This window comes from Amycolatopsis ultiminotia, from assembly GCF_039536925.1.
Taxonomy (GTDB): Bacteria; Actinomycetota; Actinomycetes; order Mycobacteriales; family Pseudonocardiaceae; genus Amycolatopsis; species Amycolatopsis ultiminotia.
Map to the genome: position 1 here is coordinate 157,270 of NZ_BAAAZN010000008.1, position 113,150 is coordinate 270,419.

The 113,150-nt window shown below is 69.9% G+C and carries 108 protein-coding genes and 1 pseudogene (1 of these 109 running past the window's edge); 74 read left to right on the forward strand and 35 right to left on the reverse strand.

What is annotated here, in order from left to right; translation table 11 throughout:
• Positions 1-579: 579 nt before the first annotated feature.
• Positions 580-1,293: an ABC transporter permease gene (locus ABD793_RS20000; protein ID WP_344862090.1), complete on the reverse strand. Its 714-nt coding sequence runs from the start codon at positions 1,291-1,293 to the stop codon at positions 580-582.
• On the reverse strand, positions 1,290-1,988 hold the full coding sequence (locus ABD793_RS20005) for an ABC transporter permease (RefSeq protein WP_344862092.1): 699 nt from the start codon (positions 1,986-1,988) through the stop codon (positions 1,290-1,292). The genes ABD793_RS20000 and ABD793_RS20005 overlap by 4 nt, the downstream gene beginning before the upstream one ends.
• A 138-nt stretch (positions 1,989-2,126) precedes the next feature.
• Between ABD793_RS20005 and ABD793_RS20010 the strand changes: the two genes are divergently transcribed.
• The 3 genes from ABD793_RS20010 to ABD793_RS20020 all read left to right on the forward strand — a co-directional run bounded on the left by ABD793_RS20010 (position 2,127) and on the right by ABD793_RS20020 (position 4,715).
• The gene (locus ABD793_RS20010) at positions 2,127-3,047 is read left to right on the forward strand and encodes an ABC transporter substrate-binding protein (protein ID WP_344862094.1); all 921 of its coding nucleotides are present in this window, start codon (positions 2,127-2,129) and stop codon (positions 3,045-3,047) included.
• 108 nt (positions 3,048-3,155) lie between these two features.
• Positions 3,156-3,590, forward strand: coding sequence for an SRPBCC family protein (locus ABD793_RS20015; protein WP_344862096.1), 435 nt, complete (start codon positions 3,156-3,158; stop codon positions 3,588-3,590).
• 114 nt (positions 3,591-3,704) lie between these two features.
• A complete protein-coding gene (locus tag ABD793_RS20020) occupies positions 3,705-4,715 on the forward strand; it encodes an NADP-dependent oxidoreductase (protein ID WP_344862098.1) in 1,011 nt (336 codons plus the stop codon).
• Here ABD793_RS20020 and ABD793_RS20025 read toward each other — a convergent pair.
• Positions 4,712-5,371 carry a haloacid dehalogenase type II gene (locus tag ABD793_RS20025; protein ID WP_344862100.1) on the reverse strand — a complete coding sequence of 220 codons (660 nt, stop codon included), beginning with the start codon at positions 5,369-5,371 and terminating at the stop codon, positions 4,712-4,714. The genes ABD793_RS20020 and ABD793_RS20025 overlap by 4 nt on opposite strands.
• Before the next feature lie 31 nt (positions 5,372-5,402).
• On the reverse strand, positions 5,403-6,023 hold the full coding sequence (locus ABD793_RS20030; protein ID WP_344862102.1) for a TetR/AcrR family transcriptional regulator: 621 nt from the start codon (positions 6,021-6,023) through the stop codon (positions 5,403-5,405).
• A 121-nt stretch (positions 6,024-6,144) separates the two neighbouring features.
• Here ABD793_RS20030 and ABD793_RS20035 point away from each other — a divergent pair, with 121 nt between their 5' ends.
• Positions 6,145-7,194 (forward strand): NAD(P)-dependent alcohol dehydrogenase, encoded by a 1,050-nt coding sequence (locus ABD793_RS20035; protein ID WP_344862104.1) that lies wholly within the window; start codon positions 6,145-6,147, stop codon positions 7,192-7,194.
• A gap of 68 nt (positions 7,195-7,262) precedes the next feature.
• Here ABD793_RS20035 and purU read toward each other — a convergent pair whose 3' ends face one another.
• From purU to ABD793_RS20060, 5 genes are all read right to left on the reverse strand, one after another.
• Entirely contained in the window at positions 7,263-8,135 is an 873-nt protein-coding gene (gene purU / locus ABD793_RS20040) for a formyltetrahydrofolate deformylase (protein WP_344862106.1), read from the reverse strand.
• 23 nt (positions 8,136-8,158) lie between these two features.
• Positions 8,159-8,770, reverse strand: coding sequence for a maleylpyruvate isomerase family mycothiol-dependent enzyme (locus tag ABD793_RS20045; RefSeq protein WP_344862486.1), 612 nt, complete (start codon positions 8,768-8,770; stop codon positions 8,159-8,161).
• Positions 8,673-9,470, reverse strand: coding sequence for a DedA family protein (locus ABD793_RS20050; protein WP_344862108.1), 798 nt, complete (start codon positions 9,468-9,470; stop codon positions 8,673-8,675). The genes ABD793_RS20045 and ABD793_RS20050 overlap by 98 nt, the downstream gene beginning before the upstream one ends.
• Before the next feature lie 70 nt (positions 9,471-9,540).
• Complete coding sequence (locus ABD793_RS20055; RefSeq protein WP_344862488.1) at positions 9,541-10,272, reverse strand: class I SAM-dependent methyltransferase; 732 nt, start codon at positions 10,270-10,272, stop codon at positions 9,541-9,543.
• Positions 10,273-10,934: 662 nt separating this feature from the next.
• On the reverse strand, positions 10,935-11,435 hold the full coding sequence (locus tag ABD793_RS20060) for a DUF2505 domain-containing protein (RefSeq protein WP_344862110.1): 501 nt from the start codon (positions 11,433-11,435) through the stop codon (positions 10,935-10,937).
• Positions 11,436-11,500: 65 nt separating this feature from the next.
• Between ABD793_RS20060 and ABD793_RS20065 the strand changes: the two genes are divergently transcribed.
• From ABD793_RS20065 to ABD793_RS20095, 7 genes are all read left to right on the forward strand, one after another.
• Entirely contained in the window at positions 11,501-12,586 is a 1,086-nt protein-coding gene (locus ABD793_RS20065; RefSeq protein ID WP_344862112.1) for a UDP-N-acetylmuramate dehydrogenase, read from the forward strand.
• Positions 12,587-12,737: 151 nt separating this feature from the next.
• The gene (locus ABD793_RS20070) at positions 12,738-13,919 is read left to right on the forward strand and encodes a L,D-transpeptidase (protein WP_344862114.1); all 1,182 of its coding nucleotides are present in this window, start codon (positions 12,738-12,740) and stop codon (positions 13,917-13,919) included.
• Positions 13,920-13,941: 22 nt separating this feature from the next.
• On the forward strand, positions 13,942-14,772 hold the full coding sequence (locus ABD793_RS20075) for an alpha/beta fold hydrolase (RefSeq protein ID WP_344862116.1): 831 nt from the start codon (positions 13,942-13,944) through the stop codon (positions 14,770-14,772).
• 5 nt (positions 14,773-14,777) lie between these two features.
• Positions 14,778-16,082, forward strand: coding sequence for a D-inositol-3-phosphate glycosyltransferase (gene mshA / locus ABD793_RS20080; RefSeq protein ID WP_344862118.1), 1,305 nt, complete (start codon positions 14,778-14,780; stop codon positions 16,080-16,082).
• Positions 16,079-16,591: a type III secretion system chaperone family protein gene (locus ABD793_RS20085; protein ID WP_344862120.1), complete on the forward strand. Its 513-nt coding sequence runs from the start codon at positions 16,079-16,081 to the stop codon at positions 16,589-16,591. Before mshA ends, ABD793_RS20085 begins: the two co-directional genes overlap by 4 nt.
• Positions 16,592-16,657: 66 nt before the next feature.
• Complete coding sequence (locus ABD793_RS20090; RefSeq protein ID WP_344862122.1) at positions 16,658-17,497, forward strand: DUF4349 domain-containing protein; 840 nt, start codon at positions 16,658-16,660, stop codon at positions 17,495-17,497.
• 427 nt (positions 17,498-17,924) lie between these two features.
• Positions 17,925-18,674 carry a phosphoglyceromutase gene (locus ABD793_RS20095; RefSeq protein WP_344862124.1) on the forward strand — a complete coding sequence of 250 codons (750 nt, stop codon included), beginning with the start codon at positions 17,925-17,927 and terminating at the stop codon, positions 18,672-18,674.
• Positions 18,675-19,180: 506 nt separating this feature from the next.
• On the opposite strand, the gene ABD793_RS20100 is transcribed toward ABD793_RS20095, so the two are convergent.
• Together ABD793_RS20100 and ABD793_RS20105 are read right to left on the reverse strand one after the other, a co-directional pair.
• Positions 19,181-20,095 (reverse strand): hypothetical protein, encoded by a 915-nt coding sequence (locus ABD793_RS20100; protein ID WP_344862126.1) that lies wholly within the window; start codon positions 20,093-20,095, stop codon positions 19,181-19,183.
• Positions 20,092-20,721 (reverse strand): helix-turn-helix transcriptional regulator, encoded by a 630-nt coding sequence (locus ABD793_RS20105; protein ID WP_344862128.1) that lies wholly within the window; start codon positions 20,719-20,721, stop codon positions 20,092-20,094. The genes ABD793_RS20100 and ABD793_RS20105 overlap by 4 nt, the downstream gene beginning before the upstream one ends.
• A 99-nt stretch (positions 20,722-20,820) precedes the next feature.
• Between ABD793_RS20105 and ABD793_RS20110 the strand changes: the two genes are divergently transcribed.
• The 12 genes from ABD793_RS20110 (at position 20,821) to ABD793_RS20165 (ending at position 32,663) form a co-directional block, all read left to right on the forward strand.
• Positions 20,821-21,684, forward strand: a complete 864-nt coding sequence (locus ABD793_RS20110) for an aldo/keto reductase (RefSeq protein WP_344862130.1) — start codon at positions 20,821-20,823, stop codon at positions 21,682-21,684.
• A gap of 137 nt (positions 21,685-21,821) precedes the next feature.
• The gene (locus ABD793_RS20115) at positions 21,822-23,069 is read left to right on the forward strand and encodes a sensor histidine kinase (RefSeq protein ID WP_344862132.1); all 1,248 of its coding nucleotides are present in this window, start codon (positions 21,822-21,824) and stop codon (positions 23,067-23,069) included.
• The gene (locus tag ABD793_RS20120; protein ID WP_344862134.1) at positions 23,066-23,755 is read left to right on the forward strand and encodes a response regulator; all 690 of its coding nucleotides are present in this window, start codon (positions 23,066-23,068) and stop codon (positions 23,753-23,755) included. Before ABD793_RS20115 ends, ABD793_RS20120 begins: the two co-directional genes overlap by 4 nt.
• 159 nt (positions 23,756-23,914) lie before the next feature.
• Positions 23,915-24,898, forward strand: a complete 984-nt coding sequence (locus ABD793_RS20125; RefSeq protein WP_344862136.1) for a Ppx/GppA family phosphatase — start codon at positions 23,915-23,917, stop codon at positions 24,896-24,898.
• A 148-nt stretch (positions 24,899-25,046) separates the two neighbouring features.
• Positions 25,047-26,846 carry a hypothetical protein gene (locus ABD793_RS20130; protein WP_344862138.1) on the forward strand — a complete coding sequence of 600 codons (1,800 nt, stop codon included), beginning with the start codon at positions 25,047-25,049 and terminating at the stop codon, positions 26,844-26,846.
• 110 nt (positions 26,847-26,956) lie between these two features.
• Entirely contained in the window at positions 26,957-27,763 is an 807-nt protein-coding gene (locus tag ABD793_RS20135; RefSeq protein ID WP_344862140.1) for a sugar phosphate isomerase/epimerase family protein, read from the forward strand.
• A 162-nt stretch (positions 27,764-27,925) separates the two neighbouring features.
• A complete protein-coding gene (locus ABD793_RS20140) occupies positions 27,926-28,756 on the forward strand; it encodes a thioesterase family protein (protein ID WP_344862142.1) in 831 nt (276 codons plus the stop codon).
• A gap of 23 nt (positions 28,757-28,779) precedes the next feature.
• Positions 28,780-29,592, forward strand: coding sequence for a pyrroline-5-carboxylate reductase (gene proC / locus ABD793_RS20145; RefSeq protein WP_344862144.1), 813 nt, complete (start codon positions 28,780-28,782; stop codon positions 29,590-29,592).
• Positions 29,593-29,779: 187 nt separating this feature from the next.
• Positions 29,780-29,995, forward strand: coding sequence for a helix-turn-helix domain-containing protein (locus tag ABD793_RS20150; RefSeq protein ID WP_344862490.1), 216 nt, complete (start codon positions 29,780-29,782; stop codon positions 29,993-29,995).
• A 200-nt stretch (positions 29,996-30,195) separates the two neighbouring features.
• The gene (locus ABD793_RS20155; RefSeq protein ID WP_007030867.1) at positions 30,196-30,297 is read left to right on the forward strand and encodes a 30S ribosomal protein bS22; all 102 of its coding nucleotides are present in this window, start codon (positions 30,196-30,198) and stop codon (positions 30,295-30,297) included.
• A gap of 264 nt (positions 30,298-30,561) precedes the next feature.
• Entirely contained in the window at positions 30,562-31,608 is a 1,047-nt protein-coding gene (locus ABD793_RS20160) for an NAD-dependent epimerase/dehydratase family protein (RefSeq protein ID WP_344862146.1), read from the forward strand.
• A complete protein-coding gene (locus tag ABD793_RS20165) occupies positions 31,605-32,663 on the forward strand; it encodes a lysophospholipid acyltransferase family protein (RefSeq protein WP_344862148.1) in 1,059 nt (352 codons plus the stop codon). The genes ABD793_RS20160 and ABD793_RS20165 overlap by 4 nt, the downstream gene beginning before the upstream one ends.
• A 370-nt stretch (positions 32,664-33,033) precedes the next feature.
• Here ABD793_RS20165 and ABD793_RS20170 read toward each other — a convergent pair whose 3' ends face one another.
• From ABD793_RS20170 to ABD793_RS20180, 3 genes are all read right to left on the reverse strand, one after another.
• Positions 33,034-33,936 (reverse strand): HAD family hydrolase, encoded by a 903-nt coding sequence (locus ABD793_RS20170; RefSeq protein WP_344862150.1) that lies wholly within the window; start codon positions 33,934-33,936, stop codon positions 33,034-33,036.
• A gap of 112 nt (positions 33,937-34,048) precedes the next feature.
• Positions 34,049-35,131 carry a DUF5667 domain-containing protein gene (locus tag ABD793_RS20175; RefSeq protein WP_344862152.1) on the reverse strand — a complete coding sequence of 361 codons (1,083 nt, stop codon included), beginning with the start codon at positions 35,129-35,131 and terminating at the stop codon, positions 34,049-34,051.
• A 100-nt stretch (positions 35,132-35,231) separates the two neighbouring features.
• Positions 35,232-35,936 carry a sigma-70 family RNA polymerase sigma factor gene (locus ABD793_RS20180; protein ID WP_344862154.1) on the reverse strand — a complete coding sequence of 235 codons (705 nt, stop codon included), beginning with the start codon at positions 35,934-35,936 and terminating at the stop codon, positions 35,232-35,234.
• 305 nt (positions 35,937-36,241) lie between these two features.
• Here ABD793_RS20180 and ABD793_RS20185 point away from each other — a divergent pair, with 305 nt between their 5' ends.
• The 3 genes from ABD793_RS20185 to ABD793_RS20195 all read left to right on the forward strand — a co-directional run bounded on the left by ABD793_RS20185 (position 36,242) and on the right by ABD793_RS20195 (position 39,621).
• Positions 36,242-37,750, forward strand: coding sequence for an AMP-binding protein (locus ABD793_RS20185; RefSeq protein WP_344862156.1), 1,509 nt, complete (start codon positions 36,242-36,244; stop codon positions 37,748-37,750).
• A gap of 13 nt (positions 37,751-37,763) precedes the next feature.
• Positions 37,764-38,018: a glutaredoxin family protein gene (locus ABD793_RS20190; protein WP_344862158.1), complete on the forward strand. Its 255-nt coding sequence runs from the start codon at positions 37,764-37,766 to the stop codon at positions 38,016-38,018.
• Between the two features lie 100 nt (positions 38,019-38,118).
• Positions 38,119-39,621, forward strand: coding sequence for a molybdopterin-dependent oxidoreductase (locus ABD793_RS20195; RefSeq protein WP_425548729.1), 1,503 nt, complete (start codon positions 38,119-38,121; stop codon positions 39,619-39,621).
• An 8-nt stretch (positions 39,622-39,629) separates the two neighbouring features.
• On the opposite strand, the gene ABD793_RS20200 is transcribed toward ABD793_RS20195, so the two are convergent.
• Positions 39,630-40,286 (reverse strand): hypothetical protein, encoded by a 657-nt coding sequence (locus ABD793_RS20200; protein WP_344862162.1) that lies wholly within the window; start codon positions 40,284-40,286, stop codon positions 39,630-39,632.
• A 238-nt stretch (positions 40,287-40,524) separates the two neighbouring features.
• Entirely contained in the window at positions 40,525-41,148 is a 624-nt protein-coding gene (locus tag ABD793_RS20205; protein ID WP_344862164.1) for a hypothetical protein, read from the reverse strand.
• Positions 41,149-42,610: 1,462 nt separating this feature from the next.
• On the opposite strand from ABD793_RS20205, the gene ABD793_RS20210 reads away from it, so the two are divergent.
• The 8 genes from ABD793_RS20210 to ABD793_RS20245 all read left to right on the forward strand — a co-directional run bounded on the left by ABD793_RS20210 (position 42,611) and on the right by ABD793_RS20245 (position 49,797).
• A complete protein-coding gene (locus ABD793_RS20210; RefSeq protein WP_344862166.1) occupies positions 42,611-43,399 on the forward strand; it encodes a redox-sensing transcriptional repressor Rex in 789 nt (262 codons plus the stop codon).
• Entirely contained in the window at positions 43,399-44,724 is a 1,326-nt protein-coding gene (locus ABD793_RS20215) for a glutamyl-tRNA reductase (RefSeq protein ID WP_344862168.1), read from the forward strand. Before ABD793_RS20210 ends, ABD793_RS20215 begins: the two co-directional genes overlap by 1 nt.
• On the forward strand, positions 44,725-45,672 hold the full coding sequence (gene hemC / locus ABD793_RS20220) for a hydroxymethylbilane synthase (protein ID WP_344862170.1): 948 nt from the start codon (positions 44,725-44,727) through the stop codon (positions 45,670-45,672).
• A gap of 85 nt (positions 45,673-45,757) precedes the next feature.
• The gene (locus tag ABD793_RS20225; RefSeq protein ID WP_344862172.1) at positions 45,758-47,290 is read left to right on the forward strand and encodes a bifunctional uroporphyrinogen-III C-methyltransferase/uroporphyrinogen-III synthase; all 1,533 of its coding nucleotides are present in this window, start codon (positions 45,758-45,760) and stop codon (positions 47,288-47,290) included.
• A 126-nt stretch (positions 47,291-47,416) separates the two neighbouring features.
• A complete protein-coding gene (gene hemB / locus ABD793_RS20230) occupies positions 47,417-48,388 on the forward strand; it encodes a porphobilinogen synthase (protein WP_344862174.1) in 972 nt (323 codons plus the stop codon).
• A 17-nt stretch (positions 48,389-48,405) separates the two neighbouring features.
• Entirely contained in the window at positions 48,406-48,939 is a 534-nt protein-coding gene (locus ABD793_RS20235; protein WP_344862176.1) for a hypothetical protein, read from the forward strand.
• Positions 48,939-49,409, forward strand: a complete 471-nt coding sequence (locus ABD793_RS20240; RefSeq protein WP_344862177.1) for a hypothetical protein — start codon at positions 48,939-48,941, stop codon at positions 49,407-49,409. Before ABD793_RS20235 ends, ABD793_RS20240 begins: the two co-directional genes overlap by 1 nt.
• 49 nt (positions 49,410-49,458) lie before the next feature.
• The gene (locus ABD793_RS20245; RefSeq protein WP_344862179.1) at positions 49,459-49,797 is read left to right on the forward strand and encodes a hypothetical protein; all 339 of its coding nucleotides are present in this window, start codon (positions 49,459-49,461) and stop codon (positions 49,795-49,797) included.
• Between the two features lie 585 nt (positions 49,798-50,382).
• Here ABD793_RS20245 and ABD793_RS20255 read toward each other — a convergent pair.
• Positions 50,383-50,868, reverse strand: a complete 486-nt coding sequence (locus tag ABD793_RS20255; RefSeq protein WP_425548728.1) for a TspO/MBR family protein — start codon at positions 50,866-50,868, stop codon at positions 50,383-50,385.
• 125 nt (positions 50,869-50,993) lie between these two features.
• Between ABD793_RS20255 and hemL the strand changes: the two genes are divergently transcribed.
• The 3 genes from hemL to ABD793_RS20270 are packed head-to-tail and all read left to right on the forward strand — an operon-like array spanning position 50,994 to position 53,511.
• Positions 50,994-52,310, forward strand: a complete 1,317-nt coding sequence (hemL, locus tag ABD793_RS20260) for a glutamate-1-semialdehyde 2,1-aminomutase (protein ID WP_344862181.1) — start codon at positions 50,994-50,996, stop codon at positions 52,308-52,310.
• Entirely contained in the window at positions 52,307-52,933 is a 627-nt protein-coding gene (locus tag ABD793_RS20265) for a histidine phosphatase family protein (protein ID WP_344862183.1), read from the forward strand. Before hemL ends, ABD793_RS20265 begins: the two co-directional genes overlap by 4 nt.
• On the forward strand, positions 52,930-53,511 hold the full coding sequence (locus ABD793_RS20270) for a TlpA family protein disulfide reductase (protein WP_344862184.1): 582 nt from the start codon (positions 52,930-52,932) through the stop codon (positions 53,509-53,511). Before ABD793_RS20265 ends, ABD793_RS20270 begins: the two co-directional genes overlap by 4 nt.
• Positions 53,512-53,551: 40 nt before the next feature.
• Here ABD793_RS20270 and ABD793_RS20275 read toward each other — a convergent pair whose 3' ends face one another.
• Positions 53,552-54,757: a cytochrome P450 gene (locus ABD793_RS20275; RefSeq protein WP_344862185.1), complete on the reverse strand. Its 1,206-nt coding sequence runs from the start codon at positions 54,755-54,757 to the stop codon at positions 53,552-53,554.
• On the reverse strand, positions 54,754-55,719 hold the full coding sequence (locus ABD793_RS20280; protein WP_344862186.1) for a ketopantoate reductase family protein: 966 nt from the start codon (positions 55,717-55,719) through the stop codon (positions 54,754-54,756). The genes ABD793_RS20275 and ABD793_RS20280 overlap by 4 nt, the downstream gene beginning before the upstream one ends.
• 89 nt (positions 55,720-55,808) lie before the next feature.
• Here ABD793_RS20280 and ABD793_RS20285 point away from each other — a divergent pair, with 89 nt between their 5' ends.
• From ABD793_RS20285 to ABD793_RS20305, 5 genes are all read left to right on the forward strand, one after another.
• Positions 55,809-56,405 (forward strand): TetR/AcrR family transcriptional regulator, encoded by a 597-nt coding sequence (locus ABD793_RS20285; protein WP_344862187.1) that lies wholly within the window; start codon positions 55,809-55,811, stop codon positions 56,403-56,405.
• Positions 56,406-56,584: 179 nt separating this feature from the next.
• Positions 56,585-57,358, forward strand: coding sequence for a cytochrome c biogenesis CcdA family protein (locus tag ABD793_RS20290; RefSeq protein WP_344862189.1), 774 nt, complete (start codon positions 56,585-56,587; stop codon positions 57,356-57,358).
• Complete coding sequence (gene resB, locus ABD793_RS20295; protein WP_344862191.1) at positions 57,355-58,962, forward strand: cytochrome c biogenesis protein ResB; 1,608 nt, start codon at positions 57,355-57,357, stop codon at positions 58,960-58,962. The genes ABD793_RS20290 and resB overlap by 4 nt, the downstream gene beginning before the upstream one ends.
• A gap of 3 nt (positions 58,963-58,965) precedes the next feature.
• Positions 58,966-59,949: a c-type cytochrome biogenesis protein CcsB gene (ccsB, locus tag ABD793_RS20300; RefSeq protein WP_344862193.1), complete on the forward strand. Its 984-nt coding sequence runs from the start codon at positions 58,966-58,968 to the stop codon at positions 59,947-59,949.
• Positions 59,950-60,032: 83 nt separating this feature from the next.
• Positions 60,033-61,361, forward strand: coding sequence for a MinD/ParA family ATP-binding protein (locus ABD793_RS20305; RefSeq protein ID WP_344862195.1), 1,329 nt, complete (start codon positions 60,033-60,035; stop codon positions 61,359-61,361).
• Between the two features lie 16 nt (positions 61,362-61,377).
• Here ABD793_RS20305 and ABD793_RS20310 read toward each other — a convergent pair whose 3' ends face one another.
• Positions 61,378-61,560, reverse strand: coding sequence for a hypothetical protein (locus ABD793_RS20310; RefSeq protein ID WP_344862197.1), 183 nt, complete (start codon positions 61,558-61,560; stop codon positions 61,378-61,380).
• Positions 61,561-61,748: 188 nt separating this feature from the next.
• Positions 61,749-61,961: a BldC family transcriptional regulator gene (locus tag ABD793_RS20315; protein ID WP_315653966.1), complete on the reverse strand. Its 213-nt coding sequence runs from the start codon at positions 61,959-61,961 to the stop codon at positions 61,749-61,751.
• Positions 61,962-62,325: 364 nt separating this feature from the next.
• On the opposite strand from ABD793_RS20315, the gene ABD793_RS20320 reads away from it, so the two are divergent.
• Genes ABD793_RS20320 through cds1 form a run of 3 tightly spaced genes read left to right on the forward strand, consistent with a single transcriptional unit; the run spans position 62,326 to position 64,183 of the window.
• The gene (locus tag ABD793_RS20320; RefSeq protein WP_344862204.1) at positions 62,326-62,799 is read left to right on the forward strand and encodes an Lrp/AsnC family transcriptional regulator; all 474 of its coding nucleotides are present in this window, start codon (positions 62,326-62,328) and stop codon (positions 62,797-62,799) included.
• An 11-nt stretch (positions 62,800-62,810) separates the two neighbouring features.
• A complete protein-coding gene (locus tag ABD793_RS20325; RefSeq protein ID WP_344862206.1) occupies positions 62,811-63,110 on the forward strand; it encodes a DUF4229 domain-containing protein in 300 nt (99 codons plus the stop codon).
• A complete protein-coding gene (gene cds1, locus ABD793_RS20330; protein WP_344862208.1) occupies positions 63,107-64,183 on the forward strand; it encodes an L-cysteine desulfhydrase Cds1 in 1,077 nt (358 codons plus the stop codon). The genes ABD793_RS20325 and cds1 overlap by 4 nt, the downstream gene beginning before the upstream one ends.
• A gap of 9 nt (positions 64,184-64,192) precedes the next feature.
• Here the strand turns inward: cds1 and ABD793_RS20335 are convergent, their stop codons facing one another.
• The 3 genes from ABD793_RS20335 to ABD793_RS20345 all read right to left on the reverse strand — a co-directional run bounded on the left by ABD793_RS20335 (position 64,193) and on the right by ABD793_RS20345 (position 67,358).
• On the reverse strand, positions 64,193-65,062 hold the full coding sequence (locus ABD793_RS20335; RefSeq protein WP_344862209.1) for a 1,4-dihydroxy-2-naphthoate polyprenyltransferase: 870 nt from the start codon (positions 65,060-65,062) through the stop codon (positions 64,193-64,195).
• Between the two features lie 211 nt (positions 65,063-65,273).
• Entirely contained in the window at positions 65,274-66,419 is a 1,146-nt protein-coding gene (gene menE / locus ABD793_RS20340; RefSeq protein WP_344862210.1) for an o-succinylbenzoate--CoA ligase, read from the reverse strand.
• A 15-nt stretch (positions 66,420-66,434) separates the two neighbouring features.
• Positions 66,435-67,358, reverse strand: a complete 924-nt coding sequence (locus tag ABD793_RS20345; RefSeq protein WP_344862212.1) for a 1,4-dihydroxy-2-naphthoyl-CoA synthase — start codon at positions 67,356-67,358, stop codon at positions 66,435-66,437.
• 57 nt (positions 67,359-67,415) lie between these two features.
• Between ABD793_RS20345 and menD the strand changes: the two genes are divergently transcribed.
• From menD to ABD793_RS20360, 3 genes are all read left to right on the forward strand, one after another.
• The gene (menD, locus tag ABD793_RS20350) at positions 67,416-69,092 is read left to right on the forward strand and encodes a 2-succinyl-5-enolpyruvyl-6-hydroxy-3-cyclohexene-1-carboxylic-acid synthase (protein ID WP_344862214.1); all 1,677 of its coding nucleotides are present in this window, start codon (positions 67,416-67,418) and stop codon (positions 69,090-69,092) included.
• Between the two features lie 152 nt (positions 69,093-69,244).
• Positions 69,245-70,765, forward strand: a complete 1,521-nt coding sequence (locus tag ABD793_RS20355; protein WP_344862216.1) for a M1 family metallopeptidase — start codon at positions 69,245-69,247, stop codon at positions 70,763-70,765.
• Positions 70,766-70,787: 22 nt separating this feature from the next.
• Positions 70,788-71,231 carry a DUF3592 domain-containing protein gene (locus tag ABD793_RS20360; RefSeq protein WP_344862218.1) on the forward strand — a complete coding sequence of 148 codons (444 nt, stop codon included), beginning with the start codon at positions 70,788-70,790 and terminating at the stop codon, positions 71,229-71,231.
• A 7-nt stretch (positions 71,232-71,238) separates the two neighbouring features.
• Here the strand turns inward: ABD793_RS20360 and ABD793_RS20365 are convergent, their stop codons facing one another.
• Together ABD793_RS20365 and ABD793_RS20370 are read right to left on the reverse strand one after the other, a co-directional pair.
• Positions 71,239-71,622, reverse strand: a complete 384-nt coding sequence (locus ABD793_RS20365; RefSeq protein ID WP_344862220.1) for a RidA family protein — start codon at positions 71,620-71,622, stop codon at positions 71,239-71,241.
• Between the two features lie 65 nt (positions 71,623-71,687).
• On the reverse strand, positions 71,688-72,527 hold the full coding sequence (locus ABD793_RS20370) for an inositol monophosphatase family protein (RefSeq protein ID WP_344862222.1): 840 nt from the start codon (positions 72,525-72,527) through the stop codon (positions 71,688-71,690).
• A gap of 224 nt (positions 72,528-72,751) precedes the next feature.
• On the opposite strand from ABD793_RS20370, the gene ABD793_RS20375 reads away from it, so the two are divergent.
• Together ABD793_RS20375 and ABD793_RS20380 are read left to right on the forward strand one after the other, a co-directional pair.
• The gene (locus ABD793_RS20375; protein WP_344862224.1) at positions 72,752-73,822 is read left to right on the forward strand and encodes a glycosyltransferase family 4 protein; all 1,071 of its coding nucleotides are present in this window, start codon (positions 72,752-72,754) and stop codon (positions 73,820-73,822) included.
• A 3-nt stretch (positions 73,823-73,825) separates the two neighbouring features.
• The gene (locus ABD793_RS20380; protein WP_344862226.1) at positions 73,826-74,929 is read left to right on the forward strand and encodes a glycosyltransferase; all 1,104 of its coding nucleotides are present in this window, start codon (positions 73,826-73,828) and stop codon (positions 74,927-74,929) included.
• A 150-nt stretch (positions 74,930-75,079) separates the two neighbouring features.
• Here the strand turns inward: ABD793_RS20380 and ABD793_RS20385 are convergent, their stop codons facing one another.
• Positions 75,080-75,550, reverse strand: coding sequence for a MarR family winged helix-turn-helix transcriptional regulator (locus ABD793_RS20385; protein ID WP_344862228.1), 471 nt, complete (start codon positions 75,548-75,550; stop codon positions 75,080-75,082).
• Positions 75,551-75,698: 148 nt separating this feature from the next.
• Here ABD793_RS20385 and ABD793_RS20390 point away from each other — a divergent pair, with 148 nt between their 5' ends.
• Complete coding sequence (locus ABD793_RS20390; RefSeq protein ID WP_344862230.1) at positions 75,699-76,295, forward strand: DUF4386 domain-containing protein; 597 nt, start codon at positions 75,699-75,701, stop codon at positions 76,293-76,295.
• An 83-nt stretch (positions 76,296-76,378) separates the two neighbouring features.
• Here ABD793_RS20390 and asnB read toward each other — a convergent pair whose 3' ends face one another.
• Positions 76,379-78,211 (reverse strand): asparagine synthase (glutamine-hydrolyzing), encoded by a 1,833-nt coding sequence (gene asnB / locus ABD793_RS20395; protein ID WP_344862232.1) that lies wholly within the window; start codon positions 78,209-78,211, stop codon positions 76,379-76,381.
• A 175-nt stretch (positions 78,212-78,386) separates the two neighbouring features.
• Between asnB and ABD793_RS20400 the strand changes: the two genes are divergently transcribed.
• From ABD793_RS20400 to nuoN, 16 genes are all read left to right on the forward strand, one after another.
• On the forward strand, positions 78,387-79,076 hold the full coding sequence (locus ABD793_RS20400) for a demethylmenaquinone methyltransferase (RefSeq protein ID WP_344862234.1): 690 nt from the start codon (positions 78,387-78,389) through the stop codon (positions 79,074-79,076).
• Between the two features lie 9 nt (positions 79,077-79,085).
• Positions 79,086-80,378 (forward strand): geranylgeranyl reductase family protein, encoded by a 1,293-nt coding sequence (locus tag ABD793_RS20405; RefSeq protein WP_344862236.1) that lies wholly within the window; start codon positions 79,086-79,088, stop codon positions 80,376-80,378.
• A 439-nt stretch (positions 80,379-80,817) separates the two neighbouring features.
• Entirely contained in the window at positions 80,818-81,228 is a 411-nt protein-coding gene (locus ABD793_RS20410) for an NADH-quinone oxidoreductase subunit A (RefSeq protein WP_344862493.1), read from the forward strand.
• Between the two features lie 4 nt (positions 81,229-81,232).
• The gene (locus ABD793_RS20415) at positions 81,233-81,781 is read left to right on the forward strand and encodes a NuoB/complex I 20 kDa subunit family protein (RefSeq protein ID WP_344862238.1); all 549 of its coding nucleotides are present in this window, start codon (positions 81,233-81,235) and stop codon (positions 81,779-81,781) included.
• A 5-nt stretch (positions 81,782-81,786) separates the two neighbouring features.
• Positions 81,787-82,548: an NADH-quinone oxidoreductase subunit C gene (locus ABD793_RS20420; protein ID WP_344862240.1), complete on the forward strand. Its 762-nt coding sequence runs from the start codon at positions 81,787-81,789 to the stop codon at positions 82,546-82,548.
• Entirely contained in the window at positions 82,545-83,879 is a 1,335-nt protein-coding gene (locus tag ABD793_RS20425) for an NADH-quinone oxidoreductase subunit D (protein WP_344862242.1), read from the forward strand. The genes ABD793_RS20420 and ABD793_RS20425 overlap by 4 nt, the downstream gene beginning before the upstream one ends.
• Entirely contained in the window at positions 83,876-84,739 is an 864-nt protein-coding gene (nuoE, locus tag ABD793_RS20430; protein ID WP_344862244.1) for an NADH-quinone oxidoreductase subunit NuoE, read from the forward strand. The genes ABD793_RS20425 and nuoE overlap by 4 nt, the downstream gene beginning before the upstream one ends.
• Positions 84,739-86,034, forward strand: coding sequence for an NADH-quinone oxidoreductase subunit NuoF (gene nuoF, locus ABD793_RS20435; RefSeq protein ID WP_344862246.1), 1,296 nt, complete (start codon positions 84,739-84,741; stop codon positions 86,032-86,034). Before nuoE ends, nuoF begins: the two co-directional genes overlap by 1 nt.
• Positions 86,031-88,493: an NADH-quinone oxidoreductase subunit G gene (locus ABD793_RS20440; RefSeq protein ID WP_344862248.1), complete on the forward strand. Its 2,463-nt coding sequence runs from the start codon at positions 86,031-86,033 to the stop codon at positions 88,491-88,493. The genes nuoF and ABD793_RS20440 overlap by 4 nt, the downstream gene beginning before the upstream one ends.
• Entirely contained in the window at positions 88,490-89,848 is a 1,359-nt protein-coding gene (gene nuoH / locus ABD793_RS20445; protein WP_344862250.1) for an NADH-quinone oxidoreductase subunit NuoH, read from the forward strand. The genes ABD793_RS20440 and nuoH overlap by 4 nt, the downstream gene beginning before the upstream one ends.
• Positions 89,835-90,374 (forward strand): NADH-quinone oxidoreductase subunit NuoI, encoded by a 540-nt coding sequence (gene nuoI, locus ABD793_RS20450; RefSeq protein ID WP_344862252.1) that lies wholly within the window; start codon positions 89,835-89,837, stop codon positions 90,372-90,374. The genes nuoH and nuoI overlap by 14 nt, the downstream gene beginning before the upstream one ends.
• Entirely contained in the window at positions 90,371-91,249 is an 879-nt protein-coding gene (locus tag ABD793_RS20455) for an NADH-quinone oxidoreductase subunit J (RefSeq protein ID WP_344862254.1), read from the forward strand. Before nuoI ends, ABD793_RS20455 begins: the two co-directional genes overlap by 4 nt.
• Positions 91,246-91,545 carry an NADH-quinone oxidoreductase subunit NuoK gene (nuoK, locus tag ABD793_RS20460; RefSeq protein ID WP_344862256.1) on the forward strand — a complete coding sequence of 100 codons (300 nt, stop codon included), beginning with the start codon at positions 91,246-91,248 and terminating at the stop codon, positions 91,543-91,545. Before ABD793_RS20455 ends, nuoK begins: the two co-directional genes overlap by 4 nt.
• Before the next feature lie 64 nt (positions 91,546-91,609).
• A complete protein-coding gene (gene nuoL / locus ABD793_RS20465; protein ID WP_344862258.1) occupies positions 91,610-93,517 on the forward strand; it encodes an NADH-quinone oxidoreductase subunit L in 1,908 nt (635 codons plus the stop codon).
• A gap of 1 nt (position 93,518) precedes the next feature.
• The gene (locus ABD793_RS20470; RefSeq protein ID WP_344862260.1) at positions 93,519-95,069 is read left to right on the forward strand and encodes an NADH-quinone oxidoreductase subunit M; all 1,551 of its coding nucleotides are present in this window, start codon (positions 93,519-93,521) and stop codon (positions 95,067-95,069) included.
• A gap of 12 nt (positions 95,070-95,081) precedes the next feature.
• Entirely contained in the window at positions 95,082-96,650 is a 1,569-nt protein-coding gene (nuoN, locus tag ABD793_RS20475) for an NADH-quinone oxidoreductase subunit NuoN (protein ID WP_344862497.1), read from the forward strand.
• A 69-nt stretch (positions 96,651-96,719) separates the two neighbouring features.
• On the opposite strand, the gene ABD793_RS20480 is transcribed toward nuoN, so the two are convergent.
• A complete protein-coding gene (locus ABD793_RS20480; RefSeq protein ID WP_344862262.1) occupies positions 96,720-97,379 on the reverse strand; it encodes a hypothetical protein in 660 nt (219 codons plus the stop codon).
• 283 nt (positions 97,380-97,662) lie between these two features.
• Between ABD793_RS20480 and ABD793_RS20485 the strand changes: the two genes are divergently transcribed.
• Positions 97,663-98,700 carry a polyprenyl synthetase family protein gene (locus tag ABD793_RS20485; RefSeq protein ID WP_344862264.1) on the forward strand — a complete coding sequence of 346 codons (1,038 nt, stop codon included), beginning with the start codon at positions 97,663-97,665 and terminating at the stop codon, positions 98,698-98,700.
• 2,028 nt (positions 98,701-100,728) lie between these two features.
• Positions 100,729-101,277, forward strand: a pseudogene (locus ABD793_RS20490) (sunset domain-containing protein); the annotation flags it as partial.
• A gap of 86 nt (positions 101,278-101,363) precedes the next feature.
• Here ABD793_RS20490 and ABD793_RS20495 read toward each other — a convergent pair.
• From ABD793_RS20495 to ABD793_RS20510, 4 genes are all read right to left on the reverse strand, one after another.
• The gene (locus ABD793_RS20495; protein ID WP_344862266.1) at positions 101,364-102,428 is read right to left on the reverse strand and encodes a 2-oxoacid:ferredoxin oxidoreductase subunit beta; all 1,065 of its coding nucleotides are present in this window, start codon (positions 102,426-102,428) and stop codon (positions 101,364-101,366) included.
• A complete protein-coding gene (locus ABD793_RS20500) occupies positions 102,425-104,353 on the reverse strand; it encodes a 2-oxoacid:acceptor oxidoreductase subunit alpha (RefSeq protein WP_344862268.1) in 1,929 nt (642 codons plus the stop codon). The genes ABD793_RS20495 and ABD793_RS20500 overlap by 4 nt, the downstream gene beginning before the upstream one ends.
• Before the next feature lie 335 nt (positions 104,354-104,688).
• Positions 104,689-105,450, reverse strand: coding sequence for an enoyl-CoA hydratase (locus ABD793_RS20505; protein ID WP_344862270.1), 762 nt, complete (start codon positions 105,448-105,450; stop codon positions 104,689-104,691).
• A gap of 16 nt (positions 105,451-105,466) precedes the next feature.
• Positions 105,467-105,910: an Lrp/AsnC family transcriptional regulator gene (locus tag ABD793_RS20510; RefSeq protein ID WP_344862272.1), complete on the reverse strand. Its 444-nt coding sequence runs from the start codon at positions 105,908-105,910 to the stop codon at positions 105,467-105,469.
• Positions 105,911-105,984: 74 nt separating this feature from the next.
• On the opposite strand from ABD793_RS20510, the gene ddaH reads away from it, so the two are divergent.
• The 3 genes from ddaH (at position 105,985) to ABD793_RS20525 (ending at position 108,547) form a co-directional block, all read left to right on the forward strand.
• Positions 105,985-106,833 (forward strand): dimethylargininase, encoded by an 849-nt coding sequence (gene ddaH, locus ABD793_RS20515; protein ID WP_344862274.1) that lies wholly within the window; start codon positions 105,985-105,987, stop codon positions 106,831-106,833.
• Positions 106,834-106,928: 95 nt separating this feature from the next.
• Positions 106,929-107,564, forward strand: coding sequence for a polysaccharide deacetylase family protein (locus ABD793_RS20520; RefSeq protein WP_344862276.1), 636 nt, complete (start codon positions 106,929-106,931; stop codon positions 107,562-107,564).
• Between the two features lie 293 nt (positions 107,565-107,857).
• Positions 107,858-108,547: a glycoside hydrolase family 75 protein gene (locus ABD793_RS20525; RefSeq protein ID WP_344862278.1), complete on the forward strand. Its 690-nt coding sequence runs from the start codon at positions 107,858-107,860 to the stop codon at positions 108,545-108,547.
• 41 nt (positions 108,548-108,588) lie between these two features.
• Here the strand turns inward: ABD793_RS20525 and ABD793_RS20530 are convergent, their stop codons facing one another.
• On the reverse strand, positions 108,589-109,896 hold the full coding sequence (locus ABD793_RS20530) for a UDP-glucose dehydrogenase family protein (protein ID WP_344862280.1): 1,308 nt from the start codon (positions 109,894-109,896) through the stop codon (positions 108,589-108,591).
• Positions 109,897-109,898: 2 nt separating this feature from the next.
• Complete coding sequence (locus ABD793_RS20535) at positions 109,899-111,119, reverse strand: glycosyltransferase family 4 protein (protein ID WP_344862282.1); 1,221 nt, start codon at positions 111,117-111,119, stop codon at positions 109,899-109,901.
• 252 nt (positions 111,120-111,371) lie between these two features.
• Between ABD793_RS20535 and ABD793_RS20540 the strand changes: the two genes are divergently transcribed.
• Together ABD793_RS20540 and ABD793_RS20545 are read left to right on the forward strand one after the other, a co-directional pair.
• On the forward strand, positions 111,372-112,622 hold the full coding sequence (locus tag ABD793_RS20540) for a methyltransferase domain-containing protein (protein WP_344862284.1): 1,251 nt from the start codon (positions 111,372-111,374) through the stop codon (positions 112,620-112,622).
• Positions 112,619-113,150, forward strand: the 5' portion of a protein-coding gene (locus tag ABD793_RS20545) for a sugar phosphate nucleotidyltransferase (protein ID WP_344862286.1). It continues 257 nt past the right edge of the window; only the first 532 of its 789 coding nucleotides appear in the window; the start codon lies at positions 112,619-112,621; the stop codon falls past the right edge of the window. Before ABD793_RS20540 ends, ABD793_RS20545 begins: the two co-directional genes overlap by 4 nt.

Below are 113,150 nucleotides of genomic sequence, written 5' to 3' on the forward strand. Positions count from 1 at the left end.
GATAACGCGGTGGTGGATAACGCGGTGGTGGATAACGCGGTGGTGGATAACGCGGTGGTGGATAACGCGGTGGTGGATAACGCGGTGGTGGATAACGCGGTGGTGGATAACGCGGTGGTGGATAACGCGGTGGTGGATAACGCAGTGCGGCCGAGGTGGGGCGGGGCGGTTGGGCGGCCCTGGGAGCGCGGCGGCGGAGGTAGTCGGTTCGGATGGCTGAATCGTCGGGCCGGTAGGACGGTGCCGCGGTCGGACGATGTCGTGATGGGACAGTGCGGTGGCCGCTCGGGTGGAGTGGTCGCGGCAGCCAGCCGGGGAGTGGCCGAAACTGCCGGCGCGGACGGCCAGCCGGGCGGAGTGGCTGCGGCCGACCCAGCAGAGGTAAGGAGGCCACTCGGGTGGAGTGGTCGCGGCAGCCGGGTGGGTGGTCGAGGCCGGCCGGGTGGAGTGGCGGCAGCCAGCCGTGGCCGAAACTGCCGGCGCGGACGGCCAGCCGGGTGGAGTGGCTGCGGCCGGCTGGGTGGAGTGGCGGCACCAAGCCGGGGGAGTTGGCCGAATCCGCGCGGGGTGGGGGGCTGGTTACGAAGAGCGGCGGGCTTGTTGCAGGGCCAGGCCCTTCGGGGTGGCCAGTTTCGTCAGGAGTGAGAACAGGCCTTCGCACAGCAGGGCCAGTACTACGACTGCGATGCCGCCGCCGAAGATTTCGCCGTAGCCTTGGGCGCCTTCTGCGAAGCCGTCGACGATGTAGCGGCCGAGGCCGCCGCCGTCGTTGACGATGGCGCCTATTGCGACCGTTGCCACCAGTTGCAGGAATGCCACTCGGGCGCCTGCCACGATCACCGGGGAGGCCAGCGGGAGTTCCAGGCGCAGCATGATCTGCCATTCGCGGTAGCCGGTGCCGCGGGCGGCGTCCACCGCCTCCTGGTCCAGCTGCACCACGCCGGCGTAGGTGTTGGTGAACAGCGGTGGCAGCGCCAGTGCGACGAGCGCGAGCAGCAGCGGCCAGAAGTCCGTGTCCGCGCCCCATCGGCTGGCCAGGAACCAGAACAGGATGATCAAGCCGAAACTCGGGATCGCGCGCCCGATGTTCACCGCGCTGCTCGCCAGGAACGCGCCCCGGCGGTAGTGCGCGAGCCACAACGCCAGCGGCACCGTCAGCAGCCCGGCGAGCACCAGCGACAACGCCGAGAACCCCAGATGCTGCAGGATCCGGTACGGGATGCCCGCCGGGTCGCTCCAGCTCCAGCGGTTCGCCTCGGCCAGCCACTGGCCCAGTTGCGTGAAGACGTTCATCGGGCCCGCACCTTTCGCGCCCACGGAGCCAGCGCCCGTTCGCCCAGCCACAGCAGCAGGTCGACGACCACCGCCAGCAGCACCGACAGCACGATGCCGACGATGATCGGGCTCGGGTTCGGCGTCGTGGTCTGGATGCCCGCGCGGATGAAGTAACCGAGACCGCCCATGCCGAGCAACGACGTGACGGTGACCAGTCCGATCGTGGTCACCGCGGCCACCCGGAGACCGGCGATCACCACCGGCAGCGCGAGCGGCAGCTCCACCTGCCACAGCAACCGCCGCGGGGTGAAGCCCATTCCGATCGCGGCCTCGCGCACCTCGATCGGGACCTGCTGTACGCCGGTGACGATGTTGCGGATCAGGATCAGCAGCGTGTAAGTCCCCAACGGGATGACCGCCGTGGTGAAGGACAACCCGAAGAACGGGACCAGCAGCGCGAACGCACCCAGGCTCGGGATCACGTACAGCGCACCGGCGGTGCCGAGCACGAGCGGGTAGAACCAGCGGAACCGCAGGCAGAGCGTGGCCAGCGCCAGCGACACCACCAGTCCGGCGCCGAGCGCGGTGGCGGTCAGCGCGACGTGCTCACCGAGCCGCTCGGCGATGGCGTCGGAGTTGCGCTCGACCCACCGCCACTCGAAGATCGGCCGGTTGCTCTCCGCGAGCAGCGGGGTCACCGAAGACGCGTGCACCGGACGAGGCTACCCCGATCGGTGGGGGTGCTTCCGGTGGTTGAGATCTGGTGACGGTGATTCTCAGCAAGTGGTTTCTGTCGTGGCTCACGGTTAGGGTCGGCTCCTCTGTTCGTGGAATGAGGAGTGTGGGGACACGTGCGCTGGACCCAGAGCATCAGAGTGGCCGCGCTGGTGGCGGTGGCCGCTCTCGGGCTGACCGCGTGCGGCGGCGGAGGCAGTGACCAGCCCGCCGCGCCGAGCAAGGGCGGTGCGCCGATCGTGGTCGCCTCGTTCAACTTCACCGACAGCCAGATCCTGGCGGAGGTCTACGCGGGTGCGCTGGAAGCCAAGGGCTACCCGATCACCCGCAAGCTCAACCTCGGCTCGCGGGAGCTGATCTACCCGTCGCTGAAATCGGGTGAGCTGCAGTTCGTTCCCGAGTACCAGGGCGCGGCGATCACCACCGGCTTCGGCAAGGACACCGTCAAGGACGCCAAGGGCGAACACGACCAGCTGGCCAAGCTGTTCGAACCCGATGGCATCGGACTGCTGAACTACGCGCCCGCCGAGAACAAGAACACCTACCTGGTGAAGGCCGATCTCGCCAAGGAGAAGGGCCTCAGCTCGATCAGCGACCTGAAGAAGCTCGACAAGGTCGTCCTCGCCGGTCCGCCGGAGTGCGAGAAGCGCTTGCCGTGCTTCCAAGGTTTCAAGGACGTGTACCAGCTCGCCAACGCCACGTTCCAGACCGTGCAGGAGGCGGGCCCGCGCGTGCAGCAGCTCGACTCCGGCGCGGTCACGGTGATCCCGGTCGACTCGGTCAGCCCGCTGGTCGGTGACCCGAAGTACGTGGCGCTCAAGGACGATCTCGCGATCGTGCCCACCGAGAACGTGGTGCCCGCGGTGAACAAGAAGGTGCTCGACGAGCGTGGCCCGGACTTCGCGAACGCAGTCAACGCGGTCAGCGCGAAGCTGACCACGGACGGTATGCGGGAGCTCAACGCCCGGGTGGACTCCGACGGCGAACCTGCCGCCGACGTGGCCAAGGACTGGCTGTCCCAGCAGGGCCTCGGCTGAATCGGCCGTGCGGCGCAGCGGGCCGTCCGGGGTTGCACCGGGCGGCCCGTTCGTGCGTGCGTGTGCGAAGGTGGGGCCGGCGGAAAACGACGAGAGCAGAGGGACGAGATGGGAAAGGTCACGGCCACCGCGGAGCGCACGATCGACGCCCCGGTGGATCGGGTGCGTGAGCTGGTCGCCGACTACTCCGAGACCCGGCCGAAGCTGCTCACCGAGCACTACCGCGACTACGAGGTCACCGAGGGCGGCGTCGGAGCGGGCACGAAGGCGGGCTGGAAGCTGCAGGCCACCTCGAAGCGGGTGCGCGACGTCGCGGCCACGGTGACCGAGCCGGCACCCGGCACCCTCGTGGAGACCGACGCGAACTCCAGCATGGTCACCACCTGGACCGTCACCGAGGCAGGCGCCGGTTCCCTCGTGCGCATCGAGACCAGCTGGGACGGTGCGGGCGGCATCGGCGGCTTCTTCGAAAAGACGTTCGCACCGGCCGGCCTGAAGCGGATCTACGACGGGGTGCTCGGCAAGCTCGCGGAGATCGTGTAGCGCCTGCCACACCGTCCGGGGCGGGCGGAATGCTCGCCACGGGTTCCGCGGTTGGCCGGGTATACGGGGCGGATGCTCCGGTTTGAATTCCAGCCTCAGGAACGGAGTCGTGGAGTGAACGCACCGACCAAGGCGACCGAAGTCCGGCTCGCCGCCCGGCCGCACGGGGTACCGACGCAGGACAACTTCGACATCGTCGACACCGAGGTGCCCGCTCCCGGTCCCGGGCAGCTGCTGGTGCGCAACGTCGTGATGAGCGTGGATCCGGCGATGCGCGGCCGGATGAACGACGTGAAGTCCTACGCCCCGCCTTTTGTGGTGGGCGAGGCGATGTACGGCGGCGCGGTCGGCGAGGTTCTCGAATCCACTGTGGACGGCTTCGCGGCAGGCGATCACGTGCTGCACCAGCGCGGCTGGCGTACACACGCGGTGGTCGACGCGAAGCAGGCGGCCAAAGTGGACGGTTCCGTTGCGCCGTTGTCGACCTACCTCGGCGTGCTCGGCATGCCGGGACTGACCGCGTACGCGGGTCTGCTGGTGAGTGCGGAGTTCAAGCCGGGCGACACGGTGTTCGTTTCCGGCGCGGCCGGTGCGGTCGGCTCACTGGTGGGCCAGCTGGCCCGGCTCAAGGGTGCCAAGCGAGTGCTCGGCAGTGCCGGTTCGGCCGAGAAGGTGCGCCACCTGACCGAGGATCTCGGATTCGACGCGGCCTTCAACTACAAGGACGGTCCGGTCGCCGAGCAGCTGGCCGCCGCCGCTGCGGAGGGCATCGAGGTGTACTTCGACAACGTCGGGGGCGAGCACCTCGAGGCGGCCATCGCGTCGATGAACCTGCACGGCCGGATCACCGTGTGCGGCATGATTTCGCAGTACAACGCCACCGAGCCGAACCCGGCGCCGCGCAACCTCGCGCAGCTCATCGCGAAGCGGATCACCATGCGCGGCATGCTGGTGCTCGACCACTTCGGATTGCGTGAGCAGTTCGTGTCCGAGGTGGCCCCGCTCGTCGCGTCCGGCGAGATCAAGTACTCGGAAACGTTCGTCGACGGCATCCGCAACGCGCCGGAGGCCTTCCTCGGCCTGCTCCGCGGCACCAACACCGGCAAGATGCTGGTGCGGCTCTAACTTGCACCGATCGCGCGGGCCAGCGCGGGCAGGTCCGCCGCGGTGTAGGTGGCGGCGGACGTGCCCGGCAGCGGCCGTACGCCGGGCCGGGCGAGCAACGCGGTGTGCAGCCCGGCTGCTTGGGCACCCGCGATGTCCCAGCCGTGCGCGGCGATCATCACCGCTCGGTCCGGTTCGGTGGCGAAGGCCCGCAATACCTGCTGGTACGGTTCCGGTGCCGGCTTGAGCCTGCTCACCTGCTGTGCCGAGAAGATCCGGTCCAGTTTCGTGGCGAGTCCGGCGTTCTGCAGTTGCGCTTCCCCGGTCGCCAGCGGCGAGTTGGTGAGTGCCACGACCTGATGGCCTGCCGTGCGCAGCAGGTCCAGACCTTCCGCCGCGTCCGGCTGCGCGGGGGCCGACCGCAGCCCCTCGCGGATCCCGGCGAGCTCACCCGGCGTCAGTTCGTGGCCGTGCTGCGCACAGATCTCCGCCGCGGCCAGTCCGGTGATCTCGCCGAAATCCCGGTAACCACCGGCTGCGGTCACCGTGAGCACGGTGTGGATGGCGAGCGCGAACCACTCCCGGCGTGCGGCCGGTGTACCGGTGAGTGCGGTGAAGAGCGGATCGAGCGCGGTCAGATCCAGCAGGGTCTCGTTGACGTCGACCACGCACAGCATGTGTCCTCCCGGCGCTGGGTTCCCGGTGATCTCACCACGACGGAGCCGGTGCAGTCGACGGGTCACCGCGCCGGTAGGCCTCGATCACGATCCGCGCGGCGCGGCGCGATTTGGCGACGACCTGTTCGGCGGGGTACCCGGTGCGCTGGTAGACGCCGTTGAGGAAGAACTCGCCGTAGCCGAAGGCCTGGGTGTTGAGCTGTTCCAGCAGTTCCAGTGCGGTCGCCATGTCCGCGGTGACGGCGGAACAGCGCGTCAGCACCGCGTCGATCAATGCGCGACGGGCCTCGTGCAGCTCGGTGTATTTCGGGTCGCCGAGGTCGGCGGTGAAGATGACCTGCGTCCCGATTCGGGTGTCGATCAGGAACCGGGTGTGCATCGCGACGGTCACCGCGAGCTGTTCCACGGGATCGGTTTCGGCCGCGGCCGCGGATTCGACGAGTCCCCGCAGCCGTTCCGCCGCCGTGGTGACCGCGGTGGCGAGCAGTGCAGTGCGGTCAGGGAAATGCCGATAGGGCGCGGCGGTCGACACCTTCGCCCGGCGTGCGACCTCGGCGACCGAGAACGCGGACATCCCGGATTCGGCGATCAGCTCCAGCGCGACGCGCACGAGCTCGGCTCGCAGGTCGCGGTGGTGGTAATTGCCTGGCATGCGGTAGATCACACCCGATCTGGCTGGCGAAGATGTAAGACCCCTCTTACTCTAGAGCATGTAAGGGGTCTCTTACATCAATACCGGTCCCCGATTTTTCGGGACTCTCGAGGAGGGTTTCATGACCACGACCACGTCTGCCATTGCCGCCGCGGCTCCGGGCGCCGAGCTTGCCCCCACGACCATCGAGCGCCGTGACCTGCGGCCGGACGACGTGCTCATCGACATTGCCTTCGCCGGCATCTGCCACAGCGACATCCACCAGGTCAAGCAGGACTGGGGAACCGCGATCTTCCCGATGGTGCCGGGACACGAGATCGCCGGGACGGTCGCCGCGGTGGGCTCCGGCGTGACGAAGTACCAGGTCGGCGACCGGGTCGGCGTCGGTTGCATGGTCGACTCGTGTGGTGAGTGCGAATACTGCCGCGCGGGTACCGAGCAGTTCTGCGTCAAGGGCAACGTACAGACCTACAACGGCGTCGGCTTCGACGGCGAGAACACCTACGGCGGATACAGCCGCCAGGTGGTGGTCAAGGACGCCTTCGTGTGCCGGATCCCGGAGGGCATCGAACTGGACGTCGCCGCGCCGTTGCTGTGCGCGGGCATCACCACCTACTCGCCGCTGCGCCAGTGGGGTGCCGGACCGGGTAAGAAGGTCGCGGTGGTCGGCCTGGGCGGGCTCGGGCACATGGCGGTGAAGCTCGCGGTCGCCATGGGTGCCGAGGTCACGGTGCTCAGCCAGAGCCTGAAGAAGCAGGAGGACGGGTTCAAGCTCGGCGCGAAGGACTACTACGCGACCAGCGACGAGTCGACCTTCGAGGCACTGGCCGGCCGGTTCGACCTCATCCTCAACACCGTGTCCGCGAAGCTGCCGATCAGCGCCTACCTCGGCATGCTGCGCGTCCGTGGTGCGATGGTGAACGTCGGTGCGCCAGGGGAGCCGTTGGAGTACAACGCCTTCTCGCTGCTCGGCGGCAACAAGGTACTGGCCGGTTCGATGATCGGTGGTATCGCGCAGACGCAGGAGATGCTGGACTTCTGCGCCGAGCACGGCGTGGGCGCGGAGATCGAGAAGATCACCGCGGACCAGGTCAACGCGGCGTACGAGCGGGTGGAGAACAGCGACGTGCGCTACCGCTTCGTGATCGACGCTTCGACGATCGGCGCCTGAGGCAGTCCGAGTAGATAAGTTCGCGACGGTGCCCGCCGGGTTCGGCTCGGCGGGCACCGTCGCGTGTCTCAGAAGACCACCGTGCGGTTGCCGTGCACCAGAACCCGGCCTTCCAGGTGCCAGCGCAGACCGCGGGCGAGCGTGACCTTCTCGATGTCACGGCCCTTGCGGACCAGGTCGTCCACCGAATCGCCGTGGTCGACGCGGATCACGTCCTGTTCCACGATCGGCCCGGCGTCCAGGTCCGCGGTCACGTAGTGGCAGGTCGCGCCGACGATCTTGACGCCACGAACATGTGCCTGGTGGTACGGCTTCGCGCCGATGAACGAGGGCAGGAAGCTGTGGTGGATGTTCAGTGCGCGCCCGGCCCACGCCTCGCACAGCTCGGCAGGCAGCACCTGCATGAAGCGCGCCAGCACGATCGCGTGCGGGTCGTGCTCGTCGACCAGCTTGCGGACCTCGGCGAACGCGGCCGCCTTGCCATCGGCGTCGCCCGCGGGGAACGGCACGTGGTGGAACGGAATCCCGTGCGCGCGGGTGATGTCCGCGAGTGCCTCGTGGTTGCTGATCACCGCGGCGATGTCCACGTCCAGCTCACCGGAGGCGACCCGGCCGAGCAGGTCGTACAGGCAGTGCCCCGCCTTCGACACGAGCACCACGGCCCGCGGGCGCTCGCCGGTGTCGAACACCTGCCAGCTCGACTCCGCGGACAGTTCCCGTGCCACCACGCCGAACCGGTCGTGCAGACCCGCGACGTCGAACGGCAGCGATTCGGCCAGCACCACCTGACGCGTGAAGAACCAGCTCGAGTCGGGGTCGGTGTGGTACGCCGCCTCGACGATCATCCCGCCGTGGTCGGCGAGGAAGCCGGAGATGCGCGCGATGATGCCGGTGCGGTCGGGGCAGCCGAAGGTGAGCACATAACGCTGCGGGGCGGACACGTTCGATCTCCTTTGGGTACTGGTCAGGGCGCCGCGAGGGGCGCGAGGAGCGGAGTGTCGCCGGTTGTCTCGGCTGCGTGCGGGCGACCCCACAACGCACGGTAGACCTCGTCGGCCGAGCCGATCAGGGTCACGTCCGGCGTGCCGTCGCCCGGCGCCGGCCGCTCGCCGGCGCGCAGCACGATGGTCCAGCTCCGGTCCCCGGCCCGTACCTCGACGACGCCCTCGCGCTCGGTCTGCGGCCAGCTGCGGGGGCCGAGGAACGCGAGAAGCTCATCGATGCCGTCCTCGGCGAACTCCGGTGCGAACCGGGTGCCGACGGGCGTCGGCAGTGCGCTTTCCGCGTCGAGCCGGTGGATCGCGAACTCGTGGGCCAGCCGCCGGGTCCAGTCGCCGACGGTGATGGTTTCACCGCCGGCCGGGAACGGGGAGCGGATCGGCTGGTTCGCGGGGCGGTTCAGCGCCTCCCGTGCGGCGAGGCGGCTGCCGTCCCATCGGCCGAGTGCGTCCGCCCAGTCCGCCGCTGCGGTGGTGTTTTCAGGACGGTGGCCGGTGATCGTGGCTACCGTGTAGGAGAGCACCATGCTCAGGTGGCCGATCAGGTCCTTGGTCGTCCACTTCGGACACGTGACGATCTTGGCCTGTGGTCCGGCCGTCAGCGCCGCCGTCTTCAGGCGGTCGGCGTGGAGGTCGATCGCCTCCAGCAGCCATGGCGTGTCCATGCGCCGACCGTAGCCGCCGGGCGCGAAGCCGTCTGCCGAATTCGACGAGTGCCACAAGCAGCAGTGCGAGGACGAACGAAAGCAGCAGGCCGTAGCCGGGGCGGTCGGCGAACGCGGTGCCACCGGCGAGGCCGATCAATGCGCTGTAGATCGCCCACAGCGTCGCGCCGAGTGCGTCGAGCGGTACGAATCGGCGGAGGGGGTAGCCGAGGCTGCCGTTGGCCAGCGCGCTCGCGACGCGGCCGCCGGGCAGGTACCGGGCGGCGATGATCAGCAACGGCGCCTGCTTGCGCACCTGCGTGCGGGCCCATTCGTAACGCCGGCGTCCGGACGGTCCGCGCTGGAGACGGGCGATCGCCCGCGGTCCGGCGGCCCGGCCGACCGCGTACCCCAGGCAGTCCCCGGCCACTGCGCCGAGTGCCGCGGCCAGTACCAGCAGCGCGAGACGGCCCGGATCGGGTCCGAGCAGCACGGCGACGGTCACCACGGTCGTCTCGCTCGGCATGAACGGCAGCAGCGCGTCCAGCCCGGCGACGGCGAACACCAGCACCCACAGCCAGGGCGAGCCCAGCGTGCCGCGTAGCAGTTCGGTGACCTGGTCCAGTAGCTCCACCCATCCATCGTGATCACTCCAGGTCACTGGCAGATAACCCAGTGGGGTGCGGCTGGTGAACAGGTGGGGGTCAGCTCGGCGCGACGCTCGCCCACGGCACGGTCAGCTCGCCCGGCCTGCGGCGGGCGGCCGGGCCGACCGGCCATCCGCGTTCGGCCAGCAGCGCCACCGCGTTCGCCCAGCGGGCTTTGGCGCCGAACGCGCGATGCGGCGAGGCTGCTGCCCAGCATTCGTCCAAAGTGGTCATGAGGTCGTGGATGCGTTCGCCGGGAACGTTGCGGTGGATAAGGATCTTCGGCAATCGTTCCGCCACTGTGGACGGTCGGTCGAGATCGGCCAGGCGTACGGAGAGGGTGAGTGACCGTGGTCCGCCCGCGGTGACCGTGACCCAGGCGGCGAGCCTGCCGATCTCGTCGCAGGTGCCTTCCACGAGCAGGCCGTCGGCGGGCATCGCGTCGAGCATCAGCTGCCACGCGCCGGCGACCTCGTGCTCGGGGTACTGGCGGAGCACGTTGAACGCGCGAACCAGCACCGGACGGGTACCGGCCAGCTCGAAGCCACCGCGGCGGAAGTCGATCCGCGGCGGATCCGCAGCCGATCGCGCAAGCGCCACGCGTTCCGGGTCGAGTTCGAGGCCGAGCACCCGTACGTCGTCCCTGAGCCGGCCCAGCCACCGCGCGAGCTCGACCGTCGTGACCGGTGACGCACCGTAGCCGAGATCGACGACAAGGGGACTTTCGCTCCGCCACAACAGCCGGGTGACGGCCGGATCGGCGACGAGCCAGCGATCGACCCGGCGCAGCCGGTTGGGATTGGTGGTCCCCCGGGTGGGCGCACCGACCGGAAGTACCCGTGCCCGGCGGGTTTTCGCCGGCGGGAAGCGGGTCCGGCCGGCCTTCGTGGAAGGGATCGGCCGCGAAGCGGAGGGGATCGGGGGAGTAGCGGCGGGGATGGAGCGCGGAGCGGAAGAGATCGGGGGCGGAGCGGGAGGGATGGAGCGCGGAGCAGAGGAGATCGGGGGCGGAGCGGAAGGGATCGGGCGCGGAGCGGGAGGGAGGGAGCGCGGAGCGGCGGCCGGGTGCGGATGGCGCTCGTCTGCCGACGGGGTTCGGCGCGGGTGGTGCGGGTCTGCTGCGGGGTCGCGGCGCGGGTCGGTGGTGTTTGCCGCGGGCGCCGGGTCTGGCTTGCCGACATCGGCCGCGGGCGCCGGGCGAGCTTGGTCCGGTGTCGCGCCCGGGACTGTTCGGCCGGGGGTGGTAGCTGGGGTTGCAGGTGTCTGGCCGGGGGTGGTTGCTGGGGTTGCAGGTGCTTGGCCGGGGGTGGTTGCTGGAGTTGGGCGCGTCTGGCTGGCGGTGGTTGCTGGGGTTGCAGGTGCTTGGTCGGAGGCCGTTGCCGGAGTTGTGGGTGTCTGGTTGGGGGTGGGTGGTGGTTGTGGGGCGGGGTGGTTGGCTGCGGGCACTGGGATCAGGGGTGTTCGGCCAGCCACTGTGCGGTGAACTCGTCCTCGCGGCGTAGGAGGTTGGTTACCTGTTGTGCGACGAATTCCTCGATGCGGCCGCCGACCAGTGGGATGCGTACCACTACCTCGCCGGTCGTGCGGAAGACCGTCTGCTCGCCCTCCTGGGTGAGGGAGGTCTGTGCGCCGATTTCGCCCGGTACGCCGCTGACGCCGACGTCGGTGCGGCCGGTGTAGCTCTCGCCGGAGCGCTGCCAGGTCTGCGTTCGCCGGACGATGATGTCGCCCTTGTGCAGGGTGCGCACTGCTTGCGGCAGCCGGGCGGCGTTGATGCCGTGCTGTAGTTCGAAGTGCACGGAGTCGCCGTCGGCGGTGTAGGAGAGGAGCTTGCCTTCGTCGCCACCGAGCGCGGCCAATCGCGCCTGCACTGCCTGTTCTCCGGACACCGCGGTGAAAACGTCCGCGAGTGCGCCGGTGAACTCGCCACGGTGTTCGATCCGGGATCCCATGGTCGGTGACAGTACCGGGCGGACGGCGCCGGGGACCGAGTCGAGGGCCAGTACCGTTGGGCAGCGTGAACGCCGCCGACCAGACCGCCGACACCGCCACTGGCACCACCGCCGACACCGGGCAGCCGCGGCTCGCCGACTACACCACGTTGCGCCTCGGCGGCCCCGCGCGCCGGTTCGTGTCCGCGGACACCAGCGAAGCCGTCGTGGCCGCGGTGCGGGCCGCGGATGACGCCGGGGAGCCGGTACTGCTGCTGGGTGGCGGGTCGAACCTGGTCGTGGCGGACGACGGATTCGCGGGCACGCTCGTGCGGATCGGGTCCACCGGATGGACCCGTGACGGCGACGTGGTCGAGGCGGCCGCGGGGCAGGAGTGGGACGCGTTCGTCACCGAGCTGGTCGACGCCGGGCTCGGCGGCCTCGAATGCCTCTCCGGCATCCCCGGTTCGGTCGGTGCCACGCCGATCCAGAACGTCGGCGCGTACGGCTGCGAGGTGGCCGAGTCGATCGTCTCGGTCGAGCTCTACGACCGGACCGCGCGGGAAATCCGCACGGTGCCTGCCGGTGAGCTGGGTTTCGCCTACCGCACCAGCGTGCTCAAGGGCACCGAACGCGGCGTGGTGCTCAGCGTGCGGTTCCGGATCGACCCGTCCGGGGAGTCCGCGCCGGTGCGGTACGCCGAACTGGCGCGCACGCTGGGTGTCGAGATCGGCGCGAGGGTCCCCGCCGCGCAGGCCCGCGCGGCGGTGCTGGGACTGCGCCGCGGCAAGGGCATGGTGCTCGACCCCGCCGACCACGACACGTGGAGCGCAGGCTCGTTCTTCACCAACCCGATCGTCCCCGCGGCCGACGTCGAGGCCACCCTGGCGCGGATCACCGAGACGGCCGGCGAGCCGCCGCAGTACCCCGCGGACGGGGGAGTGAAGCTCTCCGCCGCGTGGCTCATCGAACGAGCCGGTTTCGGCAAGGGTCACCCCGGTCCCGGCGGCCGGGTCTCGTTGTCCGCCAAGCACACGCTCGCGCTCACCAATCGTGGCGGGGCGGCTACCGCGGACCTGCTCGCGCTGGCCAGGGAGGTGCGCGACGGCGTCGAAGCCCGCTTCGGCGTGCGGTTGCGCCCTGAGCCGTTGCTGATCGGCTGCGCGCTCTGAAGCCCGGCGGCAACCGGGCCGCGGGGTGAAACGTCTCTCCGGGTGGAGTGGAATTTGCCCGCTGCGGGTAACGTCGAAGCGCTCACCGGCGCTGATCGCAGGGAGGCCCGGTACGGACCGGGGCGGTGCGGGGGACAACGGGAGGTGGACGGTGCTCGAGCGCCGTACGGTTTTCAAGGCCGCGCTCGCCGCGGGAGCGGCTGCGCTCGCGGCCGCGTGTTCGACCAGTACCGACGGCACCGCGGTCCCGCAGGGCGGCGGTGAGGACGGGGGCACACCGGTCGCGCCGGTGGCGAAGATCACCGCCACCCCGGCAGTGGACGCCAAGGACGCGGGCGTGCGTGAGCCGGTCGTGGTGAAGGTCGCGCAGGGCAAGCTGACCGAGGTCAAGGTCACCAGTTCCAGCGGCGCCGAACTCAAGGGCGACCTGTCCGGCGACGGCCTGTCCTGGACCAGTTCCGAGCCGCTCGGCTACGGCAAGACCTACACCTACGCGGCCAAGGCGCTGGGCACCGACCAGCGGCCTGCCGAGCTGAAGGGCTCGTTCGGCACGGTCAGTCCCGCCAAGCAGCTGCGGGCCACGTTGAACCCGGCCGACGACGCGGAGGTCGGCGTCGGGATGCCGATCAGCGTGAAGTTCACCGGCGGTGTGCCGAAGGACCGGGTCGCGGTCGAGAAGGCGCTGAAGGTCAAGACGGATTCCGACGTCGAGGGCGCGTGGGGCTGGATTTCCGCGACACAGGTGGACTGGCGGCCGAAGGAGTACTGGCCGGAGAACAGCACCGTGGAGGTCGAGGTGAACCTCTACGGCGTCGAGCTCGGTGACGGCGCGTACGGCAAGGCCGACGTCACCACGAAGTTCAAGATCGGCCGCAACCAGGTGGTCAAGGTGCACACGCCGGACCACACGATGAAGGTCTACCGGGGTGGGTCCGAGGCCAAGAGCTACCCGTGCTCCAACGGCCTCGACGCGGAGGTGGAGCGCAACACCCCCAACGGCACCTACATCGTGATGACGAAGGAGCCGCACGCGGTGTTCGACAACGCCCGCTACGGCTACACCAACGTCAACAAGAAGTGGGCCTGCCGGATCTCCAACCACGGCGAGTACATCCACGAGAACCAGGACAACGCGGCCGCGATCGGCAAGACGAACAACTCGCACGGCTGCGTGAACCTGCTCGAGGCGGATGCCAAGGACTTCTTCGACTCGGCGCTGATCGGCGACCCGGTCGAGATCACCGGTGCCCAGCAGAAGAGCCCCACCGGATCCGACGTCAAGGACTGGTTCTACGACTGGGCCACCTGGCAGACCCTGTCCGCGGTGAAGTGATTGTCTGCTACGAAATGACACTGTGAACACCGAAGTCGCCGGACCCGGCGGAGTGCGCATCGCGCTGCGGGTCGAGGGTGCGCAGAACTCCCGTCCGATCGTGTTCGTGCACGGCTGGGCGCAGGCCTCGAACGCCTGGTCGGCGCAGCTGGCCGATCCGGCGTTGTCCGCCCGGTTCCGGCTGGTCGCGATGGACCTGCGCGGACACGGTGCCTCCGACGTTCCCGCGGCGGGCTACGACGACCCGCGGCAGTGGGCCGACGACCTGGCCGCGGTGCTCGACTTCGCCGGTCCGGACGCGATCGTGGTCGGCTGGTCCTACGGCGGACTGGTGATCGCCGACTACCTGCGGGTGCACGGAACCGCACGGCTGGCCGGGATCGTGCTCGTCGGCGCGATCACCGAGATCGGGCGCGGGCGCGCGGGCGGGCAGAACGGTCCGGTCATGCGTGCCGCGCTGCCTGCCGCACTGTCCGAGGAAGCCGAGGTCGCGGTTCCGGCACTGGTCGAATTCGCGCGGGCGCAGGCGAGTCCGCGCGTGCCGGGCAGCTACACGCAGGCGATGCTCGGCCATTCGCTCGCGGTGCCGCCTTCGGTGCGCGGTGCGCTGTTCCGCCGCGACATCGGTAGTGCCGAGGTGCTCCAGGCGGTGGACAAGCCGGTGCTGGTCGTGCACGGTACGGCCGATCGCGTGGTCGCCCCGGCTGCCGCGGAATATTCCGCCGGGAAGATTCCGGGGGCGGTCGTGCGTTGGTTCGTTGACGCGGGGCATCTGCCGTTCGTCGAGGAGCCGGGTGAGTTCAACTCCCTGCTGCGGCAGTTCTCCGGGGAAACCGCCGACGAGCAGGAGTAGACCAGGTGAGTAGTTCCCTGAAGGGTTTCCGCGCCGAGCCGCGGCGGATCGCGGTGCTGTCCGTGCACACCTCGCCGCTCGAACAGCCGGGCACCGGCGACGCGGGCGGGATGAACGTGTACGTCAGCCAGACTGCGCAGGAGATGGCCCGCCGCGGTGTCGAGGTCGAGGTGTTCACCCGCGCGACGTCCTCGGACCAGCCACCGACGGCCGAACTGTCGCCAGGGGTCACCGTGCGGCACGTCCAGGCAGGTCCGTTCGAGCCGCTGGCCCGCGACGAACTGCCCGCGCAGCTGTGCGCGTTCACCTCCGGGGTGCTGCGGGCCGAGGCGTTCCACGAACCCGGCTACTACGACCTCATCCACTCGCACTACTGGCTGTCCGGTCAGGTCGGCTGGCTCGCCAGGGACCGCTGGGGCGTGCCGCTCGTGCACACCGCGCACACCCTGGCCAAGGTCAAGAACTCACTGCTGGCCGATGGGGACAAACCCGAGCCGCGCACCCGCGTGATGGGTGAGGAGCAGGTGGTCGAGGAGGCGGACTGCCTGGTCGCGAACACCCAGGTCGAGGCCCGTCAGCTGGTGGATCTCTACGGCGCCGACCCGGAGGCGGTGCACGCCGTGCCCCCCGGCGTCGACCTCGCCCGGTTCACCCCGGGATCGAAGCAGGAGGCCCGGCGCGAGCTGCGGCTGGCCGCCGACGCGGTGGTGCTCGCCTTCGCCGGGCGGATCCAGCCGCTCAAGGCGCCGGACGTGCTGCTGCACGCCGCGGCGGAGCTGCTGGCCCGGCATCCGGAACTGGCCGACCGGCTGGTGGTGCTGGTCGTCGGCGGGCCGTCCGGGACCGGGCTGGAGCAGCCACAGGCGCTGCGCGAGCTGGCCGTGGCACTGGGCATCGCCGAGCAGGTCCGGTTCCTGCCCCCGCAACCAGGGGCGAAACTGCGCACGGTGTTCCGCGCGGCCGACGTGGTCGCGGTGCCGAGCTACAACGAGTCGTTCGGCCTGGTCGCGCTGGAGGCGCAGGCGTGCGGCACGCCGGTGGTCGCGGCCGAGGTCGGCGGACTGCCGGTCGCGGTGCCGCACGGGGTGTCCGGTCTGCTCGTGCCCTCGCACGGCGCGGGGGACTGGGCCGACGCACTCGGTGCGGTCGCGCTGCGCCCTGACCGGCGGGCCGAGCTCGCGGCCAACGCGGTACCGCACGCACGGCGGTTTTCCTGGCAGCGCACCACGGATTCGCTGCTGGACATCTACGCTCAGGCGGCAAAGGCGTTCCGCCAGGGCCTGCAACGACGGGCGGAGGTGGCGGTGTGAGCCTTGACGCGATCATCAAGTCCACTTTGGACGAAGGCGGGCTGGAATACGACCGGCACGGCGCCGGCCGCTACTTCGTGACCTTGCCCGGTACCAAGAAACTGCAGACCAACTGCTGGCTCGTGGACGGCGATCACGCGTTCTCCGTGGAGGCGTTCGTATGCCGCCGACCCGATGAGCGGCACGCGGAGGTCTACCGGTTCCTGTTGCAGCGCAACGCCCGGCTCTACGGCGTGCACTACACAGTGGACAGCGTCGGGGACATCTACCTGGTCGGCCGCTTCGGCAGGGAGACGGTGAGCGCCGTCGAACTCGACAAGATCCTCGGCCAGGTGCTGGAGGCCGCCGACGGCGACTTCAACACCCTGCTGGAGATCGGGTTCGCAACGTCGATCAAGCGCGAATGGGATTGGCGGGTCTCGCGCGGTGAGTCATTGGCCAACCTCCAGGCGTTCAAGCACCTGGTGCAGCCGGAGAAACCGCACGAGCCGGGGTTGACCGAGCCGTGACCGGACCGGTGCAACGGCGCTGACCGGTGCTTCCGTCTCTCCGCAACCGACTGGAGGGAGAGCCGGATGCGGACCCGATGGAGATGCCTGCTCGCCGGCGCCGGGCTGGTGGTGCTGCTGGCCGGCTGCACCGGTAACCGGGAGGCGGATACGTCGTCGGCAGCCGGTGCGGCGCCGAGCGCGGCAGGAGCACCGCGGACCGCGCCGGAGCAGCCGGCCGGCAGCTCCGGCACGCCCGATCGCAAGCTGTCCCGCAGTGCCCGGCTGGACCTCGCGACACCGAAGCCCGGGGACGTCGTGGCTCGCGCGCGGACCATCGCGACCGGCGCCGGCGGGTACACCGGGCAGGAGACCAGCACGCCCGATTCCGCGACGCTGAGCCTTGCGGTGCCCGCAGAAAAGCTCGATTCGGTGCTCGATCAGCTCGCCGGGCTCGGCGAGGTCGCCAAGCGGGAGCTGAGCGCCAAGGACGTGACCGAGCGGGTGGTCGACGTGGACGCGCGGCTGGCGACCCAGCGCGCGAGCGTCGACCGGGTGCGGGCGCTGCTGGCGAAGGCGACCTCGGTCTCCGAGATCGCGTCCGTGGAAAGCGAGCTGACGAGCCGGGAGTCCGAGCTGGAAGCGCTCGAACGGCAGCAGTCCTCGCTCGCCGGGACGGTTGCCATGGCGACCGTCGCACTGTCGGTGACCGGATCGGCAGGCGGGCGGCCCTCCGCCGACCCGGGTGGTTTCCTCGGCGGGCTCGTCGGCGGCTGGGACGCGTTCCTGACCTTCGGCGGCGGGCTGCTGCGCGTGCTGGGCGCGCTCGTGCCGTTCGCCGTGGTGCCGGGGATCCCGGCCGGCGCGCTGGTGTGGTGGCTGCGCCGCCGTCGCCGGCCGCGGATCGGGGCGAACCCCGCGGAGTGAGGGGGTGGGCGGGACGGCTCGAGGGAGGGGGGAGTCGCGATCTCGAGCCGCCCCGCTGAAGTTCCCGTCGAGATGGACCCGGTGACGAGGGGGATGCCAACGGGGCCGACGGGTCGCGGCTCGGCAGGGGGAGACGAGCCGCGATCACTACCCGCACGCCGGGGAGTGCGTGGAATCCGGCTGTGCGGGACATGCCAAACCTGTCAGATGTCCACCTGTAATCACAAGACTACCGGTTACTCCGTTCGAGTGAACTTTCATGAGGACGATAACGGTATGCAGCACGTTGCACTGTCTGACCCCTCGGTTGAGGAGCGAGATTCTGTTCGGGTGAAGGTGTTACCCCGTGGTAACACACTCTGCGTAGAACGTCGTTCAAGGCGGACTCACCGGTCGCCGCGGTGGTCCGTTCTGGCAGGCTGTCAGCATGGCCGAACTCGGGACGTTGGTGCTGCTGCGGCACGGGCAGAGCACGTGGAACGCGGAAAACCTGTTCACCGGCTGGGTGGACGTGCCTCTTTCGGAGACCGGGGAGCGAGAGGCCCGGCAAGGCGGGCAGCTGCTCGCCGAGTCGGGGCTGCTGCCGGAGGTCGTGCACACGTCGCTGCTGCGCAGGGCGATCGGCACGGCGAACATCGCACTCGATGCCGCCGACCGGCACTGGATCCCGGTGAAGCGCAACTGGCGGCTCAACGAGCGGCACTACGGCGCACTGCAGGGCAAGAACAAGAAGCAGACGCTGGACGAGTTCGGCGAGGAGCAGTTCATGCTCTGGCGCCGCTCCTACGACACCCCGCCGCCCGCGATCGAGCCGACCGACGAGTACAGCCAGGCCGGCGACCCGCGCTACGCCGATCTCGGCGACGACGCACCGCTCACCGAATGCCTCAAGGACGTGGTCGAGCGCCTGCTGCCGTATTGGGAGTCGGCGATCCTGCCGGATCTGCGTGCCGGGCACACGGTGCTCGTCGTCGCGCACGGCAACTCGCTGCGCGCGCTGGTCAAGCACCTGGACGGGATTTCCGACGAGGACATCGCCGGGCTCAACATCCCGACCGGTATCCCGCTGCGCTACGACCTGACCGCCGAACTGAAGCCGGTCAAACCAGGCGGCGAATATCTCGACCCGGAAGCAGCGAAGGAAGCCGCCGCCGCGGTGGCCAACCAGGGCCGCTGAACCCGGCCGGTCGCCGTCCTGGGCCGGATCGGTCGCGGAGGTTCCGGCGGTTGCTGTACGGGCTGGGCCGGCGCCGGGTTGCGGCGGGGATGGGTAGCCAGAGCGGGGTCGGAGTCGGGCTGCGGCGGGGATGGGTAGCCAGGGCAGGGTCGGAGTCGGGCTGCGGCGGGGATGGGTAGCCAGGGCAGGGTCGGGGCCGGGCTGCGGCGGGTCTGCGGGGTCGTCGGCCTGAGCGGGTCCGGCACCGGGAACGCCCCGCGGTGGCCAACCAGGGCGCGGGGTTCCGGCGTTCCCCGGCCAGGCCTGTTGAGCTCTGGCGGGTGGTCGCTGGAGCTGCGGAACCCGGCCAGGCATCGGTCCCAGGCTGGGTAGTGCCGAGGGCTTCGCGGGCGCGTCCAGCACTGGGCGGTCGCCGACGAGCAACCGCCGAGCCCGGGGGCGTCGATCCGGCGGTTCCGGGGTTTCGGGAGTGGCCTCCGCCGTTCCCGAAACCCCGGAACCTCGGCTCAGCTCTGGGGTGCGGTCACGATCTGGATCGCGGAGACCTTCCAGTTCGTGCCTTGGCGGACCAGGTCCAGTTTGATCGGCAGGCGACGCTGCTGGTTGCCGTTCGGTCCGGGGGCCTGGCTGGAGACGATGGCGCCCAGCAGTGCGGTTGCCTTGGTGCCGTCGGGGCTCATTTCGGTTGCCGCGGCCACCGATTGCGGGTCCACTGTCGCCTTCGCTCCGCTCTCGCGCATGTGGGACAGCGTCTCGTCCCGGCTTGTGCGGTACTGCGTCAGCAGCGGCTCGGCGGCCACCGTCTGGTAGCGGTCGTACACCGCGTCGGCGTTCTTGGCGTCCAGGGTCAGCAGCACCTGACCGTCGCGCTGTGCCGCGGCGACCACCTGATCCCGCGTCGTGGCCTTGCCCAGCCCCGGTGCGTCCGCCTGGGTCAGCGGGCCGTGCGGATCGAAGTCCACGTCGTGGAGCACCCAGTGCCCGTTCTGCTGGGCGGCGGTGAAGAGCATCACCGCGGTCGCCGAATTCTGCTTGCCGTCCGGGGTGGTGCTGTGCTGCGAGACGACCGCGAGCACTTTGGCCTGCCCCGGGCGCAGCTCGGCCGCGCCGGACTCCAGCACCTGCGTCTTCGTGGTCACCGGGCTGGTGCGGACCTGCGCAAAGGCCTGGTCGAACTTGGTGCGCGCGGCGCCGGCGAGGTACTCCTGCTCGGTCTTCGCGACCTCGTCGGGCTTCGTCGAGTCATAGCTGAACGCCTTCTCCGCGGCCTGACCGACGCCGTCCATCGCGGCCTTGGTCGCCGTGGTGTCCACAAAGGCCAGATTCGAGGCCTTCGGCGCGCCCGCCTGTCCGCCGATGTTCCCGCTGCCGCAGCCGGCCACGAGCAGCCCGGCCGCGGCGACCACCACCGCGCGCCTCACACCAGCCCTGCTTCCCGTGCCCGTGCGCCGGCCTGGAACCGCGAACTCGCGCCGAGTACCGACATCAGTTCCGCCACCCTCCTGCGGTACGTGCGCAGTCCGACGCCCATTTCGCGGGCCGCCTTCTCGTCCGTGCAGCCGGATGCGAGCAGCTCGATCAGCTGTGGGGTGTACTGGCGCAGTTCGGCGAAGCGGGTTTCGTAGGCGGCCAGTGCGGTCGAGGTCCGCCACGTCGCTTCCACCAGCGATTTGATGCCGTGGACCAGATCCGGGCGCAGCAGCACGGTGTACCCGCGGCCTGCGGCCAGTATGGCGATGCGGTGGTCGATGATGATCGTCTCGTTGATCTCGCGTTCGCTGATCCGGATCTCCATGCCTGCCTCGCGCAGCTCCTGCAGATGCGGGGCACTTGCCGGGTCCAGCAGCTGCTGCGGGCGGTAGATCTTGCGGCCCCGCACGCCGGGGCGCCTCGGCTGCGGCAGGTCCGTGTTCCCGCGCATCGTCGCCCAGGTGTGCAGGTCGTTGGCCGCGCACACCACCTCGTCGGCGTGGGTGAAGAGGTGCGCGGTGCGGTCGAACAGCTCCTGCTCGTCGCGCACGGACACCACGTCCTGGACTTGAGTCACGGTCTCCAGTGTCCAGCGTCCCCGGCGAGCCTGCCACAACCGGGTGGCAGCTTCCTGCCAAATGGTGCGGGCCGCACCCCGGACGGACACGCTGGTGGCATGACCGGAACAACACTTCCCGCCGCGGCCGCAGGCACCTGGCGGCTCGGCTCCCTCACCGTCAACCGGCTCGGCTTCGGCGCCATGCGCCTGGCGCCGATGGACCGGCGGCTGCCCGACGAACGGGAGCGCGCCATCGCGGTCCTGCGCCGGGCCGTGGAACTGGGTGTGAATCATCTCGACACCGCGGCGTTCTACTTCACCCAGCGCTGGTCGTCGAACGAGCTGATCAACACCGCTCTCGCGCCGTACGACGACCTCGTGCTCGCCACGAAGGTCGGCCCGGGGCGAAACCCGTCCGGCGAGTTCCTGTTCGCCCGCCCGGACGAGCTGCGCGGGCAGGTCGAGGAGAACCTGCGCCAGCTGGGCCGGGAGCACCTGGACCTGGTGAACCTGCGGATCGGACAGGATCTCGAGCGCGGGACCGGCTCGATCGCCGAGCACTTCGGCGCGCTCGCCGAACTCCGCACCGCCGGCCTGATCCGTGAGCTGGGCATTTCCAATATCGGCCCGGAGCAGCTGGCCGAGGCACAGACCATCGCGCCGGTGGTCTGCGTGCAGAACCAGTACGGCATCGCCGCCCGTCGCGAGGACGACGAGCTGGTGCGGTCGTGCGGTGAACAGGGCGTGGCCTTCGTACCGTTCTTCGCGGTCGCGAGCGGCCAGGTGGACGAGCGGGTCGCCGAAGTGGCCCGCCGGCACGACGCCAGCTCCGCGCAGATCCGGCTGGCGTGGACGCTCGCGCAGGGCCAGCACGTGCTCGCCATCCCCGGTACCGGCGACGTGACGCACCTCGAGCAGAACGTGGCGGCCGCCGCGTTGCGGCTCACCGACGAGGACCTCGCAACCCTCGACGGACGGTGAAGATCGGCCCGCAAGGTCTCGTCCGGGTGAACAGGGCCTGACCCCCGGGCGAACATGTCGCCCCCAGGTGTCACTCGCCTCACGACGAGGCAGCCAGTACTAGGTCAAAAGGCTGTCGGGATGCTTACGATTCGTTCGTGACCACGCCTGTTGTCCTGCTGACGGCCATCGGCGCCCTTGTCGTCGGTGCGGTCGCCGGGTATCTGACGGCACGGGCGAGGGCCCGGCACGAGGCGGCGCGCCCGTCCGGCCCGACTGTCGCGGAACTCCTGATGCGGCTGATCCGCTCGTCGAACAACGCCGTCGTGGTGCTCAACCGGTTCGGTGACCTGGTGTTGCACAACCCGCGCGCCTACGAGCTCGGCCTGGTGCGGGTGAGCCAGGCCGATCCGCGTGCCCGCAAGGCCGCCGAGCAGGTCGTGGAGACCGACGAACCGGTGGAGGTCGACCTTTCGCCGCTGGAGAACCGTGGCCGCCGCCAGCCGGAAGCGGTGCTCGGCGAGGTCCGCCCGCTCGGCGACGGGTTCACCGTCGTCGAGGCGGTCGACCACTCCGAGGCCATCCGGCTGGAGGCGGTACGGCGCGATTTCGTCGCCAACGTCAGCCACGAGCTCAAGACCCCGGTCGGCGCGATCGCGCTGCTCACCGAGGCCGTGCTGGACGCGGCCGAGGACGTGGAGGAGGTCCGCCGGTTCGGCGGCAAGATCCTGCGCGAGTCCACCCGGCTCGGCACGCTCGTCACCGAGCTGATCGCGTTGTCCCGCCTGCAGGGTGCGGAGCGGCTGCCGGACCTCAACGTCGTGGAGGTCGACGCGGTGGTGCGCGAAGCACTCGGGCGCGCCACGCTGTCCGCCGAATCCGCGGAGATCACCATCACCACCGACGCACCCGGCGGCCTTCTCGTCGAGGGTGACCGGACGCTGCTGGTCACCGCCTTGTCGAACCTGCTGGAAAACGCCGTGGCGTACTCGTCGGCGGGCAGTCCGGTGTCGATCTCGCGGCGGCTGGCCGACGGGATGGTGGAGATCGCGGTGACCGACCGCGGCATCGGCATCGCCGAAGACGAGCAGCAGCGCGTGTTCGAGCGGTTCTACCGGGCGGACAAGGCGCGTTCCCGTGCGACCGGTGGCACTGGGCTCGGCCTGGCGATCGTGAAGCACGTCGCGGCCAACCACGGCGGTTCGGTGGGCCTGTGGAGCCGTCCCGGCACCGGTTCGACGTTCACCCTGCGCATCCCCGCGCACGTACGGCCAGAGCCGGCCGAATCCGGGCGCGGCGCGAAGCCTGCCGTGCCGGCGCGGCCGGACAAGACCCCCGAGCGGACATCCCGGCTCGTGGCAACCGGGCAGGAAATCTCCGGCCCAGACCGTGGAGGAAACCTGTGACGAGGGTTCTCATAGTCGAGGACGAAGAGTCCTTCGCCGACCCACTCGCCTTCTTGCTGCGCAAGGAGGGCTTCACCGCGGCGGTGGCCGAGACCGGCCAGCAGGCGCTCGAGGAGTTCGACCGCAACGGCGCGGACATCGTGCTGCTGGACCTGATGCTGCCGGGGATGAGCGGCACCGACGTGTGCAAGCAGTTGCGGCAGCGTTCCGCGGTGCCGGTGATCATGGTGACTGCCCGCGACAGCGAGATCGACAAGGTGGTCGGGCTGGAGCTGGGGGCCGACGACTACGTCACCAAGCCCTATTCGGCGCGTGAGCTGATCGCCCGGGTTCGCGCGGTGCTCCGCCGCGGTGGCGAACCGGGCACGGACGGCGAACTGGCGCCGCTGGTGCTGGCCGCCGGTCCGGTGCGGATGGACGTGGAACGGCACGTGGTGACCGTCGACGGTGCCGAGGTTTCCTTGCCGCTCAAGGAATTCGACCTGCTCGAGTATCTGCTGCGCAACGTCGGCCGGGTGCTCACCCGCGGCCAGCTGATCGACCGGGTGTGGGGTGCGGACTACGTCGGCGACACCAAAACCCTCGACGTGCACGTGAAGCGGCTGCGCTCGAAGATCGAGCCGGACCCCGGCTCCCCGCGGCACCTGGTCACGGTGCGCGGGCTCGGGTACAAGTTCGAGACCTGACCCTGAGCTGACCGGCCCGTTCCCGGGCTCGGCGGTCGAGGGGTCCGCCGAGTCCCGGGTGCGCTCGGTGTGCACGCGGATACGGTGAGTCGATCCCGATTCGGGTGGTGTTGGTTACAGTTTCGAGACCTGCGAGTGGGACCGGTACGCTGGTTCCTCGTGCGCCTAGGGGTCCTCGACGTCGGTTCGAACACCGTCCATCTGCTGGTGGTCGATGCCCATCGTGGCGCCCATCCGACGCCGATGCATTCCGAGAAGACCGTGCTGCGGCTGGCGGAGCAGATCACCCGCTCCGGCGACCTGAGCCGCTCCGGGGAGGACGGCCTGATCCGCGCGGTCGAATCGGCCCGTGCGGAGGCGGTGCGGCTGGGATGCGAGGACGTGCTGGCGTTCGCGACGTCGGCCGTGCGCGAGGCGACGAACTCGGCGAAGGTGCTCGCCCGCGTCGCCGACCGGACGGGGGTGCACCTGCGGGTGCTCTCCGGGGTCGACGAGGCGCGGCTGACCTTCCTCGCGGTACGGCGCTGGTTCGGCTGGTCGGCAGGGCAGCTGCTGGTACTCGACATCGGCGGCGGATCGCTCGAGGTGGCGATGGGCGTCGACGAGGAACCGGTGCTCGCGGAATCGCTGCCGCTCGGCGCTGGCCGCACCACCCGGACCCGGTTCCGGCACGATCCGCCGACCCGGTCCGAGGTCGTGGCCACGTCGGCGTGGCTGGAGGACCAGCTCGGCGCGCTCGCGAAGAAGGTCGACAAGGGTGGTCCGCCGGATCGGGTCGTGGCCACTTCGAAGACCTTCCGCTCATTGGCCCGGCTCACCGGCGCGGCCCCGTCGGCGGCGGGCCCGCGGGTGCGTCGTACGCTCACCGATACCGCGTTGCGCCAGCTCATCGCGTTCGTCTCGCGGATGCCGGCGGCGGATCTGGCGCAGCTGGAAGGCGTCAGCGCGAGCCGGTCGCACCAGCTGGTGGCCGGGGCTCTGGTGGCGCAGGCCGCGATGCGCGCACTCTCGCTCACCGAACTGGAGATCTGCCCGTGGGCGCTGCGAGAGGGTGTCATCCTGCGGCGGCTGGACCTCGCCAACGGGACGGACGACACTGGGCCGGCCCTCACCGGCGTTTCGGCGAATGGGGAGGACCGGTGAAAGCAGCGGACTGGACTTGGCTCACGGAGACCAGGCACGGTGAAGAGGTGACGGACATGTACAGCACGGTGTTCAGCGCGCGCGGCGCCGCATGCGTGCGTGCCCGAGTGGACACAACCAACCCCGAGCGCGCTTTGGACAGCACGGTATGACCGACGAGACCGGCGGCGACCAGCCCCAGAAGACCGTGGCCGAACTGCTCGCCCAGCACGGGCAGCAGGTCGACGGCGGACGACGACGCAGGCGCAGGGCCGCCGAGGACGACGAAGCGCCCGAAACCGAAACCGAGACCGCTCCCCGCCGTTCGCGGATGAGCGACACGGCGCCGCAGGCGATCATCGACCGGGTGACCGCGGACGGCGGCAACCCGCCTGCCTCGCGCGGGGGCACCCGGCGCCGCCCGGACACGCCGCCGCCCGCGCCACGTCCGGCACCGCCGGACCCCGGTGCCCAGCAGCGGCCGGTGAACGGCCAGCAGGACTCCGGCGGCTACCCGCGTCCGACGCCACCCGGACCGCCGGAGCCCGGCCCGCGCGCCCGGCCTGCCGGTCCGGCCCAGCCGGAGCCGGGACGGGCGCGGCAGGCGATGGAGTCGGGCCAGTACCCACGGCCGGTGAACGGCCAGCAGGAGCCGGGGGGCTACCCGCGGCCGGCCCCGCCGCAGGAGTCCGGCGGCTATCCGCGGCCGGCTGCCGGTCCGCAGGAATCCGGGGCCTACCCCCGGCCCGCGGCTCCGCAGGACTCCGGGGCGTATCCGCGTCCCGGGCCCGGTCCGCAGGAGTCCGGTGCGTACCCGCGACCGGCGAACGGGCAGCAGGACTCCGCCTACGTGCGTCCGCCGGAGCCGGGACAGTTCGCGCGGCCGCCGCAGGAGTCCGCGCAGATGCCGTTGCCGCCGCGCCAGCCGCGTCCGCAGGCCGCGCCCGGTGAGGAGACGCGTGGACAGGTGCCGCCGGTGCGGCGACGTCCGCCGCCTCCCGCGGCTCCGCCGGCAGCCTCGCCGAACGGCGCGCTTTCGGCTCGTCTCGACGGTGCTCCGGATGCCGACGCCGCCGAGCAGCCGCCGATGGCCGGCGGCGCGTTCCCGGCCGCTGCCCCGCAGCGGCCACGGCGTGCGCCCGCACGGCGTCCGGCGCCGAAGGTGGAACCGCACACCGAGCAGTTCGACGCGGTGGCGGGTGCTCCGGAGGCGGAAGCACCCGCGGAGGAGGCGCCTGCTCCCGGTCTTGCCGGATGGCGCAAGCGTCGCGAGCAGGAGCAGCTGGAGGACACCGAGATCGGCGTGATGCCGGTCGTGCCGCCCGGCGCACCCGAGGTCGAGGACGACTACGCGGACGAGGACTACGCGGACGAGGAGTACGTCGACGAGGACGGCTACCCGGTCGACGAAGACGGCTACGAGCAGGCCGGGAACGGTTACCCGGCCGCCGTGGACGAGTACGAGGGCGGTCCGCCCACCGCGGGGTACCCGGCGCCGATGCCGTTCGCCCCCGGCGGCAAGGACGACCAGTTCGACGACCTGTCGGAGTACGAGCGCGAGTTCGCCGAACCCGGTTACCCCCACGGCGAGCCCGACTTCGACGGCGACGACTACGACGAGCACGGCGACTACGACGACTACCCGGACGAGGAACTGGCGCACGAGTCCGTCGAGGACGAGGCACCTGCCGAGGAGCCGGCCGCGTCCCCTGGCAAGCAGTGGCTGATCCTCGCCGGGCAACTCGCACTCGGCGTGGTCGGCGGGGCCGCGGTGTGGCTCGGCTTCAACTGGCTGTGGGTGAACCTCGCCCCGGCCGCCCTCGTCGGCGCGCTGCTGGTGATCGTGGCGCTGGTCTGGATCGTGCGGAAGATCCGTCGTGCGGAGGATCTGCAGACCACGCTGCTGGCAATCCTCGTCGGACTGGTGGTCACGGTGTCCCCGGCGGCATTGCTGTTGGTGGCCAAGTAGCCACCACCCGGGGCGGGCAGGGCAGGATGTGCTCGTGATCCCCGCCGACGCACTTCCCGCCGCGGAGGCGGCATGAACCCCGCCGACGTACTTCCTCCCGCGGAGGCGGCATGAACCCCGCGGAGCGGCCTGTCCCGGTGGGGCTGAGCACGGCGTCGGTGTGGCCGTTGCGTGCGGGGGCGGCGTTCGAGCTGGCTGCCGAGCTCGGGTACGACGGCGTCGAGGTCATGGTGTGGGCCGATCCGGTCAGCCAGGACGTCGCCGCGGTCCGCCGGTGGTCCCAGCGGACCGGGATGCCGGTGCTGTCGGTGCATTCCCCGTCGCTGCTGATCACCCAGCGGGTCTGGTCGCCGGATCCCGAGGTGCGGCTGCGGATGTCCGTGGACGCGGCGCGGGAGCTGGGTGCGCGCACCGTGGTGGTGCATCCGCCGTTCCGCTGGCAGCGGCGGTACGGCGACGCGTTCGGTGACCTCGTGGACGAACTGGAGGACGCCAGCGGTGTCGAGGTGGCCGTGGAGAACATGTTCAAGGTGCGCCCGCCGGGCGGTTCCCGCGGCGCCAGGGTGTCCGCGTTCCGGCCGTCGATCGATCCGACCGACGTCGGTTTCCGGCACTACACGCTGGATCTGTCGCACACCGCGGCCGCTCGGATGGACGCGCTCGCCCTCGCCGAACGGATGGGTGCCGGCCTCAGCCACGTCCACCTCGCGGACGGCACCGGCGCGCCGAAGGACGAGCACCTGATCCCGGGACATGGCGGCCAGCCGTGCGCGGAACTCCTGGAAAGGCTGGTCAGTGCGGGGTTCGCCGGACAGGTCGTGCTCGAGGTCAACACCAGGCAGGCAGGCGGCGCGGCCGGGCGGGCCCGCGCGCTCGCCGAGGCGTTGTTGTTCGCGCGGTTACATCTCGGGCAGTAACCGTGAAGTGATCTTGCTCGGCTGTCCGGGCGGTAAGCGGTCTTTGCGGTCCGCACTCGCGGCACGGACACGTAGAGTGCCGAACGTGAATTCGTTGCGTTCTGCGCTCTTTGCCCTCCCCGGAACCGGTCCCACGCCTCGTCCCGCCGTTGCCGGACGTCCGTGAGCGCGGCCGACGAAACAGCGGCAGCGCTCGACGTGGCCACCACGGTCCGGTCGCTGGGGGATGGCACGTTCACCGCGACGCTGCGTGCGGAATGGGCGATCGGAAGCCATCCGCACGGCGGATTCCTGGTGACCGTGCTTGCCAAGGCCGCGGCTGCCGTGCTGCGGGAACGCGGCGAGGCGACCGTCGAGCCGCTCGCGCTGAGCGCCGAGTTCCTGCACGCACCCGCGCTGGGTCCGGTACTGCTGCGGACCGACGTGCGCAAGGTGGGCCGCCGCGCGACGGTCGTGGCAGTGTCACTGGAACAGCGCGGCCGCAGCTGCGTGGAGGCGCGGGTGACCACCGGGCGGCTGCCGATGCGCCGGGCGGAGTGGGTCGAGCTGCCGCACCTGCCGGCGGAGCCGCCGCCGGGAGCGCGGCAGCTCGGCGGTGACCTCTCCGAAGGTCCGTTCCACCTCGCGAAGACCTGCGATGTGCGGATCGATCCGAGCACCGCGGGGTTCCTCGCCGGACGCGCCGGCGATCCGCCGCGGCTGCGGTTGTGGGCCCGTCCGCGCGCCGGCGAGGTCGACGTGCACTTCGCGTTGCTCGCCGGGGACCTCAACCCGCCGGTGGTCGCCAACCTCGGGCACCGCGGCTGGGCACCGACCGTGCAGCTGACCGCGTTGCTGCGCACCCGGCCTGCGCCGGGCTGGCTGCGGATCCTCGTGGAGTCACGATCGGTGTACGAGCCGTGGTTCGACTCGGATGCCACGGTCCTCGACTCGCAGGGCAGGCTCGTCGCCCAGATCCGGCAGCTCGCGCTCGCCCCGGCACCGGGCGACTGAGCGCTGTTTGGCACGCTGGCGCCATGAGGATCATCGCGGTGCTTGGAGCCGGAAAGATCGGGGAAGCCCTGCTGTCGGGCCTGCTGCACGGCGGGCACGCGCCGGGCGATCTGCTCTTCACCGAGCGGTACGAACAGCGGGCGCGGGAACTGGAAACCCGGTACCCGGGGATGCGCGCGGTCACCGTCGAAGACGCGGCCAACCGCGCGGATGTGCTCGTGGTCGCGGTGAAGCCGCAGGACATCGAGCCGGTGCTGGCCGAGCTCGCGCCGCTGCTCGGGCCGTCGTCACTGGTCGTTTCGCTGTGTGCGGGCCTGCCGACGGTGCTGTACGAGCGCCGCCTCGCCGAGGGGGTGCCGGTGGTGCGGGTCATGCCGAACACGCCGATGCTGGTCGGCGAGGCGATGAGCGCGATTTCCCCGGGCAGGCACGCGACGGCGGACCACGTCGCCGTGGTGAAGGAGCTGCTGTCGCACGTCGGGCAGGTCGTGGAGGTGCCGGAGAAGCAGCAGGACGCGGTCACCGCACTGTCCGGTTCCGGCCCGGCGTACTTCTTCTACCTGGTCGAGGCGATGATCGACGCCGGAATCCTGCTCGGCCTGCCGCGGGCGCTCGCCGGGCAGCTGATCATCCAGTCCGCGGTGGGTGCGGCGAAGATGCTCGCCGAGGGGCAGGACCATCCGGTGCTGCTGCGGGAGGCCGTCACCTCGCCCGCGGGAACCACCATCAACGGCATCCGCGAACTGGAGAAGCACGGGGTGCGGGCTGCGCTGCTGGACGCGATCGAGGCGGCCCGCGACCGCTCGGTGGAGCTCGGCCGCGAGCACGAGCACTGAGGCGAACCGGGCAAAACGGAATCGGCTTGGTCCGTCCGGGTACCGGAACGCCCTGGTGAGAGCCCATCCTGGTGACAGGCGTCGCATGAGTCCCACCTGTCCCGCTACCCTCGACAGAGCACGTGCGTGTCGATACCACAGGTGGGGAAGCCTCGTGGCGCGACACGTGTCGAAGGACGCGGTAATCATGTCGCCGAACAAGAAGGAGGAACTGCCCTCGGTCGGGCAGGTCCAGTTTTTGACGGTCGCCGAGGTGGCCACGCTGATGCGGGTCTCGAAGATGACCGTGTACCGCTTGGTGCATTCCGGCGAGTTGCCTGCCGTACGGGTGGGCAAGTCGTTCCGGGTGCCCGAAAAAGCAGTGCACGAGTACCTGCAGAGTGCCTATTTCGACGTCGGGTAGCAGCATCGCGGGCGCAGCGCCGCTCCGCACGGGGCGGCGATGAGGCGGTAGCCGGGCGGTCGCCGGACATGCGTCAAACCATGCCCGCCGACCGGCCCGCGTCAAGGCGCGGGTAACCTGGTAGACCGCTCGTGCCTGTGCGCTCCACCCGTTGGACGCTGCGCCGGGCAGCGTGACCGACGACCAACTGAGGAGCGCCCATGGGTTCCGTGATCAAGAAGCGCCGCAAGCGCATGTCGAAGAAGAAGCATCGCAAGCTGTTGCGCCGCACGCGAGTGCAGCGGCGCAAGGCCGGCAAGTGAGCCGTCCGCGAAACTGAGGTCCGTGGCCCGTCCAGTCTCTGGACGGGCCACGTCCGTGTTCCGGGCACTTACGCCCGAACGAGTGAGGTCTGTGCCGCAATCCGGACGTCTCTCGTAAACACCAGGTAAGACCTGGTCAGCGGGCCACGAAGGGCCGGTAACATAGCCGGTGCCGCCGCGCGATGCTTCCAGTGAGTGCAGGCTCGCGCACCTCGGGTGATCATCTCGCCCCGCCGCTCGCCCCGCTGCCGATCAGGGAGTTCCATGGCCTCGAACATCGTGCTCGTCACCGGGGTCGCCGGTGACCTTGGCGGAAAGCTGCTCGCCCGCCTCGGGACCAATCCGGAGTTCGAGCGCGTGATCGGAGTCGACACCGCGCCGCCTGCCAAGGACGTGCTGCGGCGGATGGGCCGCGCCGAGTTCGTGCGCGCCGACATCCGCAATCCGCTCATTGCGAAGGTCATCAGCAGTGCCGAGGTGGACACCGTCGTGCACACCTCGTGCACCGCGCATCCGGCGGGGCCGAGCCGCCGTTCGGCGGTCAAGGAAGTGAACGTGATCGGCACGATGCGGCTGCTGGCGGCCTGTCAGCGGTCGCCGTTGGTGCGCAAGCTGGTGGTCAAGTCCAGCGCCGCGGTGTACGGCGCGGGGGCCCGCTCGCAGGCGGTGTTCACCGAGGACTCGGAGCTGATCCCGTCGTCGTCCAGCGGCTACGCGAAGGACGCGGTGGAGATGGAGGGCTACGTACGCGGCCTGATGCGCCGCCGCCCGGACATCACCGTCACGCTCGCCCGCTTCGCGAACATCATCGGCCCGGAGGTCGATACCGTGCTCGCGCGTTACTTCGCGCTGCCGGTGGTACCCACGATCTTCGGTTACGACGCCCGGCTGCAGCTGCTGCACGGCTCGGACGCACTGTCCGTTCTGGAGCTGGCGACGCTGCAGGACAAACCGGGGGTGTTCAACGTGGCGTCCGAGGGCGTGCTCACCGTGTCACAGGCGGTTCGCCGTGCCGGGCGCGTCGGGCTGCCGATGCCGGGTTCGGTGGTGCCATCGGTGGGCAGGTTGCTGCGTGGTGCCAGCGGCGTCGACTTCTCCGCCGACCAGGTGCGGCTGCTGAACTTCGGCCGCGCCGTGGACATCACCAAGCTCAAGAAGGAATTCGGCTACACACCCCGCTGGACCACGCGTGAGGCGTTCGACGATTACGTGGCCGGCCGCGGCCTGCGCCCGGTGCTCGACGGCGCCAGGCTCGCCGGACTGGCCGGCAAGGTGCTCGTGGCCGCGGCCACCGGGCAGGCAGGCCGATGAACCGCGCGACGAAGGCCGGAAGTGAGGCGCACCCCGTGAACGCTGCCGAGGCACAGATCATCCCGCTGCACGGGCCCGGCCGGGAGAAGCCTGCGGAGGAACCGCATTCGGACACCGCGCCACCGGAGGCCACGCGCCAGGACCCGGTGGCCACGGCGCGGGCGGACGCGCCGGTCGTGGCGTTCCCGGCGGTGGCCGAACCCGAGCCCGAGTCCGACCCGCTGCCGGAGCCGGTACGCACCGCGCTCACCTTCGTGCGGCACCGGCTCACCGGCGACTACACCGTCGACGAGTTCGGCTTCGACGCCGAGCTCACCGACACGCTGGTGCTGCCGCCGGCGCGGGCGTTGTACGAGAAGTGGTTCCGCGTCGACACCTTCGGCGTCGAGCACCTGCCCGCGGCCGGCGGTGCGCTGCTCGTGTCCAACCACTCCGGCACGCTGCCGCTCGACGCGGTGATGACCGCGGTCGCGGTGCACGACGAAACCGGCGGCAGGCATCTGCGTGGGCTCGGCGCCGACCTGGTGTTCAAACTGCCGCTGGTCGGGTCGATCGCGCGGAAGTCCGGGCAGACGCTGGCCTGCAACGCCGACGCCGAGCGGCTGCTGACCGGCGGTGAACTGGTGGGGGTGTGGCCGGAGGGGTTCAAGGGCGTCGGCAAGCCGTTCTCCGCGCGCTACAAGCTGCAGCGGTTCGGCCGCGGCGGGTTCGTGTCCGCGGCGATGCGTGCGGGCGTGCCGATCATCCCGGTGTCGGTGATCGGGGCAGAGGAGATCTACCCGAAGATCGGCGACCTGCGGCTGCTGGCCCGCGTGCTCGGACTGCCGTACTTCCCGGTCACCCCGTTCTTCCCGCTGCTGGGCCCGCTCGGCGCGGTGCCGCTGCCGACCAAGTGGTCGATCGAGTTCGGCGAGCCGATCCGCACCGACGAGTACAGCCCGGACGCGGTCGACGATCCGATGCTCGTGTTCACCCTGACCGACCAGGTTCGCGAGTCGATCCAGCAGACCCTGTACCGGCGGCTTTCCCAGCGCCGCGGCGTATTCCGCGGCTGAGCGGGTCCGGTTCGCCGAGCAGGCGCCGGCCGAGCCGCATCGAGCGGTCGCACCGCGGCTCGTCCGCGGCGCCGACGAACAGCGCGGTCAGCGTGGGTACGCACCGGATCACCGGACCGGCGCGTCTCGGCGAGCCTTCGCCGGCCGCGTGAAGCCCTCCTGGCACAGGGCTTTCCACCTCCCGCTGCAGTCGTCCGCCCCGGCCACCAGCGACCGTGGCGGGAGGGCTTCCCTGGTGCGCACCATCGGGTCCCGGCTCCTCTTCAGCACAGGCCAGGTCGCCCGCGAGCCGAACTCCGGGCGGCGCTGGCCTGGCCGCCGCCGAGTCCGGCTGGAGTGGTGGCCCGTGCACGAATCCCCGGGCAGCGGCTCAGCGGCGGCGGTAGGCCATGCCCGCCGCGACTGCGCCGGCTACCGCGCCTGCGCCGAGGACTGAGGGGACACCGATGCGGGCGGCCTTGCGGCCGGTGCGGAAGTCCCGGATTTCCCAGCCTCGGGCGCGGGCCACGTCGCGCAGGCCGCTGTCCGGGTTCACCGCGACCGCGGTGCCTGCCACCGACAGCATCGGTACGTCGTTCTGCGAGTCGGAGTAGGCCGTGCAGCGCTTGAGGTTCAGGCCTTCGCGTGAAGCGAGCGCGCGGACCGCATGTGCCTTCGCCCTGCCGTGCAGCAGGTCGCCGACCAGGCGGCCGGTGTACACGCCGTCCTTGGTCTCCGCGACCGTGCCGAGTGCGCCGGTGAGACCGAGCCGCCGCGAGATGATCGCGGCGAGTTCGATCGGGGTCGCGGTGACGAGCCACACGCGCTGGCCGGCGTCGAGGTGCATCTGCGCGAGTGCGCGGGTGCCGGACCAGATCTTTTCCGCCATCAGCTCGTCGTAGATCTCTTCGCTGATGGTGGTGAGCTCTTCCACCGTTCGACCGGCCACAAAGGACAGTGCGCGTTCCCGGTGGGTCTTGATGTCCTCCTTGTTCTCCCGTCCGCCGATGCGGAACTTCACCTGCTGCCACACGAAACCGGCGAGGTCGGCGGAGGTGAAGAACTTGCGGGCGGCGAGACCGCGCGCGAAGTAGAAGATCGACGCACCCATCATCATCGTGTTGTCCACGTCGAAGAACGCGGCCGCGGTGAGGTCCGGCGGCGCGGGTGGTGCGGGCGGCTCGGCGGTGGTGGTGGCGGCCTGGGCCGACGCCTCGCCCGCGAGCGTGGCGAGCCGTTCCAGCTCCTGACTCTTATCCTTGCCACGCCAAGCTGACACGTACACCGCCTCCACGTTCGGGCGCGTCCCGGCAGCCGGAAACAGCCGGGTCCTGCCGCACAGCGTAGCGACCGCGAGACTTACCCGTTGGAGATGTGGCACGGACCTCGGTGCGGATCAGGGGTCCTCAGCCGATCACGATCGGGGGCAGCCCCGGCAGCACCGGCGGGAGCGAGACGACGGGTGGCCGTGGCCTGGTCGGCGTCGGCAGCCGGGGCGAGGTCGGCGCGGTGATCGGCGGGGGGACGGCCGAGGACGGCGGGCTGGTCGCCGGGGTGGTGCCGGTCGGGGTCGGGTGGCTCGTGACGGCCAGCTCCGGCCGGTCCGGCGGGGAGGTGACCGGTGCCGAGGGCTCGTCCGGCGTGGACGGGACCGGCGGTGGCGGGCTGGTGGGCGTCGAGCCGCCGGGAACCGGCGGTTGCCGGGTGCACGCGCCGGGCGCGGGGAGCAGGCCCAGTTCGTCGGTGCTGCCGGTGGTGATCCGGTAGCAGTCGAACCGGGAGCCGAGCGCGGTGGTCCGTTTCCAGGCCTGGGCGAGCAGACTGCGCGCGCTGGTGACGTCGGCCCGTGCCGCGGCCGGAATCCGCGGCTGCTCGGCGGTCAGCAACCGGGACTGCTCCTGTGTCCACGACGCGAGCTCGCTCAGCCGGGCGTGCTCACCGTTCTGCGTGGCGGCCGTGGTGAGTTCGCTGACCCCCGCGCGGACGTCGCTGCCGAAGTCGGCGAGCGCGGTCCGGTAGGCGCCCGGTGCGGCGTCGGTCAGGTGACTCAGGTCGCGCACCCGGGCGGCGGCGAATTCCAGGTGCTTCTCGGCCCGTGCGGTGTCGTCGAAGGTCAGCCCGAGCGCGGTTGCTTCACCAGCGCGTTTCACCTGGTACAGCGCTTCACCGGGCAGTGCGTTCCGCGACAGCAGCAGGGTGAGCCCGGCCAGGCCGAGCACCAGCGCGATCCCGGCCGCGACCAGGTCCGCCGTCCGCGGCCGCCACCGCCGACGTGGCAGCGGCTCGCCGAGCCGTCCCTCGATCTCGGCACGGATCCGCGCGCGGGTGGCCGGATCCGGCGCGCCGGCCGCACCCAGCTCGCGCAGCGCACCGACCACCGCGAGCTCCTCGGCGAACTCCTCGTCCGATCGGGTCGCCGCGGTGCCGAGTGCGCGGTCGAACCGCTCATTCTCGGCCCGCTCCCGCGAAAACCGTCCGGGCACGCCCACCGTGCTGCTCCGTCTCCCACTGCGCCGGCCCTGACCGCCGGTCTGCGTGGAGAAACGATTAAGAAGGCGGTGAAGTTACGCCCTGTCCGGAATCCGCGGGTCAGCGCAGCCCGGTGGGCAGCAGCTGGGCCAGCCGGCGCACGGCGCGATGCTGCAAGGCCTTGATCGCGCCTTCGTTGCGGTGCATCACGCGGGCCGTTTCGGCAACCGACAGGCCCTGCAGGAACCGCAGCACAATGCATTCGCGCTGGTCCTCGCCGAGTTCGGCAACGCAGCGCAGCAGTTCGGCACGGGTGGCGCCCGCGATGGCCTGCTGTTCCGGGCCCACCTGCGCGGCCGGGCCCACCGTGGCGGCCGGGCTGCCGGGCTCGGCGACCTCGCCGGTCACGACCTCGAGCCGGAAGCGGCTGGATTTCACGTGGTCCAGGATCAGGTTGCGGGCGATCGTGACGAACCACGCGCCGACGTCGCGGCCCTGGTAACTCACCGACGTGATCCGGCGCAGCGCGCGCAGGAACGTCTCGCTCGTGACGTCCTCGGCCAGGTCGCGATCGCCCAGCCGGAACAGTGCGTACCGATACACGACGTCCACGTACCGGTCGTACAGCTGCCCGAACGCCGAGGAGTCGCCTTCCTGCGCGGAGCGCACCAGCTCCCAGGCCTCGGCCTTCGCGGCCTCGGCCGCGTCCGGTTCGTCGGCAGGGCGGGCCAGCGGGACGGCGGGCACGGGCGTGCCGAACACGCGTTCGGCGAACATCGTGACCGGACCGCGGTGGGTGGCCGGGAGCGTGGCGGGGCGGGTCATCGGGCAACACCTCCGGCGGTCCCGGGTGCGGCGGCGCGGTGGTACGGGCGGGGCTGCCTGCCGGACCGCGAGTGCGCAGGAGCGGACCGCACCGCGTGTTCCACGCCCTCGTGGACCGGCAGTTTCGGCACGACAACTCCCTTGCTCAGGTCACCCGGTAGTGATCAACGCCACCCGGCGACGCAGTGCAGCATACGTGTTGTTACCGCGAAGTAGGTAGTGTCCCGGGGTGGTGGAGGTGCGACGATCACGCGGCATCCCCATGACGGGTGACAACACGACGAATCCGCAACCGTAGGAGAGGGGTGGGGGTGGACCGGATCAGCACCGCACACGGTGTCGCCGGACTGCTCGCCGACGCGGCCGCTCGGTGTCCGGACCGCACGGCGATCACCGAGACCGGCACCGGTACCACGCTGACCTGGCAGGAACTCGACGAAGCAGCGCACGCGCAGGCCCGCCGGCTGGTCGAGGCCGGGCTCGCACCCGGCGACCGGGTCGCGTTGCGGCTCCCGACCTCCGCCGACTTCGCGCTGGCGCTGTTCGCCGTGCTGCGTGCCGGCGGGATCGCGGTGCCGTTGTCTCCCCAGGCGCCGGTCCCCGAGCTGCACCCGTTGCTGGCCCACAGCGGCACGCGGTTCGTGCTGCAGCGCGAAGCCGAGGCGGACTTGCCGGAAGGCATCACCGCGCTGCCGCCCCGTGCGGACGGCGAAGGTGACCCGGTGGACGCGGGTCGTCGCGGCGAGGACATCGCGGTCATCTCCTACACCTCCGGCACGACCGGGCCGCCGCGTGGCGTGCAGCTCTCGCACCGCGCGCTGCTGGCGAACCTCGACCAGCTGGCCCAGGTGGACGGGCTGCTCGAAGCCGACGACCGGTTGCTGATCTCGATCCCGCTGTTCCACGTCTACGGTCTCGGTCCAGGGCTGCTGCTGGCCACCGCACAGGGTGCGTCGCTGGTGCTGTCCGAACGGTTCGAGCCGCGGCGCACGCTGGAGGACTGCCTCGAACACGGCGTCACGGCGATTGCCGGCGTGCCCACCATGTACAACGAGTTCGCCGCACTCGGCCCGGACGAGCTGCGGCGCGGTCTCGGCACCGTGCGGCGGATGACGTCCGGAGCCGCGCCGCTGCACCCGAAGGTGCTCACGGCGATCCGCGAAGCGACCGGCCTCGACGTGTACGAGGGTTACGGGCTCACCGAAAGCGCACCGGTGGTCACGTCGACGCTGGTCACCGGGTACCCGAAGCCGGGTTCCGTCGGCCGCCCGCTACCCGGCGTGGAACTGCGGCTGGTGGCCAGCGACGGCACCAGCGACGAGGTCGGCCTGGACCCGGACGAGGTGGACGACGTCTTCGAGGCAGGCGGCGAAACCGGCCTGGTGTCGATCCGCGGCGCGAACCTGTTCTCCGGATACTGGCCCGACGGTGCGCACGGCCCGGACGAGGAGGGCTGGTTCCGCACCGGCGACGTCGGCTACCTCGACTCGGACGGCGATCTGCACCTGGTCGACCGCGCCAACGACCTGATCATCGTCAACGGCTTCAACGTGTTCCCGCACGAGGTCGAAGAGGTGATCTCGCAGCTGCCGGAGGTGGCCGAGGTCGCCGTGGTCGGGGTCGTCGACGAGCGCAGCGGCGAGGCGGTGAAGGCGGTCGTGGTACCCGCGGACGGGGCGGCGCTGTCCCACCAGCAGGTCGCGGACCAGTGCGTGGCACATCTGGCCGGGTACAAGGTGCCGCACACCGTGGAGTTCGCCGAGACGTTGCCGCATTCGGCGACCGGGAAGCTGCGGCGGCTCAAGCTGCGGTGAGGCCTAGGCTGTGGTGGTGGCCAAGGTAACGGTGATGAGCCGCGCCGGATGTCACCTCTGTGAGGTGGCCGAAGCCGATGTCGCGCGGATCTGCGGTGAGCTGGGTGTGCCGTGGGAGACCGCGGACGTGGACAGCGATCCGGAATGGCGTGCCGAATACGGAGACCAGGTGCCGGTGATCCTCGTCGACGACGTGGCGCACGGCTACTGGCGGGTGGAGGAAGACCGGCTGCGCCGTGCGCTCGCCGCAGCGGTAAGCAAGCCGTAATCGTCCACAGTGCACCGCGGTGGGCCGGTCCGCCGAAGATGGTGGGGTGAGTGCGTTGAAGACTGCCCCGCCCGCGGCACCGGCTCGATTGTCACTGGCCATGGCGACGTTCCTCGGCCTGGTCGCGTTGATCACCGCACTCGGGGCGGGACATCTGGTGGCGGCGTTCGTCGGGTATCAGGCGTCCGCGTTCGTCGCGGTCGCCGACTTCGTCATCGCGCACAGCCCGCATCCGGTGGTGGTGTGGGCGGAGCAGACCCTCGGGACGGCCGACAAGACCGTGCTGAAGATCGGCCTTGCCGTGCTGCTGGTCGGGTTCGCCGTGCTGGCCGGGCAGCTGTCGCGGAGCCGTCCGTTGCCGGGCCAGGTGCTCGTCGGGGTGCTCGGCGTTGCCGGGATCGTCGCGGTCTACCAGCGCACTGATGTCGGGCAGCTGGCGCTGCTGGCGCCGGTGCTCGCGACGGCCGCGTCGCTGATGGTCTTCGGCTGGCTGCACCGGCGCGCGTTGGCGCCGGACGCCGGGTCGGGGGCCGGTCTGACGCGACGGCAGGTACTGCAGCGTGGAGCGGGCGTCGCGGCGGGTGCCGGGGTCGCGGCGATCGTCGGCGAGGTCGTGGCCGGCCGCGGCAGTGCCGCCGGATCGCGGGCCGCGGTCGGACCGCTGGTTGCCGCGCGCAAGGCCCCGCCGCTGCCGCCGGACGCGGATTTCGTGAAACTGGGGTCCCCGCCGTTCATCACGCCGAACCCGGACTTCTACCGGATCGACACCGCGTTCGTCGTGCCGCAGGTGCGGGCGGAGGAATGGCAGCTGAAGATCCACGGCATGGTCGAGCGCGAGATCACGCTCTCCTACTCCGACGTCCGCAACCGCCCGCTGGTCGAACGGACGGTCACGCTCGCCTGCGTGTCCAACGAGGTCGGCGGCGACCTGATCTCCACCGCGAACTTCATCGGCATCGACCTGGTGGACCTGCTGGACGAGGCGGGGGTGCGCCGCGGTGCCCAGCAGATGTACGCCACCAGCGTCGACGGCTTCACCTGCGGTACCCCGGCGAACGTCGCACTCGATCCGCAGCGCGGTGCGATGCTGGCGATCGGCATGAACGGCGAGCCGTTGCCGGTCGAGCACGGATTCCCGGCCCGGATCGTGATCCCCGGCCTGTACGGCTACGTCTCGGCCACGAAATGGGTCACCGACCTGGAATTCACCACCTGGGACGAGCGCCAGTCGTACTGGCTGCAACGCGGCTGGGCCGAACAGGCCCCGATCAAGACCGAATCCAGGATCGACACGCCTGCCTCGGGAACCTCGGTACCCGCGGGCACGGTGCGGGTCGCGGGCACGGCGTGGGCACAGCACATCGGCATCGCGAAGGTGGAGGTCCGCGTGGACCAGGGCAGGTGGCAGCAGGCTGCGCTGTCGGCCGAGGTGAACAAGGACACCTGGCGGATGTGGTGGGCCGAGGTCCCCGCCCGGTCCGGCAGTCACACGATCACCGTGCGCGCCACCGACCAGTCCGGCTACACGCAGACCGACCATCCGGCCGACCCTGTTCCGGACGGCGCAAGCGGATGGCATTCGGTGTCGTTCACCGCCCGGTGAGGGCGTCGTCAGCCGGGGGACGGCGGGGGCAACCGCTTGCCGAGCGCGTCGGCGAGTTCGTGCAGATCCCCGAGCGCCGGCGCGATGCGGCCGACGTCCATCCGGCCGTCGACCCAGATCCACAGCTCACCCGCGGTGCGGCGGAACGGCCTGCGATGCCTGGCCAGCCAGTCCCGGACGGCCGGGGTGACGTCGCCGGGCGATCCGTCCACGGTCCACCGCCGGTCGAAGTCCGGATCGCCGATGGTGCCACCCCGGAAACCGAGACCACCGCCGAGCTTCCCGAGCACGCCACGCGGCTGCACAGCCAGACTGCGCGTGCCGTCCGGCACCTTGAGCGCGAAGACCTGGGTGAAATAACGCTCCGCGCGACCGGCGTCATCGGAGGTAGTGCCTCCGATGACGTCACTGTATTCGAACGACAGAAATTCCCGACGCCCGTCCTGTCCGGTGATCGCATGCCAGGCTCGTGGACGGCGGCCCTCGAGAAACGGGTAGCCGTGGCACCGTCCGAGGAGATCGCGATCCCGCTGGGTATAGGCCCAACCCTGTTCGGCCGCAGCGGCTGCGTACTTGTCGCGTCGCTTACGGTAGCTGCGCAGGTACCAGAGGCCATACCCCCCGACCACGACAACGGAAAGTGCGCTGAGGAGCCATTCGTTCACCGAGTTCTCCTGGGAAATGTGCGTGGCCGGTCAGGTGCCGGCGGCTAGCTGATGGTCTCGTTGGCGATTCCGTTCACTCGCGTGCTCGACGGGCGGTATGCACTCGCCGTGGGCAACGAAGGCCCTGCGGGGAGGGTGCTGCGGTCGAGGCCTGGACATCCGGGTCGAGGATTGCCGGACTGACTGCACGTGGGCAGCAGCGCCTGAGGGAACCGGGCGGGTAAGGGGCGCTGCGCGGTCAGCGGGCCAGCCGGGCGGCGAGGTCTTCCAGGTCTGCCAGCGCGGGGTCGATTCGGGTTGGGTCGAAGCGGCCGCTGTGCCAGGTTTCCAGGCGGCCTGCGCTCACGCGGAACGGGCGGCGGTGGTTGGCGAGCCACTCTTGGACCGGTGGGGAGATCAGGCCGTGGGTGGACCACTCGCGGTCGATGTCCGGGTTGCCGGTGCCGGAGCCGGTGAGGCCGGCCTGGTTGGCGAACCGGCCGATCCGGCCGCGCGGGGACGCGTAGATCTCGTGCGCGGGGAACGGCAGTTGCAGCGAGGTGAGCTGCCGGAACTCCCGGCGGGCGTACTGGTTGTTGCGGTTGTTGCGGCCCCTGACCTCGCTGTACTCGAACGACAGCGCTTCGAACGGTCCGTGCTGTCCGCGCACTGCGTGCCAGGCGCGACGACGGCGGCCGCGGCCGTCGAACGGGGCGCCGTGGCAGCGGTCGAGCAGGTCCTGGTCGTGTTCGGTGTAGGTCCAGCCGCGTTCGGTGGCGTAGGCCGTGGCGGAGGCCTTGTTCCGCTGGTAGCGGCGCAGGTAGAAGAGCGCGCATCCGATGATGACCAGTGGTGCGATCACGTACCAGATCCAGTGCGTCATCGTTCTCCTGAGCCGGGTGTGCGGAAACGGGGACAGGGAAAGGATTGTGCCGGTTGCGCTGCCGGGGCGCGCGCCGGGTGGAAGTCCGGTCCGCGGCGGCCGGTGCGCCGGGGACATGGCGGTGACCAGTGACTTTGTGCCTGCGTTCACAAGTGGACTACCGTGGTCGGGGTCGTCCCCGTGAGGCCCGGCATTGAACCGGACGGAAGCCGCGGGGTCAAGAGCCGGTTTCCCGCCACCCGGGGGACGTGGGAACGGACGTGCACAGCCGGACTGAGGAGTGGCCAGCGTGGTGACACAGCGGGGTGGGCGCAGCGGTGCCGAACCGCCGGCCAAATCACCCCGCGGTGAGTCCGCGGGCACGGAAGGTGACGTTCCGGGGTCACGCCCGTCCCGTCGCCGCACCGGCGGCAGGCACGCAGCCGGAAACCGCCGCGCCGCCGCAGCGACCGAGAACGCCGCCCCCGAGACCGAAAACGGCCAGGCCGCCGACAGCAACGGCCGGCCGCCGGCAGGCCCCGGACGCAGCACCGACAGCAGGCCGCCCACCGGAACCAGCAGGACCACCGCCACCTCCTCCGCCACCTCCTCCGCCACCGGCTCCGGCCACGGCGCGAGTGGTGATGTTGGTCGTGCGAGTGGTGACGGTCGTGCCGCGAGTGGTGGCGTTGGTCGTGCGAGTGGTGACGGTCGTGCCGCGAGTGGTGATGTTGGTCGTGCCAGTGGTGACGGTCGTGCCGCGAGTGGTGATGTTGGTCGTGCCAGTGGTGACGGTCGTGCCGCGAGTGGTGATGTTGGTCGTGCCAGTGGTGACGGTCGCGCGGCGAGTGGTGATGTTGGTCGTGCCAGTGGTGACGGTCGCGCGGCGAGTGGTGATGTTGGTCGTGCCAGTGGTGACGGTCGTGCGGTCGGTCGTGGTCGGGCTGCTGGCAACGGTTCCGGTAACGGCGCTGGCGGTTCGGCGGTTCTTAACGGGTCTGGCGTCGGCGACGGCGCTGTTGGTTCAGCGGCTGGTTCCGCCGGCAGGTCCGGCTCCGGCAACAGGTCCGGCTCCGGTGGCATCACCGGCAACAACAGCATCGGCAACAACAGCAGCAGCTCTGGCCGCTCGGTGGTCGTCGGCGGCAAGGGCATGGCTGGCGATGGCATGGCTGGCGATGGCGCGGTCGGCAACGGCGCGGCTGGCGATGGCATGGCTGGCGATGGCATGGCTGGCGATGGCGCGGCTGGCGATGGCGCGGCTGGTTCCGGGAGTGGTAACGACGCCAGTTCTGGCGAGGGCAACGGCCGCGGCGGCAGTCGTACCGGCAGGGCCTCTCGGGCGACTGCTCGTAGTGCGTCCGCCGGTGCTGCGACCGCCCGTAGTGGGTCCGCGGGTGCCGGGGGGTCCGCGTCGGCCGGGAGTAGGCGGCGGGCTGCTGGGCGGGGTGCTCCCGATGCCGACAATGCGCCCACTGCGGAGATGCCTGCTGTTTCCGGGGTCGAGGACACCGTCGTGCGGGCCAAGCAGATTCCCGAGGCCGCGGTCGCTCGGCTGGCCGTCTACCTGCGGGTGCTGTCCGGGATGGCCGAGCAGGGTGCGACCACCGTTTCCAGCGAGGAGCTTTCCGCCGCCGCCGGGGTCAACTCGGCGAAGCTGCGCAAGGACCTTTCCTACGTCGGGTCGTACGGCACTCGCGGCGTCGGCTACGAGGTGCAGGTGCTGGTCAGCCAGATCGAACGCATCCTCGGCCTCACCCGCCAGCATCGGGTCGCCGTGGTCGGGATCGGCAATCTCGGGCACGCACTCGCCAACTACGGCGGCTTCCCCGGCCGGGGCTTCCCGGTCGAGGCGCTGTTCGACACCGATCCGGACCTGATCGGGGTTCCGGTAGGGGGCATCCCGGTCTCGCACCTGGAGGACATCCCACCGGTCTGCTCCGAACGGGAGATTTCGGTGGGGATCATCGCCACACCTCCTACCGCTGCGCAGTCGGTGTGCGACAGGCTGGTGGCAGGCGGTGTCCAGTGCATCCTGAACTTCGCGCCGGTGGTGCTCCGGGTACCGGCACACGTCGAGGTTCGCAAGGTCGACCTGGCCGTCGAGCTGCAGATCCTTTCCTTCCATGTGGCTCGCCGCGCCGATGACGCACTGGGAAACCAGGGAAATCCCGGGTTACCGGATGCAGGCCTGCCGATCGACAATGGCACTAAGGGCGACGGACGAAACGGCGCCGGAACGGACGGCGGTCTCGGAATGGTGGTGCGCTGATGAGCGTGTTGGCGGTCGGGCTCTCCCATCGCAGTGCGGATCTTGGCACGCTCGAACGGGCCACGGTGCCTGCCGGCGAGCTGACCAAGGTGCTCCACGAACTGCAGCAGGCGGAGCACGTCAGCGAGGTCATGCTCGTCTCGACGTGCAACCGCATCGAGGTCTACGCCGTGGTCGAGACGTTCCACGGCGGCGTCAACGACGTCTCGGAGGTGCTCTCCCGCAAGGCCGGGATGGAGCCGTCCGAGTTGTACGACAGCCTGTACGTGCACTACGCGGGCGCGGCCGTCGAGCACCTGTTCTCGGTGGCTTCCGGGCTCGACTCGATGGTGGTCGGCGAGACGCAGATCCTCGGCCAGGTCCGTGCCGCGTACGCCACCGCGCGCGAGGCCGGCACCGTCGGACGCGCGCTGCACGAGCTGATCCAGACCACACTGCGCGTCGGTAAGCGGGTGCACACCGAGACCGGGCTCGACCAGCTCGGCGCGTCCGTGGTGTCCGAGGCGCTCGGCGCCGCGGGGGACCTCGCGGGCAAGCACGCGCTGATCGTCGGCGCCGGTTCGATGGGTGCGCTCAGCGCTTCGCAGCTGGGCAAGGCGGGCATCGGCCGGATCACCGTGGCCAACCGCACCGACGCCAACGCTTCCCGGCTCGCGGCGAAGGTCTCCGAACAGGGCGTGCCCGCGCGGTCCGTGCCGCTGTCCGAGCTGGCCACCGCGGTGGCCGAAGCCGACGTGGTGGTGTCGTGCACCGGCGCGCAGGACGCGGTGTTCCGGCCGGCGCATGTGCCGCCGCGGGACGGGCGCCCGCTGGTCGTGTGCGACCTCGGACTGCCGAAGGACGTCGACGTCGAGGTCGCCCGGCTGGCCGGGGTGACCGTGGTCGACCTGGAGACGATCCAGCGCCGGATGCGCGAGTCCGGCGCGCCGACCACCGATCGGCAGCGGGCCAAGGCGAACGGCATCGTGCTCGACGAGGTGCGCGAGTACCTCGCCGGGCAGCGCAGCGCCGAGGTCACGCCCACCGTCACTGCGCTGCGCCGCCGCGCGGCCGAGGTGGTCGACGGAGAGTTGCTGCGGCTTGACCACCGGTTGCCGGAACTCGACAGCCAGGTGCGCGAAGAGGTCGGCCGCACGGTGCGCCGGGTGGTCGACAAGCTGCTGCACGCACCTACCGTGCGCGTCAAGCAGCTGGCCGCGGAGACGGCCGACACCGACTACGCCAACGCGTTGCGGGAGCTGTTCTGCCTGGACCCGCAGGCACCCGCCGCGGTGGCCAGCCCCACCGCACCACCCGCATCCCCGGAAACCGAGAAGAAGCCCTAAGTGACCAGAGTCATTCGCATCGGCACGCGAGGCAGCAAACTGGCCCTCGCGCAGACCGGAACCGTCGCCGACGTGCTGCGCGCCACCGGCGTCGAGATCGAGATCGTCACCGTGACCACTCCCGGGGACCTCTCGAGCGCCCCGATCGCGCAGATCGGCGTCGGCGTTTTCACCTCCGCGCTGCGGGAGGCCTTGCTGCGCAAGGAAATTGACGTGGCGGTGCACTCGTACAAGGATCTGCCCACCGCGGCCGAGCCCGGTCTCGTGCTGGCCGCGGTGCCGGTACGGGAGGATCCGCGGGACGCGTTGATCGCCCGTGACGGCCTCACTCTCGGCGAGCTGCCGCCCGGTTCGAAGGTCGGCACCGGGGCCGCCCGGCGGATGGCGCAGCTGCGCGCACTGGGGCTCGGTTTGGAAATCGTGCCGATCAGGGGCAATATCGATACCCGCATGCGCAAGGTGACCGATGGTGAGCTGGATGCCGTCGTGCTCGCGCGTGCCGGACTGGCCCGGACCGGCCGGGTCGGGGAGATCACCGAGACCCTCGACCCGATCCAGATGCTGCCTTCCCCCGCGCAGGGGGCGCTGGCGCTGGAGTGCCGGGCCGCCGATGTGGACGTCGAGCACCTGCTCGCGTCCACTGTGGACGACGAGGGCACGCGGGTCGCGGTGACGGCCGAGCGGGCCCTGCTCGCCGCGCTCGAGGCGGGGTGCAGTGCCCCGGTGGGGGCACTCGCCGAGATCGTCGAGGACCTCGACGCCGAGGGCGCGGTGATCGAACGTATCTCGTTGCGCGGCACCGCGGCCGTCGAGGACGAGAACGGCGGGATCGACATGGTGCGCGCGTCCGCACAGGGCGATCTCGCCGAAGCCGAACAGCTCGGCAGGGCACTGGCCGCCGAACTGCTCGACCTCGGGGCCGGTGCACTGTCCGGCCCCGCACAGTGACGCGCGGACGTCACCGACCCGAACGACCTGCCCGACACCCGCGGCCGACCCGGTGGCCGGCCGCCCAAGAGGAGAAACACCAGAAATGACCCCCGCTCGCAAGACCGCAGGGCGCGTTGCCTTCGTGGGCTCGGGCCCCGGTGACGCCGGGCTGCTCACCGTCCGCGCCAAGGAACTGCTGGCCAAGGCCGAGGTCGTGGTGACCGATCCGGACGTGCCCGCCGCCGTGCTCGCACTCGCCGCGCCCGGCGCCGAGGTCCGGCCCGCCGTCGGCGAACCGGCCGACGTGGCCAAGGACCTGACCGCCGAGGCCAAGGCAGGCAGGCTCGCGCTGCGCCTGATCGCAGGTGACCCGCTGACCAGCCCGGCCGTGGTGGCCGAGGTGCAGGCCGTTGCCCGCACCTCCGCCGTATTCGACGTGATCCCGGGCGTATCGCCGGGCACCGCAGTGCCTGCGTACGCGGGCGTCGCGCTCGGCGGCACCTACACCGAGGTCGACGTCCGAGGTGACGTCGACTGGGGTTCGCTGGCTGCCGCGTCCGGTCCGCTCGTGCTGCACGCCACCTCGGCGCACCTGGCCGAGGCGGCCAGCCAGCTCACCGAGAAGGGCCTGCCGCCCTCCACTCCGGTCGCGGTGACCGCCAACGGCACCATCAACACCCAGCGCACGCTGGACACCACGCTGGCGTCGGTGGCCAACGACGCGGGCGAGCTGGTCGGCCCGCTCGTGGTGTCCGTCGGCCAGGCCGCCGGACACCGCTCGAAGCTGTCCTGGTGGGAGTCGCGCTCGCTGTACGGCTGGAAGGTCCTGGTGCCGCGCACCAAGGAACAGGCTGGCGAGATGGCCGAGCGGCTGCGCGGCCACGGCGCGACCTCGCACGAGGTGCCGACGATCTCGGTCGAGCCGCCGCGGAGCCCGGCGCAGATGGAGCGCTCGGTCAAGGGCCTCGTCGACGGCCGCTACCAGTGGATCGTGTTCACCTCCACGAACGCGGTGCGCGCGGTGTGGGAGAAGTTCGAGGAGTTCGGCCTCGACGCACGGGCCTTCTCCGGCGTGAAGATCGCCTGCGTCGGCGAGGCGACCGCGGACAAGGTGCGCTCGTTCGGCATCATCCCGGAGCTGGTGCCGCAGGGCGAGCAGTCGAGTGAGGGCCTGTTGGCCGAGTTCCCGCCCTACGACGACGTGCTCGACCCGGTGAACCGCGTGCTGCTGCCGCGCGCCGACATCGCCACCGAGACCCTGTCGGCCGGTCTGGTCGAACGGGGCTGGGAGGTCGACGACGTGACGGCCTACCGCACCGTCCGTGCCGCCCCGCCGCCTGCCGAGACCCGCGAGATGATCAAGACCGGTGGCTTCGACGCGGTCTGCTTCACCTCGTCCTCGACGGTCCGCAACCTGGTCGGGATAGCCGGCAAGCCGCACGCCCGCACCCTGGTCGCGTGCATCGGCCCGAAGACCGCGGAGACCGCCGTGGAATTCGGCCTTCGGGTGGATGTCCAGCCGGAGAAGGCCGACGTGCCGAACCTGGTGGACGCGCTGGCCGAGCACGCCGCCCGGCTGCGTGCCGAAGGTGCGCTGCCGCCGCCGCGCAAGGCCAAGCGGACCCGCCGCAGCTGAGGTCTGCCGCTTCGAGGCCCCCTTTCCGGCACTGGCGGAAAGGGGGCCTCTTCGTGCTGGTGGAGTGCGGCACCGGTGCACCACCGAAGTTCGGTCGCCACTCGCCTGCGGGGTACCGTGGTCGGCGTGTTCCCTGAGCAACGACCCCGCAGGCTCCGTACCACGCCGGCCATGCGCAGGCTGGTCAGCGAGACGACACTTCGCCCCCGGCAGTTGATCCTGCCCATGTTCGTCGCCGAGGGGGCGCAAGCCCCGCGGCCGATCAGCAGTATGCCCGGGGTTGTGCAGCACACCAGGGACACCCTGCGGAAGGCTGCGGTCGAGGCCGTCAACGCGGGCGTCGGCGGGTTGATGCTGTTCGGCATCCCCGCCACGCGCGACGCCGAAGGTTCCGGGGCGATCGACGAAAAGGGCATCCTCAACGTCGCCCTTCGTGATCTGCGCAGTGAGCTCGGCGACGCGACCGTGCTGATGGCCGACACCTGCCTCGACGAGTTCACCGACCACGGGCACTGCGGTGTGCTCGACGCGGACGGTGCGGTGGACAACGACGCCACCTTGCGGGTGTATGCGGAAATGGCGGTGGCGCAGGCGGAAGCGGGCGCGCACATGCTCGGGCCGAGCGGCATGATGGACGGCCAGGTCGGGGTGATCCGCCGGGCGCTGGACGAGGTCGGGCACAGCGAGACCGCGATCCTCGCCTACGCGACGAAATACGCCAGCGCGTTCTTCGGCCCGTTCCGCGAGGCGGTCGATTCGCAGCTGAAGGGCGATCGCAAGACCTACCAGCAGGACCCCGGCAACGGGCGGGAGGCGTTGCGCGAGATCGAACTCGATCTCGGCGAGGGGGCCGACCTGATCATGGTCAAGCCCGCACTGTCCTATTTGGACGTCGTAAAGGCGGCCGCGGACATTTCGCCGGTTCCGGTTGCGGCGTACAACATCTCCGGTGAGTACGCGATGGTCGAGGCGGCCGCCGCGAACGGATGGCTCGACCGGGAGCGCACCGTTCTCGAGGTGCTCACCTCGATTCGCCGTGCCGGTGCGGACCTGATCCTCAGCTACTGGGCCGCTGAGGCTGCGGCCTGGCTGGATTGACCGGCTAGAGTCCCCGGGTGGCCGAGAACGACGAAGACGAACTGACCGACGACGAACGGCGTAAACAGGGCCGGGCGCCGGATCCGGTGCTGCCGGGCCAGACCGCGTCGAAGGCGAAGCCGCCGAAGCCGGTGCACCTCGCCTTCGTCCTCGTCATCGTCGCCGCAGTGGTCCTGGTGGTCGGGCAGGTCGTCACGATCCTGTTCAAGCAGCAGCTGGTCGACGAAGCGGTCCGGCAATCGCAACAGGCCGGCCAGAAGGTGGACGCAGCGCAGGTGGCGGCCAACGCGAGCACGCTGGTCTGGGCGTTGTTCGTCGGCGCGCTGTGCTTCGGTGCGCTTCTGGTGCTGTTCGCGTGGAAATCCCGCGAGGGCACCCGTTCGGCCCGCACGGTGGTCACCCTGCTGGCAGTGCTCGGCCTGATCTTCCAGCTCGGCATCGTGCGCAGTGTGTTCTCGGTGATCTCGTCGCTGCTGCTGGTGATCGCGCTGATCCTGCTGTACCTGCCCAGCGTGGCGGCGTATTTCCCGAAGGTCGGCAAGAAGCTGTAATGGGCCGCACGCTGTACTCGGAACCGGGGGTCCGCTGGACGGCGCTCGTCTGGGGTCCGCTGTTCGCGGTGCTGGGTGCGCTCGCCGAGCTGGCCACGGGCGGACCGGTGCACGTCGTCGGCTGGGTGCTGGTCGGCGTTGCGCTCGTCGCGCTCACGCTGCCGTGGGTGTACGCGCGTCGGCGATTCCTCTCCATCGAGGTCACCACCCACGAACTGCGCCAGGGCCGCGAACGCGTGCCTGCCGGGCGGATCGCGGAGGTGACCGACGTCGGCACGCCGGTGGGCACCAAGGTTCTCGGTGGCGGCTGGTCGGTGCCGCGCAAGTACGACGAGCTGCCGGTCCGGCTCGACGACGACACCGTGGTGCTCGCCTGGGCCCGCGATGTCGAATCCCTGCGCACGGCGCTGGCCGAGCTCGCCGAGGCGAACCGTTCGAACGACCGCGAGGACCGCTCCGATGGCAACTGAACCCGCGCGAGGGAAGCGCAGTGCCGGTGAACCTGAAAGGCTGGACCCCGTGATCGACCTTCCCCAGCCGACCGGCGCCGAACTCTGGCCACCGGAGGAAGCCGAACCGCAGTCCCGGCTCAACCAGCCGTGGCGGGCGTTCGTCGCGCTCGGCGAGGTGGTGGTCGCGGCATTCGCGTTGTGGGCGGCTTTTGCGTTGTGGCACGCCGGGGTGGTCACCGTCGTCACCACAGCAGGAGATGGTGCACAGCTGGCATCTCAGCGGTACTTCGGCGGGCACATCGCCGGGGCGCTCGGCCTCGGCACCCTCACCGCGGTGCTCGTGGTGGATGCGATCCGCCAGCTACTGCTCGCCGTGCGCGCACGCCGCCGTAAGCGCGAGAGCTGACCTTCGCCCCACCGGCGGGGGCGCTGCCGCGCTGGCGGCCTTTGCGCAACGCAGAGCCGGAACGGCCCACTGCACGCCCGGTCAGCTCGTGCTACTTATCCATGATCACCCGACCAGTCAGACTTACCGGACATGCCTAGCTGTGTTGTTCGGTGTGGTTGGTGCCGTGGCTGGCTGGGGTGCGGTCGCTGGTTCCGGTGTGGGGTCGGCCTGTGGGGACAGGTTTGTTGACGGGCGGTTTCTGAGGGGCAGGGCTGGTGGTGGGCCCGTTCGTCGAGCAGGGTGCGGTGGAATCGCTCTGCTTTTCCGTTGGTCTGCGGTCGCCAGGGCCGGGTGCAGCGGCGTATGAATGCTGCGCAGGTGGCGGCGGTCTCGTCGGACAGGATTTCGGTGCGCGTAGCCAGCCGGCTGGAGCGGTCGGTCATTCCCGCCGACCCTCTCTGGCAGTAACGCCCGGCCCAGCGCGACGCTGCGAAACCCGGAACCGCTCGCCGCACAGGCCGGCCCTGCTCCACGACACATCGCACCAGGCCCAGCCGGCCGGCGTCAACGAGGCATGACCGTGGACCATCTCGAACAACACACCTAGCGCACGTCGTTGAGTGCGATGATCGCGACGTTCAGCGCGGTTGCGTAGCAGAGCCAGCCGAAGTACGCCAGGAGTAGCAGCGCGGCCCCGCGGGAACGGCGGTAGAACAGGCCGACCGTCATCAGTACGAAGAAGTCGAGCAGTACGGCGTCCACGCAGGCCAGCCGGGTCGAACCGCCGGCGAAGAACAGTGGTGCCCAGAGCAGGTTGAGCAGCAGGCCGATGCCGTAGAGGGCGAAGCCCTGGGTTTCGCCGTCGGTGCGCCAGTACGCCCAGCCGGCCAGCGCGAGCACCAGGTACGACACCGTCCACACCGGACCCAGCAACTCGGCCGACGGCGCCCACGACGGCAGCGTGAACCGGGTGTAGAGCTCCGGCGCTGCGGTGGCCGAGAGCGAACCGACCAGCGCGACCACGGCGACGAGGCCGAAGAACACCACGAGCATCACCCACGGGTTTCGCCGGTGAGTGGGCGTCGTCACGTGTCTCCTCCAGGGGTCCCCGTCCGCGATCTGGACAAAATACCGCGTGCCGCGCCCACTCCGCCGGATGTGACCGGCGCCGGGTCGTGCGGACGCCGACCGGGTGGATTTGCGAGACTGGGACGGTGAGCACTGGAACGAACACTGGCACCGAGCAGTCCGGGCGTTGGTTCGAACGCGCCAAGTCGGCCGTTCCGGGCGGGGTGAACTCTCCGGTGCGGGCGTTCAACTCGGTCGGCGGCACCCCCCGGTTCATGGTCCGCGGGCAGGGCCCGCACCTGTGGGATGCGGACGGCAACCGCTACGTCGACCTCGTCTCCTCCTGGGGCCCGATGATCCTCGGGCATGCGCATCCGCAGGTGGTGGCGGCCGCCCGTGCGGCGGCGGCGGACGGGCTTTCGTTCGGCACTCCCACGATCGGCGAGGTCGAACTGGCCGAGGAGATCATCGGCCGGGTCGAGCCGGTCGAGCAGGTCCGGTTGGTCAACTCCGGCACCGAGGCCACGATGAGCGCCATCCGGCTCGCCCGCGGCTTCACCGGCAGGCCGAAGATCGTGAAGTTCGCCGGGTGCTACCACGGGCACGTGGACGCGCTGCTGGCGCAAGCCGGTTCCGGCGTCGCCACGCTCGGGCTGCCGACCTCGCCGGGTGTCACCGGCGCGCAGGCGGCCGATACGATCGTGCTGCCCTACAACGATCTTGCTGCGGTCCGTCAGTCCTTTGTGGACAACGAGGGGCAGATTGCCGCGGTGATCACCGAGGCCGCCGCAGGCAATATGGGCGCGATCGCACCGGACGCCGGGTTCAATGCCGGACTGCGCGACCTCGCCCACGAGCACGGCGCGCTGCTCATCATGGACGAGGTGATGACCGGCTTCCGCGTCTCGCGCGCGGGTTGGTACGGCCTCGACGGGGTGGCCGGCGACCTGTACACCTTCGGCAAGGTGATGTCCGGCGGTCTTCCTGCCGCGGCGTTCGGCGGTCGCGCCGACGTGATGGCCAAGCTCGCGCCGGGTGGTCCGGTCTACCAAGCCGGTACGTTGTCCGGGAACCCGGTCGCAGTCGCCGCTGGCCTCACCACGTTGCGTGCGGCCGACGACGCCGTGTACGCGAAGCTCGACGCCAATGCGAAGCGCCTCGGTGACCTGTTTGATGCGGCGTTGACCGAGGCCGGCGTCGCGCACACCGTGCAGTACGCGGGCAACTTGGTGAGTGTCTTCTTCGGCGAGAAGCCGGTACGCGACTACGCCGGCGCGCAGGCCACCGAGACCTGGCGCTTCCCGCCGTTCTTCCACGCGCTGCTCGAAGGCGGCGTGTACGGGCCGCCCAGCCCGTACGAGGCGTGGTTCGTGAACGCGGCGATGGATGACGAGGCCTTCGGCATCATTGAAGCGGCACTTCCCGCCGCGGCGCGCGGGGCGGCCCAGGCGGTGCGTCCGTGACCACCGTCGTCCACATGCTGCGCCACGGTGAGGTGCACAACCCGGACAAGGTCCTCTACGGACGGCTGCCGAACTTCCGGCTGTCCGAGCGCGGACAACGGCAGGCGCTCACCGTCGCGGAGTCTGTTGCGGGACATGACCTCGCGTACGTGGTCGCGTCGCCGTTGCAGCGTGCACAGGAGACCGCCGCGCCGATCGCGGCCGGGCACCGGCTCGACATCGCGACCGACGAAGGCTTGATCGAGGCGGCGAACGTCTTCGAGGGTCAGCGCGTGGCCGTCGGCGACGGCGCGCTGCGGCAGCCGAAGGCGTGGCCACACCTGGTCAATCCGCTTCGTCCGTCATGGGGTGAGCCGTACGTGGAGATCGCGCACCGCATGCTCGGTGCGGTCCACCGTGCGCGGGAGAAGGCCGAGGGCAGGGAGGCGCTGTGTGTGTCCCACCAGCTGCCGATCTGGACGCTGCGGCGATTCCTGGAGGCGAAGCGGCTGTGGCACGACCCGCGGCAGCGGCAGTGCTCGCTTGCGTCGCTCACCAGCCTGGTCTTCGACGGCGAGTCGCTGGTGGAGATCGTCTACAGCGAGCCTGCGGGCGCAACCGACCCGAAGGTGACCGGCGCATGAAACGCCCGCTGCTCGGGGTGCTGCTGGCCGCCGCGCTCGCCGTGGCCGGCTGCTCCACCGGCAAGGACGCAGTGGTGGAGGGCGGCACTTTCACCTTCGTTTCGCCGGGTGGTCAGGTCGACATCAGCTACCCGCTGGACAAACGGCAGAAGGCCCCGGTGCTCTCCGGCGACGACCTGATGAACGAGGGCAAGCAGCTCTCGCTTGCCGATTTCCCCGGCAAGCCGATCGTGCTGAACCTGTGGGGCCAGTGGTGCGGCCCGTGCCGTTCGGAATCCCCGGAGCTGGAGACGACCAGCAAGGAAATCCAGCCGATCGGGGCGCAGCTGGTCGGGCTGGACGTGCGCGACCCGGCCCGTGACGTGGCACAGGACTTCGTGCGGGACCGCGCGCTGACCTACCCGTCCATCTGGGATCCGTCCGGCCGGGTGCTGCTGCAGCTCACCGGGTATCCGCGCAACATCATCCCGTCCACCATCGTGCTGGACAAACAGCACCGGGTGGCCGCGGTGTTCCTTCGCACGGTCGGGTCCGCCGATCTGACCCCGCTGGTGCAGAAGCTGGTGGCGGAGAAGTAACCGGCCGTCCTTTTCCGTTGGCGGGGCGGCAGTCCGGCTGCTACCAGGTCACCGGCAGCCGGTGCAGGCCGTAGATGTTCGCGTCGTACTTGAACGGCAGATCGTCGACGTCCGTGGCCAGCGACAGTGTGGGGATCCGCCGGAACAGGGTGTCGAAGACGGTCTGCAGTTCCATCCGGGCGAGGTTCTGGCCGAGGCACTGGTGCGGGCCGAAGCCGAAGGCGACGTGGTGGCGTGCGCCGCGCTCGACGTCGAGCTTGTCCGGGTCCTCGAACGCCCGCGGGTCGCGGTTGGCCGAATAGCCCAGTGCCAGCACGCCTTCCCCCGCCTTGATGAGCTGCCCGCCCACCTCGACGTCCTCGATGCACAGCCGCGCCGTTGCCGCGTCGACGATCGTGAAGTACCGCAGCATTTCCTCGACCGCGTCGAGTGTCCTGCTCCGGTCGGCTTCGATCACCGCGAGCTGCTCCGGGTTCTGCAGCAGGGCCACGGTCGAGAGCGAAATCATGTTCGCCGTCGTCTCGTGTCCGGCGACCAGCAACAGGAAGCCCGTTGTGGCCAGCGCTGCCCGCCGGTAGCCACCCTCCTCGCGGAGCTTGACGATCTGCCGCCCGAGCAGGTCGTCCGGCGGATTCCGCTCCTTCTCCGCGATGAGGTCCGCCAGGTAGCTCCGCACGGTCACGAACGCCGCCCGCCGGTCCGCCGGTGCGGTATCGCGGTTGATCAGCTTTGCGGTGTTTTCCTGGAAGAAGTCGTGGTCGGCATAGGGCACTCCGAGCATTTCGCAGATCACCAGTGACGGCACCGGCAGCGACAGCGCTTCGACCAGATCGCCCGGCTTCGGCCCGGCCAGCAGTGCGTCGATCTGCCCGTCGACGATCGCCTGGATCCGCGGCCGCAGTGCCGCCAGCCTGCGCACGGTGAACTCGCCGAGCACTGCCTTGCGAGCCGGCCCGTGCTCGGGCTCGTCCATCTCGATCATGGTGCGTTCGTCGTCCGGCCGCCGGACCGTTGCCTCGCCTTTGACCAGCTGCGGGAAATCCGGTTGCTGCCGGTCGGCGCTGAACCTCCGGTCGTTCAGCACCGCCCGTACGTCCTCGTGGCGGCTGACCACCCAGGCCAGTTCGCCGCCGGGCAGCCGAACTCGCGAGACCGGCTCTTGTTCGCGGATCTGTTCGTATGCCGGCGGTGGCGCGAACGGGCACGTGCGGGCCATGGGGAACTCGTGTTTCTCGGCAGTGGTCATGACTTCCTTTTCCCCTCGCAGGCGAAGTTCGGTTCTGCCGCTTCCAGCCGCGGTGTGGCGACGCCCAGCCGTCGCGCTTCGGCCAGTACGTCTCGGCAGGTCTCACGCGGCTCTTGGGCTTCCGGGTCGGAGTGTGTCTCGAAGCTCATGCGCACTGGCGCGAAATGGGCGGTCATCCACGCGAGCGCGGGGGCGGTCAGCCAGGTGGGTATGTGGAATTGCCGCAGGCTGCCGCGGTGCCGTTTCAAGTCGACGCCGCGTGCCTCGAGGAGGGGGAGGAGTTCGCGGCTGGTTCGCAGTGCTTCGCGTAGGTCGGCTGTTGCTCCGGCCAGCTTGGACAGCGAGCCGAGCCGCAGGCCTTGTGCCTGCAGGCCGGCGCCGGAGACGAAGTGGATCCACAGCCAGCCGCGGAAGTCGGGTTGTTCGCGGAGCCGGAATCCCGCGTCACGAAACATCCGGCGGACGGCCCGTTCGCGCGTGGTCGGGGGTGGGCCGAAGGTGCCGAAGACGACCGACGGCAGCACAGTGCCGCGGAGCACACCGTCTTCGCCGAAGCTGCCGCCGGCTTGGGGAAAGCCCCAGGCGAGCTGGTCCAAGGGGAGGTCGCCGATCGCGGTCAGTGGCTCGGCCCAGAGATTGCCGAAGACCAGCACGGTGGCGTTGCCGATGCGCGGCGCCAGGAAAGCCGCTGCTTCGGTGAAGCGGTGGTGCGGCACGCTCAGCACGATCAGGTCGAAATCGTGGTCCGGCGCCAACGTCTCGCGGTAGCGCACCGGCCATTTCCCGGCGATGCGCTGTCCTCGTACCCGGCGCCGCGTGTCGAGCAGATCGAGGTCTATCGCGTCCCCGTACGCCGCCGCACGGCCTGGCCGGACGTAGAACTCGACGTCATGTCCGGCCCGCTCCAGTGCCCAGCCGTAGATGGTCGCGATCACGCCTCGGCCGAACATGAGGACTTTCATGCGACACCTCGTGGGGTACGATGGAATCGGAGACTATCTCCACTTGTACGATATGGAGATGACCTCCGTTTGTCAACGGGAGGCAATGCATGAACGCCGTCAAGCCGCTGCGTGCCGACGCGCGGCGCAACCGCGAGGCCTTGTTGGCCAAGGCTCGGGAGGTCTTCGACGCCGGCGGCTTTTTCGACCTGCGCTTCGATGATTTCGCCGAGCTGGCCGGGGTGGGTGTCGGCACGCTGTACCGCCATTTCCCCAGCCGGGAGGCGTTGGCCGAGGCGGTCTACCACGGTGAGATCGACGCACTCTGCCAGCGCGCTCGCCGGCTGGCGGCCACGCTTCCCGCGGAGGAGGCGCTGGCGACTTTCCTGCGCGGCATGATCGACCACATCGACGCACACCAAGGCCTGGCCCGGACGCTGGCCACGCTGATGACCACCGACTCGGGTGCGCTTGCCGAGACCGGCCAAGCGCTGGAGCAGGCGGTCACCGACCTGGTGTCCGCCGCCGTGCAGGACGGCGTCGTCCGCGACGACGTGGGCGCCGGTGCCGTGATGATGGCGCTGCACGGCATCGGCGCGGCCCACGACCGCCCCGGCTGGCGGGCCGAGGCGGACGGCGTCATCACCCTCGTACTGGACGGACTGCTCCGCCCGCGCTCAGTTCAGGCACCCACCCGTACGCCGTGACGCGACCACCGCGCTCCTGCCCGGACGACGCCTCGTGAGATCCGCCCGACATCGCGCAGTGCTCGGCCGGATCCGCCCGGAAAGCCCAGCCGGGACGAAGGTCCCGTTCCGGAGTGGCGTAGGTCCTGTGAACCGGACCCGCCCGTCTCACGCCCAGCTCACTGCCTACGCTCAGATGCGTGAACTCCGTGTCCGAGCTGGCGATCTCCGGACCGCTGCTGCTCGCCGCGGGCGTGGCGCTGGTGGCCGGCGCGATCTCGTTCGCGTCGCCGTGCGTGGTGCCGCTGGTGCCGGGCTACCTCGCCTACCTCGCGGCGTTGGTCGGCGCGGACGCCCCGGCGGTACGGGCCGGTGAGGACCGCAAGAAGGGCCGCTACGCCGTGCTCGGTGCGGCCGGGCTGTTCGTGCTCGGGTTCACCGTGGTGTTCGTCGCGACGCTGGGCACGCTCGTCTGGCTCGCCGACACCCTGCTGGTCAACCAGGACCTCCTGCAACGCATCGGCGGTGTGCTGACCATCGCCATGGCGCTGGTCTTTCTCGGCTGGATTCCCGGGCTGCAGCGCGAGTTCCGCTCGCACCACGTGCCGGGTGGCGGGATCTGGGGCGCGCCGGTGCTCGGCGCGGTGTTCGGGCTCGGCTGGACACCGTGCATCGGGCCGACGCTCTCGGCCGTGACCAGCCTCGCCAGCGCCACCGGCGGGGCCGCGGCACGCGGATACCTGCTGGTGCTCGTCTACTGCGTTGGTCTCGGCCTGCCGTTCCTGCTGCTCGCCATCGGCGCCCGCTGGGCGGTGCGGGCCACCGACTGGCTCCGCCGCAACGGCCGTCGCGTGCAGCTGATCGGCGGCGGGCTGCTGCTGATCGTCGGTGTCCTGCTGGTCACCGGATTGTGGGGAGACGTCATGGGCTGGCTGCGCAACTCCTTCGCCTCCAACCTCGAGCTGCCACTGTGACCACCACCGAAGCGCCCCCAGCGGATCCGAAGCGCCCGTACCGGCCCTCGCGCGGTAAGCAGCTGCTGGCCTTGCTGCGCAACACCTGGCGCGGGCTCACCTCCATGCGCACCGCACTGGTGCTGCTGTTCCTGCTCGCGCTCGCCGCGTTGCCCGGTGCGCTGCTCCCGCAGCGGCGGCTCAACGCAGGCAAGGTCGACGAGTACATCTCGGCGCACGGCTGGTGGGGCACGCTGCTGGACAAGCTGGAGTTCTACGACGTCTACTCCAGCGTCTGGTTCTCCGCGGTCTACCTGCTGCTGATGATCTCGCTCGTCGGCTGCCTTACCCCGCGCAGCTTCGACTACGTCCGGCAGATGCGGGCCAAGCCGGTGCTGACCCCGCGCAACCTCTCGCGGATGCCGCACCACCGCATCGCCCGCACGTCGCGTACCGCAGAGACGATCCGCGCGGACGTGCGCAAGCAGCTGTCCGGCTGGCGGCGGGTCGAACGCGACGAGGAGGACGGCGGGTTCAGCATTTCCGCCGAACGCGGCTATCTGCGCGAGACCGGCAACCTGCTGTTCCACTTCGGCATGCTCGGCCTGATCATCTTCTTCGCGCTCGGCAAGCTCTACACCTACGAGGGCCAGGTCATCGTCCAGGCCGACGGCAGCCAGTTCTGCAACTCCGGCATCTACAACTACGACTCGTTCGAGGCCGGCCTCGACGTCGACGGCACCAACCTCGACCCGTTCTGCGTCAAGGTCGACGACTTCACCGCGCACTACACCCCGACCAACGAGGTCGACTACTACCACTCGAACATCCAGTACCAGTCCGGCGCCGATCTGCAGAGCGGTACCTGGCGGCCGTACAACCTCGAGGTCAACGAACCGCTGCGGACCGTGGGCGACCGGGTGTACCTGCTGGGCAACGGGTATTCGCCGCAGTTCACGGTGACCTTCCCGAACGGGGAGAAGCGCACCCAGAACACCCAGTGGCGCTACAGCGACGCATCCACGATGCTCTCCGACGGCGCCACGAAGTTCGACCCGCCGGGCGTGACCGACGAGATCCAGCGGCGCACCCGGCAGCTCGCGATCACCGGCCTGCTCGCGCCGACCTCGTTCGTGCACGGCGGGGTGCTCACGTCCACCGCGCCGGAGCTGAACAACCCGATGGTCGCGATCGACGTGCTGCGTGGTGACCTCGGGCTGGACGCGGGCCGCGGGCAGTCGGTGTTCGAGGTCGATCAGTCGAGGGTCGCCGACGGACGGCTCAGCCGGGTCGCGCGGCAGAACCTCGCGGTCGGCCAGGAGCTGAAACTCGACGACGGCACGCGTATCCGCTTCGACGGCGTCAACAGGTGGGTGAACCTGCAGGTCTCGCACGATCCCACGCAGGGATACGTGCTCGGCTTCGCGATCGTGATGTTCGCGGGGCTCAGTGCGTCACTGCTGGTCAAGCGGCGTCGGGTGTGGGTACGGGTGCGCCCGGGTGACGACGGCCACGCGGGTACCGTGATCGAGGTCGCCGGGCTGGCGCGCACGGATCAAGCCGGATACGGCGAAGAGTTCCAGCGGATCAGCGAACGGCTGGTCACGGGCCGGAAGGACAGCTGAGGCATGGAGATCAACGAGACGTTCTCGCAGTACAGCGACTGGTTCTACACCACAACGGTGGCGATCTACGTGCTGGCGCTGCTGTTCTCGCTGTTCGAGCAGGCTTTCGGGGCGAAGGGCCGTCGCGCGACCGAGCGCAGCAGGCAGCGGGTGCTGGTCGGCGCCGGTGGTCCGGACGCGGAGCTGGAGGACGCCGACACGCCTGCGCCGCCGGAGCCGCCGCGGGAGGTCGGCCGCCCGGAGCGGATCGGCCGGATGGGCGCGGCGCTGCTCGTGCTCGGCGCGCTGCTGCAGCTCACCGCGATCGTGTTGCGCGGACTGGCGGTGCACCGCGCGCCGTGGGGCAACATGTACGAGTACGGCATGGCGGTCACCTTCATCACGGTGGTCGCATGGCTGATCGTGATCAAGAAGTTCCCGGTCCGCCATCTCACCGGCTTCCTGCTGCTGCCGGTCGTGATCCTGATGTTCATCAACGGCACCATGCTGTACACGGTGGCCGCGCCGGTGGTGCCCGCGCTGCAGTCCTACTGGCTCTACATCCACGTGTCGGCGGCGATCATCGGTTCCGGGGTGTTCCTGGTGCCCGGCGTGGCCAGCGTGCTCTACCTGTTCCGCACCGCCTACGACAAGGATTCGGCGCGGTTCCCGAAGTTCGGCCCGAAGCTGCCCGCCGCGGACGTGCTCGACCGGATCTCCTACCGGGTCACCATCGTCGCGTTCCCGATCTTCACCTTCGGTGTGCTGTGCGGTGCCGTCTGGGCCGAGGCCGCATGGGGCCGGTTCTGGGGCTGGGACCCGAAGGAAACGGTCGCCTTCATCGCCTGGGTGATCTACGCGGCCTATCTGCACTCCCGGGCGACCGCGGGCTGGCGGGGCACGCGCGCGGCGGTGATCAACATCGTCGGATTCGCGGCGACCATCTTCAACCTGTTCTTCGTCAATCTGGTGACTGCCGGACTTCACTCCTACGCCGGGGTGAACTGAGGCGGGGGTCCAGGGGATCCCTCCCGGCTTCGGCGACTACCTTCGTCATCAGGGGTATTCGACAGACGCGGGAGGTTGGCACGGTGACCGGACCCAGTGAAGAGGCTGCCGGGGGAAGGCAGCCCGAGCAGGCCCAGGAACCGGCAGCCGAGTTGTTCTCCGAAGAACGCACCGATTCGGCACCACATCCGGGCACCGGACCGTACGACGCGCAGCCGACGCAGGTCGTCCAGCCGAATGCGTACGCCACGCCGCCGGGGCAGCCGCAGCAAGGCCAGCAGCCACCGAACCAGCAGCCGCAAGGCCAGCAGCCGCCCGGCCAGCCGCAGGGCTACCCGCAGGGCGGCTATCCGCAGCAGGGCTACGACCAGAACCTGCCGCCGTTGCAGCCACCGGAGCCGGGGTACCCGCCGGGCTACCAGCAGGCACCTGCGCAGAACCCCGGCCCACCGCCGGGGCTCCCGCAGCCGGGCGGTGCCCCGGCGCCGGACGAGCTGTCCACGGCGCACCTGGTCAAGCAGCAGAAGCGCACCCCGCAGTCCGGATGGCGCAAGGTGCTGCACCGGATGTCGGGCAAGCTGATCAACCCCGGCGAGAGCCCGGCCGACACCCGTCGCCGTGAGCTGATCGCCAGGGTCAACCAGCCGCTGCGCGGGTGCTACAAGATCGCGATGCTCTCGCTGAAGGGCGGCGTCGGCAAGACCACCACCACGACCACGCTCGGCTCCACCTTCGCCTCGCTGCGCGGTGACCGTGTGGTGGCCGTTGACGCGAACCCGGACCGGGGCACGCTGTCGCAGAAGATCGCCATCGAGACCACCGCGACGGTGCGGCATCTGCTGCGCGACGCGGACAAGATCACCCGCTACAGCGACGTGCGCTCGTACACCTCACAGGGCGCCAGCCGGCTGGAAATCCTTGCCAGTGAGCAGGATCCGGCGGTGTCGGAAGCGTTCTCGGAGAAGGACTACCGGCGCACGGTGAACCTGCTGGAGCACTTCTACAACATCGTGCTCACCGACTGCGGCACCGGACTGATGCACTCGGCGATGAAGGGCGTCCTCGACGTCGCCGATTCGCTCGTGGTGGTGTCGTCCGGTTCGGTCGACGGTGCACGCAGTGCCTCGGCCACGCTCGACTGGCTCGAGGCGCACGGCTACGGCGACCTGGTGAAACGTTCCGTGGTGGTGATCAACTCGGTGCGCCCGAAGGGCAGTTCGGTCGATCTGGACAAGCTGTCCGCGCACTTCGGCTCGAAGGTCCGCGCGGTCTGCCGCGTCCCGTTCGACCCGCATCTGGAAGAGGGCGCGGAAATCGAGCTGGAACGGCTGGCCTCGAACACCAGGCTCGCGCTGCTGGACCTGGCCGCCACGGTCGCCGACGGCTTCGGCAGGGATCAGCAGTACCGCTGATCCCCGCAGCGAGGGGTCAGGATTCGTCGTCGGGACGGCGGTCGCGCTGTTCCTCGGTGAGCTTGCGCAGGAAGTCCGGGTCGTCGTCGGGGGCGAGCGTCGAGCGGCGCTGGGGCACGTGCACCCGCTCGGCGCCGAGCACCCGCCACAACAGAACGACGATGGTGATCGCGCCCACCGCCGCGAGCAGAGCAATCATGCCCAGGTCCTTCCGTCGTGCGGGCCGTGCCGGTTTCCCAGGCTAGTCCGAAAACCGGGAAGTGTCGCAGACCCCGGGTACGAGCGAAGGGTCGTGACCGGTAAGCGGTGCTCGGCGGCACCCCTTACCACTCACGACCCTTCTCGTACTGCCGGTCCGGCCTTGCCGGGCCGGCCGTGTGCTGCCGGTCAGATCTTGCGAGCGGGCTCGCTCGCGTCCGTGGTGAGCTCGGCCAGCAGCTCGTTCACCTCGGACTCGCGGAACCTGCGGTGTCCGCCGGGGGTCCGGATCGAGCCGATCCGGCCTGCGGTGGCCCATCGGGTGACCGTCTTCGGGTCCACTCGGAACAGTGCGGCAACCTCACCGGGGGTGAGCAACCGTCCGCCCATGGTCGCGGTCATTTTCCGCCTCCTTAACGACCTACCTGCTATACCGGAGGCATCGGGCCTTTCGCCCGTCGCGCCGGGATGTCAACGGGGCAATCGTGGCACTTCACCCGTCGGGTACTCGAACGGTTGTCCTTGGGTAAAGAGCCCTTAAAGTGCAAAAGGGACATAACCTCGGCCGCCGTCCTGCGCTCTTGTCGACCGTGGGAAACCTTCTGACCAGGCCTTTCGTCGTTGGCTTCGGGGCAGGTCGGGTAAAGCCGTTGCCAACGGGCCGGCCGCGGCGGCGGGAATCAGGCAAAGTCTGTGACGCAGGAGACACTCGTGGCCGGTCCGGCCCACCGGGAACGGGGTGCCCGGCGGTGCGCATAATGACCCGGTGGATCAGCTGGACCGGAAGATCATCGCGGCGCTGCGGGTCAATGGGCGGGCCACCTACGCCGACCTCGGCCGGGCCGTGGGGCTGTCCGCGTCGTCCGTGCACGAGCGCGTCGGCAAGCTCGAGGCCTCCGGCGTCATCACCGGTTACCACGCGACGGTCGACCCGAGTGCGGTCGGTCTCGGGGTGACCGCGTTGGTCGGCATCCACCCCACGGACACCGCGACCGACGACGACGTCGCCACCGCGCTCGGCGAACTGCCCGAGGTGGAGAGCTGCTACGCGGTGGCGGGGGACGAAGCGTTCGTGGTGAAGGTGCGGGTGTCCACGGTCGACGAGCTGGAACACAGTCTCGGCAGGCTGCGCCGGATCCCGGGGGTCGGCCGCACGAACACCACCGTGGTGCTGTCCACCCGGTTCGAGAGCCGCCCCAACAACGCGGGGCTGCACGAAGGCGTCACCGGCGGGGCGTAGCCTGCTTTGATGTGAGCGAAACGCCGGACCACCTGCCCCGTGACCTGACGGTGTACCTGATCGCGCGGTTCGCGCTCGTGGCCGTCGTCGCCTGGGTGCTGTTGCTGGTCGGAGTGCCGCTGCTGGTCGCTCTGCTGATCGGTCTCGTGGTGGGTCTTCCGCTCGGGCTGCTGCTCTTCCGCCGGCTCAACCAGCGGGTCACCGCGGGGCTGGCCAAACGCAACGAGTCCCGCGCCCGCGCCCGTGCGCAGCTGCGGGCCCAGCTGCGCGGCGACGCCGCGGGGAGCGACGCAGACCACCACGCCGCATGAGCAGGTTGCACAGCCGCGCCTGGGTGCGTGAGGCCGTCCGGATCATCGAGGCCGATGCCAACCGCAGTGCCGACACGCACCTGCACGTGTTCCCGTTGCCGCCGGAATGGGGCGTCGACCTTTACCTCAAGGACGAATCGGTGCACCCCACCGGTTCGCTCAAGCACCGGCTGGCGCGCTCGCTGTTCCTGTACGGACTGGTCAACGGGCAGATCGGGCCGGACACCGTGCTCGTCGAAGCCTCCAGCGGATCCACCGCGGTGTCCGAGGCCTACTTCGCCCGCATGCTGGGGCTGCGCTTCGTCACGGTCGTGCCGCGGCGGACCAGTAAAGAGAAAATCGCGCTCATCGAGTTCTACGGCGGCGAATGCCATTACGTCGACGAGGCGCCGGCGATGTACCCGGAGGCCGAACGGCTGGCCGCGGAATGCGGTGGCCACTATCTCGACCAGTTCACCTACGCCGAGCGCGCGACGGACTGGCGCGGCAACAACAACATCGCCGAATCGGTGTTCGCGCAGATGCGCGCGGAACGGCATCCGGTGCCCAGCTGGATCGTGGTCGGCGCGGGCACCGGCGGCACGAGCGCGACGTTCGGCCGGTACGTCCGCTACAAGCGGCACACCACGAAGATCTGCGTGGTGGACCCGGAGAACTCGTCGTTCTTCGGCGCATGGGAGACCGGGGCGCTCGACTACGCCACCGGGATGCCGTCGCGGATCGAGGGGATCGGACGGCCGCGCTGCGAACCGTCGTTCGTGCCCGGCGTGATCGACGAGATGATCCAGGTCCCCGACGCCGGTTCGCTCTCCGCGATCCGGCTGCTGCGGGAACGCACCGGGCACTGGGCGGGTGGTTCCACCGGCACGAACCTCTACGGCGCGTTCCAGCTGATCTCCCGGATGGTGGCCGAGGGCCAGGTCGGTTCGGTGGTCACCCTGCTGTGCGATGGCGGCGAACGCTACGCGAACACCTACTACTCCGACGAATGGCTGGCCACCCAGAGCATCGACCTCGCGCCGTACCGCGCGAAGTACGACGAGTTCCTGCTCACCGGCCGGTTCGACGGATAGCAGGCACCGTCAGATCGCCAGTGCCACCGCGCTCAGGATTGCCCACGCGAGCATGGCCAGGCCGGTGTCGCGCAGTGCCGGGATCAGTGCGCGGCCCTGCTGCCCACCGCCGACCGCGCGTACGGACTTGAGCAGCAGCGGGGCCGTCACCAAGGAAATCAGCACCAACGGCTGCCAGATCCCCAGGACGACGGTGAGCACGTACGGCACGGACACCAGCGTGACGTAGAGCCGGCGCGTGCCGCGGTCGCCGATGCGGGTCGCGAGGGTGTGTTTGCCCGTCTCCAGGTCGGTCGGGATGTCACGCAGGTTGTTCGCGGTCAGCACGGCCATCGAGAAGCAGCCGACGGCCACTGCGCAACCCAGCCCGGCCCAGCTCACCCGACCGGCCTGTACGTAGACCGTGCCCAGTACGCCGGCCAGTCCGAAGAAGACGAACACCGCGAGCTCGCCGAAGCCGTGGTAGCCATACGGTTTGCTGCCGCCGGTGTAGAACCACGCGCCGAGGATGCACAGCGCGCCCATCGCGATCAGCCACCAGTACCCGCTGAAAGCGACGAGCAGCAGTCCCAGCACGCCGGCGAGACCGAGACAGGTGAGCGCGGCGGCGAGCACGGCCTTCGGCTTGGCGGTGCCCGAGCCGACGAGCCGCAGTGGACCGACCCGGTTTTCGTCCGTGCCGCGGACCCCGTCGGAGTAGTCGTTGGCGAAGTTCACGCCGATGATCAGCGACAGTGAGACGAGCAGTGCCAGCACCGAACGCCACCACGAGAACGCGTCGAGGGCGACGGCCGCACCGACCCCGGCGACGACCGGGGCAATCGCGTTGGGCAGGGTGCGCGGCCGGGCGCCTTCAATCCATTCACTGACTGTCGCCATGCCCGATATTCAACGCTATGCGGCAGTCACCCGTTCGGGGGGATCGGGACCGCCCACGTGAGGGTTTCGCTGTTCGGATCGCCGCCCGCCGCGGCTCCTGCGGTGCCGAGCAGACCCAGCACGACCGCGAGTGCTGCCGCTGCGGCTTTGCGCCGGGTTCGCATCCGCCGAGCCGGACGCGCCGATCGGTGGCTGTCAACGCCGGGCCTGCTCAGCCGGCGCCGAACGAGGTCCGCACTGCGGCGCGGTCGATCTTGCCCGGCCCCCGCAGCGGCAGTTCCGCGGTGAACTCCACGCGCTTCGGCGTGGCCGCCGTACCGAGTTCGGTGCGGACCGCGGCACGCAAACCGGCCGCCTCGACCTGCTGTTCGGCCACGACGAGCGCCACCACGGCCTCGCCCCATTCCGGGTCCGGCAGACCGACCACACAGGCGTCCCGTACGCCGGGACAGCTGCCCAGCACCCGTTCCACCGCGCCGGCCGAGACTTTCACGCCGCCGGTGTTGATCACGTCGTCCGCGCGCCCGAGCACCTCGACCCGGCCGTCCGGCAGCAGCCGTCCGCGATCCGACGTGCGGAACCAGCCGTCGCGGAACGAGTCGGCGGTCAACTCGGGAGCGAGCCGGTAACCGTGTGCGAGTACGTCGCCGGAGATACACAGCCGCTCGTCGGCATCCGGTTCCACGCGCACGCCGTCGAGCGGAAGCCCGTCGTACACGCAGCCACTGGCTGTCTCGCTCATTCCGTACGCCGGGACGATCCGTACGCCCGCTTCGGCTGCGCGCGCACGCAGCTTCGGCGACGTCGCCGCCGCACCGAGCACGATCGCGTCGAACGCCTTCGCTGCGTCGAGACCGGCACCGCCGTCGTCGAGAAGGCGTACGAGCTGGGTGGGTACCAGCGCGGTGTACCGCGGGCCTTCTTCGGCCAGTACTGGCGCGGCGGCTGCAGCGAAGGCGTCCGTACGGAATCCTTCGCCGGTCAGGAACGCTGGTTTGGTGCCCGCGAGCCGCGCCCGGATCAGCACCTGCAGACCGCCGATGTAGTGCGCGGGCGTGGCAAGCAGCCAGTGCCCGGCGCCGCCGAGACGGGCGTGCGTCGCGGTCGCGGACGCAGCGAGCGTCCGTGACGACAGCAGCACACCCTTCGGCGCTCCGGTGGATCCTGACGTGGCGATGACCACTGCGGTGCCGGGTTCGAGCGGCTGCTCCGGCGCCATCGCTTCGCGCAGCGTCGACGCCGACGGATCCGCCGCGTTCAACGGCAGCACCGCTTCGCCGCCGTCAAGGGCAGCTGCCACCGCTTCGTCGAGCGAGGCGATCGCCGTGGCGCTCCCGTCCAGCCAAATCACACGCACGAGCCGGCCTCCTGGTCAGAAGTAGTACGGATAGTCGGACCAGTCCGGGTCCCGCTTCTGCAGGAAGGCGTCCCTGCCCTCGACCGCCTCGTCCTGCATGTAGGCCAGCCGGGTCGTTTCACCCGCGAAGAGCTGCTGTCCGACGAGCCCGTCGTCGATCGCGTTGAAGGCGTACTTCAGCATGCGCTGCGCGGTCGGTGACTTGCCGACGATGGTCCACGCCCATTCCAGTGCCTCCGTCTCCAGCGAGGCGTGCGGCACCACCGCGTTGACCGCACCCATCTGGTGCATTTGTTCGGCGGTGTACTCGCGGCCGAGGAAGAAGATCTCGCGGGCGAACTTCTGCCCGACCTGCCTGGCCAGCCCGGCCGAGCCGTAGCCGGCGTCGAACGAGCCGACGTCCGCGTCGGTCTGCTTGAACCGCGCGTGCTCGGCGGAGGCGAGGGTGAGATCGCACACCACGTGCAGTGAGTGGCCGCCACCTGCGGCCCATCCCGGCACCACCGCGACCACCGGTTTCGGCATGAACCGGATGAGCCGCTGCACTTCCAGGATGTGCAGCCGGCCAGCCCGCGCCGGATCGATCGTGTCGGAGGTCTCCCCGTCCGCGTACTGATAGCCGGAGCGTCCGCGAATACGCTGGTCACCGCCGGAGCAAAAGGCCCAGCCGCCGTCCTTCGGTGACGGGCCGTTGCCGGTGAGCAGGACACAGCCGACGTCGGAGCTCAGCCGGGCGTGGTCCAGTGCCCGGTAGAGCTCGTCGACGGTGTGCGGACGGAAGGCGTTGCGGACCTCAGGGCGGTCGAAGGCGATCCGGACGACCCGTTTGCCGGAGCGCCGGTCGGTGGAGCGGTGGTAGGTGATGTCAGTGAAGGCACAACCGCCGACCTCGGTCCATGCGGCCGGGTCGAACAGCTCGGAAACTCGGGCGTCATCCACGTTTGGGAGAATAGGACCTGTGGACGTAGTCGAGCTCGATGCACCAGGGGTCTGCCGGTGAACCCTTCCACCGCGCAGGCAAGGGTCATCGTCGACGAACTCGTCCGGAACACTGTCTCGCACGTCGTGCTCTGTCCCGGTTCCCGCAACGCGCCGCTGTCCATCGCGCTGTACGACGCGGCCGCCGCCGGGCGGGTCCAGCTGCACGTGCGCATCGACGAGCGCGGCGCGGCCTTCCTCGCGCTGGGCATCGCCGCGCGCACCGGCAGGCCGGCCGCGGTGGTCTGTACCTCCGGCACCGCGGCGGCGAACTTCCATCCGGCCGTGCTGGAGGCCGACCGGGCAGGCGTGCCGCTGATCGTGCTCACCGCCGACCGGCCGCCGGAGCTGCGGGCGGCCGGTGCGAGCCAGGTGATCGACCAGTACCAGCTCTACGGCGACGCCGTGCGCTACTTCGACGAGCTGGCCGTCGGCGAACGCAGGGCGGGCCAGAACTCCTACTGGCGCAGCCAGATCTGCCGCGCGTGGAACGCCGCGTACGGCGAATGGCGCTGCGGTCCGGTGCATCTGAACATCCCGTTCCGCGAGCCGCTGGTGCCGGATCTCGACGACGACGGCGAATGGTTCGAGTCGCTGGAGGGCCGCCCCGGCGGCGCCCGCTGGACCGAGCTGCCGGACTTCGGGGCGCTGCCCTCGTTCGTGGTCCCTTCGGCGCGACACGGCCTGGTGATCGCGTGCGACACCGGGGCGCAGGCGGCCAGCGAATGGGCCGAGCAGCACGGCTGGCCGGTGGTGTCGGAGACCGGTGGGCTCGGCCTTTCCGGCGGTACCGCCATCTCGTCCGGCGCGTGGTTGCTCGGGGTGGAGGAGTTCATTTCACGGCACCGTCCGGAGCAGGTGCTGTGCCTCGGCCGTCCGACGGTGTTCCGGCAGGTGCAGAAGGTGCTGTCGGATCCGGCGGTCGAGGTGCTGCTGGTGCGACCGGACTCGGATTGGCCCGCGCCGGCGCACAACGTGCGGCAGGTCGGGCAGTGGTTTGCCGAACCGACGAAACCGGCCGATCCGGAATGGCTGGCAAGCTGGCAGCGGGCCGACGCGGCCGCCGCGGCGGCGGTGTCCACGACGTTGTCCGACGAACCGTGGCCGAGCGGGCTGCGGATGGCGGTCGAGCTGGTGGACGCCCTGCCCGAAGGCGCACTGCTGGTGGTGGGTTCGTCGAACCCGACGCGGGACGTCGCGCTGGCCGGACGGCTGCGCCCGGACGTGCTGGTGCACCGCAACCGCGGCGTCGCAGGTATCGACGGCACGGTGTCCACCGCGATCGGTGCGGCCACCGTGCACCGGGAGCCGTCGTACGCGCTGCTGGGGGACCTGACGTTCCTGCACGACGCGTCGGGCCTGCTCACCGGTCCTGCCGAACAACGCCCGGACCTCACGATCGTGGTGCTGAACGACGACGGCGGCGGCATCTTCTCGCTGCTGGAACAGGGCGCCCCCGACCACGCGGACAGCTTCGAGCGCGTTTTCGGCACCCCGCACGGCGCCGACCTCGGCGCGTTGTGCGCGGGATACCGGGTGCCCTATGTGCTGGCCGAGACGCTGCCGGAGTTCCGGGCCGCACTGCGCCCGGCACCCGGCCTGCGGGTGGTGGAGGTCCGGGTGGACCGCACCCGGCACCGGGGCCTGCACGGACGGCTGCGCACCGCGGTCGCGGAAGCCGTTTCGCAGGTCTGAATCCCTCCGCGCGGGCGGTGCCGCAGGCAGTCGCGCATCGGCGGTGCTCGACGGCGGCTCGTCCCAGTGGGTAAGAACCTTCCTTCGGACGTACCTGGGGCCAGTAGGCCTGGATACGTTCGTTCGCGCTGCTCACTTTTTCAGGAGGAACCATGAGATCGAGAACTCGTGCCGGGGTCGGGGTGGTCGCGGCCGGGATCGTGTCCGTGCTGCTCGCCAACGCCGCCGGGGCGGCGCCCGCACCAGGCGCGCCGGGCGCAGGCGATCCGTACTACCCCAACGCCGGCAACGGCGGCACCGACGTGCTGCACTACGACATCCGGCTCAGCTACCAGCCGGAGACCGATCAGCTGTCCGGCACCACCACCCTGCTGATCACCGCCACACAGGACCTTTCGCAGTTCGACCTCGACTTCGCGCTCAAGGCTTCCAGCGTGCTCATCGACAACCGGCCCGCGAAGTTCACCAACTCCGACGGCAACGGCGAGCTCGTGATCACCCCCGCCGAAGCGCTGGCCAAGGGACAGACCGCGACCGTCGTGGTGAACTACTCCGATACCCCGTCCACCGAACAGATCGACGGCCTCAACGGCTGGAAGAACGGCTCCTTCGGTGCGCTCGGCGTGGACGAGCCGCAAAGCGCGCAGTGGTGGTTCCCCTCCAACGACCACCCCACCGACAAGGCCACCTACGACGTCTCGATCGAGGCGCCGGACGGCCTTGCCGCGATCACGAACGGCACCCTGGTGCGCCAGAGCAAGAGCCGGGCCGGGTGGACGCGGTGGAACTGGCGCAGCACGCACCCGCAGGCGACCTACCTGACCTCGTTCATCGTCGGCAAGTACGACGTGCGCCAGTCGACGACGCCGGACGGCAAGCCGTTCATCACCGCATACGGGTCCGACCTCGGGGACTCCCGCGGCGCGGCGGAGGCCAGCGTCGAGCGCACCCCGGAGATCAACGCGTTCCTCGCCTCGAAGTTCGGGCCCTACCCGTTCGAGGCCGAGGGCGGCGTGGTGACCAGCGGGATCACGTTCTCGCTGGAGAACCAGACCCGGCCCACCTACGGCCTCAAGAACTTCACCGCCGGCTCCAACACCACGCTGATCGCGCACGAGAACGCGCACCAGTGGTACGGCGACAACGTCTCGCTCGGCCGGTGGAGCGACATCTGGCTGAACGAGGGGTTCGCCTCCTACGCCGAATGGCTGTGGTCCGAGCACGAGGGCGAAGGCACCGTCGCCGATCTCGCGCAGTACACCTACGACTCCAACGCGGCCGACGCCGATCTGTGGAAGGTCGTGCCCGCGGACCCCGGCGCGGACAACCAGTTCGACAGCGCCGTGTACGACCGCGGCGCGCTGACGCTGCAGGCGCTGCGCACGGCCGTCGGGGACGACGCGTTCTTCCGGATCCTGCAGGACTGGCAGGTGGCGAAGTCCGGAAAGGACGGCCGGATCCAGGAGTTCATCGCGCTGGCGGAGAAGGTCTCCGGCAAGCCGCTGCACGAGCTGTTCCAGACCTGGCTCTACACCGCGGGCAAGCCGGCGACCGGCCCGAACGGCCCCGCCGCGGCCGGCGTGGCGACGTCCCGGTCGGCGGCGGCCAAGCCGAAGTCCTACGACCAGATCCAGGCCAACCACCGGTTGCTCGCCACGGAGCACGAGCACTGAGCGGGACCGCTACGCTCGCGGCGTGAGCAGCAGGAGTGAGCGGGCGAGGCGCATCGGGTGGTTCGTTGTGCTCGGTGTCGCCTTGCTCCTCACCGTGATGTGCGTCGGCCTGCTCTTCGCCGCGATCCGCAACGACAACGCGATCGAAGCCCATCCGGGCACGGCCACCGCCACCGTGGAGTCGGTGGCCTTCGACCGCACGATCATCCAGTACCAGACCCCGGACGGCGTCGTGCACAGCCCGGCCACCGGGGTGCTCTACCCCTCCGGCCTCGCCGCGGGTCAGCTGGTGCTCATCGAGTACGACGCCACCAATCCCGACCTCGCCCGCGTGGCAGGCCGTTCGGCGAACCTGACCCTGCTGCCACTCGGCATCACGGTGGTGGTCACCTGGCTGATCGCCGGCCCGCTGCTGTGGTGGCTGCGCCGGCTGATCAACCGCGACCGGGTGCCGGTGCCCGGCTGAACGCCGGTCAGACCGCGGCCAGCGCTTCGATCTCGACGCGGAAGCGCGGGTCGACCAGTCCGGCCACCTGGATGAGTGAGCTGGCCGGCGGTTGTTGCGGGTCGATGTGCTCGTCGCGGACCGCACGCAGTACGGGTACATCGGCGAGGTCGGTGAGGAAGTAGGTCAGCTTCACCACGTGCTCGAACCCGGCGCCGGCCGCGGCCAGTGCGGTGCGCAGGTTGGCGAACACCTGCCGGATCTGGGTTTCCGCGTCCTCGCCTGCCAGGGTCGCGTCCGCGGTGAGCGGGACCTGACCGGACACTGCGATCTGCCTGCCGGTGAACACCACGGCGTGGCTGAAACCGTTGGTGGGTGGCAGCCCTTCCGGGCGGAGCAGGTACTCGGGCACGAAGACTCCTCACCGCGACGCGGACCGCACCGGCAGGTGCGATCGTCCCGCCACGATAATCCGGTTCAGCCGGCTGCCGCCGCCGTTTCCTGCCACCACCGCAGCACCTCGTCGGCAACGCCGGGTGCGGCGACCAGCAGGCCGTCGGTGGGCAGTGCGGTGTCCTCGCCGTGTTTGTCGAGTACCACCGCGCCGACCTCGATCGCCATCGCCACCGAGCCCGCGACGTCCCATTCGTGGTAGCTGTGCAGTACGGCCGCGGCAGCGTGGCCGAGCGCGACCTGCGCGATGGACAGCGCGGCGGAGCCGAGCACCCGCACGCCGGCGTGCGCCGCGGCGGCACGTTCGATGAACTCGCCCATCCCCGGCCACGGGCCCTTGCGTGCCAGCTCCGTGCAGACGAGCGCGCCCGCCGTGCCGGGGCGGTCCACCAGCTGGATCGGCTTGCCGTTGGCGCGGGCGCCACGGCCGCGCGCGGCGGCGTAGATCTGCGCCCGGTACGGATCGGCCACCACGCCGACCACCGGACCGGACGCGTCGACCAGCGCCAGGCTGTAGGCGCACCACGGCACGCCGGCGACGTAGTTGGCGGTGCCGTCCACGGAATCGACCACCCAGCGGTAGGCGGCGACGTCCGCACCGTGGTCCGCACCGAACTCGTGGCCGACGACCGGGATACCGGGGAATTCCGCGGTCAGCACACGCCGGGTGTGCCGTTCCAGGATCCGGTCGGTGTCCGTGACCCAGTCGAACGGCGAGTCCAGCGTTGCCGGGTGGGCGCCGCGGCCTGCCGTCGCGGTGATCACGTCGGTGGCGTCGTTGGCCAGCCGGCCGGCCACCTCGAGTGCCCTCGAGAGCAGCCCCGGCTCCACGGGCCGGGACGGCCTGGAGGACAAGAGGGTCATGCCTGCTTAGTCTGGGCGGCCCTGGTGTCCGGCACGCGTCCTGGAGATGACATGTCGAGGCGAATTGATCGACAGCCTGTGCTCGTCAGCGGACGCTGCGCAGTGTTCCGCGGCCGTTGGCCGGGCGGTTACGCGGGATTGGTCCATCTCGTGCGCACCGGTGCGACAGTGGCCGGGTGCGAGTCGCCATAGTCACCGAAAGTTTCCTGCCCCAGGTGAACGGCGTGACGAACTCCGTGCTGCGGGTCGTCGAGCACCTGGTCGAGGCCGCGCACGAGGTGCTGGTGGTGGCGCCGGGGACGGGACCGGAGCGCTACCGCGGTGCGCCGGTGGTCCGGATCCCGGCGTTCGACGTGCCGGGCGTGCACTCGTTGCCGATCGGACTGCCGACCCGCACGGTGCTCACCGCGCTGGCCGATTTCGGCCCGGACGTGGTGCATCTGGCGTCCCCGTTCGTCGTCGGCGCACGCGGGCTGGCTGCGGCCAGACGGCTGCGGGTGCCTTCGGTCGCGGTCTACCAGACCGACATCGCCGGTTTCGCCACGTCGTACGGCTTCGGGATCGGCGCCCGCGCGGCCTGGCGCTGGGTGCGCCGGCTGCACTCGCGCGCCGACCGCACCCTCGCGCCGTCGTCCGACGCGATGGAACAGCTGGAACTGCACGGGGTGCCCCGGGTACACCGCTGGGCCCGTGGGGTGGACGTCGCCCGGTTCTCCCCGGAACACCGGGATCCGGCATTGCGTGCGGAACTGGCGCCGAACGGTGAACTGCTGGTCGGTTTCGTCGGCAGGCTCGCCCCGGAAAAGGAGGTCGACCGGCTGACCGCGCTGGCCGGGGTGCCGGGGGTGCGTCTGGTGGTGGTCGGCGACGGTCCGGAACTGCCCGTGCTGCGCGAGCAGTTGCCCGGTGCGGCGTTCCTCGGCGCGAAGTACGGCGACGAGTTGTCCACCGCCTACGCGAGCCTGGACGTCTTCGTGCATACCGGCCCGCACGAGACGTTCTGCCAGGCCGTGCAGGAGGCGATGGCATCGGGGCTGCCGGTGCTGGCGCCGGATGCAGGCGGGCCGAAGGACCTGGTGCTGCCCGGCCGTACCGGCTATCTGCTGCCGGCCGAGCGGGAGCAGTTCGGACCGGCGCTGACGGAGAAGGTCGAGCACCTGCGTGATCCGGCACTGCGGGCGCGGCTGGGCGAGAAGGCGCGCAAGGTCGTGCTGGGCCGTACGTGGCCTGCGGTGTGCCGGGAACTGGTGAGGCACTACGAGGCGGTACAGGGCCGAGTCGCACGCGCGGCTTGAGTCGTGCACATCGTCCAGCTGGCGAACTTCTACGGACCGCGCTCGGGCGGGCTGCGCACTGCGTTGCACCACCTCGGGGCCGGGTACGTCGCCAGCGGGCACCACGTGACACTCGTGGTGCCGGGCACCCGCTACGCGGTGGAAACCCTGCCCACCGGGGTGCGCCGGTACTCCCTGCCCGCGCCGCGGATCCCCGGCACCGGTGGTTATCGCGCGGTCGATCCGCATCGGGTGCGCGCCGTGCTGCGCCGGCTCGAACCGGACCGCCTGGAAGTCTCTGACCGTTTGACGTTGCGCGGGATGGGCAACTGGGCGCGGCGGCACGGGGTGCCCAGCACGGTGATCTCACACGAACGCCTCGACCGGCTGCTGGAGCAGTTTCTGCTGCCCCAGCCGGTGGCCCGGCACGTCGCGGACGCAGCCAACCGCCGGATGGCCGCGAGCTACGACACGGTGGTTTGTACGACCTCCTTCGCGCGGGCCGAGTTCGACCGGATCGCCGCGCCGAACGTGCGCCGGGTGCCGCTCGGCGTCGATCTGGCCACGTTCGCGCCGTCCATGCGGGACGAGCGCTGGCGGCTCGCGTTGGCCGGCCGCGCCGACGCACTGCTGGTCCACTGTGGCCGGTTGTCGCCGGAGAAGCACGTGGAACGCAGTGTGGACACGGTGGCCGAGCTGACCGAATCGGGTGCGCGGGTCCGCCTGGTCATTGCCGGGGACGGGCCACGCCGGCGTGCGCTGGAACGCCGGGCACGCGGTCTGCCGGTGACCTTCCTCGGCTTCCTGCCCGGCCGGGACGAGGTGGCCCGTTTGCTGGCCACCTCCGACGTTTCGCTCGCCCCGGGTCCACATGAGACATTCGGCCTCGCCGCGTTGGAGGCACTGGCCTCCGGTACGCCGGTGGTGGTCTCGGCGTCGTCGGCGCTGCGCGAGATCGTGCGCCCCGGTTGCGGTGCCGCGGTGGACGACCACGCCCCGGCGTTCGCCACCGCGGTGACCGGATTGCTGGACCGTCCGGAAGACCTCCGCCGCGCCGCGGCCAGAGCACGCGCGGAGGAATTCGCGTGGCCGGATTCGGTCCGCGGGATGCTGGCTGCGCTGGGCTGAGGCCACCGCTCGCGAACGGCTGCTTGGGAAGGGCTGCTCGCGAACGGCTGCTTGGGAACGGCCCGGTCAGGAACGGACTCTCAGGAACGGATCCTCAGGAACGGATCCTCAGGAACGGATCCTCAGGAACGGATCCTCAGGAACGGATCCTCAGGGCCGGTCGAGGTCGCGGTAGCCGGGATGTACCCCCTGGCTCAACCCGTGCGTCTCGGCAATGCGCCCGAGTAGCCCGTGCAGCACCATACGCTCCTCTGTGGACAGTGCAGAGGTCAGCTCTTCCTCGTGTGCCGCACCGACTTTCGCGAGTGCGCGCATCGTTTCGCGGCCCTTGTCGCTGAGGTGCACGGCGTAGAGGCGGCGATCCTGTGGGTTGCGCCGTCGCTCGATGAGGCCGCGCTGCTCGAGTCCGTCGACCAGTGCCACCAGGCGGGTCGGCGGGGTGCCGAGTTCCGCCGCGAGCACCTGCTGGCTTTCGCCCGGCCGGCGCGCGATCACGCGGAGCAGCCCGGTCTGCGGCGGCGTGAGGTCCAGTTCCGCGATGCGCTCGGTGAACCGCCGGGTCGCGTGGGCGCCGAGCTGGGCGAGCAGGAAGGCGCTGCCGGTCGGAGGAGGTTCTTGCATGAACGGAACCATATCCGTTGACAATCCATTTATCTAGTGTAACCGTTACGTCAGTGAAACTAATTGACCTGGAGGTTTCCATGGCAACCGCGACTCGTGCCCGGCCACAGGGTGGACCACCGCTGCTCGCCCCGCGCTCGCGTTCGGGGTGCTGACCGTCGCGTCCGCGGCCATCGGCGCCGCCGGGACCCGGCCGGACTCGACCGCCTCCGAGGTGACCGCGTACGACCTCGGTCATCAGGGGCTGCTCGGCCTGCTCGCGTTCGTGGTGTTCGGCGCCTCGGTCCCGCTGGCGATCTGGGCCGCGACGGTCTACCGCAGGCAGCGCAAGCTGGGGGTCACCGCGCCGGGTGCGGCGATCGGGCTGGCCGGGGGAGTGCTGTCCGCGGCCTCGCTCGCGGTCAGCGGGCTTGTCACCTGGACCGCGGCGCAGGCCGCGGACCCGGCCGCACCCGCGGTGGCCCGTGCGCTGACCAGCTTCGCGTTCGCCACCGGCGGCCCCGGTTTCGTGGTGCCGCTCGCGCTGCTGATCGCCGGGGTCGCGGTGCCCGCGGTGTTCCTGCACCTGCTGCCGCGCTGGGTATCGATCGCCGGCCTGGTGCTCGCGGTCGTGGCGGTGCTCGCCACCTTCGCCCTGCTGACCCCGGCGTTGTACCCGCTGATCCCGATCGGCCGGTTCGGCGGGCTGCTCTGGCTGGTGCTGATCAGCGTGCTGCTGCCGCACGATCGGCACCAGGTCCGTTGAACGCCCCACCGACGGGGAGGCCCCAGCCGTCGATCGGCTGGGGCCTCGCCGTCCGGAGCGGCAGTGGTCCGGGCGGAATCTCCTCAGTCGAGCTTGAGTGTCGGCTTGCGCAGGTCCATCCAGGTGGCGAAGTCGAGGAACCGCTCCAGGCCGGATCGCTGCTGGTTGGTGATTTCGGCGATGCCCGCGCCGGTCGCCGCCAGCACCGCGTCCCGGTTGTAGAACTCCAGCACCGAGTGGTCGGCCGAGACCAGAGCACGGGCGTGCGACTGGATGGCGGCAAGGTAGGCCGGATCGAAGCTGCCCGGGTAACCGCTCTTCTTCCGGTTCGCCACCGACTCCGGCAGCACGTTCCGGGTGGCGCCGCGCAGGATGCTCTTCTCCCTGCCGTCGTAGGTCTTCAGCGACCACGGCGTGTTGAACACGTACTGCACGAGCCGGTGGTCGCAGAACGGCACGCGGACCTCGAGGCCGACCGCCATCGACATCCGGTCCTTGCGGTCGAGCAGGCTCTGCACCATCCGGGTCAGGTGCAGGTGGCAGACCTCGCGCATCCGGCGTTCGAGCCCGGTTTCGTCGTCGCGGTAGGGCACGTCGCGCAGTGCTTCGCGGTACTGGTCTGCCTTGTAGGTCTCCAGGTCCAGCTTCGCGGTGAGGTCCTCGTGCATCAGCGAGGCCGGGCTGATCGGCGATTTGTTGTTGGCCAGCCATGGGAACGTATCGGCTTCGCGCTGTTCGTTGTGGAACCACGGGTAGCCGCCGAACACCTCGTCCGCCGACTCACCGGACAGCGCGACCGTCGACTCCTCGCGGATCGCCTTGAACAGCAGGTACAGCGAGTTGTCCCGGTCGCCGAGCCCGATCGGCAGGTCCCGTGCGCCGACCGCGGCGGCCCGTGTGGCCGGATCGGCCATCGCCGCGCCGTCGAGCATGATGTCCTTGTGCTCGCAGACGATGTGCTCGGCCACCGCGTGCACGTACGGGGTGTCCTGGGTCGGTGCGATGTCCTCGGCGCGGAAGTTTTCCGCCTGGTTGGGGAAGTCGACCGCGAAGCTGCGCACCACCTCGCCCTGCTCCTGCAGCTGCAGTGCGGCGATCGCGGTCATCGCGGACGAGTCCAGCCCGCCGGAAAGCAGCGTGCAGCGCGGTACGTCGGCGACGAGCTGGCGCCGGATGATGTCGTCGAGCAGCGAACGGACGTGTCCGACGGTGTCCTCGGTGCTGTCGGTGTGGTCGGTGACCTCGAGCTTCCAGTAGCACGTCTCGCGCAGCCCGGAACGGTCGACGACGGCGAGGTGCCCCGGGCGCAGCTCACGCATGCCGTCCCACACCGCGTGGCCAGGGGTCTTGGCGAAGGCGAACAGCTCCCGCAGCCCGTCCGTGGTGAGCACGCTGTCCGCCAGCCGGTTGGCCAGGATCGCCTTCGGCTCGGAGCCGAACAGCACGCCGTCCTCGGTCTCGTAGAAGTAGAACGGCTTGATCCCCATCCGGTCGCGGATCATCACCAGCTTGTCGGTCCGGGTGTCCCAGATGGCGAAGGCGTACATGCCGTTCAGCCGCTCGACGATCGCTTCGCCCCACTCGACGTACCCGCGCAGCACGACCTCGGTGTCCGAGTCGGTGGTGAACTTCGCGCCCCGGCGGCGTAGTTCGGCACGCAGTTCGGTGAAGTTGTACGCCTCGCCCGAGTAGACCATCACGACCGGTCCGTCCGGGGTGTCCACGGTCATCGGCTGCGCGCCGCCGGGCAGATCGATCACGGCGAGCCTGCGGTGCCCGAGCGCGGCGTGCGGGGCGGCCCAGGTGCCGCTCGCGTCCGGGCCGCGGCAGGACATGGTCGCGGTCATCGCGTCCAGTTCGGCGGCCTCCCGCGTCAGGTCGCGATGGAACGAAACCCAGCCCGTGATGCCACACATAAAGCGCCCTTCCTTGTTACAGCCATATGTTGCCTGTGCTAACTAACTATTAACCGCACGATGATCATCGGACTACCCGGCAAAGGAGTGACGTACTGCGAGCAGACCGTGCCGGAAAGTGCCGGAAACGGCCCGGCCCGCGACGAACCGGGCAGCGCTGGCTAGATTCACCGGTATGCCACGCGCCAGCCTGGACAAGGATCCCCGCGATGTCGCCGCGATGTTCGACGGCGTCGCGACCGGTTACGACCGGGCCAACTCGTTCATGACGTTCGGCTTCGACCGGCGGTGGCGGACCACCACGGCGCGGGCGCTGGACGCGCGGCCGGGGGAGCGGGTGCTCGACCTCGCGGCAGGCACCGGCGTTTCCACCGTCGAGTACGCGCGCGGCGGCGCCTGGTGCCTCGCCGCGGACTTCTCCGTCGGGATGCTCAAGGCCGGCCTGCACCGGAAGGTGCCGATGGTCGCCGCGGACGCACTGCACCTGCCCTTCGCCGACGACAGCTTCGACGCGGTGACGATCTCGCTCGCGCTGCGTAACTTCGTGGACACCAAGGCGGCGCTGACCGAGATACTGCGGGTGGCCAAACCGGGCGGCCGGCTGGTGATCTGCGAGGTGTCCACGCCGACGTTCGCGCCCATCCGGTTCGTCTACCGGCGGTTCATCCTCAAGCTGCTCACCTGGGTCGGCAGCCGGTCCTCGTCGAATCCGGAGGCCTACTCCTACCTGGCCGAGTCCATGCTCGCCTGGCCGGACCAGCGGGCGCTCGGCGAGACCATCGCGAGCGCAGGCTGGACCGAGGTGGAATGGCTGAACCTCACATTCGGCGTCGTCGCCGTCCACCGGGCGAAGAAGCCTCTCTAAACTCGGGGCATGACGACCTCGCGCCGCAGCCCTGACCACGACGCCGAAGTGATCGTGGTCGGTGCCGGACCGGCCGGTTCCACCGTGGCCACCTACCTCGCCCGCGCGGGTGTCGACGTGCTGCTGCTGGAGAAAACCGCGTTCCCGCGCGAGAAGGTCTGCGGCGACGGGCTCACGCCCCGGGGCGTGAAGCAGCTGATCGACCTCGGCCTCGACACCAGCCAGGAGGCGGGCTGGGTGCACAGCCGCGGGCTGCGCATCCTCACCGGCGACCTCACGCTGGAACTCGACTGGCCCGACCTCACCAGCTACCCGCCCTATGGCGTCGCACGCACCCGCCAGGATTTCGACGACCTGCTGGCGAAGACCGCGGTCAAAGCGGGTGCCCGGCTGTACGAGCGCACCGCCGTGACCAACGCGATCACCAACGCCGCGGGGCGCGTGGTCGGCGTCGAGGCGAAGGTCGGCCCGGAAAAGACGCCGGTGAGCTACCACGCGCCGCTCGTGCTGGCCTGCGACGGTGTTTCCGCGCGGCTCGCGCTGAGCGTCGGCATCGAGAAGAACGAGAAGCGCCCGATGGGCGTCGCGGTCCGGCGTTACTACAAGAGCCCGCGGCACGACGACCCGTTCATCGAGGGACACCTGGAGCTGTGGGACCGCTCGGATCCGCGGAACCCGAAGCTGCTGCCCGGCTACGGCTGGGCGTTCCCGCTCGGCGACGGCACGGTCAACATCGGGCTCGGCATGCTGTCCACCTCGGCCTCCTTCCGCAACACCGATTACCGCGCGCTGCTGCGTCAGTGGCTCGACGGCACGCCCGAGGAATGGGGCTACCGCGAGGAGAACGCGGTGGGCAAGGTCGGCGGTGCCGGACTGCCGATGGGCTTCAACCGCACCCCGCACTACCGCGACGGCCTGCTCCTGCTCGGCGACGCCGGCGGCATGGTGAGCCCGTTCAACGGTGAGGGCATCTCGGCCGCGATGGAGTCCGCACAGCTCGCCGCCGAGGTCGTGGTGCAGGCGCTGGCGCGCCCGGAAGGGCCGTCGCGGGAACGCGCGCTGGCCGGCTACCCGCGTGCCGTTGCCGATCTGATGGGCGGCTACTACCGGCTCGGCAACGTGTTCGCCAAACTGATCGGCAAGCCCGCGGTCATGCATGCGGCGACCAAGTACGGACTCCGCATCAACAAGATCCTTCCGTTGGTGTACAAGGGACTTTCCGGTTGCTACGACGCACGCGGCGGGGACGGGGTCGATCGGCTGATCGCGGCGCTGTCCCGCGCGACGCCGAGCCCGCGCTGACCCGGTCCGGCCCGCGGAAGTACTCGGCCGGAGCAGTGGTTGTCCGGCCGGTCAGGTGGGATACGTCACAAGATCGAGTCCGGATCACGGTCCGGCGCGGTTCCTCAAGAACCCTTTACCGCAGGTCTCGCCACTGCGGCCGGAACCGCACCGTGTTGGCCGTCCGGTCAAGTTAGGTAAGCCTTATACCACGGCCCCTAGGGACAACCGTGTGACTCGCGTCCTACACTCCCCCCATGCTTTGTGAATCGCTTCACAACCGCGACGAGTGGCTTGTGAACTATTTCACAAGCACCTTGCGACCCGGCCACGGGCCGTAAGGGTGCCCTGACCCTCGGCGGTGTGACCCAGCTCCCTTAGGGTGCCGACGAGGACTCGGACCACCACCCGAGAAGCAACCCGCAGCGGCGCGGAAAGGATGGCGAAAGATCCCGTGCTGATGGTGTCCGTGCTGGCGCAGGCCGATCCCGGACCGGCGGCGCCCGGCCTGAAGGTGTACCTGCCGCTCGTTTTGCTGTTCGTGCTCGCGGCCGCGTTCGCCGTGTTCTCGGTGTCGCTCGGCCCGCTCGTCGGGCCGCGCCGCTTCAACCGGGCGAAGCTCTCGGCCTACGAATGCGGTATCGAACCGTCGCCGCAGCCGCTGGTCGGCGGCGGCCGGATGCCGGTGGCGTACTACATCACCGCGATGCTGTTCATCCTGTTCGACATCGAGATGGTGTTCCTCTACCCGTTCGCGGTGAACGCCAACGCGCTCGGCGTGTTCGGCCTGGTGGAGATCCTGCTGTTCATCGTTACGGTCGGCTTCGCCTACGCCTACGTGTGGCGGCGCGGCGGCCTGGATTGGAACTGAGCCCATGGGTCTGGAAGAGAAACTCCCCAACGGCATCCTGCTGGCCAGTCTCGAGGGCCTGGTCAACTGGGCGCGCAAGAACTCGATGTGGCCGGCCACCTTCGGCCTCGCCTGCTGCGCGATCGAGATGATGACCGCGGGCGGGTCCCGCTACGACATCGCCCGGTTCGGCATGGAGCGGTTCAGCGCCACTCCGCGGCAGGCCGACCTGATGATCGTGGCCGGGCGGGTGACCCAGAAGATGGCGCCGGTGCTGCGCCAGATCTACGACCAGATGGCCGAGCCCAAGTGGGTGCTGGCGATGGGCGTGTGTGCCTCCTCCGGCGGGATGTTCAACAACTACGCCGTGGTGCAGGGCGTGGACCACGTGGTGCCGGTCGACATGTACCTGCCCGGCTGCCCGCCGCGCCCGGAGATGCTGCTCGACGCGATCCTCAAGCTGCACGCCAAGGTTCAGGACGAGCCGATCAACGCCCGCCGTGCCGCACTGCGCGCGGCCAGCGGTGCGCGCACCGAACTGATCCCGTCCTCGATCAAGTACGCGAAGAAGTGAGTCCGGTGCCCGAAAACCCAGAAGAGAAGCCCGAAACCGGCGGGGAGCAGTCCAGCGCGGAGCGGCCGGAGGGCGGCCTCGAACCGCAGGGCACGCGCCCGGCCGAACCGGTCGTCTCCGGCCGCACCCGCAAGGGCATGTTCGGCGTCACCGGCAGCGGCGACACCTCCGGCTACGGCGGCCTGCGGCTGCCGGCCTTCAGCCCGCCGCCCGCGGAACGCCCGTACGGCGGCTGGTTCGACGAGTTCGCCGACGAGCTGTACGCCGCGCTGGCGGACAACCACATTCCGGTGTCGGCGATCCTGCAGACCACGGTGTACCGCGACGAGATCACCTTCTACGTCGACCGCGAGCATCTGGTCGGCATTGCCGGTGTGCTGCGCGACGACGCGGGCCTGCGATTCGAACTGCTCAGCTCGGTGTCCGGCGTGGACTACGGCGTGGACGTGCCGCAGCGGCTGCACTCGGTCTACCACTTCACGTCGATGACCTACCGGCGCCGGATCCGGCTCGAGGTGACCCTCGACGTCGAGGACCCGCACGTGCCGTCGCTGGTCGGGCTGTACCCGACCGCGGACTGGCAGGAGCGCGAGGCCTACGACATGTTCGGCATCATCTACGACGGGCACCCCGCGCTGACCCGGATCCTCATGCCGGACGACTGGGACGGCCACCCGCAGCGCAAGGACTACCCGCTCGGCGGGATCCCGGTCGAATACAAGGGCGCGGAAATCCCGCCGCCGGACCAGCGGAGGTCGTACTCGTGACCATCAACGACGACACCACCGAGACCCCCGAATACGCCGACTCCCGCGAGACCACCGAGGGCCGCGTCTACTCGGTGTCCGGCGGTGACTGGGAAGACGTCGTCGCGGACGCCGCGCACGACGAGCGCATGGTCATCAACATGGGCCCGCAGCACCCGTCCACGCACGGCGTGCTCCGGCTCGTGCTGGAGATGGAGGGCGAGACCGTCACGCAGCTGCGGTCGGTCATCGGCTACCTGCACACCGGGATCGAGAAGAACTGCGAGTACCGCACCTGGACCCAGGGCGTCACGTTCGTGACGCGGATGGACTACCTCGCGCCGCTGTCCACCGAGATGGCCTACTGCCTCGGGGTGGAGAAGCTGCTCGGCATCAAGGCGCCGCCGCGTGCCGAGCTGCTGCGCGTGCTGCTGCTGGAGATCAACCGGATCGGCTCGCACCTGGTCTACATCGCGACCGGCGGCATGGAGCTCGGTGCCACCACGGCGATGACGCTCGGCTTCCGCGAGCGCGAGGTCGTGCTGCACCTGCTGGAGCACCTCACCGGACTGCGGATGAACCACGCGTTCATCCGCCCCGGCGGGCTCGCACAGGACATGCCCGAGGACTTCGAGGAGAAGGTCACCGAGTTCTGCAAGGTGATGGACCAGCGCCTTCCCTTGTACGACAAGCTGTTCACCGGGCAGCCGATCTGGCGGGACCGGCTCAAGGGAGTCGGCGTGCTGCCGCTGGACGCATGCCTCTCGCTCGGCATGACCGGCCCGATCCTGCGTTCCGCCGGCCTGCCGTGGGACCTGCGCAAGACCGAGCCGTACTCGCGTTACGACGAGTTCGAGTTCGACGTGCCGACCTCGACCGATGCGGACTGCTGGGCGCGGTACCTGATCCGGGTCGAGGAGATGCACCAGAGCCTGCGCATCATCAAGCAGGTGCTCAAGAAGCTCGAACCGGGGCCGGTGATGGTCGAGGACAAGAAGGTCGCCTGGCCCGCGCAGCTGTCCATCGGCAGCGACGGCATGGGCAACTCGCTCGAGCACGTCAAGAAGATCATGGGCCAGTCGATGGAATCGCTGATCCACCACTTCAAGCTCGTCACCGAGGGCTTCCACGTGCCGCCGGGCCAGGTCTACGTGCCGGTGGAGTCGCCCCGTGGCGAGATCGGCGCGCACCTGGTGTCCGACGGCGGCACCCGGCCGCTGCGCGTGCACATGCGGGAGCCCAGTTTCGTGAACCTGCAGGCGATGCCCGCGATGGCCGAGGGCGGGCTGGTGGCCGACGTGATCGCCGCGGTCGCCTCGATCGACCCGGTGATGGGGGGAGTGGACCGATGACGCACCCGACCGCAGTCCCGGAACCGGGACCGCACGACGCGAAGACCACGCACGCGGCCGCGGGCGGCGACACCGACGTCGTCGGCATCGCACCGGAACCCGCTGTCGCGGAAGGGATCCTGGCCGACGCTCCGGCCGCGGACATCTTCGACGCGGACACCGAACGGCAGGCGAAGGAGATCATCGCGCGTTACCCGGTGTCGCGTTCGGCGCTGCTGCCGATGCTGCATCTGGTGCAGTCGGTGCAGGGTTACGTGAGCCAGGAGGGCATCGGGTTCTGCGCCCGCCAGCTCGACCTGACCGATGCCGAGGTCAGCGCGGTCGCCACGTTCTACACGATGTACAAGCGCCGTCCCTGTGGTGAGCACCTGGTGAGCGTGTGCACCAACACGCTGTGCGCGGCGCTGGGCGGCGACGACATCTACCGCAAGCTCCAGACCCACCTCGGGTCGGCGGAAAGCCCGCTGGGGCACGAGGAAACCGCGGGTACGCCGGGTGAACCGGGCTCGATCACGCTGGAGCACGCGGAATGCCTCGCCGCCTGCGACCTCGGTCCGGTGCTGCAGGTCAACTACGAGTACTTCGACAACCAGACCCCGGAGAAGGCGGTCGAACTGGTCGATGCGCTGCGGGCGGGCACGAAGCCGGCCCCGACGCGGGGCGCCCCGCTGAGCGATTTCAAGGGTGCCGAACTGCAGCTCGCCGGGTTCTTCCCGGACGACGAGGCGACCTACCGCGGTGACGTCGACGGACCGTCGCAGGCCGTCGAAACGCTGCGGGGCGCGCAGATCGCGACCGACCGCGGCTGGTCGGCGCCGGGCGCGCAGGATGTTCCGCTTCCAGAAGTGGAGAAAAAGTAATGGCCGATCCCATCACTCCGGTTCTCACGAAGCGCTGGCTGTCCCCGGAATCCTGGCGGATCGAGACCTACGAGCAGCTGGAGGGCTACACCGCGGCGCGCAAGGCACTGGCCGCGACGCCCGAGCAGCTCGTGCAGGTGGTCAAGGACTCCGGGCTGCGCGGCCGGGGCGGCGCGGGCTTCCCGGCGGGTGTCAAGTGGTCGTTCATGCCGCCGAACGAGGACAAGCCGCACTATCTGGTGATCAACGCCGACGAGGGCGAACCGGGCACCTGCAAGGACATCCCGCTGATGATGGCGGACCCGCACTCGCTCATCGAGGGCTGCATCATCGCCTCGTACGCAATGCGTTCGCACCACTGCTTCATCTACGTCCGCGGCGAGGCGCTGCACTGCATCCGCCGGCTCAACGCGGCCACGCGCGAGGCGTACCGGAAGGGCTACCTCGGCAAGAACATCTTCGGCAGCGGCTGGGACCTCGAGCTGACCGTGCACGCCGGGGCCGGCGCGTACATCTGCGGCGAGGAGACGGCGCTGCTCGATTCGCTCGAAGGCCGCCGCGGGCAGCCCCGGCTCAAGCCGCCGTTCCCCGCGGCCGCCGGCCTGTACGCGGCGCCGACCACGGTGAACAACGTGGAGACGATCGCGTCCGCGCCCTACATCATCAACGCCGGTTCGGACTGGTTCCGTGAGATGGGCCGGGAGAAGTCGCCGGGCCCGAAGATCTACTCGATCTCCGGGCACGTCGAAAAGCCCGGCCAGTACGAATGCCCGCTCGGCACCACGCTGCGCGAGCTGCTGGAGCTGGCCGGCGGCATGAAGGACGGCATCCCGCTCAAGTTCTGGACCCCCGGCGGTTCGTCGACCCCGATGTTCACCGCCGAGCACCTGGACATCCCGCTCGATTTCGAGGGCGCCGCCGAGGCCGGTTCGATGCTCGGCACCACCGCGGTGCAGGTCTTCAACGAGACCGTCTCGGTGCCGTGGGCGGTGATGAAGTGGACGCAGTTCTACGAGCACGAATCGTGCGGCAAGTGCACGCCGTGCCGGGAGGGCACGTACTGGCTCACCCAGATCCTCGAGCGGATGGTCGAGGGCAACGGCACCGCCGAGGACATCGACACGCTGCTGGACGTGTGCGACAACATCCTCGGCCGGTCCTTCTGCGCGCTCGGTGACGGTGCGGTTTCGCCGATCACCAGCGGCATCAAGTACTTCCGTGAGGAATTCCGCGCGCTCTGCGACCGGCAGCAGGGCTCGGCAACGGCGCACGAACTGGTGGGAGCGCAGGCATGACGATCGCGCCCGACAAGGCAACGACCGAGGAAACCCCGGTCCCCGAAGGCCACGTGAAGCTGACCATCGACGGTGAAGAGGTCATCGCGCCCAAGGGCGAGCTGCTGATCCGCACCGCCGAACGGCTCGGCACGGTCATCCCGCGGTTCTGCGACCATCCGCTGCTCGACCCGGCAGGCGCCTGCCGCCAGTGCCTGGTCGAGGTGGAGATGGGCGGCCGGCCGATGCCGAAGCCGCAGGCCTCGTGCACCATGACGGTCGCCGACGGCATGGTGGTGAAGACGCAGCTCACCTCGCCGGTCGCGGACAAGGCGCAGCAGGGCGTGATGGAGCTGCTGCTGATCAACCACCCGCTGGACTGCCCGATCTGCGACAAGGGCGGTGAGTGCCCGCTGCAGAACCAGGCACTCGCACACGGCCGCACCGATTCGCGGTTCGTGGACACCAAGCGCACCTTCCCGAAACCGCTGCCGATCTCCACGCAGGTGCTGCTCGACCGCGAACGGTGCGTGCTGTGCCAGCGCTGCACGCGGTTCTCCGCGCAGATCGCCGGTGACCCGTTCATCGAGCTGCTCGAACGCGGGGCGCACCAGCAGATCGGCACCGCGGAGACCGCGGACGTGCTGGACCTGGCCGCCCGTACCACGAGCGGCCAGCCGTTCCAGTCCTACTTCTCCGGCAACGTGATCCAGATCTGCCCGGTCGGCGCGCTCACCAGCGCGGCGTACCGGTTCCGGTCCCGGCCGTTCGACCTGGTGTCCTCGCCGAGCGTGTGCGAGCACTGCTCGTCCGGCTGTGCGGAACGGACCGACTTCCGGCGCGGCAAGGTGCAGCGCAAGCTGGCCGGCGACGATCCGGAGGTGAACGAGGAGTGGCTGTGCGACAAGGGCCGCTTCGCGTTCCGCTATCTGCAGGCCGGGGACCGGATCCGTCGCCCGCTGGTCCGCAACGAGGCCGGTGAGCTGGAAGAGACGTCCTGGACCGACGCGCTGCGGATCGCCTCGGCCGGACTGCTCAAGGCCCGCGAGGGCGCCGGCGCGGGCGTGCTCACCGGTGGCAGGCTGACCGTCGAGGACGCCTACGCGTACTCGAAGTTCGCCCGGGTCGCCTTGGGTACCAACGACATCGACTTCCGCGCCCGGCCGCATTCGGCCGAGGAGCTGGCCTTCCTCGGCTCGACGGTGCTGGGCCGCACGCCGGAGACCGGCGTGACCTTCGGGGAGATCGAGCGGGCCCGCACGGTGCTGTGCGTGGCCTTCGAACCGGAGGACGAGGCGCCGATCGTGTTCCTGCGGCTGCGCAAGGCGGCCCGCAAGAACCACACCCGCGTCGTCCACTTGGGACAGTGGAGCACCTCCTCGGTGCGCAAGACCTTCGGCGAGCTGCTGGCCTGCCTGCCGGGTGCCGAGGCCGCCGCGGTGGACGGGATCGCCCAGCACGCGGCCGACCTCGACGAGGCACTGCGCGGAGAAGGCGCAGTGATCCTGGTCGGCGAACGGGCCGCCGAGGTGCCCGGCCTGTTCTCCGCACTGCACCGGCTCACCGAGCGCACCGGCGCCCGGCTGGCGTGGATCCCGCGTCGTGCCGGTGACCGGGGTGCACTGGAGACAGGCTGCGTGCCGACGCTGCTGCCCGGTGGTCGTGCGGTGACCGATGCGGCTGCTCGTGCCGAGGTGGAAAAGCTTTGGGGCGCTTCGCTTCCCGCCGAACCGGGCCGGGACACCACGGGCATCCTGCAGGCCGCTTCCGGCGGTCAGCTGGACGCACTGGTCGTCGGCGGGGTGGACCCGCTGGACCTGCCGGATCCGGACCTCGCCCGGCGTGCGCTGGACAACGCCGGGTTCGTGGTCAGCCTGGAACTGCGGGCGAGCGAGGTGACCGAACGGGCCGACGTGGTCCTGCCGGTCGCGCCGTCCGCAGAGAAGGCGGGCAGCTACCTCAACTGGGAGGGCCGCCGCCGCGAGTTCGACATCACCCTGGAAGGCACCGGCACGCTGCCGGACGGCCGGGTGCTGGACACGCTCGCGGTCGAAATGGACACGGACCTGTTCACCCAGACCCCGGCCGCCGCAGCGGGCGACTTCGCCAAATTGCTGCCCGCCCGGACCGCCGGGGCCGCCCCGGACGTCGCGGCCCCGGCCGCCACGGCGCCGAACGGCAAGGCGGTGCTCGCGACCTGGCGCCAGTTGATCGACAACGGTTCGCTGCAGGACGGCGAACCGCACCTCAAGGGCACCCAGCGGACCCCGGTGGCCCGGCTTTCGGCCACGACCGCCGAAGGACTCGGCGCCACCGTGCAGGTGTCGAACGAACGGGGCGCGATCACGCTGCCGGTCGAGGTCGCCGACCTGCCGGACGGCGTCGTGTGGCTGCCCGGCAACTCCGACGGTTCCGCCGTTCGCTCCGCGCTGGCCGCCGGCCACGGCGCGCTGGTGCAGATCTCCGGAGGTGACCAGTGAGCCCGCAGCTCACGCAGTTGCTCGCGCAGGTGCCGGACGCGTTTCCGGATGCCGCCGAGCGGGCCAGGATCCTCGCCGACGACCCTTGGTGGCTCTACCTGATCAAGGCCGTCGTGATCCTGCTGATCGGGCCGATCCTGACGATCTTCCTGATCGTGTGGGAGCGCAAGGCGGTCGGCCGGATGCAGAACCGGCCCGGCCCCAACCGGGTCGGCCCGAACGGGTATCTGCAGTCGCTGGCCGACGCGCTGAAGCTCCCGTTCAAGGAACAGATCATCCCGGACACCGCCGACCGCAAGGTGTACTTCCTCGCACCGGTGCTGTCCGCGGTACCCGCACTGATCGCGCTCGCGGCCATCCCGTTCGGCCCGGTCGTGTCGATCTTCGGGGAACAGACCACCCTGCAGCTGGTCGATCTGCCGGTCGGGGTGCTGGTGGTACTGGCCTGCTCCTCGATCGGCGTCTACGGCATCGTGCTCGCCGGCTGGTCGTCCGGGTCGCCGTATCCGCTGCTCGGCGGGCTGCGCTCGGCCGCGCAGGTGATCTCGTACGAGATCGCAATGGGCCTCTCGATCGTCGCGGTGATCCTCTACTCCGGTTCGCTGCAGACCTCGGAGATCGTGGCCGCGCAGTCGCACGGCTGGTACTTCTACATGCTCATCCCGAGTTTCGTGATCTACGTGATCTCGATGGTCGGCGAGACCAACCGCGCGCCGTTCGACCTCCCGGAGGCCGAATCCGAGCTGGTCGGCGGGTTCCACACCGAGTACAGCTCGATGAAGTTCGCGATGTTCTTCCTCGCCGAGTACGTGAACATGGTGATCGTCTCGGCGTTCTGCACCACGTTGTTCCTCGGCGGCTGGCGGTTCCCGTTCGTCGGCGACGATTCGGCGCTGAACCAGAACTGGTGGCCGATCCTCTGGTTCTTCGCCAAGACGTTCGCGCTGCTGTTCGGCTTCATCTGGCTGCGCGGCACGCTGCCGCGGATGCGCTACGACCAGTTCATGCGCCTCGGCTGGAAGGTGCTGGTGCCGGTGAACCTGGTCTGGATCGTGGTCGTGGTCGCGATCAAGACCATCCAGTGGAGCTGGCCGCAGATCCTCGTCGGCGTCGGCATCGTGCTGGTCGTGCTGGTGCTGCTGAGCCTCGCGCTGCCGGACAAGAAGCTGCCGGAATCCGACTACGTGGATCTCACCGGCGGCGGGCACCCGTTGCCGCCGCTGGACCTGCGGGTTCCGGATGCCACCCCGCGCCAGAAGGCGCTGGCCAAGGCGGAGGCGAGGGCCGCCCGGCGCAAGCCGGCCGAGGTCGGCTCCGCCGCCGCACAGGAAGGGGCAGAAAATGGCGGCAACTGACTTCCTCAATCCCATCAAGGGGTTCGGCGTCACCTTCGGGATGATGTTCAAGAAGGTCGCCACCGAGGAGTACCCGGAGGCAGGTGCCCCGGCCGCGCCGCGTTACCACGGCCGCCACCAGCTCAACCGGCATCCGGACGGGCTGGAGAAGTGCGTCGGCTGCGAGCTGTGCGCATGGGCCTGCCCGGCGGACGCGATCTTCGTGGAAGGTGGCGACAACACCGAGGAGGCGCGGTTCTCCCCTGGCGAGCGCTACGGTGCCGACTACCAGATCAACTACCTGCGCTGCATCGGTTGCGGGTTGTGCATCGAGGCCTGCCCCACCCGGTCGCTGACCATGATCAACTTTTACGAACTCGCCGACGACGACCGGCAGCGGCTCATCTACACCAAGGAAGACCTGCTGGCCCCGCTGCTGCCCGGGATGGAGCAGCCGCCGCACCCGATGCGGCTCGGTGAGAACGAGCAGGACTACTACGTCAACGGTCCGGAACTGGCCAAGACGCAGCAGGAGGCGAAGCAGTGATCGCCGCCGTTCTCGCACAGGCCCCAGCCGCGGTCGACCAGTCGGTGTCGGTGGGCGAGGCGATCGCGTTCTGGATCCTCGGGCCGCTCTCGCTGCTCGGTGCGCTGGGGATGATCTTCTCGCGCAACGCCGTGCACTCGGCGCTGTGGCTGGTGCTCACGATGCTGAGCCTCGGCGCGCTGTACATGACGCAGTCCGCGCCGTTCCTCGGGTTCACCCAGATCATCGTCTACACCGGCGCGATCATGATGCTGTTCCTGTTCGTGCTGATGCTGGTCGGGCGGGAGAGCTCCGATTCGGTGGTCGAGGTGCTGCGCGGACAGCGGCTGGCCGCCACGCTGCTCGGCATCGGGCTCGCCGCGCTGATCGCGGCCGGGGTGTTCCGCTCGCTGGTGAACGTGACCCCCGCGCAGCCGCTCGACCCGTACTCGGTGGCAGGCGGTGCGGCCGGCGGGCTCGGCCGGATCATCTTCACCCAGTACCTGTTCCCGTTCGAGCTCACCTCGGCACTGCTGATCACTGCCGCGCTCGGCGCGATGGTGCTGGCGTTCACCGACCGCAACGCCAAGGGCGGCAAGCTCACCCAGCGCGAGCTGGTCAGGATGCGTTTCCGCGGTGAGCACGACCGTCCGTCGCCGCTGCCCGGTCCCGGGGTGTTCGCCACCGCGAACTCGGTCTCCACCCCGGCGCTGCTGCCGGACGGTTCGGTCGCCCCGGAGTCGCTGTCGGAGATCATCGAGTCCACCTCGGCGATCCAGCTCATGCGGGAGCGCAAGCTCATCGCGGACGAGGGGCCGAAGCCGGACGCGCACGCGCTGATCGGTGCCGAGCCCGCGGAGGCGGCCGACGCCGAAGAGGAAGGGGAAGGAAAGTGACCCCGAGCTACTACCTGCTGCTGTCGGCGTTGCTGTTCTCGATCGGCGCCGTCGGCGTTCTGGTCCGCCGCAACGCGATCGTCGTGTTCATGTGCATCGAGCTCATGCTCAACGCGGTGAACCTCACCCTGGTCACCTTCGCCCGCATCAACGGCGGGCTGGACGGCCAGGTGATGGCGTTCTTCGTGATGGTGGTCGCGGCGGCCGAGGTCGTGGTGGGCCTGGCGATCATCATGGCGATCTTCCGCACCCGGCGCTCGGCCTCGGTCGACGACACCAACCTGCTGAAGTACTGAGTCCGCCGCACCCCCTCCACCCACCCTCAATGGCGGCGCTGCGCGCCACTGAAAGGATTCGCGAGTGACCGCATCATCGTGGCTGCTGGTGGCCCTTCCCGCCCTCGGCGCCCTGATCCTGTTGCTTTCCGGGAAACGGGCGAGGGCGTGGGGGCATCTGCTCGGCACCGCCACCGTCGCACTGGCCTTCGTCTACGGCGTGCTGCTGTTCTTCGCCACCAACAGCGACGCCACCGTGGACACCAAGGTCTTCTCCTGGATCCCGGTCGGTCAGCTGCAAGTGGACTTCGGACTGCGGATCGACGCGCTGTCGCTGACGTTCGTGCTGCTGATCACCGGCGTCGGCATGCTGATCCACTTCTATTCGATCGGCTACATGTCCGACGACGAGGGCAGGCACCGCTTTTTCGCGTACCTGAACCTGTTCGTCGCCTCGATGCTGATCCTGGTGCTCGGCAACAGCTTCGTGACGCTGTACCTCGGTTGGGAGGGCGTCGGTCTCGCGTCGTACCTGCTGATCGGCTGGTACCAGCACCGCCCGTCCGCGGCGACCGCGGCGAAGAAGGCGTTCCTGATGAACCGCGTCGGTGACGTCGGGCTCGCGCTGGCGATCTTCCTGATGTTCAAGTACGTCGGCTCCACCGGCTACGCACAGGTCTTCGACGGTATCGCGGACGGCAGGGTCCCGCCCGCGGCGATCACCGCGATCGCGATCCTGCTGCTGCTCGGGGCGTGCGGTAAGTCCGGTCAGTTCCCGCTGCAGGCGTGGCTGCCGGACGCAATGGAGGGTCCGACCCCGGTGTCCGCGCTGATCCACGCGGCAACCATGGTCACCGCGGGCGTCTACCTGGTCGCCCGCTCGAACGTGATCTTCACCGCGACGCCGGACGGCAGGCTGGTGGTCACCCTGGTCGGCGCGGTCACGCTGCTGCTGGGATGCGTGGTCGGCTGTGCCTACGACGACATCAAGAAGGTGCTCGCGTACTCCACGGTCAGCCAGATCGGCTACATGATGCTGGCGGTCGGCCTCGGACCGGGCATCTACGCGCTCGGCATCATGCACCTGGTCGCACACGGCTTCTTCAAGGCCGGGCTGTTCCTCGGCGCCGGTTCGGTCATGCACGGCATGAACGAAGAGGTCGACATGCGCAAGTTCGGCGGACTGGCCAGGAAGATGCCGATCACCTTCGTCACCTTCGGCCTCGGCTACCTCGCCATCATCGGCTTCCCGTTCCTCACCGGGTACTACACCAAGGACGCGATCATCGAGGCGGCGTTCGGCCAGGAAGGCTGGCGCGGCTGGGTGTTCGGCCTCGCCACGGTGATCGGTGCCGGGCTCACCGCGTTCTACATGACCCGGCTGATGATGCTGACCTTCTTCGGCAAATCGCGCTGGAAGGAGATCAAGTCCTCGGACGGCCGGGACTTCCACCCGCACGAGTCCAAGCCGATCATGTGGATCCCGATGGCGATCCTCGCCGTCGGCTCGATCGGCGCGGGTGCGTTCTTCGCGATCGGCAACCGGTTCGTGGACTGGCTGTCCCCGGTGGTCGGTGCGTTCGAGGAGGCCGAGCACACGCCGATCCCGTCCTGGACGGTCCCAGCCGCGACCCTGGTGCTCGCCGCGATCGGCGTGCTCGTCGCGGTGGTGGTGTTCCGGCCTTCCCGCGATGTCCCGGTGCAGCGCCCGGAGCGGGTGTCCTGGCCGGTGCGCGCGGCCCGCAAGGACCTGTACGGCAACGCGCTGAACGAAACACTGGTCGCCCGTCCCGGCACCTGGCTCTCCCGTGCACTGGTCTACGTGGACAACCGCGGGGTGGACGGGGCGGTCAACGGCCTCGCCGCGGCACTCGGCGGCGGATCCGGACGGCTGCGCCGGCTGCAGACCGGGTTCGTGCGGTCCTACGCGTTGTCCATGCTCGGCGGCACGTTCCTGCTTCTGGCGGCCCTTCTGCTGGTGAGGTTCTCCTGACATGACTTGGCTTCTGGCACTCATCCTGCTGCCGCTGGCCGGTTCGCTGGTGCTGGCGTTCCTCAAGGGGAACGACCGGGCCGCGATCGCCACCGCGCTGGGCGTGTCCATTGTGGAGTTCCTGCTGATCATCCCGTTCTGGGCGAGTTACTCGCCTTCGGGAGAACGGATCCAGCAGGCGAGCACGATGGACTGGATCCCCAGCTTCGGCATCCACATCTCGTTCGGCACCGACGGCATCTCGCTGATCATGATCGCGGTGATCGCACTGCTGGTGCCGATCGTCGTCGGCGCGCTCGGGCTCACCGACAAGCTCCCGGCCGGCCGCAGCGCCGGTGGGTTCCTGTCGCTGATCCTGCTGCAGGAGGCGCTCACGATCGGCGTCTTCGCGGCGACCGACGTGTTCCTCTTCTACGTGCTGTTCGAGATCATGCTGATCCCGATGTACTTCCTGATCGGCGGCTACGGCGGCACGAACCGGCAGTACGCGGCGGTGAAGTTCTTCCTGTACTCGTTCCTCGGCGGCCTGATCATGCTGGCCTCGGCGATCGGCGCGTACTCGCTCGCCTCGGACAAGCTCGGCAAGGGCACCTTCGACTGGGCCACCCTCGTCACGGTGGTCCGGGACGCGCCGACCGGCACGCAGGTCTGGCTGTTCCTCGGCTTCTTCCTCGCGTTCGCGATCAAGGCGCCGCTGGTGCCGTTCCACACCTGGCTACCGGATGCCGCGGGGCAGGCGCCGATCGGCGTCGCGGTGCTGCTGGTGGGTGTGCTGGACAAGGTCGGCACGTTCGGCTTCCTGCGCTACTGCCTGCCGATGTTCCCGGAGGCGAGCAAAACGCTGGCGCCGCTGGTGCTGGTGCTTTCGGTGATCGGGGTGCTCTACGGCTCGATCCTCGCCGCCGGGCAGTCGGACATGAAGCGGTTCCTCGCCTACGTCTCGATCGCCCACTTCGGCTTCATCGCGCTGGGCATCTTCACCTTCAACGAGCAGGCGATGGTCGGCTCGGTGTCCTACATGCTCAACCACAGCCTCTCCACCGGCATGCTGATCGTGGTGGTCGGCCTGATCGTGATGCGCGGTGGTTCGACCCGCATCTCGGACTACGGCGGGATGGCGAGGGTGACCCCGCTGCTTGGCGGCATGTTGCTGATCGCCGGGCTCTCCGCGTTGTCGCTGCCCGGCACGAACTCGTTCATCAGCGAGTTCCTGGTGCTGCTGGGGTCCTTTGTGGACCACCCGGTGTACACGATCCTCGCGACCGTGGGCATGGTGCTCGCCGCGGCCTACGTGCTGTGGCTGTACCAGCGGATCATGCAGGGCCCCGTCCGCGGCGACGCACTGGTCGGGGTCGGCGGCGGGCCGGGCACCGCGATGGCGCCGGAACTCGGCGCCAAGAAGGCCGTCAAGGACCTCGGCGGACGCGAGATCGCGATTCTCGCGCCGATGGTCATCCTGATCATCGGCTTGGGCGTGTACCCCAAGCCGTTGCTCGACACGATCACCCCGTCGGTGCAGGCGACGCTGTCTGCCGTGCAGGGAGGCAAGTAAACCGTGCTCGACATGTTCCTCGCGCAGGCGCCCACCGCCCAGGTGCAAGCGCCACCGGTCGATTACGCGGCCGTACTGCCGATGCTGATCGTCTTCGGCGTCGCATGTGTGGGTGTGCTGGTGGAAGCGTTTGCGCCGAAGGCGACGAGGTGGGGGATCCAGGTCGCGATCTCGGTCATCGCGATCCTCGCCGCCGGGGTCTCGCTGATCACCTACGCCAGTGGCTCGTCGCCGAAGGCGGGCACCACCACGTTCTCCGGGGCGATCTCGGTGGACCGGCCGTCGCTGTTCCTGTGGGGCACGCTGCTGCTGCTTGCACTCGGCGCGCTGCTGCTCATCGCGGACCGCAAGGTGGAGCCGGGTGGCGCGTTCGTGGCGCAGGCGGCGATCAGTCCCGGTACCGCGCAGGACCGCGCACAGGCAGGCGCCACCACGGCGTCGCAGACCGAGGTCTTCCCGCTGACGCTGTTCGCGCTCGGCGGGATGATGGCCTTCTGCGCGGCCAACGACCTGCTCACCATGTTCATCGCGCTCGAGGTGCTGAGCCTGCCGCTGTACCTGATGTGCGGTCTCGCCCGGCGGCGCCGGCTCATCTCGCAGGAGTCGGCGGTCAAGTACTTCCTGCTCGGCGCGTTCTCCTCGGCGTTCTTCCTGTACGGGCTGGCGCTGCTGTACGGCTACGCGAACTCGGTGAAGCTCGCCGACATCGCACACGCCGCGGCCGGTTCGGACCGCTCGGACACCCTGCTGTTCGCCGGTCTCGGGCTGCTCGTGGTGGGCCTGCTGTTCAAGGGTTCGGTCGGCCCGTTCCACACCTGGACGCCGGACGTCTACCAGGGCGCCCCGACGCCGGTCACCGGGTTCATGGCGGCTTGTACGAAGGTGGCCGCGTTCGGTGCGATCCTGCGGGTGCTCTCGGTCGCGTTCTCTTCGACCAGCTGGGAATGGCGCGGGGTGCTGTGGGCGGTGGCGATCATCTCGATGGTGATCGGTGCGATCCTCGGCCTCACCCAGACCGACGTGAAGCGGATGATCGCCTACTCCTCGATCGCGCATGCGGGCTTCCTGCTCGTCGGCGCCATCGCGATGACCGAGAACGGCCTTTCCAGCACGCTGTTCTACCTGCTTGCCTACGGCTTCACCACGCTCGCCGCGTTCGGCGTGATCAGCCTGGTGCGCGATTCCCGCGGCGAAGCCACCCACCTGTCCGCGTGGGCCGGGCTGGCGAAACGCTCGCCGGTACTGGCAGGGGTGTTCACCTTCCTGTTGCTCGCGCTCGCCGGGATCCCGCTGACGAGCGGGTTCGTCGGCAAGTTCGTGGTGTTCTCCGCGGCGCTCTCGGACGGAATGGCCCCGCTGGTGGTGGTCGCACTGGTGTTCAGCGCGGTGGCGGCGTTCTTCTACCTGCGGGTGATCGTGCTGATGTACTTCTCGGAACCGGCCGCGGACGGCCCGACGGTCAGCGTTCCCGGCGGCTTCACCACGGCGGCCATCACGCTCGGCGTGGTGGTCACGCTGGTGCTCGGCCTAGTGCCTGCGTTCGCACTGAACTGGGCTGGTTCGGGCGGCTTCGCCTCGTAGGGCTCCGGTTGTCGCAGAAGGCCGCCACGGATCGTTCGTGGCGGCCTTCGTGGGTGTCCGGGGAGTGCCTCAGGGCGTCGGTGCGCAGGCCGTGTGGCCCACTGTCACCGAGCCGCTGACGCCGGAGGCCGGGGCGAAGTCGATGCGCAGCATGGTGAGGCTGATGCTGCCGTTGCCGGGCAGCGTCTGGCTGTTGAAGACTGCGGTGGCGAGCACCGTGCCGTCGGTCTTGGTGAGTGGCTTGGCGTAGTTCACCGGCACTGGCGAGGGCAGGTCGGTGATGCCGGCCAGGCCGCTGAACGTCCAGTCCGCGCTGGTCTGGCCCTGCACGCCGGTGCAGGTGACGGTGTAGGACGCCAGCTTGATCCGCCGTCCGCCCGCGCTGACGAGCGCGGACAGCTCGAAGTCCTTGCCGGTCGCGGTGGACGTGGTCTTGGTGACGTCGTTGGCCGGATCAGTGACCTCGGTGGTGCACGAGGAGGTGCCACCGCCGAAGGTCAGCCCGGTTTTCGCCACGGCATCCGACGTCGCGTCCGTGGGTCCTTCGACGGCGCACGGAGCCAGCGCCGGAACGGAAACCGGGACGCCGGCCTTGGTGAACTCCGCTCCGCCGAGGTCCGCGACGCCGGCCGGGGTGGCCGCGTCCGCGGCTCCCGCCCCGGCGAGGACGCCTCCTGCCACCAGCAGCGCTCCCGCGAGCCCGTTCCGCCTGCCGTTCGTGTTCCGCATGTGTTGCTCCCTCGCTGCCGCCGGTGTTGCTCCAGTGACTATCTGCGAGCCCGATTCGTCCGTTGCGGTTCCGGCCCGCTGTCACTCGTCCGGGAGCGTGGATCAACTCGTTCGAGGCACTGGGGCGGTTCGCCCGCGGGGTGCCGGAGATCGTTTTGCCTGTTGTCGCGTTCGTCACCGTTTCCGCTGGACAGCGGGTAAACGGGAGGCATTGGGTAACCACTACCCTGGAGGGGGTCAACGGCGCACGAACGAGCCATGAGAGAGCGGAGCCGACGTGTCTGTGTCTTCACCACCTCCGGGGGCGGCCCGGGATGGCGCTGTCGAGGACCTGCGCGCGACCGTCGGGCTGCAGATCGAGGACGAGCAGCTGCTCCGGTCCATCGCGGCCGGTCTCGCCGAGGTGGAAACCATGCTGCGGGACGTCGTGAAGAGCGATGTGCAGGCGGTCCACGACGCGGCGTTGCACCTGGTCGAAGCGGGGGGCAAACGTTTTCGTCCGCTCTTCACGCTGCTGTCCGCGCAGTTCGGGCCGAAGCAGGGGGAGCAGGTGCTCGTCGCGGCCGCCGCGGTCGAGCTGGTGCACCTCGCGACGCTGTACCACGACGACGTCATGGACGAGGCCACCATGCGCCGCGGCGCGGAGAGCGTGAACGCGCGCTGGGACAACACCGTCGCGATCCTCACCGGCGATTTTCTCTTCGCGCACGCCTCCAGGCTCGTCGCCGACCTCGGCACGGACGCGGCGCGGATCATCGCCGAGACGTTCGGTGAGCTGGTCACCGGCCAGATGCGGGAGACCGTCGGCCCCGGTCCCGGTGACGATCCGGTCGAGCACTACCTCACCGTGATCGGGCAGAAGACCGGCTCGCTGATTGCGACGTCCGGGCGGTTCGGCGGGATGATGTCCGGCGCGGACGAGGAGCAGGTGCAGGCACTGCGCCGGTTCGGGGACACCATCGGCACCGCGTTCCAGATCTCCGACGACATCATCGACATCGCCTCGCCCTCGGTCGAGCTGGGCAAGGCGCAGGGCACCGACCTGCGGGAAGGCGTTCGTACGCTGCCCATGCTGTACGCGCTGGCCGATCCGGATGCCGAGCCCCGGCTGCACGAGCTGCTGGCGGGCCCGATCGTCGAGGACGAGCTCGTCGAGGAGGCACTCGGATTGCTGCGCCGTTCGAGCGGCCTCGAACGCGCGCGCGTCACTCTTTCCGACTACGCTTCTCGGGCACGTGCCGAGCTCGCCGCGCTGCCCGCTTCCCCCGCGCGTGACGCTTGCGAGTCGGTCGCCGACTACCTGGTCGCGCGAACGTTCTAAAAGGGGCGGTGGATGTCCATTTTCGGGCAGGTGTGGCTGTGGAGCCTGCTGGCCTTCTTCGTCGGTGTGCTCGTCGCCTGGCTGGTGCTGGTGCGGCCGCTGCGCAGACGCGTCCGGGAAGTGGAGGAGCGGCTGGCCCAGACGCACGCTGACGCCGCCCGAACCCCGGCCAACGCCCGTGCGGGCAGCACCGCGACGCTGTCTCCGGTCTCCGGTGAGACCTCGTCGTGGACCCGCGGTGCGGCCCCTGCCACGGCGCTGCTCCAACCCGCCGCCCGCGGCTTCGATCCGGAGTCCGAGTACGAGGCGGAATATCGCACGGCCACCGGCCCTGCCGCGGACGACGAGGTCGACGAGGCCTTCGCCCGCGCCGACGCCGAGGCCCGCGACCACGACGCGCGGTACTCGTCGAATCTGGACACCGGCCTGCTCGGCGGGGACTACGGCGACCGGGCGGACCGTTCGGGATTCCCCGGTGCGGCCGGGGAGCAGGCCTACCACGAGGCGGACCGGGCCACGCCGCCACCGAACCTCGCCGGATCCGGCGGGACGGCCGGGGACACCGGGTTCACCGAAACCGGTGACACACCGGGCGAAACGGGCTTTTCGGACGACGGCAGGGCGGTCGCGGCGCCCGCTTTCGGCTCCGCCGACCAGCCGACCGGAGGACGCGGTCGCAGCGGCGAGCGGACCACAGTGGACTCCGGATTCGGCGGTGCCGACCGGACTGCCGAGGGTGCGAGGTTCGGTGGTGTCGAGCCGGCCACAATGGACTCGGGCCCCGGCGGCGCTGATCGGCCGGGCGTGGACGCCGGTGCCGATCGCACCACTGTGGACGCCGGCCCGACCGGTGCCGACCGGGCCGGGGCGGACTCCGGGCTGACCGGTGCCGAGTGGACCACTGTGGACTCCGGGCTGACCGGCGCTGGTCGGGCCACTGTGGACTCCGGGCGGACTGGCGCCGACCGGGCCGGGGCGGACTCCGGGCTGACCGGTGCCGAGTGGACCACTGTGGACTCCGGGCTGACCGGCGCTGGTCGGGCCACTGTGGACTCCGGGCGGACTGGCGCCGATCGGGCCACTGTGGACTCCGGGTCCGGTGGCGCCGACCGTGGTGCGGCGGAAGCCGGTTTTCCCGGTGGTGACCGGCCGGGGTTTGCCGGGGCCGGTGCGGCTGCGGGTGCGGGCGGTTTCTCCGGTGGGGACCGGAACCAGTCGATCTTCGCCGATTCCCGCCCTGCCGGTCTGGCCGGCTTCTCCGAGGAGGAACCGGCTTCCGAGAGCGGCTCCGTCGAGGCGGGTCTCGGTGCCGCGGGCGTGGCTGCCGAGGAGGGCGCTGCGGCGGGCTCATTTTCCCAGCGGCTCGACGGCGGGCCCGATTACCGGGCTGCCGCAACCGAATATCTCAGCCCGGCCGGGCAGGCCTCCGACAGTGGATCTCATCGCATCGTCGAGCCGGACCCGTACCCGGCGGACGAGCACGGCAGTGGGTATCACCGGCTGGCCGACGCGGAACAGTCCGTTTTGGAGCGTCGGCTGGACCCGGCGCCGGTGGATGGCGGGGGTGACCGGCAATCGTCCACTTCGGACGATGCGGACCAGTCGATCTCGTTGTTCCAGCCCGCGTCGCGCACCGAGCCGGAACCGGAGTCGGATTGGTTCCGGCGGCCCGATCTGCCGCAGCGCTCTCCGTTCGAGGAGCCGTCCGACGGGCACCTTGCCGAGCCCGCGCCGACCGACCACCTCACGGCGACGACGGCGACCGACCACCTTGCGGAACCCGCGGCGACCGACCACCTCAGCCCCGCCAACGGCGGCCGGGAACCTGCTTCCCCCTCACCAGAGGGCGGCCGGGGGCCCTTCGCCTCGCCGGAGGGCGGACAGGAGTCTGCTTTCGCTCCGGCGGAGGGTGGTCGGGAACCTGCTTCCCCCTCACCGGAGGGCGGTCGGGAGTCTGCCTTCGTCCCGGCGGAGGGCGGGTATGCGCCGCCCGCCGGGCCGGGTGTGCAGGAGTCCACTGTGGAATCCGCGGACGGTTCGCCGGGGTTGCCCAAGCGGCAGCCGCGCGAAGTGTCGCCGCGCGGTGGGTTTGACGCGCCGCGGCCGATTCAGCCTTCGATGCGGCCGATCGAGCGCCGTGATCCGGAGCTGAGCGGGACGCAGAGCGGGTCCCTGTTCGAACCGTCCGTGCGGTCGAACCGGGACGTGCCGCCGAACGAGAACGTCCAGCCAGCTCAGAACGTCCAGCCGAATCCGGACGTACCGCTGCCCCCGGATGTCCCGCCGAACCAAGACGTGCCGCCGGTCCAGAACGTCCAGCCGGTCCAGGATGCGCCGGAACCGCCGTCGGCGCGGCAGTCCGATGCAGACGCGGTGCCGGTGGGGCCGTTCGGTCCGGGGTCGGCGATGCCCCGTCCCGGTGGCGGCCGGCCGGCCGACGGGTTCACCGTGAAGGCGAGCGTCACCGCGCTGCGGTACTGCACCGAGGAATCACCACAGTTCCCGCGGATGGTCGCGGAGGTCTGGTTCCGTTCCGCCGCCGATGCCGAACGCGTCGGGTTCCGTCCGCTGCACTGAGTCCACTAGCGACAGAAGCCAAGTCCACTAGCGACAGCGGCCGCCATCCGAGAGGGGATGGCGGCCGCTGTCGTGAATGGACGGGATCAGACGACGGTCCAGGTGTCCTTGCCCCGCAGCAGTCCCTGCAGATCCGGCTGGTGGGCTTCGCGGGCCTGCTCGACCTGGGCGCGGGCGCCGTCGTCGTAGGTGGGCCGCTCGACCTGGCGCAGGATCCCGGACGGGACGTGCGAGAGGTTCTGGTCGCCGAGGCGGGACAGCGCGAACGCGTAGCTGGTGTCGGCGATCGACGGGTCGTGCACGACGACGTTGTCCTCGCCGATTTCCGCGACCTTGCCGATGTCGAGTCCGCCCCAGTCACTGCGGCGCACGCCGTACTCGCCTTCCGCGCCGAACCGGATCGGCTCACCTGCCCGCAGCGGGATCAGCCGCTGGGCCGCCTCGTCCTTGTCCTTGAGCACGTCGAAGGCGCCGTCGTTGAAGATCGGGCAGTTCTGGTAGATCTCCACGAGTGCCGAACCCCGGTGCCGCGCGGCCGCTTCGAGTACCTCGGTGAGGCCCTTGCGGTCGGAGTCGAGTGCCCGGCCGACGAACGATGCCTCGGCGCCGATCGCGAGCGACAGCGGGTTGAACGGGGTGTCCACCGAACCCATCGGGGTCGACTTGGTGACCTTGCCCGGCTCCGAGGTCGGTGAGTACTGGCCCTTGGTCAGGCCGTAGATCCGGTTGTTGAACAGCAGGATCTTGATGTTCACGTTGCGGCGCAACGCGTGGATCAGGTGGTTGCCGCCGATGGACAGCGCGTCGCCGTCACCGGTGACGACCCACACCGACAGGTCGGGGCGGGTGGTGGCCAGTCCGGTCGCGATCGACGGTGCGCGGCCGTGGATCGAGTGCATGCCGTAGGTGTTGAGGTAGTACGGGAACCGCGACGAGCAACCGATACCCGAGATGAACACGATGTTCTCGCGCTTGAGCCCGAGGCTCGGCAGGAACGACTGGACGGCGTTGAGCACCACGTAGTCGCCGCAGCCGGGGCACCAGCGCACTTCCTGGTCGGACTTGTAGTCCTTGGCCTTCTGCGTGTCGTCGGTGGTCGGGACCAGATCGAGGCCGCCCAGCTGCGGCAGCCCGAGGTCGATGGCGGTCACTTGACGCCCTCCGGAACGAGGTTGGTGATGATGTCGGCGAACACGTCCTGTAGCTCCTCGGCCTTGAACGGCAGGCCGGCAACCTTCGTATGCGAGTGAACGTCCACCAGGTACTTCGCCCGCAGCAACAGTGCGAGCTGGCCGAGGTTCATCTCCGGCACCACGACCTTGTCGTAGCGGCTCAGGAGGTCGCCGAGGTTGTGCGGCAGCGGGTTGAGGTGGCGCAGGTGCGCTTGCGCGATCGGCATCCCCATCTTCCGCACCCGGCGGCAGGCCGCGCCGATCGGGCCGTAGGACGAACCCCAGCCCAGCGCGAGCACCCGTGCCTCGCCGGAAGGATCGTCGACCACCACGTCCGGTACCTCGATGCCGTCGACCTTGGCCTGGCGCAGCCGGACCATCGCGTCGTGGTTGTCCGGGTCGTAGGAGATGTGCCCGGTGCGGTCGGCCTTCTCCAGCCCGCCGATGCGGTGCTGCAGTCCGGGCGTGCCCGGCACCGCCCAGGCGCGGGCGAGCGTCTCCGGATCGCGGACGTAGGGCCAGAACTCGCCGGAGTCGTTGTCGGCGTTGGGTTCGGACGCGAACTCGACGCGCAGGTCCGGCAGGTTCGCGACGTCCGGGATCAGCCACGGCTCCGAGCCGTTGGCGATCGCGCCGTCGGAGAGCAGCAGCACCGGGGTGCGGTACTGCAGCGCGATCCGGGTCGCCTCGAGCGCCGCGTCGAAACAGTCCGCGGGGGAGCACGGCGCGACGATCGGTACCGGGGATTCGCCGTTGCGGCCGAACATCGCCTGCAGCAGATCGGCCTGCTCGGTCTTGGTCGGCAGGCCGGTGGACGGGCCGCCGCGCTGCACGTCGATCACGACCAGTGGCAGCTCGGTCATCACGCCGAGGCCCACCGCCTCGGACTTGAGCGCGACGCCGGGCCCGGAGGTGGAGGTGACGCCGAGCGCCCCGCCGTAGGAGGCGCCGAGTGCGGCGCCGATGCCGGCGATCTCGTCCTCCGCCTGGAAGGTGAGGATGCCGAAGTTCTTGTGCTTGGACAGCTCGTGCAGGATGTCGCTGGCCGGGGTGATCGGGTAGGTGCCGAGCAGGATCTGCAGACCGGACTGCTGTCCCGCGGCCACGATCCCGTAGGCGAGCGCGGTGTTCCCGGTGATCTGCCGGTAGGTGCCCTGCGCCAGTTTGGCAGGCGCGACCTCGAACGTGGTCGCGAACGATTCGGTGGTCTCGCCGTAGTTCCAGCCCGCGCGGAAGGCCAGGATGTTGGCCTCGGCGATGTCCGGCTTCTTCGCGAACTTCTCCTTGAGGAACCGCTCGGTGCCCTCGGTCGGCCGGTGGTACATCCAGGACAGCAACCCGAGCGCGAACATGTTCTTGCACCGCTCGGCGTCCTTCTTGCCGAGTCCGGTGTCCGCGAGCGCACCCTGGGTCAGTGTCGACATGGCGACCCGGTGCACCTGGAACGCGGACAGCGTGTCGTCGTCGAGCGGATCGTTCTCATAGCCGACCTTGACCAGGTTGCGCTTGGAGAACTCGTCGGTGTTGAGGATGATCGTGCCGCCACGGGGCACGTCGCGCAGGTTCGCCTTGAGCGCGGCGGGGTTCATCGCGACGAGTACGTCCGGCCGGTCGCCGGGGGTCAGGATGTCGTAATCGGCGAAGTGCACCTGGAACGACGACACGCCGGGGATGGTGCCCTGCGGGGCGCGGATCTCGGCGGGGAAGTTCGGCATCGTGGAAAGGTCGTTGCCGAACGCAGCGGCCTCCGAGGTGAACCGGTCACCGGTCAGCTGCATACCGTCACCCGAGTCACCCGCGAACCGGATGACCACCCGATCCAGTTTGTTCACCTCGGTGGACCTGGTCGCGGTCAGCGAACCGTGCCCGTTGCCGGTAGCGCTGCCGTTCGCACTCGTGCTCATGGGTCAGGGAATCCCTCTCTCCCGACGTGCTGCCGCCCCGGGTCGGTTCCCGGGGTGAAACCCCCGCCCGGCGACGTCGGCGCCATCACGGGGCCTGTTCCCGAGGCTACTCGCCGAGAACCTGGAATTTCCCCGGTACTGGGGTACCCGGATCGGCATCCTTCCCCTCCGGCTGCGACGACGAGCCCCCCTCGGCACAGTTCATGACGATGGTAGTGGGCGAGACCTCGCGAACCGGAGTGACGCGCGTCTCCCACCAATGGTGCAGCCGGAAACTCAAAGCTCGCTGGAGCTTGAGTGTTCTCACCATCCGGACGGCCGGGCCGGTGCGCTGGTCAGCGTCGGGTGATCCGGGCTTTCATCGCCGCGAGCCGCTCCGCGAACGCCGGTGCGGCCAGTGATTCCAGCTGCGGGGCGATCTCCGCGTCGACCGCCGCGGAGTGCTCGGTGAGGCCGCTGGTGAGCCGCATGGTCCGCTTCGTGGACACCAGGAGTTCGCGTGGTGCGGACACTGCCGGCGCGGCGAGTTCGCGAGCGGCGGTGAGCAGTGCCTCGTGATCGCCGTCGACCACGCGCAGGGCCAGCCCGGCACGGACGGCTGCTGCCGCGTCGAGTGCTTCGCCGAACAGCGTCATCGCGGCGGCTTGCTGGGGTCCGAGCAGTCGCTGGGTCATCCAGGTCATCCCGCCACCGGGGTGCAAACCCAGTTCCAGGAAACGGGGGATGAACTTGGCGCGCGGGCCCGCGAGACGCACGTCGGCGGCCAGCGCGAGGTTCAGTCCGGCGCCTACTGCGGCCCCGCCGACCGCGGCGATCGTGGGCAGGCTGCACCCGGCGACGGCGAGGAAGCCCGCGTACACGGAGCGGAGCCCGTTCGCGTCCGCTTCGCCGAGCGCGGTGAGGTCGGCGCCCGCGCAGAATGCCGGTGGAGCACCGGTGACGATCACGGCGTGCACGTCCTCATCGGACTCGGCGCGCGCCACGGCAGCAGCCAGCTCCGCGGAGAGGTCGAGGGTCAGGGCGTTGCGGCTGTTCGGGGCGTCGACGGTGAGCAGTGCGATGCCGTGGTCGTGCTCGCTGTGGATGCGGTCGGTCATGCGCCGAGCATCCCACTCACGACGGGCTCGGTGGCCGTTCCAGCAACCGTGACAGCACCACGGTGGACACGGTCCGGTCGACGATCTCCAGACCGCGCAGCCGTTCCAGCGCCGTCTCGAGGTGGTGGATGTCCGCCGCACGCAGGTGCACGATCGCGTCCGCTGCGCCGGACACCGTGTAGGCGGCGACGACCTCGGGCAGCGGTTCCAGCCGGGCACGGATCCGTCCCGGCGCCACGTTGCCCTGGCAGTGCACCTCCACGAACGCCTCGGTGCCCCAGCCAAGTGCCTCCGGATCGACGACGGCGGTGAACCCGCGCAGCACGCCGGTTTCCAGCAGCCGGTCGACGCGGCGCTTCACTGCCGGCGCGGAAAGCCCGACCACCTTGCCGATCTCCGCGTAGCTGGAGCGCGCGTTCGCCACCAGGCAGGAAATGATTCGCTGGTCAATGGTGTTCACACGCAATGTTTAGCAGGTATGTGCGCAGCGAACAGCGATTGATTGCGATATTAGGCTGACCTTACCCTTGTCTCATGCAGGGACTGGCCGTGCCGCGGGTGCCCACGCCCCGCCGTTACCTGATGTGTCCACCGCGGTATTTCGCGGTGGACTACGCGATCAACCCCTGGATGGACCCCACCCAACCGGTCAGCGCAGGGGTTGCCCTGGCGCAGTGGTCCGAACTGCGCGACACCTACCGGCGACTCGGTCACACCGTCGAGGAGATCGAACCGCAGCCGGGCCTGCCGGACATGGTCTTCGCGGCGAACTCGGGCACCGTCGTGGACGGGCGGGTGCTCGGTGCGCGGTTCCGTGCGCCGCAGCGGGCCGCGGAGGCCGAGCACTTCCGGCGCTGGTTCACCGAGCACGGCTACCGCGACCTGACCATGCCGGAGAAGATCAACGAGGCCGAGGGCGACTTCGCGTGGACCGGCCGGGTGTTGCTGGCCGGCACCGGATTCCGCACCGATCCGGCCGCGCACGGCGAGGCGCAGGAGGTGCTGGGCGTCCCGGTCGTGTCGCTCCGCCTCGTCGATCCGCGGTACTACCACCTCGACACGGCGCTGTTCGTGCTCGCGGAAGCCACCGACACGACGTCCGCGCAGGTCGCCTACTACCCGGAGGCGTTCTCGCCCGGCTCACAGCGGGTGCTGCGCCGGCTCTTCCCGGATGCGGTGCTCGCCACCGCGGCCGACGCCGAGTGCTTCGGTCTCAACGGGGTGTCGGACGGCCGCAACGTGGTGCTCCCGCTGGAAGCGCGGACCACGGGGCTGGGTGCGCAGCTTTCCCGGCGTGGCTACGAGCCCGTTTATCTCGACGTCTCCGAACTGCGCAAGGCCGGTGGCGGGCCGAAGTGCTGCACGATGGAGCTCCGCAAGTAGATCCCGGTGCGGATTGCCGGCCACTACTCCGTTTGCGAACCGGATTAATCGGGTAGCATGATTAATCGGTAACGGGACCGGGCGGGGAGGCACGGATGGTCACCTTCGCGGTGCACGGCATCGGCTTGCCCCGGCGCGCCCTCGATCCCGGCGAGGACGAGCGCTGGCTCACCGTCGAGCAGTTCGATTCGCTGCTCGACGTGGTGACCGCGGGCAACGCCCGGCTCACCTTCGACGACGGCAACATTTCCGATGTGGAGATCGCCCTGCCCCGGCTCGTCGAACGCGGCCTGCGTGCGGAGTTCTTCCCGCTGGCCGGACGGGTGGGGGAACGCGGCTACGTCGGCCGTGCCGACCTGCGCCGCCTGGTGGAAGCGGGCATGCACGTCGGCTCGCACGGCTGGGACCGGCACGACTGGCGGTATCTCGACCGGGCCTTCACGGTGAGTCGCGAACTGGACGCGGCACCCCGGCTGCTGGAGGAGCTCAGCGGTACCCCGGTGCAGCGGTATTCACTGCCGCCGGGCCGTTACGACCGAAGAGTGCTGACCCACCTACGCGCAGCAGGGGCGACGCGCGTGTACTCCAGCGGCGGACGATCCCGTCCCGGCAGCTGGCTGCGCACCCGGACCGAAGTCCGCTCGGACCTTGACACCGGCTGGGCCGAGGGCGCGATCCGGCGATCCGCCCGCCGCTGGCACACCGGATGGCCGGCCCGCGCGGACCGCTGAGCGCGGGCGGCGGCGCGCGGGCGGCGGAGCGCGGGCGGCGGAGCGCGGGCGGCGGAGCTCGGACCGCTGAGCTCGGACCGCTGAGCTCGGACCGCTGAGCGCGGGCGGCGGAGCATCGGAAGGCCGGGCTTGTGCTGGGCGGCCGGTTCCGCGCACTGGTGTGCACGTCCGGGCCGGGGCGCAGTCAGCGGGAGAACACCCACCTTTCGGCGGTTGCCGCCGGCTCCGTGTGCGGAGGATTCTGGTGCGCACGCCGCATCGTAAAGAACGTTTCCTAACGTACAGGGAGCATCATGCGGAAGCTGATCCTGCTCGCGATCATGGCACTCGCCGCGGCGGTGGTGCCTGCGGCGGTTGCCTCGGCGGCGACCACCTCCCCCGGGCGCCCGGCGCCTGCGGCCGGTCCCACTGCCGAGGAGTTGCTGGCCAAGACGAACGACTGCAACCAGATCTCGAACGGTAAGTACCAGACCGACGAGGACGCCGCCGGCGGCTCCGTCGCGGTGTGCGACGGCGGGTCGGCGGTCTTCTGGAAGGCCGACCTCGACATCGATTGCGACGGGCAGCGGACGTCGCAGTGCAATGAGGACACCGACTGCTGTTTCCAGCCGGACACCGCCTTCCACCAGTCCGACGGCCGCCCGCTCGATGCGGCGAACCTGCCCTACATCGTGGTGCCGAGTTCCAGCGACATCTGGAACTACGAGTCCTCCGGCCTGCAGGGCGGAGGTTCCTGCGCGGTGATCTACAACGGCAAGGTCGAATACGCCGTCATCGGGGACACCGGGCCGGACCGGATCATCGGGGAAGCGTCCTACGCCACCGCGAACGATCTCGGCATCAACCCGGACCCGTCGAACGGCGGCACCGACGCCGGCGTGACCTACATCTGCTTCAAGAACTCCTCGGTCGACCCGATCGAGGACCACGGTGCGGCGACGAGCACCGGGCAAGACCTCGCCGGCCAGTTCGTCAACGGCTGACCCGCGGACCGGACCCCCGCGCACCCGGCGCGGCGGTCCGGTCAGCGGCGGCCGAGGCCTTCGGCGCGGAATCCGGCGCGGGTGAGCACGTCCGGGTCGATCAGGTTCCGGGTGTCCAGCACGACCGGCTGCCGGGCCAGTTCGGCCAGCCGCGGCCAGTCGAGCGTGCGGAACTGCGGCCATTCGGTGAGCACGACGAGCGCGTCGACGTCCTTCGCGGCCAGCTCCGGATCCTCGGCCACGCTGATCGACTCCAGCGCGGGATGCGTGGTGTCCGCCGGAATCGCCGGATCGTAGGCGACGAGTTCGGCACCGTCCTGCCGCAGCATCGCGGCCACCGCCAACGCGGGTGAGTCACGCAGATCGTCGGTGTTCGCCTTGAAGGTCAGGCCGAACAGGCCGAGCCGGGCGTGCGCGAGCGTGCCGGAGCGGCGGCCGGTGACCGCGAGCCGCACCTTGTCCACGATGCGTTGCCGTTGCCGTTCGTTGGTGTCTATCGCGGCTCGCAGCAGGCGGAATTCGAAGTCCGCGGAGTCGGCGATCTGCAGCATTGCCCTGGTGTCCTTCGGCAGGCACGAACCGCCCCAGCCGGGACCGGGGGTGAGGAACGACTGGCCGATCCGCCGGTCGTAACCCATCCCCTCGGTGACGTCCCGGATGTCCGCGCCGAGCCGTTCGCACAGTTCGGCCATTGCGTTGACGTAGGAAAGTTTCATCGCGAGGAAGCAGTTTGCCGAATACTTCACCAGTTCCGCGCTCGCCGCGTCGGTGAGCACGGTCGGCGCGCCGAGCCGTGCGTACAGCGCGGCCACCCGTTCCGCCGCGTCCTGCGACTGGCTGCCGACCACGATCCGGTCCGGTTTCAGGAAGTCCGCGACGGCGGAGCCCTCGCGCAGGAACTCGGGGTTGCTCACCACGGCGACGTCGTCGCGGCCGAGCAGCTCACGGGTGCGTTCCGCGGTACCCACCGGCACGGTCGATTTGTTGACCAGTACCGAATCCGGGGTGAGCAGGTCGGCGATCTCGGCCAGTACCGCCTGTACCGAAGCGAGGTCCGCGACGCCGCCAACGCCCATCGGCGTCGGCACGCAGAGGAACACGATCTCGTTCCCGGTGGCGACCGCGGCCTTCGCGCCGAGCACGAAGCTCAGCCGTCCGGCGGCCAGTCCTCCGGCGACCAGCTCGGCCAGCCGTGGTTCCAGGATGTCGACCTCACCGCGGGAAAGCCGGGCGACCTTGTCCGGATCGACATCGGCACACACCACGTGATGCCCGAGCGAGGCGAGGCAGGCGCCGGTGGTCAGCCCGACGTATCCGGTGCCGACCACGGCGATTCTGCGGGCGAACATACTCAATTCCCTTCGTTGGCATGCGAACGGCGCAGCAGCCGGTCGTAGACCGAGACGTAGGTGTGCGCCTGCGGTGCCCAGTCCAGGTCGCGCTCGGCGCGCAGCCGTCCGCGCTTGGCGAGGTCCGCACGGCGGTCGGGATCGTCCAGCAGTGCGACGAGTTCGGCGGTGAACCCCGCCGCGTCGCCGGGTTCGGTGTACACCGCGCAATCGCCTGCGGAGATCGCGTTTTCGGTGAGCCGGTAGGCGACCACCGGCACGCCGAAAGCCAGGTACTCCATGGTCTTGTTCATCGTCGACACGTCGTTGAGCGGGTTGCGCGGATCCGGGGACAGGCCGGCGGAGGCGGTGGAGAAGTATTCTGCGATCTGTGCCGGGCCGACCCGCCCCGGCAGGTCCAGGTAGTCGTCGAGGCCGAGTGCGGTGCACCGGCGGCGCAGCTCCTCGAGGCAGTCGCCGAATCCGAGCACGGCGAACTGCACGTCCTCGCGTCCGTGCTCGAACACGGTGCGGCGGGCGATGTCGAGCACCACGTCCACGCCGTCCTGCGGGCCCATGATGCCGAGCCACACGACCAGATGGCGGCGGCCACGGCGCAGGGCGGATTCCGGACGGCCGGGCCGCATCACCGTGGTGTCCGGACCGGAACGCACCACGCTCGTGCGTCCGATCGGCACCCCGCCGCGTTCCACGGCGATCCGCTGGTACGAGGTGTTGGTGGAGATGACGTGGTCGGCGGTGCGGAAGGTCATCCGTTCCAGCCAGTGCAGACCGGCCAGCTGCGCACGGGCCGCCGGGGTGGCGGGTTCACCGAAGCGGGAGCGGAACACCTCCGGGTTGAGATCGTGGTGGTCGAACACGAACCGCACCCCGCGGCGTTGCCAGAACCGCGCCAGCAGCCAGTAGGTGTCCGGCGGATTGCACGCCTGCAGTACCTCGAAAGGCCTGCGCCGCCACACTTTCCGGCTCAGCCACGCGGTGCGCAGCCAGGAGAGGGAGAACTCCAGCAGGTAGCCGAACACCCCGCCTGCGGCCGGCGCCGGCCGGTACTTGTGCAGGTGCACGCCTTCGAGCACCTCGTACGCCGGATCCCCTTCGCCGCGGGGGCAGATCACCGAGACCTCGTAACCGGATTCGGTGAGCGCGCGGCATTCGAGCCACACCCGGCGATCCAGCGGGACCGGGAGGTTCTGGACGATGACGAGCACGTGCGGACGCGGCATGGCGGTCTCTCCTGCGGACGGTCGACGCCCTTAGTTCGCTCGAGGGATCGGGTCCGTTACCCGCGTGGGAAAAGTGCTGCCGACCGTCCGAAATTCGCAACGACCGGTGTGCGGCAAACGCACTCTCCCTCGTTTTCGTCGCCGGTTTTCCATGATTCACCGGGGAATTCCGTGGTTCGGCTGTAACGAAGACACCGGTGCCGAGCGAATACCGGATCGAAACCACGGTCACCCCCCGGGAAGAGGGCGCCCATGTTGACCTGCCGACTGTGTGGCTCGCCGAGCCTTGCGGACGTGGCCGATCTCGGCGCGACCCCGCCGTGCGAGAAGTTCCTCACCGGCGAACAGCTCGACGAACCCGAAACCAATTATCCGCTGCACCTTCGGGTGTGCACGGAATGTTGGCTGGCGCAGCTGCCGCCATTGATCACCCCGGAGGAAACCTTCACCGAATACGCGTACTTCTCGTCCTATTCCACCTCGTGGGTCGAGCACGCGGAACGGTTCGTGGCCGGTGCGGTGCAACGGCTGGCGCTGGATGGTGATTCGTTCGTGGTGGAGGTCGCGAGCAACGACGGGTACCTGCTGCAGCACGTGGTGCGGCGGGGGATCCGATGTCTCGGCGTGGAACCTTCGGAGAACGTCGGACAGGCCGCCCGCGATCGCGCAGTACCAACGCGTACCGCGTTTCTCGACGAGGAGACTGCCGGACAGGTGCGGGCGCACGACGGTCCGGCCGACCTGGTGGTGGCCAACAACGTCTACGCGCACATCCCGGACGTGCTCGGTTTCACGCGTGGGCTGCGTGGCCTGGTCGCCGACGACGGATGGGTGTCGATCGAGGTGCAGCACCTGCTCACGCTCATCGAGCGGACCCAGTACGACACCATCTACCACGAACATTTCCAGTACTACACCGTCGCTTCGGCGCAGCGGGCGCTCGCCACCGGCGGGCTGCGGGTGGTCGACGTGGAGCTGCTGCCGACGCACGGCGGGTCGATCCGGTTGTGGGCCCGGCCGGATGAGGTGGCCGGTGAACCGAGCGAACGGATGCTGGACGTACTGGCCCGGGAGAAGACCGCCGGACTGCACGAACTGGCCGGGTACGCGGAGTTCGGCCGCCGGATCGCCACGGTGCGCAGGGAACTGCTCGGCTTCCTCGTCCAGGCGGCCGGCGAAGGCCGCACGGTGGTCGGCTACGGCGCGCCGGGCAAGGGCAACACGCTGCTCAACCACTGCGGCATCCGGCCCGATCTGCTTGCCTACACGGTGGACCGCAATCCCTACAAGCACGGGCGGTTCACACCGGGGACGCGGATCCCGGTACTGGCGCCGGAGCGGATCGCCGAAGACCGTCCGGACTACGTGCTGGTGCTGCCGTGGAACCTGCGCGAGGAGCTGACCGAGCAGCTGTCCTACGTCGGGCAGTGGGGTGGCAGGCTGGTCTTCCCGATCCCGCGGCTCGAGGTCGTCGACCCGGTCCGGATGGAGGTGGCCCGGTGAAGGTGGTGCTGTTCTGCGGGGGGTACGGCACGCGGATGCAGAGCGGGCCGGGGGATGTGCCGAAGCCGATGCAGCTCGTCGGGCCGCGGCCGTTGCTGTGGCACGTGATGCGCTACTACGCGTACTTCGGGCACCGGGATTTCGTGCTGTGCCTCGGTTACGGTGCACACCACATCAAGGAGTTCTTCCTCGGCTACGAGGAGAGCGCGTCCAACGACTTCGTGCTGCACGACGGTGTGGTGGACCTGCTGTCCACGGACATCTCGGACTGGCGGATCACCTTCGTGCACACCGGGATCAACTCGCCGATCGGGGAACGGCTGCGCCGGGTGCGGGCGTACCTCGAGGGCGAGGAGATGTTCCTGGCCAACTACGCCGACGTGCTGACCGACGCGCCGCTGCCGGACATCATCGACCGATTCGCCGCGAGCGACGCGGGGGCGTCGATGATGATCGTGCCGCCGCCTGCGACGTTCCACTGCGTCGAGCTCGGTTCCGCCGGGCTCGTCTCGGGCATCACGCCGGTGA

What these genes read in the sequence shown, in the direction of transcription:
- ABD793_RS20275 (WP_344862185.1), bottom strand. Translation starts at nt 54,757, where the DNA reads ATGACCACTGCCGAGAAACACGAGTTCCCCATGGCCCGCACGTGCCCG.
- ABD793_RS20035 (WP_344862104.1), top strand. Translation starts at nt 6,145, where the DNA reads ATGACCACGACCACGTCTGCCATTGCCGCCGCGGCTCCGGGCGCCGAG.
- ABD793_RS20090 (WP_344862122.1), top strand. Translation starts at nt 16,658, where the DNA reads ATGCGGACCCGATGGAGATGCCTGCTCGCCGGCGCCGGGCTGGTGGTG.
- ABD793_RS20285 (WP_344862187.1), top strand. Translation starts at nt 55,809, where the DNA reads ATGAACGCCGTCAAGCCGCTGCGTGCCGACGCGCGGCGCAACCGCGAG.
- ABD793_RS20470 (WP_344862260.1), top strand. Translation starts at nt 93,519, where the DNA reads ATGACTTGGCTTCTGGCACTCATCCTGCTGCCGCTGGCCGGTTCGCTG.
- ddaH (WP_344862274.1), top strand. Translation starts at nt 105,985, where the DNA reads ATGCAGGGACTGGCCGTGCCGCGGGTGCCCACGCCCCGCCGTTACCTG.
- ABD793_RS20270 (WP_344862184.1), top strand. Translation starts at nt 52,930, where the DNA reads ATGAAACGCCCGCTGCTCGGGGTGCTGCTGGCCGCCGCGCTCGCCGTG.
- ABD793_RS20370 (WP_344862222.1), bottom strand. Translation starts at nt 72,527, where the DNA reads ATGACCCTCTTGTCCTCCAGGCCGTCCCGGCCCGTGGAGCCGGGGCTG.
- ABD793_RS20355 (WP_344862216.1), top strand. Translation starts at nt 69,245, where the DNA reads ATGAGATCGAGAACTCGTGCCGGGGTCGGGGTGGTCGCGGCCGGGATC.
- ABD793_RS20405 (WP_344862236.1), top strand. Translation starts at nt 79,086, where the DNA reads ATGACGACCTCGCGCCGCAGCCCTGACCACGACGCCGAAGTGATCGTG.
- ABD793_RS20180 (WP_344862154.1), bottom strand. Translation starts at nt 35,936, where the DNA reads ATGACCCGCCCCGCCACGCTCCCGGCCACCCACCGCGGTCCGGTCACG.
- ABD793_RS20525 (WP_344862278.1), top strand. Translation starts at nt 107,858, where the DNA reads ATGCGGAAGCTGATCCTGCTCGCGATCATGGCACTCGCCGCGGCGGTG.
- cds1 (WP_344862208.1), top strand. Translation starts at nt 63,107, where the DNA reads ATGAGCAGGTTGCACAGCCGCGCCTGGGTGCGTGAGGCCGTCCGGATC.
- nuoE (WP_344862244.1), top strand. Translation starts at nt 83,876, where the DNA reads ATGACGCACCCGACCGCAGTCCCGGAACCGGGACCGCACGACGCGAAG.
- ABD793_RS20535 (WP_344862282.1), bottom strand. Translation starts at nt 111,119, where the DNA reads ATGCCGCGTCCGCACGTGCTCGTCATCGTCCAGAACCTCCCGGTCCCG.
- ABD793_RS20315 (WP_315653966.1), bottom strand. Translation starts at nt 61,961, where the DNA reads ATGACCGCGACCATGGGCGGACGGTTGCTCACCCCCGGTGAGGTTGCC.
- ABD793_RS20520 (WP_344862276.1), top strand. Translation starts at nt 106,929, where the DNA reads ATGGTCACCTTCGCGGTGCACGGCATCGGCTTGCCCCGGCGCGCCCTC.
- ABD793_RS20530 (WP_344862280.1), bottom strand. Translation starts at nt 109,896, where the DNA reads ATGTTCGCCCGCAGAATCGCCGTGGTCGGCACCGGATACGTCGGGCTG.
- ABD793_RS20160 (WP_344862146.1), top strand. Translation starts at nt 30,562, where the DNA reads ATGGCCTCGAACATCGTGCTCGTCACCGGGGTCGCCGGTGACCTTGGC.
- ABD793_RS20150 (WP_344862490.1), top strand. Translation starts at nt 29,780, where the DNA reads ATGTCGCCGAACAAGAAGGAGGAACTGCCCTCGGTCGGGCAGGTCCAG.
- proC (WP_344862144.1), top strand. Translation starts at nt 28,780, where the DNA reads ATGAGGATCATCGCGGTGCTTGGAGCCGGAAAGATCGGGGAAGCCCTG.
- ABD793_RS20335 (WP_344862209.1), bottom strand. Translation starts at nt 65,062, where the DNA reads ATGGCGACAGTCAGTGAATGGATTGAAGGCGCCCGGCCGCGCACCCTG.
- ABD793_RS20225 (WP_344862172.1), top strand. Translation starts at nt 45,758, where the DNA reads ATGACCCCCGCTCGCAAGACCGCAGGGCGCGTTGCCTTCGTGGGCTCG.
- ABD793_RS20110 (WP_344862130.1), top strand. Translation starts at nt 20,821, where the DNA reads ATGACCGGAACAACACTTCCCGCCGCGGCCGCAGGCACCTGGCGGCTC.
- nuoN (WP_344862497.1), top strand. Translation starts at nt 95,082, where the DNA reads ATGTTCCTCGCGCAGGCGCCCACCGCCCAGGTGCAAGCGCCACCGGTC.
- ABD793_RS20240 (WP_344862177.1), top strand. Translation starts at nt 48,939, where the DNA reads ATGGGCCGCACGCTGTACTCGGAACCGGGGGTCCGCTGGACGGCGCTC.
- ABD793_RS20135 (WP_344862140.1), top strand. Translation starts at nt 26,957, where the DNA reads ATGAACCCCGCGGAGCGGCCTGTCCCGGTGGGGCTGAGCACGGCGTCG.
- ABD793_RS20440 (WP_344862248.1), top strand. Translation starts at nt 86,031, where the DNA reads ATGACGATCGCGCCCGACAAGGCAACGACCGAGGAAACCCCGGTCCCC.
- ABD793_RS20130 (WP_344862138.1), top strand. Translation starts at nt 25,047, where the DNA reads ATGACCGACGAGACCGGCGGCGACCAGCCCCAGAAGACCGTGGCCGAA.
- ABD793_RS20025 (WP_344862100.1), bottom strand. Translation starts at nt 5,371, where the DNA reads ATGCTGTGCGTGGTCGACGTCAACGAGACCCTGCTGGATCTGACCGCG.
- ABD793_RS20385 (WP_344862228.1), bottom strand. Translation starts at nt 75,550, where the DNA reads ATGCAAGAACCTCCTCCGACCGGCAGCGCCTTCCTGCTCGCCCAGCTC.
- ABD793_RS20195 (WP_425548729.1), top strand. Translation starts at nt 38,119, where the DNA reads ATGGCGACGTTCCTCGGCCTGGTCGCGTTGATCACCGCACTCGGGGCG.
- asnB (WP_344862232.1), bottom strand. Translation starts at nt 78,211, where the DNA reads ATGTGTGGCATCACGGGCTGGGTTTCGTTCCATCGCGACCTGACGCGG.
- ABD793_RS20415 (WP_344862238.1), top strand. Translation starts at nt 81,233, where the DNA reads ATGGGTCTGGAAGAGAAACTCCCCAACGGCATCCTGCTGGCCAGTCTC.
- ABD793_RS20095 (WP_344862124.1), top strand. Translation starts at nt 17,925, where the DNA reads ATGGCCGAACTCGGGACGTTGGTGCTGCTGCGGCACGGGCAGAGCACG.
- ABD793_RS20215 (WP_344862168.1), top strand. Translation starts at nt 43,399, where the DNA reads ATGAGCGTGTTGGCGGTCGGGCTCTCCCATCGCAGTGCGGATCTTGGC.
- ABD793_RS20015 (WP_344862096.1), top strand. Translation starts at nt 3,156, where the DNA reads ATGGGAAAGGTCACGGCCACCGCGGAGCGCACGATCGACGCCCCGGTG.
- ABD793_RS20310 (WP_344862197.1), bottom strand. Translation starts at nt 61,560, where the DNA reads ATGATTGCTCTGCTCGCGGCGGTGGGCGCGATCACCATCGTCGTTCTG.
- ABD793_RS20400 (WP_344862234.1), top strand. Translation starts at nt 78,387, where the DNA reads ATGCCACGCGCCAGCCTGGACAAGGATCCCCGCGATGTCGCCGCGATG.
- ABD793_RS20165 (WP_344862148.1), top strand. Translation starts at nt 31,605, where the DNA reads ATGAACCGCGCGACGAAGGCCGGAAGTGAGGCGCACCCCGTGAACGCT.
- ABD793_RS20205 (WP_344862164.1), bottom strand. Translation starts at nt 41,148, where the DNA reads ATGACGCACTGGATCTGGTACGTGATCGCACCACTGGTCATCATCGGA.
- ABD793_RS20060 (WP_344862110.1), bottom strand. Translation starts at nt 11,435, where the DNA reads ATGGGATCCCGGATCGAACACCGTGGCGAGTTCACCGGCGCACTCGCG.
- ABD793_RS20540 (WP_344862284.1), top strand. Translation starts at nt 111,372, where the DNA reads ATGTTGACCTGCCGACTGTGTGGCTCGCCGAGCCTTGCGGACGTGGCC.
- ccsB (WP_344862193.1), top strand. Translation starts at nt 58,966, where the DNA reads ATGGAGATCAACGAGACGTTCTCGCAGTACAGCGACTGGTTCTACACC.
- ABD793_RS20280 (WP_344862186.1), bottom strand. Translation starts at nt 55,719, where the DNA reads ATGAAAGTCCTCATGTTCGGCCGAGGCGTGATCGCGACCATCTACGGC.
- nuoI (WP_344862252.1), top strand. Translation starts at nt 89,835, where the DNA reads ATGGCGGCAACTGACTTCCTCAATCCCATCAAGGGGTTCGGCGTCACC.
- ABD793_RS20480 (WP_344862262.1), bottom strand. Translation starts at nt 97,379, where the DNA reads ATGCGGAACACGAACGGCAGGCGGAACGGGCTCGCGGGAGCGCTGCTG.
- nuoF (WP_344862246.1), top strand. Translation starts at nt 84,739, where the DNA reads ATGGCCGATCCCATCACTCCGGTTCTCACGAAGCGCTGGCTGTCCCCG.
- ABD793_RS20030 (WP_344862102.1), bottom strand. Translation starts at nt 6,023, where the DNA reads ATGCCAGGCAATTACCACCACCGCGACCTGCGAGCCGAGCTCGTGCGC.
- ABD793_RS20500 (WP_344862268.1), bottom strand. Translation starts at nt 104,353, where the DNA reads ATGAGCACGAGTGCGAACGGCAGCGCTACCGGCAACGGGCACGGTTCG.
- ABD793_RS20000 (WP_344862090.1), bottom strand. Translation starts at nt 1,293, where the DNA reads ATGAACGTCTTCACGCAACTGGGCCAGTGGCTGGCCGAGGCGAACCGC.
- ABD793_RS20505 (WP_344862270.1), bottom strand. Translation starts at nt 105,450, where the DNA reads ATGACCGACCGCATCCACAGCGAGCACGACCACGGCATCGCACTGCTC.
- ABD793_RS20210 (WP_344862166.1), top strand. Translation starts at nt 42,611, where the DNA reads ATGCCTGCTGTTTCCGGGGTCGAGGACACCGTCGTGCGGGCCAAGCAG.
- ABD793_RS20155 (WP_007030867.1), top strand. Translation starts at nt 30,196, where the DNA reads ATGGGTTCCGTGATCAAGAAGCGCCGCAAGCGCATGTCGAAGAAGAAG.
- ABD793_RS20410 (WP_344862493.1), top strand. Translation starts at nt 80,818, where the DNA reads ATGGTGTCCGTGCTGGCGCAGGCCGATCCCGGACCGGCGGCGCCCGGC.